The sequence below is a fragment of the Microbacterium sp. WCS2018Hpa-23 genome, from assembly GCF_031843845.1.
GTDB lineage: Bacteria > Actinomycetota > Actinomycetes > Actinomycetales > Microbacteriaceae > Microbacterium.
This window is the reverse complement of sequence record NZ_JAVTIZ010000004.1, coordinates 167,533-281,941: the sequence shown is the minus strand read 5'-3', so window position 1 is coordinate 281,941 and position 114,409 is coordinate 167,533. Positions and strand designations below refer to the sequence as shown.

Below are 114,409 nucleotides of genomic sequence, written 5' to 3'. Positions count from 1 at the left end.
AGGTGGTCATGGCCTCTCCCGGCTTCTCTCCCACGCACCCCGTGATCCGGTGGGCGCAGGAGTCCGGCATCGCAATCTGGGGCGACATCGAGCTCGCCTGGCGCGTCCGAGACAAGGTCACGCGCGCAGACGGCACCCCGGCCGACTGGGTGCTGATCACCGGCACCAACGGCAAGACGACCACGACGCAGCTCACAGCATCCCTCCTCGTCGAGGGCGGGCTGCGTGCGGCCCCGTGCGGCAACATCGGAGTGCCGGTGCTGGATGCCGTGCGCGACCCCGAGGGCTTCGATGCACTCGTCGTGGAGCTCTCCAGCCACCAGCTCTGGTACCTCGGGCAGTCCAGCGTCGAGGGGCAGCTCTTCCCGCACGCGTCGGTGTGCCTGAACCTCGCGGACGACCACCTCGTGTGGCACGGCAGCGCCCAGGCGTATCGCGACGCGAAGGCGATCGTCTACCGCAACACGCGCGTCGCCTGCGTCTACAACAAGGCCGACGAGGCCACCAGGGTCATGGTCGAGGAGGCCGAGGTCGTCGACGGCGCACGGGCGATCGGCTTCGACCTCGGCATCCCGGGGCCCAGCGACCTCGGCGTGGTCGAGGGGCTGCTCGTCGATCGGGCGTTCCTCGACGATCGGGCGACCAGTGCGCTGGAGCTGACGACGGTGGCCGACCTGCAGAGCGTCGGCCTCGCCGCGCCGCACATCGTGCAGAACATCCTGGCGGCCAGTGCCCTCGCGCGTTCGCTCGGGGTCGAGCCCGAAGCCATCCATGCAGCTCTCCAGTCCTTCCGACTCGACGAGCACCGCATCCAGGTCATCGCGCTTCACGCCGGCATCACCTGGGTCGACGATTCCAAGGCGACGAATCCGCACGCCGCGGCCTCTTCTCTGCGTGCCTACCCCGGAGCGGTCTGGGTCGTCGGCGGAGATCTGAAGGGCGTCGACATCGCCGATCTGGTCGCGTCCGTCGGCTCGACGGCCCGTGCGGCCGTCGTGATCGGCGTCGAGCGCACCTCCGTCGTCGCGGCATTCGAGCGACACGCGCCGGGGGTGCCGGTATTCGAGGTGGATGCTGGCGAGACTGGTCACGTCATGAATCGCGTCGTGGAGATCGCCGCGGGGATCGTCGATGGCGAGGGCACAGTTCTGCTGGCCCCCGCAGCGGCATCCTTCGATCAGTTCTCCAGCTACGCGGATCGCGGACACCGCTTCGCCGAGGCGGTGCGGGACTGGATAGACCGGGGGAGCGCCGATGACGCAGGTCGCACGCCCCCCACGGTCTGAGTCCGGCCGCACCTCGTCGGGCGGCTTGGCCGCCCGTGTCTCCCTCGGGAGACGATTCACCCCGGTCTCGACCGAGTTCCTGATGATCGCGTCGGCCGCCCTGATGCTGACGATCTTCGGACTCGTGATGGTGCTCTCGGCGACGAGTGCGACCGCGGTGGCCAAGGGCGAGAACCCGATGGACGGCGCGCTGCGCCAGGGGATCTTCGCGGTGCTCGGCATCCCGCTGATGTTCCTGATCTCGCGACTGCCGATCGCCTTCCTCAAGCGCATGGCGTGGCCTGCGCTGTTCGGCTCGATCGCCCTGCAGATGCTCGTCTTCACGCCTCTCGGCATCGAGGACGGCGGTAACCGCAACTGGATCATGATCGCCGGATTCACGCTGCAGCCGTCGGAGTTCCTGAAGCTCGCGCTCGCGCTCTGGGTCGGGTACGTCCTGCTGCGCAAGCAGACGATGCTCGGGACCTGGCACCAGGTGTTCATCCCGGTGGTTCCGGTCGGAGCCCTCGCGATCGGCACGGTCATCGCCGGAAAGGACCTCGGCACCGCGATGGTGCTGGTCATCGTCCTGCTCGGCTGCCTGTTCTTCTCCGGCGTGAAGCTGCGACTGTTCATCCTGCCCGTGCTGCTCGGCGTCGTGGCGGTCATCGCCCTCGCCGTGACGAGCCCGGACCGCATGCGACGCATCACGGCCACCTGCTCCGACATGTCTGCGTACACCGGTGACTGCTACCAGTCGATCCACGGGATCTGGGGCATGGCCTCCGGCGGGATCTTCGGCGTCGGTCTCGGAAACTCGCAGGAGAAGTACGGGTGGTTGCCCGCCGCCGGCAATGACTTCATCTTCGCGATCGTCGGCGAGGAGCTCGGACTGATCGGCTGCATCGTCGTCCTCGCGCTGTTCACGCTCTTCACGGTCGGCGCCTTCCACATCATCCGCAAGACGGACGACCCGTTCATCCGCGTCGCGGCCGGTGGCATCACCGTCTGGATCACGGGGCAGGCCGTGTTCAACGTCGGCGTCGTCATCGGACTGTTCCCGGTCATGGGCGTTCCGCTGCCTTTCATGTCGCAGGGCGGCACGGCGCTCCTCGCGGTGCTCATCGCCTGCGGCGTCCTGCTGTCCTTCGCGCGCACTCTCAAGGTCCCGGAAGCACGTGCGGCTGAGCGGACCCCTTCGGCAGGGCGGGGTAGGGTCACACGGTGACCACGTACCTTCTCGCCGGCGGTGGAACCGCCGGTCATGTCAATCCCCTGCTCGCCGTCGCGGACGGCCTGCGCGCGCGCGAAGCCGATGCGACCGTCCTGGTGCTGGGCACGGCGGAGGGCCTCGAGTCCCGACTCGTGCCCGCCCGAGGATACGAACTCCTCATCGTCGACAAGGTGCCGTTCCCGCGTCGTCCCAACAGGCAGGCGGCCGCATTCCCCGGACGCTTCCGTCGGGCGATCGCCCAGGTGCGTGCGCACATCCTCACGTACGCCGTCGACGTCGTGGTCGGTTTCGGCGGATACGCCTCCGCCCCCGCCTACGTGGCCGCCCGCCGAGAGGGTGTGCCGTTCGTCGTGCACGAAGCGAACGCCAAGCCCGGCCTCGCGAACGTGCTGGGTGCGCGTCGCGCCGCGGCGACCGGAGTCGCCTTCGGCGGCACGAAGCTGCGCGGCGCTGAGGTCGTGGGCATGCCGCTGCGCCGTGAGGTCATCGAGCTCGACCGTGCGGCCGCCCGCGACGAGGCCGCAGAGCACTTCGGACTCGATTCCTCTCGTCCGGTCCTGCTCGTGTTCGGCGGATCGCTCGGAGCGCAGCGCCTGAACGAGGCCCTCGCCGACTCGTGGGGCGACGTCCTCGCTGCAGGATGGCAGCTGCTGCACGTCACGGGCGAGCGCAGCGACCTCGCCGACCCCGAGGTGCCCGGCTATGCGCTGCGCCGATACGTCGACCGTATGGATCTCGCGTTCGCCCTCGCCGACCTCATCGTCTCGCGCTCCGGGGCGGCGACGGTCAGCGAGATCAGCGCGCTCGGCATCCCTGCGCTGTACGTGCCGTACTCGGTGGGCAACGGCGAGCAGCGGCTCAACGCGGCATCCGCGGTCGCCGCCGGCGCCGCCCGTCTGCTCGACGACGCCACCTTCGACGGAGACGCCGTGCGGCGCATCGTGATCCCCGTGCTGAAGGACCCGCAGCGGCTCGCGGCGATGGCGGACGCAGCCGGTCACGTGGGCACGCGCAGCGGCACCGAGAATGTCATCGCGCTCGTCGACCGAGCCCTCGGGCTCGACTGAGTCCGCCGCAGACACGACTCAGCGCCGCCGAAACGTCCTCACCGAAAAGTAGACTGAATCCGACATGATCAGACCTGACCTCACCCTCCCGATCCCCGAGTCGATCTCCTCCGCGCACTTCATCGGCATCGGCGGATCCGGCATGAGCGGCCTCGCCAAGATGTTCCTCGATGCGGGCATCCGCGTCTCCGGGAGCGACCGGGCCGACAGCGACAACCTTCGCGCTCTCGCAGCGGCCGGGGCCACCGTGCACGTCGGACACGACGCCGCCCACCTCGGCGACGCCGACACCGTGGTGCACACAGGAGCGATCTGGCCCGAGAATCCCGAATTCCTCCTGGCGAAGGAACGTGGATTGCATGTGATCCATCGTTCGCAGGCGTTGCACTGGCTGATCGGTGAGCGGCGACTCGTCTCGGTCGCCGGTGCGCACGGCAAGACGTCGTCGACGGGCATGATCGTGACGGCTCTCCAGGCGCTCGGTGCCGACCCGAACTTCGTGAACGGCGGCGTGATCGAGCAGCTCGGCGTCTCCAGCGCGACGGGCACGGGTGAGCTCTTCGTGATCGAGGCCGACGAATCCGACGGCACCTTCCTGCTCTATGACACTGCGGTCGCTCTCATCACGAACGTCGACCCCGACCACCTCGACCACTACGGATCCGACGAGGCCTTCCACGATGCATTCGTGCGCTTCGCCGACGCCGCCTCCGAGGCCGTCGTGATCTCGAGCGATGATCTGGGCGCGTTGCGTGTGGGCGCCGGACTGTCTCACCCGAACGTCATCACCTTCGGCCAGGCCGAGGACGCCGACGTCCGTGTCACCGACATCGTCACCGCGGGCCCGGTATCCGCCACGATCACCCGGGGCGACGAGAGCGTGCGACTGCAGCTCGCCGTGCCAGGTGCGCACAACGCCATCAACGCAGCCGGCGCGATCACGGTGCTCCTGTCCGTCGGCTTCGGACTGACCGAGTCCGCGCGCGCCGTCGAAGGCTTCGCCGGCACCGTGCGCCGGCTCGAGCAGCATGGAGTCGAGCGAGGTGTCACGGTCTACGACGACTACTCGCACCACCCGACCGAGGTGCGGGCCGCGCTCGAGGCGATGCGCTCGATCGCAGGCTCCGGCAGGATCATCGCGATCCAGCAGCCCCACACGTACTCGCGCACGCAGCACATGTTCCGCGAGTTCGCCGACGTGCTCGAGACCTACGCCGACCACACGGTCGTGCTCGACGTCTACGGCGCGCGCGAGGATCCGGTGCCCGGTGTCACAGGTGAGTTGGTCAGTGGCGCTTTCCAGAACCCCTCGCATGTGCACTTCGTCGCGGACTGGCAGCAGGCCGCCGACTACACGGCGTCGGTCGCGCGTGAGGGCGACTTCGTCGTGACTCTCGGCTGCGGCAACGTCTATCAGATCATCCCGCAGGTGCTCGAGTCGCTGCGGACCACAGAGGTCTAGGCGATGCGACGTCCGCCTCCGCTTCCCACGCCTCCCGCGGGTCTCGCGGAGGACGAGTCCGCAGCCGGGCGACGGGCGGGCTCTCGTGGTCGCACACGCCCCGCTGCGGGTGACGGCCGGCGCGACGATGCGGATGTCGTCGATCTCGGGGCCTACGCAGGAGACGCGGGCGCTGAGGATGCCGAGCGGCCGACGTCGACGCGCGACGTCTGGCGGGCGGCGCGCGCACGGCGCAAGGCGCTCCGTGCGGAGATCCGGCGTTTCACCCAACGCTCACGTCGTCGACGGATCATCTGGCTGAGCGCGATCGGCGCTGTCGTGCTGCTCGTCGGCGGAACGATCACTGCGGCCTACAGCCCCTTGTTCGCGGTCGAGAGGATCACCGTGGTGGGCGCGACGACCCTGGATCCTGCTGCGGTCGAGGCCGCTCTCGCCGCCCAGATCGGCACACCGCTCGCCTCGATCGACTCGAGCGAGGTCAAGGCGTCCCTGCTGGCCTTCCCGCTGATCGAGACCTATGCGCTGGAGGCGAAGCCCCCGCACGATCTCACCGTGCGGATCGTCGAGCGCACACCCGTCGGCGTCATCCGCTCGGACGCGGGCTACACGCTCGTCGACGCCGCGGGGGTCGCTCTCGCGACCACGTCGGATCAGCCCGCCGGGCAGCCTCTCCTCGACATCGAGGGCGGCACCGACTCCGCCGCCTTCGAGAGCGCGGGTCTCGTCGTGCGGTCGGTGCCGGCCGATCTGAGGGCGACGCTCACGGGCGTGCGCGCGACGTCGCCGGATGACGTGACCCTCACGTTGCGTTCGGGTCTCACCGTGGTGTGGGGGAGCTCCGAGGACTCGCCGATGAAGAGCGAGGCCCTCTCGAAGACCCTGATCGGACGCCCGGACGCCTCCACGATCGACGTCACTTCGCCCCACGCGGTCGTCGTCGGCTGAGGTTTCGACGGCAAACGGGCGACACGCCCGTGTCGTTGCGTGTGCGCGGGGGCGTGACGCTTACCTTCGAACAAGAGAAACCAATACCGGGAAATACTTTACACCTCTAGTTGAGGTTTAAGGTTCATCCTCTGGAATCTCACCCTTAGACAGGCTCGACTACTCGGAGGCCGGCCATGAGCCAGAACCAGAACTACCTCGCCGTGATCAAGGTCGTCGGCGTCGGCGGTGGCGGCGTCAACGCCGTCAACCGCATGATCGATCTCGGTCTCCGCGGAGTCGAGTTCATCGCAGTGAACACCGACGCGCAGGCGCTGCTGATGAGCGACGCCGACGTAAAGCTCGACGTGGGCCGCGAGCTCACTCGCGGACTCGGCGCAGGAGCCGACCCCGAGGTGGGTCGCCGCGCAGCCGAGGACCACGCAGAGGAGATCGAGCAGGCGCTCACCGGTGCCGACATGGTCTTCGTGACCGCGGGAGAGGGAGGCGGAACCGGAACCGGTGGAGCCCCCGTCGTCGCTCGCATCGCGAAGTCGATCGGCGCACTCACGATCGGTGTCGTCACGAAGCCGTTCTCGTTCGAGGGTCGCCGCCGTCAGAGCCAGGCAGAAGCCGGTGTGGTGAAGCTCAAGGAAGAGGTCGACACGCTCATCGTCGTGCCGAACGACCGCCTCCTCGAGATCAGCGACCGCGGCATCTCGATGATCGAGGCCTTCGCCACGGCAGACCAGGTGCTCCTCGCCGGTGTGCAGGGCATCACCGACCTCATCACGACCCCGGGTCTCATCAACCTCGACTTCGCGGACGTGAAGTCCGTCATGCAGGGCGCGGGTTCTGCGCTCATGGGAATCGGATCCGCCCGCGGCGCCGACCGCGCGATCAAGGCCGCCGAGCTGGCTGTCGAGTCGCCGCTCCTCGAGGCCAGCATCGAGGGAGCTCACGGCGTCCTGCTCTCCATCCAGGGCGGTTCGAACCTCGGGATCTTCGAGATCCACGACGCCGCAGACCTCGTCAAGGAGGCCGCGCACCCCGAGGCGAACATCATCTTCGGTACGGTCATCGACGACACGCTCGGCGATGAGGTGCGCGTCACCGTGATCGCCGCAGGCTTCGACAGCGGCGAGCCCTCGCTGCGCCTCGACCCGATGGTCGTCACGCGTCCCGCTGCAGCGACCACGCTCCCCGAGGTCCCTCTCTCGAACGACGAGGAGAGCAAGCCCGCCTCCGAAGCCGTCGAGGCGGAGAGGACCCCGCAGCGCGTCACCGCGACGAGCATCGAGCCCGCGTTCGCGGATGACGACATCGACATCCCTGAATTCCTGAAGTGACCCTCGCGCAGGGCCCCGAGGAATCGGGTCTGGCCGCGCGGCTCTCGGCGATCGATGAACGGATCGCCGAGGCCGCGCGCCTGGCGGATCGGCATCCGAGTGAGATCACCCGGATCGTCGTGACGAAGTTCCATCCCGCATCGCTCGTGCGCGACCTGCATGCACTGGGTGTGCGCGAGGTGGGGGAGAACCGCCAGCAGGAGCTCTCCTCGAAGGTCGGCGAGCTCGAGGATCTCGATGTCCGCTGGCACTTCATCGGACAGGCGCAGACCAACAAGGCCTCGGCGATACGGCGGAGCGCGGATGCCGTGCACTCGGTCGACCGCGACAGGCTCGCCGACGCCCTGCACAGGGCTGCAGAGGGCGACGACGTCCTGGACGTCCTCGTCCAGGTCAATCTGACGGCTGACGAGGGCAGAGGCGGTGTCGCGCCCGATCATGCCCGCTCGCTCGCCGAGCACATCATGACGCTGCCGACGCTCCGTCTGCGAGGCGTGATGGCCGTGGCTCCTCTCGATGAGGAACCCGCATCGGCGTTCGCCCGGCTGCGCACCGTCGCCGACGGCGTGCGAGAGATCGAGCCCGCGGCCGACTGGATCTCCGCAGGCATGACCGGCGACTTCGTCGAAGCCATCGATGCCGGCGCGACACACCTGCGGATCGGCTCCGCAATCACGGGACCCCGCCCCGACCGGGGTTAACCTGTGAACAGACCAGCCCGACACGTTCGAACCGGAGGACACGATGGGTAACCCGCTGAAGAAGACCATGGTGTATCTCGGCCTCGCCGACGAGGAAGAGGCTTATGAGGAGCAGGCTCCGGCCCGCGCGCACCGCGAACGTGATCGCGACCGCGACCGTGATCGGGAAGAGCCCGCTCCGGCGCCCGTCACCCCGCTGCGGCGCCCCGTCGCCGTGCGTCAGCCCGCAGGAGGGGCAGTGAACGAGATCCTCACCGTGCACCCGAAGCAGTACCGCGATGCTCAGCTCATCGCGGAGAGCTTCCGCGAAGGTGTCCCGGTCATCATCAACCTCTCGCAGATGAGCGACGCCGACGCGCGCCGTCTGATCGACTTCGCATCCGGTCTCTCGCTCGGCCTCTACGGCCGCATCGAGCGGGTCACCTCGAAGGTGTTCCTGCTCTCGCCGGAGAACATCGCGGTGTCGGGCCACGGGGGAATCGCGCACGCAGACGTTGAGTCCGCGGGCTTCGACCAGTCGTAAACCGTGGGGATCGTCGTCTCCATCGTCGCCAGCATCATCCATCTGATGCTTCTGCTGTATCTGCTGGTGCTCTTCGCTCGTCTGATCCTGGGCTACATCCCGATGTTCAATCGGGAGTGGCGGCCCAAGGGGGCTGGTCTCGTCGCAGCCGAGCTCGTCTACACGCTGACCGATCCGCCCGTCCGGTTCTTCCGGCGGATCATCCCACCCCTGAGGATCGGCTCGATATCGTTGGATTTCGGGTTCTCGATCACGATTCTGATCGTGTTGATCCTCATGAGCATCGTCCGCAACTTCATCTGAGGCTTGCCCGACTTCGACGCCGCGGAGTGTCGCGGCGTCGCGGCTGACAGGCTCGGGGACTATGCTTGGCTCCCAGGTGCGCGCCCCGGGTTCGCGCCACATCACGACCACGCCATTCTCGAAACTGGCAACCGAACTCATCGAAGGAGCCACCATGGCACTTACCCCGGATGACGTCGTCACCAAGCAGTTCCAGCACGTCCGCTTCAAGGACGGCTTCGACCCGGACGAGGTCGACGACTTCCTCGACGAGATCGTCATCGAGTGGCGCAAGGCCCTCGAGGAGAACGTCGAGCTCAAGGCCAAGCTGGCCGCGTTCGAGTCCGGCGATGCGCCGGTCGCTGTTGCGGCTCCCGCTGCCGAGGCGTCCGCGCCCGTCGTCGAAGAGAAGCCCGTCGCCGCACCGGCCGAGCCCGCTCCGTCGGGTTCCGCGACCGCCACCGCCGGCATCATCGAGCTCGCACAGCGCTTGCACGACGAGCACGTCGCGGAGGGTGAAGCCAAGCGCGCTCAGCTCATCGCCGACGCCGAGGGTGAGGTCAACCGCATCCGCACCGAGGCCGAGGCCAAGCAGCGCGAAGAGTCGGCACGTCTCGAGCGCGAGCGCAACACGCTCGAGGCCCGCATCACCGAGCTCCGCAACTTCGAGCGCGACTACCGCTCGCAGCTGCGCGGCTACATCGAGGGTCAGCTCCGCGACCTCGACGAGAAGTCGGCGTCGACGGACTCGACCCCGGTCTCCGCGATCGGACTGTAGGTCGTCCCTTTGCCAGGACGCCCTGCCCTTCGTCGGTCGGCGGCTGGCGCGATCGTTGCGGTTCTCGCAACGGTCGTGCTGGCCGCCGATCAGTTTGTGAAGTACCTCACCACCGAGAACCTGCCGCTGCAGGAGCCCGTCCCGGTGCTCGGTGAGTTCCTTCAGCTGTACTACGTGCGCAATCCCGGTGCGGCATTCTCGCTCGGGTCCGATGTCACGTGGATCTTCACGATCGCGCTGGCGGTCGTCTCAGGTGTGATCGTGTGGAAGGCCTTCGGTCTTCGCTCCCGGCTCTGGGCCGTCGTCCTCGGCTGCCTTCTCGGTGGAGTGCTCGGCAACCTCACGGATCGTCTCTTCCGCGATCCCGGGTTTCCCATGGGGCACGTCGTCGACATGATCTCGATGCCGTGGATGATGCCGGCGATCTTCAACGTCGCGGACATCTTCATCGTCACTGGCATGATCTGCGTGGCGCTGCTCGTCGTCTTCGGGCTGCGTTTCGACGGCACGCGCGAACGAGACCACGCCCCCGTGGAGACGGACGAAGAGGCTGAGGCCGTCGCGATCGCCGAAGAGGCTGATGCCGTCTCACCGACGGACGCCTCGCGCGCCGACAGCACGACTCCCGATGCGCCTGCCGCCGCGTCGGACGGACGCTGAGCGTGGAGTTCCGCTCCCTTCCCGTTCCTGACGGGCTGGAGGGAACGCGGGTCGACGCCGCCTTGGCCAAGATGCTCGGCTTCTCCCGGACCTTCGCGGCAGATGTCGCCGCCGCCGGAGGCGTGCGTCTCGACGGCGTCACACTCGACAAGTCCGACCGTCTTCGCGGCGGCGGATGGCTCGAAGTGGAGTGGCAGCCGAAGGAGGAGCCGCGGATCATCCCGATCGCGGTACCCGAACTCGGGATCGTCTACGACGATGACGACATCGTGGTGGTCGACAAGCCCACAGGCGTCGCCGCCCACCCGTCTGTCGGCTGGGAGGGCCCCACGGTGGTGGGTGCTCTCGCCGCCGCAGGGTTCCGCGTCGCCACGAGCGGTGCGCCCGAGCGTCAGGGCGTCGTCCATCGCCTCGACGTCGGCACCAGCGGACTGATGGTGGTCGCCAAGAGCGAGACTGCGTACACGGCGCTCAAGCACGCATTCAAGGAGCGCACGGTCGAGAAGATCTACCACGCGGTCGTTCAAGGCCATCCCGATCCGTTCACAGGGACGATCGACGCGCCGATCGGTCGGCATCCGAATCATTCGTGGAAGTTCGCGGTCGTCTCCGACGGCAAACCCTCAGTGACCCACTACGAGACGCTCGAGGCGTTCCCGGGCGCCTCACTCCTCGAGATCCATCTCGAGACCGGTCGCACGCACCAGATCCGCGTGCACATGGCCGCACTCCGTCATCCGTGCGTCGGTGACCCGCTCTATGGTGCAGACCCCACACTGTCGGCGAAGCTGGGTCTCAGTCGCCAGTGGCTGCATGCGCACAAGCTCGCGTTCTCGCACCCGGCGACGGGGGAGTGGGTGCAGTTCGAGTCGGCGTACCCTGCGGACTTCGAGCACGCTCTGGCGGTCCTGCGAGGCGAGTAGACGCTTCGGCCGGCCGGCGACGCGGACGGCACTCATGGCGTGCCCGAGGTCCACTGTGCACCTGGGCGATGTCCGTGGGGTGGGCCAGACTGGGCGCATGAGCATCGAGGTGCGACCGGCGACCGAGTTCGATGACGTGGCGGCTCTCGTCGGCCCGAAGAAGCCGACATCGAACGTGTGCTTCTGCCTGAGCTATCGGATCGGCAGCAAGGAGAACAACGAGCTGCGAGGCGCCCAGCGCGCTGATCGGGTGCGTGAGCTCTGCCATCAGGACCCGCCTCCCGGCGTGATCGCCTACCTCGACGACGAACCGGTCGGGTGGGCGGCGGTGCATCCGCGCAGCGACACGAGCTTTGCTCGGAACAGGCTGATCCCGAAGGTCGACGATCTCGACGTGTGGTCACTGTGGTGCATCCGGGTCCGGCCGGGACACCGCAAGCAGGGGATCTCGCATGCGCTGATCGACGGGGCCGTGGCCCATGCGAAGAGGTGTGGAGCGCCGGCCATCGAGGGGTACCCCGTCGACAACAGGGGAGAGAAGGTGAATCTGACCATGGCGTACGTCGGCACGCGAGGGCTGTTCGAGGCAGCGGGCTTCACCAAGGCCGCCGACACGGGCTCGATCCTCGATGGCTTCCCGCGGGTGCTGATGCGGCTCGATCTTCGAGGGCGGCCGAAGTCGTCGAAGAAATCGTGAACCGAACCGCGGCTCATCGCGGGATCAGCCGGCGACCTTCTCCGGTGACGGCGAGGGGTTCCCGTCGATCTGGGCGCCGAGACCCATACGCCGGCGCCCGATGTCGGACGCCGAAAGTAGACTCGAAACATGGCATCCGACTCCTTCGTCCACCTGCACGTGCACAGCGAGTACTCGATGCTCGACGGGGCGGCGAAGATCGCGGCGATGACCCAGGCGGCTGCGGATTACGACATGCCGGCCATCGCGGTGACCGATCACGGCAACACCTTCGCTGCCTTCGAGTTCTACAAGGCGGCAAACGCCGCAGGCGTCAAGCCGATCATCGGACTCGAGGCCTACGTCACCCCCGGCACGCACCGCAGCGACAAGACGCGAGTGCAGTGGGGGTCGCCCGATCAGAAGAGCGACGACGTCTCGGGTTCCGGCGCGTACACCCACATGACGATGTGGAGCGAGAGCACGCAGGGGATGCACAACCTCTTCCGGCTCAGTTCGCTGTCGAGCATGGAGGGCTACTACTTCAAGCCCCGAATGGATCGGGAGCTCCTGCAGACCTACGGCAAGGGCCTGATCGCCACGACCGGATGCCCGTCAGGCGAGATCCAGACGCGGCTGCGCCTCGGCCAGTACGACGCGGCTCGCGCGGCGGCGGCCGAGTTCCAGGATCTGTTCGGCAAGGAGAACTACTTCGCCGAGATCATGGATCACGGCCTCTCCATCGAGCGCAGGGTCATGACTGACCTGATCCGCCTCGCCAAAGACCTCAACATCCCGCTCGTCGGCACCAACGACTCGCACTACACGCACCAGCACGAGGCCGATGCGCACGCGGCGCTGCTGTGCGTGCAGTCCGGCTCGACGCTCGATGACCCGAACCGCTTCAAGTTCGACGGCGACGGGTACTACATCAAGACGGCCGCAGAGATGCGTCAGCTGTTCCGCGACCACCCCGAGGCATGCGACAACACGCTGCTCATCGCCGAGCGCTGCGAGGTCGAGTTCAACACCGCGGCGAACTACATGCCGCGCTTCCCCGTGCCGGACGGCGAGACCGAGGACAGCTGGCTCATCAAGGAGGTCGAAGCGGGCCTCCACTACCGGTACCCGAGCGGCATCCCCGACAAGGTGCGCAAGCAGGCAGAGTACGAGACCGGGATCATCCTGCAGATGGGTTTCCCGGGCTACTTCCTGGTCGTCGCCGACTTCATCAACTGGGCCAAGGACAACGGCATCCGCGTCGGTCCCGGTCGTGGTTCCGGTGCCGGATCGATGGTCGCCTACGCCATGAAGATCACCGACCTCGATCCCCTCGAGCACGGCCTCATCTTCGAGCGGTTCCTCAACCCCGACCGCGTCTCGATGCCCGACTTCGACGTCGACTTCGATGACCGTCGCCGTGGCGAGGTCATCGACTACGTGACCAAGAAGTACGGCTCAGAGCGCGTCGCGCAGATCGTCACCTACGGAACGATCAAGTCGAAGCAGGCGCTGAAGGATGCCGGGCGAGTGCTCGGCTTCCCCTTCAGCATGGGCGAGCGACTGACCAAGGCGATGCCGCCGCCCGTCATGGGCAAGGACATGCCCCTCGACGGCATGTTCGACTCCGCGCACCCCCGCTACAAGGAGGCGAGCGAGTTCCGCGCGCTGATCGAGACCGACCCCGAGGCGAAGACGGTGTTCGATCGCGCCCTCGGGCTCGAGGGGCTGAAGCGGCAGTGGGGCGTCCACGCCGCCGGAGTGATCATGTCGTCCGAGCCGCTGCTCGACATCATCCCGATCATGCGTCGCGAGCAGGACGGCCAGATCGTCACGCAGTTCGACTACCCGTCGTGCGAGTCGCTCGGCCTGATCAAGATGGACTTCCTGGGGTTGCGCAACCTCACGATCATCTCCGACGCGCTCGACAACATCCGCACCAACAGGGGAGAAGAGCTCGACCTCGAGCACCTCGAGCTCGACGACCGCGGGGCTTACGATCTGCTCGGTCGTGGTGAATCGCTCGGCGTCTTCCAGCTCGACGGCGGGCCCATGCGGGCGCTCATGCGTCTGATGCGCCCAGACAACTTCGGCGACATCTCGGCCCTCATCGCGCTGTACCGTCCAGGGCCCATGGGTGCGAACTCCCACACGAACTACGCGCTGCGAAAGAACGGCCAGCAGCCCATCACGCCGATCCATCCCGAGTTCACCGAATCGCTCGCCGACATCCTCGACGAGTCCTACGGCCTGATCATCTATCAGGAGCAGGTCATGGCCATCGCCCAGCGCGTGGCCGGATTCTCCCTCGGCCAAGCCGACATCCTCCGCCGAGCGATGGGCAAGAAGAAGAAGTCCGAGCTGGACAAGCAGTTCGAGGGCTTCCAGGCAGGTATGCACGCGAACGGCTACTCGGATGGCGCCGTCAACGCCATCTGGGAGATCCTGCTCCCGTTCTCCGACTACGCGTTCAACAAAGCCCACTCGGCCGCCTACGGCGTCGTGTCGTACTGGACCGCCTACCTCAAGGCGCACTATCCCGCCGAGTACATGGCCGCACTGCTCACCAGCGTCGGCGACTCGAAAGACAAGATGGCGCTGTATCTGAACGAGTGCCGCCGCATGGGCATCAAGGTGCTCCCGCCGGACGTCTCCGAATCCATCAACTACTTCGCCGCCGTCGGCGACGACATCCGATTCGGGCTCGGCGCCGTGCGAAACGTCGGCAGCAACGTCGTCGAGGGCATCGTGAAGTCGCGGAAGGACGAGCGCTTCACCTCGTTCCACCACTTCCTCGACAAGGTGCCGCTGCACGTCTCGAACAAGCGCACCGTCGAGTCGCTGATCAAGGCAGGCGCCTTCGACTCGATGGGCGACTCCCGCCGGGCGCTGCTGGAGGTCCACGAGGACGCCGTCGAGGCCGCCGTGGATCGCAAGCGGAACGAAGCGCAGGGCGCGATCGGGTTCGACTTCGACAGCCTGTACGAGGGCACCGACGAGGTGGCGCCCGCCAAGGTTCCCGCGCGACCCGAGTGGATCAAGAAGGACAAGCTCGCATTCGAACGCGAGATGCTCGGTCTGTACGTCTCCGACCATCCGCTCGCAGGGCTTGAAGTGCCTCTCGCGAAGCACGCGTCGATCTCGATCCACAACCTCATCAACTCCGAGGAGATGCAGGACGGCGAACAGGTCACGGTTGCCGGGCTCGTCACGAGCGTGCAGCATCGTGTCGCCAAAGCCAGCGGAAACCCGTACGGCATGATCACCGTCGAGGACTTCAACGGCGAGGTGACGGTCATGTTCATGGGCAAGACCTACACCGAGTTCCAACACATACTCCAGCAGGACTCGATCCTGGCCGTCCGCGGACGCGTCTCGAAGCGGGACGACGGGCTCAACCTCCACGCGCAATCGGCATTCGCACCCGACGTCGGCTCCTTCGATGCGGCAGGACCGCTCGCACTCGTGCTGGCTGAGCAGAGAGCGACCGAGAGGGTCATGAACGAGCTCGCCGAGGTCCTGCGCCGACACAACGGAGACACCGAGGTGATTCTGCGCGTGCACCGTGGTGGTACGGCGAAGGTGTTCGACGTGCCGATGCCCGTGAAGGTCTCCGCCGACCTGTTCGGCGATCTCAAATCCCTGCTCGGGCCGAGCTGTCTCGGCTGAACCGACTCCATACACGAGTCGCCCGATGACGCCCTCCCGGATGCACCGGGTAGTATCAGGACGCGTTCGGGTGCAGGGCGTCAGAGGCTCTGCACCGTGGCGAAAGGACCACCCCCATGAGCACGGAATCCCCCTTCCTGAACAGTGACGGCTCGGATGCAGACGGTGCAGCCGCGGCCTCCGAAGCCACGGTCGACGAGGTCTTCTCCGACGACGACGGTGTCCTCTACGACGACGAGGTGACGCCGGAGTTCGGCATCCTCGGGTTCACCCTGCGTGAGCTCCTGATCGTCGGCGTGTGGCTTGTCGCATTCATCTCCTCGTTCTTCCCGCACGCCGTCGACGCCTCGATCTGGAGCACCGGCATCCAGTGGATCCTTCCGATCGGGGTGCCCACGGTCGCGGTCTTCCTGTTGATCCTGCGCCGGTTCTCACCGGACGGCATCCGCCGGGTCGGATCCCTCGGGATCGATCAGTTCGCCTCCGTCGCCTTCTCCGTCGCAGCCGTCTTCTGGATCGGAGCCCTGTGGAACGCGGTCGCCTTCGCGATCGAGTTCGGGATCTTCGCACTCTCCTGGAGCGGCATCGTCCAGCTCATCGCGTCGCTCGCGCTCGTCACCCTCACCGTGTTCGCGCCGCTGGTCCCCGGGCTCAGGGAAGACTTCCACGGCCGGCTCGTCACGCTCGCACACCGCAACGCGAACCCGGTGCGCCCCGTCATCCCGCGTCCGCGGCCCGAGCCGACTTCCGCGGCGGAGGCGACTTCTGTGAGCGCCTCGCGAGACGCCGAAGAATCCTCGCCGGGTGCACCCTTCGCCGGGGCGGGCTATGCGACCGTGCCCGCGCCCGAAGCGACAGCCCAGGACACGACTGCCCAGGACACGACTGCCCAGGACGAGACTGCCCAGGACATGACAGCCCAGTACGTGCCCGACACGACCGAGCAGTACGTGCCCGACACGACTGCGCAGTATGCGCCGGACGAGCCCGTCCCTCACGAGGCGGTCCGTAGCGCCGAGCCGATGCCGCACACCACGCAGGCGTTCCCCGCGGGTGGGCTCGACGTCGAGCTGTCCGGGCAGCAGGCGACCGACGAGGTCGCCCGCCTCGACCTGGCCGAGCAGGTGCCGCTCGCCGCGCACGCCTCCGGCGGCGGGACGGGCACAGAGCAGGCGACGTCCGATGAGGACTACGCCCCGGCCTACTCTCGGAGTAGCCGTGGCCAGGAGCCCGAGATCGTCTCGGACACCGGAAGCATCGAATCGCTTCTGGGTGCGACGGCTCAGGACGTCTCGTCCGCCGAGACCACCGCGTTCCCCGCCGTGGAGGATCACACCGACGTCCAGGCGAACGACTCATACGCCGCTGCCCCCGCCGCGCAGCCGTTCTGGGTGCTCGCTCCGACCGAGCGCGACGTGCACGACGAGCGAGGCGAGGCGATCTTCCAGATCGGTCCGAACGCCTGGGCTCTCGTCATCGAAGACCGCGGCGGCGCCTACGTCGTGCGACACGACGACGGTCGCATCGGCTACCTGCACGACATCGCAGACATCACGAAGGGCTGATCTTGCGCACGATCGATCTGCGGGGGCGCGAGCTCTCGCCGGCTGACATGCTCGCTGCTGTTCCGCGAGCCACCCAGGCACGCGCCGAGGCGCTCGACACGGCGGCGCGGATCGTCGAGGACGTGCGTGCACGCGGCGAAGAGGCGCTCCGCGAGCAGGCCGACAGATTCGACCGCGTCTCCGGACACGAAGTCCGGGTGCCGGCCCGGCACATCGCCGATGCACTCGAGATCCTGGCACCGGAGGTCCGCGATGCGCTCGAGGAGGCGATCCGTCGGGTGCGCATCGCCTCGGCCGCCCAGGTCCCCGCGCCCCAGGTCACCGAGATCGGTGCCGGCGCCACGATCACCCAGCGCTGGCAGCCGGTGCACCGCGCGGGCGTCTACATCCCCGGAGGCAAGGCGGTGTATCCGTCGAGCGTCATCATGAACGTGGTCCCGGCGCAGGTGGCCGGTGTCGAGCAGATCGCGCTCGCATCCCCTCCGCAGGAGGACCAGGACGGACGCGTCCACCCGACGATCCTCGCAGCGGCCGGGCTCCTCGGCATCACGGAGGTCTATGCGATGGGCGGGGCGGGGGCCATCGGAGCGTTCGCGCACGGTGTCGCCGACATCGGCCTCGATCCAGTGGATGTGCTCTCCGGGCCGGGAAACAACTACGTCGCCTCGGCGAAGAGGGCCGTGGCCGGTGTCGTCGGCACGGATTCCGAGGCCGGGGCAACCGAGATCCTCGTCGTCGCGGATGCGGCCGCGGACCCGCGACTGATCGCCGCCGACCTGGTGAGCCAGGCCGAGCACGACGAGCAGGCCTCGGCGGTCCTCGTGACGGACTCGGAGGGTCTCGCAGACCGCGTGGCGTCCGAGGTCGCCCGGCAGGCCGCGTCGACCCGCCACGCCACCCGCGTCGCAGCCGCGCTCGACGGCCCGCAGTCCGCGATCGTCCTCGTCGACGACCGTGCGATGGCTACGGCGTTCAGCAACGCCTACGCGCCGGAGCACCTGGAGCTGCACCTCGCGGATGCCGAGGCCGCGGCCGACACGTTCACCAACGCTGGTGCCGTCTTCGTCGGCGACCACACGCCGGTGAGCCTCGGCGACTACATGGCAGGCAGCAACCATGTCCTCCCCACCGGGGGACAGGCGCGCTATGCACCGGGCCTCGGCGCCTACACGTTCCTCCGCCCGCAGCAGGTGATCTCGTACGATCGCGCAGCTCTCGCCGAAGTCCGTGCCGGAGTCGTCGCACTCGCCAACACCGAGGTGCTTCCCGCGCACGGTGAGGCGATCGAGGCTCGTTTCACGGCGTAGGATCGGTCAGATGCACTGCCCCTTCTGCCGTCACTCGGACTCCCGGGTCATCGACTCCCGCACCAGCGACGACGGTCTGTCGATCCGGAGACGACGGCAGTGCCCCGAGTGCGGCGGCCGGTTCACGACGACCGAGACGGCGAGCCTCAACGTCATCAAACGGTCAGGCGTCATGGAGCCGTTCAGTCGTGAGAAGGTCATATCCGGTGTGCGCAAGGCCTGCCAGGGGCGACCCGTCACCGAAGCCGACCTGGCGATCCTCGCCCAGCGAGTGGAGGAGGCCGTGCGGCAGACCGGTGTGTCGCAGCTCGACACCAACGAGATCGGGCTCGCGATCCTCGGTCCGCTCCGCGATCTCGACGAGGTCGCGTACCTGCGGTTCGCGAGTGTCTATCAGGCGTTTGATTCGCTCGAGGACTTCGAGAGCGCGATCACCGATCTCCGCTCCGACCACGTCAAGTCGGAGCCCGTCGACCGGTAATCTGGCAGGGATGTATCCGCTGCTCTTTCGCGCTGTCCTGTCGCGCTTCGACCCCGAGTTCGCCCACCACGCCGGGATGGCGGTGATCCGCGTACTCGGTGTGCCCCCGTTCTCCTGGGCGACCCGCGCGTTGACGAAGCCCGACCCGTCGCTGCGTGTGGAGGCGCTCGGGCTGACCTTCTCGTCGCCGTTCGGCATCGCCGCGGGCTTCGACAAGAACGCGATCGGTGTGCGCGGGCTCGCGGCGCTCGGATTCGGGCACGTCGAGGTCGGCACCGTGACGGCGATCCCGCAGGAGGGCAACCCCAAGCCTCGGCTCTTCCGGCTCGTCGCCGACCGGGCCGTCATCAACCGCATGGGCTTCAACAACGAGGGTGCGGATGCTGCCGCGCGGCGACTCGCGAAGTTGCGCAGAGGAGCCCCGGACACGGTGATCGGTGTCAACATCGGCAAGAGCAGGGTCGTCGACGTCGAAGATGCGACAGCCGATTACGTCGCTTCCGCGACCAGGCTCGCACCGCTCGCCGACTACCTCGCGGTCAACGTGTCGTCGCCCAACACGCCCGGACTTCGAGGTCTGCAAGCCGTCGAGACGCTGGCTCCATTGCTGAGGGCCGTGCGAGCGGCATCGGGATCCACGCCGCTGCTGGTCAAGATCGCCCCCGACCTCCCGGATGACGAGATCACGGCGATCGCGAAGCTCGCCGTCGACGAGGGGCTCGCAGGCATCATCGCGCACAACACGACGATCAGCCGGGAAGGTCTGACCACGGATGCGGCGACCGTCGAGGCGGCGGGAGCCGGCGGCCTCTCCGGTGCACCGCTGAAGGAGCGTTCGCTCCAGGTGCTCCGACTCGTCCGCACCGCGGTCCCCGAGGGCTTCTGCGTGATCGCCGTCGGGGGAGTGGAGACCGCCGCGGACGTGCAGGAGCGACTCGCCGCCGGGGCGACCCTCGTGCAGGGGTATACAGCCTTCCTCTACCGCGGCCCGTTCTGGGGACGCGAGCTCAACAGGGGCCTCGTGCGCCGCTGAGACCGCCGCACACGCAGAAGAGGCGTCTCGTGCTCGTGAGAGCAGGAGACGCCTCTTGCGTATGACGGGGTGTCAGGCGGGGTAGTCGCCGCGCTTGACCTGGGCCTTCGGCAGGCGCATGAAGCGCATCTGCAGCGACCGCATGGCGGCGTACCAGCCGAGGCCGCGCTCCATGCGCTCCTGGCCGAACTTCGCTGCGACCTTGCGCTTGACGCGGAAGCCGAGGAGCACCATGCCGCCGATCGCGAGGATCAGGTAGGCCATCATGACCAGGTACGCCCAGCCGGCGATGGCGAATCCGCCGATCGCGAGGTTGGCGGGGAGCAGCGAGATGAGGATCACGAGAACCATCACGCCCATCACGAACTCGGCGGGGTGCCATCCGGCATCCACGTAGTCGCGCACCCAGCGGCGCTGCGGACCCTTGTCGCGTGCGGGGAGGAACTTCTCCTCGCCGGCGGCGAGGCCTGCCTGCGCACGGTTGCGTCGCTCGTTGAGCTCGGCGCGGGCTGCGGCCTTGGCCTCCTTGGTGTTCGCGACGAGAGGGCGACGACGTGCGGCCTCCTGCTCGGCCCGGGTCGGCGTCGCGCGTCCCTTGCCCGAGCCTGGCGTCTCGGAGGCGTCGTCGTTCGTCGGAGGGGAGACAGGGGAAGTGGCCACGAGGTTCCTCGGTTCGGTGAAGGTGGATCACCTTAAGATTACTCGCATGACATCTCCTGCCCAGCCCGGTGACCAGAATCTGTCCAGTGAGCGCGAACCCGCCGTGCTCGAAGCGGCCTCGACGGGCTTCCCCGCGGCGCTGAGCGACCTCGGTCGGCTCGTGCGCATCCCCGGCATGGCCTGGCCCGCTTTCGACCAGACGCAGCTCGAGCGCAGCTCTGAGGCCGTCGCCGCTCTCGCGACCGACACCGGAGTCTTCGACGAGGTCCGCATCCTCCGCGCTGCGATCCCCGGAACCGATGAGCACGGGCAGCCGGCAGTGCTCGCCACACGTGCCGCGCGCAACGGCAAGCCCACCATCCTGCTCTACGCGCACCACGACGTACAGCCCCCCGGCGACGACGCGCTGTGGCAGACGCCGCCGTTCGAGCCGACCGTTCGCGACGGTCGCCTCTACGGGCGCGGAGCGGCAGACGACAAGGCCGGCATCATGGCGCACATCGCCTCGATCCGCGCCGTCGCCGAGGTGATCGGCGACGACCTCGAACTGGGGATCGCGATGTTCATCGAGGGTGAAGAGGAGTACGGATCGCGCTCGTTCGCGCAGTTCCTCGCGGACAACAAGGAGGCGCTGCGCGCTGACGCGATCGTGGTCGCCGACTCCGGAAACTGGGATTCGGTCACGCCGGGGCTGACGGTGTCTCTCCGTGGGAACGCGCGATTCACGGTGCGGGTGCGCACCCTCGACCACGCATCCCACTCGGGGATGTTCGGCGGTGCGGTGCCCGACGCCATGATGGCGACGGTCAAGATGCTCTCCACCCTGTGGAACGACGACGGCTCGGTCGCCGTCGAGGGGATGACGGAGCGGGATGCTCCCACGCCCGAGTACGGCGAGGACACCCTCCGCGACGAGGCAGGGCTCCTGCCCGGCACCTCGCCGATCGGAGACGGCACGATCCTCAGCCGGATCTGGAACAAGCCGGCGGTCACCGTCATCGGCATCGACGCGACGAGCGTCGAGGCGGCATCCAACACGCTCCTGCCCGAGGTCACGGTCGTCGTGAGCGCCCGCGTGGCCCCCGGCCAGTCCGGTGAGGAGGCGTACGCCGCCCTCGAAGCGCACCTCCGCGCGCACGCGCCGTTCGGTGCCGAGCTGACCTTCTCCGACGTCGACCTGGGCAACGGATTCCTGGTGGACACGAGCGGATGGGCCGTCGCGCTCACGCGCGACGCGATGCGCGACGGCTACGGCGTCGCGCCGATCGACCTCGGCGTCGGCGGATCGATCCCGTTCATCGCCGACCTCGTGCGGGAGTTCCCCGCCGCGCAGATCCTGGTCACCGGCGTGGAGGACCCGCACTCCAGGGCGCACAGCCCCAACGAATCCCTGCACCTCGACACCTTCCGCCACGCGGTCGCCACCGAGGCCCTTCTCCTCTCCCGCATGAACGACATCATCATCTGAGCCCGTTCTGCCCGCCGGAGGGTAAAATCGAGTCACCAGCCGTGCGAGCGCGGCCCGTCACAAGGAGCGACATGAGCGACACCACACTGACTGCAGCAGAGACCACCCAGGCGCACGGCGTGAAGCTGACCGACGCCGCGGCCACGAAGGTCAAGAACCTCCTCGAGCAGGAGGGCCGCGACGACCTCCGTCTGCGCGTCGCCGTCCAGCCCGGTGGATGCTCCGGCCTGATCTACCAGCTGTACTTCGACGAGCGTTACCTCGAGGGTGACGAGACGGTCGACTTCGACGGCGTCGAGGTCATCATCGACAACATGAGCGTCCCGTATCTCGACGGTGCATCGATCGACTTCAAGGACACGATCTCGGAGCAGGGCTTCACGATCGACAACCCCAACGCCGCGGGCAGTTGCGCCTGTGGAGACAGTTTCCACTGATCCGAACCCCTCCGCCAACCTGCGTGGTTGGCATGAATCAGGTGTGAGGTTGCCCTAGACTTGGGTGTGCCCTGTCCGCAATCTGAAAGGTGCATCGTGCCCTCGAAACGCCGCCTTCGTTGGGCCGCTATTCCCCTGGGAGTAGTGGCAGCCGTGGCCCTGGCGGGATGTACTGCCACTGAGCTGAACGGTTACCTCCCTGGCTTCGTGGAGGGTGAGCCTGCGGCCACCAACCAGACCGAGCGCGTGTCCTCGCTCTGGGTGAACTCCTGGATCGTCCTCCTCGCCGTCGGCGTGATCACCTGGGGCCTGATGGCCTGGGCTGCGATCGCCTACCGTCGCCGCAAGGGACAGACCGGCCTGCCGGTGCAGATGCGCTACAACATGCCGATCGAGATCTTCTACACGATCGTGCCGCTCATCCTGGTGCTGGGAATGTTCTTCTTCACCGCTCGCGACCAGAACGCGATCGAGGCGAAGTGGGACGACCCCGACGTCGAGATCACCGCGATCGCCAAGCAGTGGGCGTGGGACTTCCAGTACGACGGTGAAGAAGAGGACAACTCCGACGCCGTGTGGAGCATGGGCATCCAGGCTCAGCCCGACGCCGCCGGCAACATCGACCAGGATCAGCTTCCGACCCTGGTCCTGCCGGTCGACCAGAAGGTCACCATCGACCTGCAGTCGCGCGATGTCATCCACTCGTTCTGGATCATCGACTTCCTCTACAAGAAGGACATGTACATCGGGAAGGACAATTCCTGGTCCTTCATCCCGACGCGCGTCGGCGAGTACGCCGGCAAGTGCGCCGAGCTGTGCGGTGAATACCACTCGATGATGCTCTTCAACGTCAAGGTCGTCGAGCAGGACGAGTACGACGCCTACCTCCAGTCACTCGAGGAGGAAGGCAACACCGGCGACATCACGGATGCGTACGACCGTCTGTCGAACTTCCCGGGCACCACCGCAACGACCGACTCCGAGGAAGGAGAGGAGTAAGCCATGTCGACAACTGAAGCCCCCCGCACCGACGAGGCCCCCCGCTCCCGACCCACGACTCTGCCCGCACGCCAGGCCGCTCTCATGAGCTCCTCGCGCGTCGAGCAGAAGGGCAACATCGTCGTCAAGTGGATCACCTCCACCGACCACAAGACGATCGGGTACATGTACCTCATCGCCTCGGTGCTGTTCTTCCTCCTCGGCGGCGTGATGGCCCTCGTCATCCGTGCAGAGCTGTTCGCTCCCGGGATGCAGATCATCCCGACGAAGGAGCAGTACAACCAGCTCTTCACGATGCACGGCACGATCATGCTGCTGATGTTCGCGACGCCGCTCTTCGCCGGCTTCGCCAATGCGATCCTGCCGCTGCAGCTCGGAGCCCCTGACGTCGCGTTCCCGCGTCTGAACGCCTTCGCGTTCTGGCTCTTCCTGTTCGGCTCCACGATCGCCGTGGCCGGCTTCCTCACGCCCCAGGGGGCGGCATCGTTCGGATGGTTCGCCTATCAGCCCCTCGCGAGCGCGTCGTTCTCGCCGGGTGCAGGTGGAAACCTCTGGATGGTCGGTCTCGGAATCTCCGGGTTCGGCACGATCCTCGGTGCGGTGAACTTCATCACCACGGTCATCACGATGCGTGCACCCGGCATGACCATGTGGCGTATGCCGATCTTCTCGTGGAACACGCTCATCACGAGCCTCCTCATCCTGATGGCCTTCCCGGTGCTCGCAGCTGCGATCTTCGCCGCGGCGGCAGACCGAATCCTCGGGGCGCACATCTACGACCCGGCCAACGGCGGCGTTCTGCTCTGGCAGCACCTGTTCTGGTTCTTCGGTCACCCCGAGGTCTACATCATCGCCCTGCCGTTCTTCGGCATCGTGTCGGAGATCTTCCCGGTGTTCAGCCGCAAGCCGATCTTCGGGTACAAGACCCTGGTCTACGCGACGATCGCCATCGCGGCGCTCTCGGTCGCGGTGTGGGCTCACCACATGTACGTGACGGGATCCGTGCTGCTGCCGTTCTTCGCCCTGATGACCATGCTCATCGCGGTGCCGACCGGTGTGAAGATCTTCAACTGGATCGGAACGCTCTGGCGAGGATCCGTGACGTTCGAGACGCCGATGGTGTTCGCACTCGGCTTCCTCGTGTCGTTCGTCTTCGGCGGTCTGACCGGCGTCATCCTCGCGGCTCCGCCGCTGGACTTCGCTCTGTCCGACTCCTACTTCGTGGTCGCTCACTTCCACTACGTGGTCTTCGGCACCGTCGTGTTCGCGATGTTCGCCGGCTTCTACTTCTGGTGGCCGAAGTGGACTGGACGCATGCTCAACGAGCGTCTCGGCTACGTGCACTTCTGGATGCTGTTCATCGGCTTCCACATGACGTTCCTCATCCAGCACTGGCTGGGTGTCGACGGCATGGTTCGTCGCTACGCCGACTACTCGGCGGCAGACGGCTGGACCTGGCAGAACCAGGTGTCGACGATCGGCGCGATCATCCTCGGTGCATCGATGCTGCCGTTCTTCCTGAACGTCTGGATCACGGCACGCAAGGCGCCCAAGGTAACGGTCAACGACCCGTGGGGCTACGGTGCATCGCTCGAGTGGGCTACCTCATGCCCGCCGCCGCGTCACAACTTCACGTCGATCCCGCGCATTCGCAGCGAGCGTCCTGCATTCGACCTGAACCACCCCGAGGCAGCGGAGTTCACACCTGCCGCTCCCGGCGAGCGAGAGGGCCACTGAGCCATGCGCGACAACGTCATTCTCTGGTGGATCCTGACCGCGTTCTTCGCACTGGTCGGAGTCGTCTACACCGGCTGGCACATCCTGGCGACTCCATCGGAGAACTTCGCCGAGCGCATCGAATGGGTCGGTACCGTGGCGCTGTTCTTCGCAGCCTTCATGGGTGCGCTGATCGCGTTCTACCTCGATCGCACGCACAAGGCGCAGAACGGTGAGCTGCCGGAAGACATCCTGACGAGCGACATCGACGACGGTGACCCCGAGCTCGGCGAGTTCAGCCCCTGGTCCTGGTGGCCGATCGTGCTCGCTGGATCCGCCGGCATCTTCGTGGTGGGACTCGCAGTCGGACAGTTCCTGCTCCCGATCGGCCTGGCGATCTTCGTGGTCGCGATCGTCGGCTGGGTGTACGAGTACTACCGCGGCAACTTCGCCCGCTGAGATTCTCGAAGAAGGCCCCTGGGATCTGATCCCAGGGGCCTTTCGTGTATCCCGCAGCTCGGATGAACCGTGGGCGACGCTATGCCTTCGTGCGCACCCGAGCCACACCGGTGAGCGGATCGACAGGGCGGTGGTGCACGCCGTCCGCGTCCGCCACCGGATAGCCCTCGCGAACCCAGTACTCGAAGCCGCCGATCATCTCGCGCACCTCATACCCGAGTGCGGCGAACTCCCTGGCGCCCTTCGCTCCGGCGTTGCACCCGGGGCTCCAGCAGTAGACGACGACCGCGGCATCGGCGGGAACCTCGACCGGAGCGCGGGCCGCGATCTCGCTGTAATGCATATGGACGGCGCCTGAGACGCGCCCCTGGGCCCAGGCCTCGTCAGAGCGCACATCGATGACCACGATCTTCTCGCCGGCCTTCAGAGCGGCATGGACGTCGCTGGCGTCGGTCTCGTAGGCGAGTTTGGCGGCGAAGTAGTCTGCGCGATCGATCATGATCCCAGCGTAGGGACGCGTTCCCTTGTGCGCCCTCGTCTTCCGGACGTGGGCGCACGGGAATCCGCCAATCTCGAAGTGAGTGTTCAGAGCTCCACGGTCATCTGCACGCGCCGTCCGTAACGGTCGAGCGAGAGTGAGGCCTCGGTGTCCACGAGGCCACGCTGGAACGGTGTCTCCGGGATGCTCTCGAGGAATCCGCACGAAGCGTAGAACGGGGCGTTCCACGGGACCTCGGCATAGGTCCGCAGAGACATTCGCCTGTAGCCGCGTTCGCGGGCTTCGTCCAGAGCTGCGCCGACGAGGCGGCGCCCGTAGCCCTTCCGACCGGAGGAGGGGAGGACGGACAGCTGCTCGAGGTGGGCGTGGCCGTCGGCGTCGAGGACATGGACGAAGCCGACGGGGGAGGAGTCCTCGGGGTCCTCGATGACCAGGACGAAGCCGGGCGCTCCGAGTCGCTCAGCACCGTTGCCGGGCGGCGGCCATTCCGGTGCTCCCAGACTGTCGATCAGAAGCGCGTCTGCGTGCGCCTCGATGGCGTGCAGAACCTCCGCGTCCTCGGAGACGGCCGCACGGATGGTGCCGCCGTTCATCGTGTCTCCTCCGCGACGGCTGCGATCGCTTCTATCTCGACCAGCTGGTGATCGTAGCCGCGCACCGCGTAGGCGTAGGGCGCAGCGACGAGATCGGCGGAACGGATGAGTTGTACTGCTGAGCTCATGTCACGATCCTTCCACGCTCAGTTGGGAAGGTCCCGGACACGAAGAAGGCCCTGTCCGAATCGGACAGGGCCTTCTTCGTGGGGGAGCGGCGGTCTTATTCGCCGTCCTCCGATTTCTTCTTACGAGGCTTCTTCACCGGCTCGGTCGAGATGACCGTGCTGGGGGTGTTCGACGTCTCGTCGATGTGGGTCTCACTCACGGTCAGGGGCGCGTCAGGGAATCCTGCACGCTCGTGAGCGCCCTGGATCTCTGCGGCCTCGGTCTCGTCGTTGTGAGCCTCGACGTGGTGCTGGTGAGCATCCGCAGCCTCGACCTCAGCCTGCGTGAGCGGGGCCAGACGATCCTCGAAGAACCAGCGCGAGATGGAGGACCGCAGGTTCTCGGTCCACGAGATGCGTCCCTTCGCGTTCGGGCGGACGACTAGCGGCTCGTAGCCGTCGACATCGATGAGCTTCCAGCGGTCGTACTTGTCGACCGGCTGGTGCACCTCGATGAACTCGCCACCGGGAAGGCGGACGATGCGGCCCGACTCGAAGCCGTGGAGGACGATCTCGCGATCCTTCTTCTGCAGAGCGAGCGCGATGCGCTTCGCCACGAAGTACCCGAGTACAGGTCCGACGAACAGCAGCGCCTGGAGTGCGTGGATCACGCCCTCCATCGTCAGCATGAAGTGCGTCGCGATGAGGTCCGAGGATGCCGCAGCCCACAGCACCGCGTAGAAGACGACGCCGGCGACGCCGATGGCGGTGCGGGTCGCCGCGTTGCGCGGACGCTGAGCGATGTGGTGCTCGCGCTTGTCTCCGGTGACCCACGCCTCGATGAAGGGGTAGATCGCGACGAGGACGATGAACAGCCCGAGGACGACCAGCGGCAGCAGGATTCCGAAGGACCAGGTGTGGTCGAGGAACACGATGTCGAGGTTTGAGGGAGCCAGACGCAGAGCACCGTCAGCGAATCCGATGTACCAGTCAGGCTGAGTACCGGCGGAGACGGGGGACGGGTCGTAGGGACCGTAGTTCCAGATCGGGTTGATCTGGAAGAACGTCGCGATCAGCACGATGGTGCCGAAGACGATGAACAGGTAACCGCCCATCTTCGACATGTAGACCGGCATCATCGGGTAGCCCACGACGTTGTCGTTCGTGCGGCCGGGACCGGCGAACTGCGTGTGCTTGTTGACGATCATCAGCATCAGGTGCACGACGATCAGCGCGATGACCAGCATCGGCAGCAGCAGGATGTGCAGCGTGTAGAGGCGACCCACGATCGCCGTGCCGGGGAACTCCCCGCCGAAGAGCAGGAACGATGTCCACGTGCCGATGAGGGGGATGCCCTTCACCATTCCGTCGATGATGCGGAGGCCGTTGCCCGACAGCAGGTCGTCAGGCAGCGAGTATCCGGTGAAGCCCTCGGCCATCGCGAGGATGAACAGCACGAAGCCGATCACCCAGTTGAGCTCACGCGGCTTGCGGAACGCGCCGGTGAAGAAGACGCGCAGCATGTGCACGCCGATGCCGGCGACGAAGACCAGGGCGGCCCAGTGGTGGATCTGGCGGACCAGGAGACCACCGCGGAGGTCGAACGAGATGTTCAGCGACGACTCGAGCGCCGCCGACATCGCGATGCCGCGCATCGGGGCGTAGGCACCGGTGTAGTGGGTCTCGACCATCGACGCCTCGAAGAAGAACGTCAGGAAGGTTCCGGAGAGGAACACGACCACGAAGCTCCACAGCGCGATCTCGCCGAGCATGAACGACCAGTGGTCGGGGAAGATCTTGCGTCCGAGCTCCTTGACGAAGCCGGAGATGCTGGTGCGCTCATCGATGTAGTTCGACGCGGCGCCGACGAATCGGCCGCCGAGGGGCGCCTTGTTGTCCTTGTCCTCTTTGGACAGCGTTGCGGTGCTCAATGGCGCTCCCAGAAGCTCGGGCCGACGGGCTCGGTGAAGTCACTGCGTGCGACGAGGTAGCCCTCGTCGTCGACGGTGATGGGCAGCTGCGGCAGCGGGCGTGCGGCCGGGCCGAAGATGACCTTGGCGTGATCCGTGACGTCGAACTGCGACTGGTGGCAGGGGCACAGGAGGTGGTGCGTCTGCTGCTCGTAGAGAGCGACAGGGCAGCCGACGTGGGTGCAGACCTTGGAGTACGCGACGATGCCGTCGTACGACCAGTCCTTGCGGTCCTCGGCCTCGACGAGCTGCTCGGGGCGGAGGCGCATCATCAGCACGATGGCCTTGGCCTTCTCCTCGAGGTAGCCGTCGTGGTGGCTGAGGTCGGCGAGGTCCTCGGGGATCACGTGGAACGCGGATCCGAGGGTGACGTCGGCGGCGCGGATGGGGGTTCCGTCGGGGTCGCGAACGAGACGCTGACCCTTCTCCCACATCGTGTGCTTCAGCAGTGCGACAGGGTCGCCCGCCGTGGGGTCGTCAGGGGTGCTGTGCGGGGCGAGGCCACGGAACAGGGTCACGCCGGGGATGATCGACGCCACGATCGCTGCGAACAGCGAGTTGCGGATCATGGTGCGACGGCCGAAGCCGGACTCCTCGTTGGCGGTCTCGAAAGCCTCGATGACCGCTTCGCGCGTCGACTCCTTGCCACGGGTGGGGTGGCGGTACTCGATGTGCTCCTTGTCGCTCATGAGCGCCTTGGACCAGTGGATCGCCCCGATGCCGATCGAGAGCAGCGCGAGTGCGATGCCCAGACCGATGAAGAGGTTGTTCTGACGGATGTCGATGAGCGCGCCGCTCTCGATGGGGAAGAGCATGTAGGCGGCGACCGCCCAGATGCTTCCTGCCAGCGAGAGGTAGAACAGGGTGTAGACCGTGCGCTCCGCAGCCTTCTCAGCGCGCGGGTCCTTGTCGGTCATCCGCTCGCGGTGCGGCGGCAGCCCGGGGTTCTGCACGGGATCGCTGACTGCGACACCCAGCCCCGGAGAGGGCTGGTAGGCCCTGTCAAGAGCCTGCGAGTCGTCGTCGTGTGCCATGGTGCTCCTCGTACGTTCCTCTTCGATGAATAAGCGTCAGTTGGACTTCGCCGTGATCCACACGGTGATGGCGACGAGCGCGCCGATGCCGAAGATCCAGACGAACAGGCCCTCGGAGACGGGACCCAGCGAACCGAGCGAGAATCCGCCGATCTGCACGGACTGCTGCTGGTAGAGCAGAGCCGAGATGATGTCGCGCTTGTCTTCGTCCGACAGGTTCATGTCGCCGAAGACGGGCATGTTCTGGGGACCGGTGACCATGGCGGCGTACATGTGCAGCGCGCTGGTCTCGGTCAGGGCCGGGGCGTACTTGCCCTCGGTGAGTGCACCACCGGCTGCGGCCACGTTGTGGCACATGGCGCAGTTGACGCGGAACAGCTCGGCGCCGTTCGCGACGTCGCCGCCTCCGTCGAGGATGTGCTCCTCGGGGAAGGTCGGGCCGGGCGCGGACTCCTGGACGAACGACGAGATCGCCAGGATCTGGTCCTCCGTGAACTGCGGCGTCTTCTGCGGTGCCTGCGGTCCCTGCATCTGCAGCGGCATGCGTCCCGTGGACAGCTGGAACTCGGTCGCGAGCTCGCCCACACCGTAGAGGCTGGGGCCGTTCGGGGTGCCCTGCAGGTCGAGGCCGTGGCAGGTGGCGCAGTTCGCCGTGAACAGCTTCTCTCCGTCTTCGACGGTGAGGGTGCTCTCAGCGGTGGTCTGCGTGTCGGTCGCAGCGAAGGCTGCGGATGTTCCGGCGTACACGGCGCCGGTGATCATGAGGCCTGCTCCGATGAGTGCCACCGCAGCCAGGGGACTGCGACGGCCGTTCGAACGGCGCTTCTTCTCTCGTGCCATCTCGGGGATCAGCTCCGCTCTTATTTCAGGAAGTAGATAACGACGAACAGCACGATCCAGACGACGTCGACGAAGTGCCAGTAGTAGGACACCACGATCGAGGAGGTCGCCTCCTTGTGCCGGAAATTCTTGACGGCGTATGCGCGGCCGATGACGAGGAGGAACGCGATGAGGCCGCCGGTGACGTGGAGGGCGTGGAAGCCGGTCGTCAGGTAGAACGCGGATGCGTAGGAGTCGGCGTTGATCGGCATGCCCTCAGCGACGAGCTGCGCGTACTCCCACACCTGGCCGGACACGAAGATCGCGCCGAGAGCGAAGGTGAGGAAGAACCACTCGACCATGCCCCAGCCGAAGAGGCGACGGCGGCCGGCGCCGTTCTTCTGCCCCTTGGCGATGCGGTACGGCTGCAGGTCCTCTGCCGCGAACACGCCCATCTGGCACGTGAAGGAGGAGAACACCAGGATCGCCGTGTTGACGAACGCGAACGGGACGTTCAGCAGTTCGGTGCGGTCGGCCCAGAGCTCCGGTGAGGTGCTGCGCAGAGTGAAGTAGATCGCGAAGAGTCCCGCGAAGAACATCACCTCGCTGCCGAGCCACACAATGGTGCCGACAGCTACCGGGTTGGGGCGCTTGATCGTTCTTGCCGCCGGGGCATACGTCGCTGAGGTCGTCACCCTTCCATTATGGCCGATCCTCGGGCGTGATTCTCGCACCGGAGGCCCCCGATTCGCTGTCATGCGACTTAGGCAACCCTAAGAAAACACTGCGAATCCTCGGTGAATCCGCGGGAAACAGGGGGAGCTGCGGGTGGGAGTGCCCGTGCGGAAGAGTCTGCACGTTTTCCCGGCGCCGATAGGATCGCACACATGGCTGATTCCCTGACCTGGTCCGACGTGCTCACCACTCTCTTGGAGCGCCGCGACCTCAGCGTCTGGGAGTCCACCTGGGCCATGCGCCAGATCATGCGCGGCGACGTGACCGAGGCGCAGCTCGCGGGGTTCCTCGTGGCACTGCGAGCCAAGGGAGAGACGATCGATGAGATCGTCGGGTTCCGTGACGCAATCCTCGAGGCGGCTGTTCCGCTTCCCGTGTCCCCGAACGTGCTCGACATCGTCGGCACCGGCGGCGACCGGGTCGGCACGGTCAACGTGTCGACGACCGCAGCGGTCATCATCGGCGCCACCGGCGTTCCCGTCGTCAAGCACGGCAACCGGGCCGCGAGTTCCGCCTCCGGATCATCGGATGTGCTGAGCGCTCTCGGGCTCGAGCTCACCCTCGACCCTGCCGCGGTGTCGTCGATCCTCGATCGCACCGGCATCACCTTCGCCTGGGCCGGCGCCTTCCATCCCGGCTTCAAGCACGCGGGCGCCGTCCGCGCAGAGCTCGGGGTGCCGACGGTGTTCAACATGCTCGGCCCGCTGTGCAACCCCGCCCGAGCCGAGGCCAACGCCGTCGGCGTGGCGCAGCTCGAGCGCGTCCCGCTCATCACCGGGGTGTTCCGCACGCGCGGCGCGACAGCGCTGGTGTTCCGCGGAGACGACGGCCTGGACGAACTCACCACGACCGGTCACAGCCGCATCTGGGAGGTCACCCGGGGCGACATCCACGAGCACGATCTCGATCCGCGTGACCTCGGCATTCCGGTCGCCGACCTCGCCGACCTGATCGGCGGCACCCCCGACCACAATGCGGAGATCCTGCGCAGGACGCTCGACGGCGAGAAGGGCGCTGTGCGCGACATCGTGCTGCTGAACGCCGCTGCAGGGATCGTCGCGTTCGAGCTGTCGCAGGATGCCACGCAGGTCCAGCGTCCGATCCTGGAGCGCCTGCGCGAGGGATACGAGCGTGCGGCCGCCGCGGTGGACGACGGCCGCGCAATCGCGAAGCTGGACGAGTGGATCAGTGTGAGCCGAGAGCTCGCCTCCGCGTAGGGAAGACTTATGGACCCCGTCGCCGCACTGCTCGAGATCGCGTCTCTGCTGGAGCGCGAACGGGCTTCGCGCTACCGGGCGAAGGCGTTCCGCCAGGCGGCGGCGACTCTGCAGCAACTGCCCGAGGAGGTCCGTGAGGACCCCACCAGGCTGCGCGCCGCCAAGGGCATAGGGGAGTCGACCTTCGGCGTCATCCGGCAGGCGCAGGCCGGAGAGGTCCCGGAGTATCTCGTCGAGCTCCGCGGAGAGGTCGAGCCCGAGAAGATGTCGCAACTGCGCGCCAAGCTCCGCGGTGACCTGCACGCACACACCGATTGGTCCGACGGCACGACACCCATCGCCGTCATGGCGGAGGCGGCGCGAGCGCTCGGGCACGAGTATCAGGCGATCACTGATCACTCGCCGCGCCTCCGGGTGGCCCGCGGACTCTCTGCCGAGAGGCTCCGCGAGCAGATTCCCCTCGTACGGGCGGAGTCGGGAGACGGGTTCACCCTTCTTGCGGGTATCGAGGTCGACATCCTCGAGGACGGCGCCCTCGATCAGGAGGATTCGCTTCTCGGAGAGCTCGACATCGTCGTGGCATCCGTTCATTCGAAACTGCGCATGGAGGCGAGGCCTATGACGGCGCGGATGATAGCTGCCGTGTCGCACCCGCGAGTCAACGTGCTCGGTCATTGCACCGGCCGCCTCGTGCAGGGGGAGCGGGGCACTCGGCCGGAGTCGCAGTTCGACGCCCGCGCAGTCTTCTCGGCCTGCGCTGAGAACGGCGTCGCGGTCGAGATCAATTCCCGGCCGGAGCGTCAGGACCCGCCTGACGAGCTGATCGCGATCGCCCTCGACGCTGGGTGCCTCTTCTCGATCGACTCCGATGCGCACGCGCCGGGTCAGCTCTCGCTGCTCGACCACGGCGCAGCGCGCGCGGAGCGGGCCGGAGTACCCGCCTCCCGCATCATCACGACCTGGGGTCTCGATCGACTGCTCGCCTGGGCGAACTGAATCAGCCTTCGATAGTCGCGATCGCGGCGACGGCACGCGTCATCGAGCCTCCGAGATTCCACTTCTCCGCGAGCGCCGTCGCGGCGTCCGCCTCGGCCGGGTCGAGCGGTCGCAGCGCCTCGGTCGGCGCGACGATGTCGAGATCGGGGGCCACGGCGACGACCGTCGGGGCGACGTCGAGGTAACCGGTCGCGGCGAGGATCTTCGCTCGGACCCCGGCGCTCATACCCTCTCCGGCTTCTGCTGCCGCGCGGATCCCGATGAGATCCCCGTGCGACTGCAGCAGGGTCGCTGCGGTCTTCTCGCCGACCCCCGCTACGCCTGGCAGCCCGTCGGACGCGTCGCCGCGCATCGTGGCGAAGTCGGCATACTGACCGGGGAGGACACCGTACTTGGCCACCACGACCGCATCCGTCACGATCTCGAGGTTGCTCATGCCTCGTGCCGTATAGATGACACGGACGTCTCTCGCGTCGTCGACCAGCTGGAAGAGGTCGCGGTCACCCGTGACGATGTCGACGGGCATCGTCGCGTGCGTGGCGAGGGTGCCGATGACGTCGTCGGCCTCGTGTTCGGCGACACCGATGATCGGGATGCCGAGGAGGCCGAGCGTCTGACGGATCAGCGGGATCTGCGCCTCGAGGGGATCCGGGACCTCTTCGACGTCGGGGCCCGTCGCCACGACCTCGACGACTCGGTGCGACTTGTAGCTCGGGATCAGATCGACCCTCCACTGCGGCCGCCAGTCGTCATCCCAGCAGGCGACCACGTGCGTCGGCTCGTAGAGGGTGATGAGCTTCGCGATGATGTCGAGCAGGCCGCGAGCCGCGTTGATCGGGGAGCCGTCCGGCGCCGTCACCTTGTCGGGAACGCCGTAGAAGGCGCGGAAGTAGAGACTGGCGGTGTCGAGCAGGAGAAGCTTGTCGGCGCGGGGCATGCCGACAGTCTGTCAGCGCGCGGGCCGCGCGTGGTATTGCATCCTTCACGCAGCCCCGAGATCTGATAGCCTTGATTGTCACTCGTGGCGTGCACATGCATGCCCGGGTGGCAGAAATCACATCAATCGCTGCAGAGCTCGCGATCGGCCGTGCGCGGCCGGAGCCCTCAGCCCGAGTCTCCATTCACAAGGACAACCCACTACATGACTACCGCAACGACCGCCCCGGCCACCAAGCAGGTCGCCATCAACGACATCGGATCTGCTGAGGACTTCCTGGCCGCGGTCGAGAAGACCCTGAAGTTCTTCAACGACGGCGACATCATCGAAGGCACGATCGTCAAGATCGACCGCGATGAGGTCCTCCTCGATGTCGGATACAAGACCGAGGGTGTCATCCCCTCCCGCGAGCTCTCGATCAAGCACGACGTCGACCCCAACGAGGTCGTCAAGGTCGGCGACGAGGTCGAGGCCCTGGTTCTCCAGAAGGAGGACAAGGAAGGCCGTCTGATCCTCTCCAAGAAGCGTGCTCAGTACGAGCGTGCCTGGGGAGACGTCGAGAAGATCAAGGAGAACGACGGCGTCGTCACCGGTACGGTCATCGAGGTCGTCAAGGGTGGACTCATCGTCGACATCGGCCTCCGCGGCTTCCTCCCGGCTTCGCTCATCGAGCTGCGCCGCGTCCGCGACCTCACGCCGTACCTCGGCCAGGAGATCGAGGCCAAGATCCTCGAGCTCGACAAGAACCGCAACAACGTCGTGCTCAGCCGCCGTGCGCTGCTCGAGCAGACGCAGTCGGAGTCGCGCACCACGTTCCTGAACAACCTGCACAAGGGTCAGGTCCGCAAGGGTGTCGTCTCGTCGATCGTCAACTTCGGTGCGTTCGTCGACCTGGGCGGCGTGGACGGCCTCGTGCACGTCTCCGAGCTGTCCTGGAAGCACATCGAGCACGCCTCCGAGGTCGTCGAGGTGGGCCAGGAGGTCACCGTCGAGATCCTCGAGGTCGACCTCGACCGCGAGCGCGTCTCCTTGTCGCTCAAGGCGACGCAGGAGGACCCGTGGCAGGTCTTCGCCCGTACCCACGCGATCGGTCAGGTCACGCCGGGTAAGGTCACCAAGCTCGTTCCGTTCGGTGCGTTCGTGCGCGTCGCAGACGGCATCGAGGGCCTCGTCCACATCTCCGAGCTCTCCAGCAAGCACGTCGAGCTGGCCGAGCAGGTCGTGTCGGTCGGCGAAGAGGTCTTCGTCAAGGTCATCGACATCGACCTCGAGCGTCGCCGCATCTCGCTCTCGCTGAAGCAGGCGAACGAGGCAGTCGACGTCAACGGCACCGAGTTCGACCCGGCGCTCTACGGCATGCTCGCCGAGTACGACGAGGCCGGCGAGTACAAGTACCCGGAGGGCTTCGACCCCGAGACCGGTGCGTGGAAGGACGGCTTCGACACCCAGCGCGAGGCATGGGAGCAGGAGTACGCTGCAGCCCAGGCTCGCTGGGAGGCTCACAAGGCTCAGGTTGCCAAGGCAGCCGAGGCTGAGGCAGCCGCTGGCGACGACTTCGGTGGCCAGGTCTTCTCGAGCGAGGCCGCAGGCGCGGGCACGCTCGCTGACGACGAGGCTCTCGCGGCTCTCCGCGAGAAGCTGTCGGGCGGCAACGCTTAAGCATCACGCTCAGGAACGGGCCGTCATCCTTCGGGGTGGCGGCCCGTTCCGCGTATCCACCCGTATCCGTGCGGCGTGCAGGGCTACGTGACCGAACATTACGTCCGCATTCGTAACATTCCGGCGGGTTGGCCAGCATGGGGGTATGACCTCTCTGCTCTCGGCGCCGTCCACGGCACACGGCCCGGCGATCGCCGGTACCGCGCAGCCCGTGCGCCTGCATGGGGTGGAGCGGAGCTTCCCCGTCGCTCGCGGTCGGCGCGACGTCCTCCGAGGTGTCGATGTCGATGTCGCAGCCGGTGAGATCGTTGCGATCGTGGGACCTTCCGGATGCGGCAAGTCCACGCTCCTGCGTCTGGTCGGTGGGCTGGATGCGCCGACGGGCGGCCGCATCCTGCTCGATGACTCGGGCGTCGCGGACGTCGATGAGCGCACCGCGATCGCCTTCCAGGAGCCCCGGCTCCTGCCCTGGCGGACCATCGCGCAGAACGTCGAGCTCGGGCTGCCCCGCGGCACCGCGCGACGTGAAGGCCGCGAACGCGTGCGCGAGCTGCTCGAACTCGTCGGTCTCGAGCAGGCCGCAGACCAGCGTCCGCGAGAGGTGTCGGGTGGAATGGCGCAGCGCGCCTCGCTCGCCCGGGCGCTCGCTCGCAACCCCGGCGTCCTCCTCCTGGACGAGCCCTTCGGCGCGCTCGACGCCCTCACGCGACTGCGGATGCACGATCTCCTCCTGAAGATCCACGCCGCAGAGCCCACGACCGTCCTCCTCGTCACCCACGACGTCGAAGAGGCCCTCTACCTGGCCGATCGCGTGCTGCTGCTGCGCACGCTGGTCGGCGACGCCGAGACGGACGCGCCCTCGATCGCGCGCACGATCACGGTTCCCGGCATCCGCCCCCGCGACCGTGCCGATCGCGGCCTCGCGGACCTCCGCGCCGAGCTCCTCGAGGGACTCGGCGTCGACACCCACCACAGCACCGCCACCGAGGAGACCCGATGAGCACCATCACACGCCGAATCTTCCCCGCGATCGCCATCGCCGGGACGATGATGCTCGTCGCGTCCGGTTGCGTCGCCGGGGAGAACGCCACGGCTTCCGACACGTCGAAGGACGATGCCGCCGCCACCGGCGAGTGGTCGTCCGACACGCTGTCGATCGACTTCGCCACTTACAACCCGCTGAGCCTCGTCATCCGCGACCAGGGGATCCTCGAGGAGATCCTGGGCGACGACGTCGACGTCGAGTGGGTGCAGTCCGCCGGCTCCAACAAGGCGAACGAGCTGCTGCGCTCCGGATCGATCGACGTGGGCTCGACCGCCGGCTCCGCAGCGCTGCTCGCCCGCGCGAACGGCTCGCCCATTCAGGTCATCGACATCTTCTCGCAGCCCGAGTGGTCTGCCATCGTCGTCGGTCCCGACAGCGACATCACCTCGGTCGAGGATCTCGCGGGCAAGTCGGTCGCAGCGACCAAGGGCACCGACCCCTACTTCTTCCTGCTGCAGTCCCTCGAGGAAGCCGGCCTCTCGGTCGACGACGTCGAGGTGCAGAACCTCCAGCACGCTGACGGACGCGCAGCGCTCGACGGCGGCTCGGTCGACGCCTGGGCGGGCCTCGACCCGATCATGGCCGCGGCCGAGGTGGAGTCGGGCGACCGGCTCATCTACCGCAACGTCGACTTCAACACCTACGGATTCCTGAACGCCACCGAGGACTTCATCGAGAACCACGCCGATCTCGCGCAGGCCGTCGTCGACGCCTACGAGCAGGCGCGCGAGTGGGCCCTCGAAAACCCCGACGAAACGGCCGCGCTGCTGGCCGAGGTCGCGGGCATCGACATCGAGGTCGCGAAGACCGTCATCACCGAGCGCTCGAACCTCGATGTGAGCGGCATCCCGGGAGACGACCAGGTCGCGGTGCTCGAGAAGATCGCTCCCGTGCTCGTCGACTCCGGTGATGTCCAGGGCGGCAAGGACTCGGTCGACAAGGCGCTGGACTCGATCGTGAACGCCACCTTCGCAGAGAAGGCGGTCGGGGGCGAGTGAGTCTTCCCGACCAGCTCGTGGTGGTGCCGGCGGACGCGCGGGAGGCGCTCGACGCCGCTCGTGGCGTCCGTCGGCGCACCGAGGTGGGCGCGCGGCATGCGTGGGACCGTCCGGTGGTTCGCGTCATCGGCGGATTCCTGCTGCCCGCCCTCATCATCGTCGCCTGGCAGGTCGTCACGACCACCGGACTCGTCGCTCCCTACCTCCTCCCGTCCCCGGCGTCCGTCTTCGCCGCCGGCGTCGAACTGGCCGAGCGGGGTCTGCTCTGGACCCACATCGCGATCTCGGTGCAGCGTGTGCTGCTCGGCTTCGCGATCGGATCCGTGATCGGACTCGCGATCGCGGGGATCGTCGGGCTCTCGAAGATCGGCGACGTGCTGCTGAGTCCCACGCTCTCGGCCGTTCGTGCGGTCCCGTCTCTGGCCTGGGTGCCGCTCCTGATCCTCTGGATGCAGATCGGGGAGGAGTCCAAGGTGACCCTGATCGCCATCGGTGCGTTCTTCCCGGTCTACACCACCGTCGCATCGGCCCTCCGACACGTCGATCCCCAGCTCGTCGAGGCGGGACGCTCGTTCAGCCTCCGCGGCTGGTCGCTCTTCCGCACCGTGCAGCTGCCCGCGGTCGTGCCGTCTGTGGTCGCAGGCCTCCGGCTCGCACTCGCACAGGCCTGGCTCTTCCTCGTCGCCGCAGAGCTGATCGCCTCGTCGATGGGACTCGGGTTCCTGCTCACGGATTCGCAGAACAGCGGACGCGTCGACAGGATCATCCTGTCGATCGTCCTGCTCGCGCTTCTCGGCACGATCACCAACGCTCTTCTCGTGCTGGTCGAGAAGTATCTGCTCCGACGGTGGGTGTGACCGTGACGGAAGCACGTCTGCACGAGACACGCACGTATCCCGCGCCCGCCGGCTTCGCCGCGACGGCGAATGTGACCGTCGAGGCCTACGCACGGGCATCGTCGGATCCGACGCTCTTCTGGGAGCAGGCCGCCGAGCGGCTCGACTGGGCCGAGCCGTGGCACACGGCTCACGAATGGGATCCGCCTGTGGAGGATGCCATCCCCGCCGCGCGGTGGTTCGTCGGCGGACGGCTCAACGTCGCGTACAACTGCGTCGACCGCCATGTCGAGGCCGGCCGCGGCGACAAGGTCGCCCTGCACTTCGAGGGTGAGCCGGGCGACCGCATCGCCGTGACGTACTCGGACCTCCAGGACAGGGTGTCGCGCGCGGCCAACGCGCTCACCGCACTCGGCATCGGCCCGGGCGACCGCGTCGTCATCTACCTCCCGGTGCTGATCGAGACTGTCGTGATCACCCTCGCCTGCGCACGAATCGGAGCCGTGCACTCGCTCGTGTTCGGCGGGTTCTCCGCCGAGGCGGTGCGGTTCCGGCTCGCCGACACCGGAGCCAAGCTGCTCGTGACGAGCGACGGCCAGTTCCGCCGGGGCACCGCAACCGAGGTCAAATCGACGGCCGACATCGCTGCCGCGGATCTTCCCGACCTCGAACACGTCCTCGTGCTCCGGCGCACCGGGCAGGATGTTCCCTGGACCGAGGGACGCGACGTCTGGTGGCACGACGTCGTCGACACCGCCTCGTCCCGGCATGAGCCCCAGGCATTCGATGCCGAGCATCCGCTCTTCATCATCTACACGTCGGGAACCACCGGGAAGCCGAAGGGCCTCGTCCACACGTCCGGCGGGTATCTCACGCATGCGAGCTGGGCGCACTGGGCCCATTTCGACGCGAAGCCCGACGACGTGCACTGGTGCACCGCGGATCTCGCCTGGGTGACCGCCCACACGTACGAGATCTACGGTCCGCTCTCGAACGGCCTGACGCAGGTCATCTACGAGGGGACGCCGGACACGCCGAACCGCGAGCGGCACCTCGAGATCATCGAGCGCTATGGCGTGACCGTCTACTACACCGCGCCCACGCTCATCCGCACCTTCATGACCTGGTTCGGCGCAGAGCTGCCGCAGGGGCACGACCTCTCGACACTCCGTCTGCTCGGAACGGTCGGGGAGGCGATCAACCCCGAAGCGTGGATCTGGTTCCGCCGCAACTTCGGGCGCGACGAGCTCCCGGTGGTCGACACCTGGTGGCAGTCCGAGACCGGGGCGGCGATGATCGCGCCGCTTCCCGGAGTGACGACGCTCAAGCCCGGCTCCGCATCCGTGCCGCTGCCCGGCATCGACGCGACCGTGGTCGATGAGAACGGCGAAGAGGTCGCGCCCGGAAGATCAGGAACGCTCGTGGTGCGGCGTCCGTGGCCGGGGATGGCGCGGACCGTGTGGGGGAACCCGCAGCGATACCGCGATGCGTACTGGTCGGCCTACGCCGGACACGGCGAGCACGGCGGATACTACGTCGCCGGTGACGGGGCGACGCGCGATGCCGACGGCTACATCTGGATCCTCGGCCGCCTCGACGACGTCGTGAACGTGTCGGGCCACAGGCTGTCGACGATCGAGATCGAATCGGCGCTCGTGGCGCACGACACGGTGGGGGAGGCAGGCACCGCAGGCGTCGCCGACCCGGTCACCGGGCAGGCAGTCGTCGCATTCGTCACGGCGTCAGGACGCGCAGAGGTCTCGACCTCGCAGCTGCGAGGACAGGTCGCCACAGCGATCGGCCCCGTCGCCAAGCCGAAGCACATCGTCGTGGTCCCGGATCTGCCCAAGACCCGCTCCGGCAAGATCATGCGACGTCTGCTCGCGCAACTGTGGGAGGCCGAACAGGACCGGCGCGCGGGACGCGCGCCCGCACCGCTCGGGGACACGACATCTCTGCAGAACCCGTGGGCCGTCGACGACATCGCCGCCGTGCTCGAGACCGCTGAACTGAGGACACAATGACGGAAGAACACCGCTTCGGGTTTCGCACGAGGGCTCTCCACGCCGGGGGCACACCGGATGCCGCGACGGGTGCCCGCGCCGTGCCGATCTACCAGACGACATCGTTCGTGTTCGAGGATGCGACGGATGCCGGCAACCTCTTCGCGCTGCAGAAGTACGGCAACATCTACTCACGCATCGGCAACCCCACCGTCGCCGCGCTCGAGGAGCGGCTGGCATCGCTCGAGGGCGGGATCGGCGCCGTCGCGACAGCATCCGGCATGAGCGCCGAGTTCATCACGTTCGCCGCGCTCGTCGGAGCGGGTGACCACGTCGTCGCCTCGGCGCAGCTCTACGGCGGCACCGTGACCCAGCTGGACGTGACGCTGCGTCGATTCGGCGTCGAGACCACGTTCGTCGCCTCCACGGATCCGGCCGACTACGCGGCGGCGATCCGGCCCGAGACCAAGGTCGTCTATGTCGAGATGATCGGAAACCCGTCCGGTGAGATCGCCGACATCGAAGGCCTCGCGGAGGTCGCACATGCCGCCGGTGTGCCGCTCGTCGTCGACGCGACACTCGCCACTCCATACCTCGCACGTCCGCTCGAGCATGGCGCCGACATCGTCATCCATTCGGTCACGAAGTTCCTCGGCGGGCACGGCACGACGCTCGGAGGCGTCGTGATCGAGAAGGGCACGTTCGACTGGGGCAACGGGCGCTTCCCGCAGATGACGGAGCCCGTCGAGTCGTACGGCGGGATCAAGTGGTGGGACAACTTCGGCGAGTACGGGTTCCTCACCAAGCTCCGCACCGAGCAGCTGCGCGACATCGGGCCGGCGCTGAGCCCGCAGTCCGCCTTCAACCTCTTGCAGGGTGTCGAGACGCTTCCGCAGCGCATCGACGCACATCTCGCCAACGCGCGCATCGTCGCGGACTGGCTGGCGTCCGACCCCCGCGTGGAATACGTGACCTGGGCGGGGCTCGAGGGGCATCCGCATCATGAGCGCGCCGCGAAGTACCTGCCGCTCGGGCCGGGGTCGGTGTTCGCGTTCGGAGTGAAAGCCGAAGACGGTCGCGCGGCGGGGGAGACGTTGATCGAGAACCTCCAGCTCGCATCGCACCTCGCGAACATCGGCGACGCGCGTACGCTCGTCATCCACCCGGCATCCACCACCCATCGACAGCTCACGGAGTCGCAGCTCGTGGCGGCCGGAGTGCGCCCCGACCTCATCAGGATCTCGGTGGGCCTCGAGGACGCGGACGACATCATCTGGGACCTGGACCAGGCACTCAGCACGGCGACGGGAGCGAACCGATGAGCGACACGAACATCGCGGGGGCAGACGCCTGCGCTCTCCCCGCACCGCAGGATGCTGCAGCGTGCGCGTTGCCCGGAGCGGCCCCGCTGCACCCTGAGCGCACGTGGGAAGGGCCGAGCCAGCAGCAGCGCTTCGGCATCCTCCGACGAGCGAAGTCCGTCGCGATCGTCGGCGCATCGAACAATCCGGCCCGCGCGTCCTACTTCGTCGCGACCTATCTGCTCTCGAGCACCGCGTACGACGTCTACCTCGTGAATCCGCGTGAGTCGTCGATCCTCGGACAGCCCGTCTATGCGTCGCTCGCCGACCTCCCCGTCGTCCCCGACATCGTCGACGTGTTCCGTCGCCACGAGGATCTTCTCGGCGTCGCGCAGGAGGCGATCGATGCCGGTGCGCAGACGCTGTGGCTGCAGTTGGGGTCATGGAACGAGGAGGCGGCCACCCTCGCCGAGGACGCGGGGCTCGCCGTGGTGATGGATCGCTGCATCAAGATCGAGCACGCGCGTTTCCACGGCGGACTTCACCTCGCCGGGTTCGACACGGGCGTCATCAGCTCCCGGCGTCAGCTTCTCGGACGCTGAGCACGCCCGGGTCGAAGCCTAGACTGGCCGCATGGCTCTCATCGCGCTCACCGGCGGCATCGCCTCCGGGAAGTCGACCATCGCACGACGACTGGCGGAGAGGGGAGCAGTCGTCGTCGACGCCGATCAGATCGTCCGCGACGTGCAGGCACCAGGGACTCCGGTGCTCGCAGCCATCGCCGAGACGTTCGGGGCAGAGGTCATCGCCGCCGACGGCTCGCTCGATCGTGCCGCCCTCGGCGCGAAGGTCTTCGGGGATGCCGATCACCTGGCGCAGCTGAACGCGATCGTGCACCCTGCGGTCCGCGCCGAGTCCCAGCGCCGGTTCGACGAGGCGATGTCGGCCGATCCTGCGACGGTCGTCGTGTACGACGTGCCGCTTCTGGTCGAAGCGCGCGTCGACGATCCGTGGGACCTGATCGTCGTCGCGCACGCGCCCGTGGAGGAGCGCAGGCGTCGGCTCGTGGAGATCCGCGGGATGGCGGAGCAGGCCGCGCAGGAGCGGATCGACGCGCAGGTCTCCGATGAGCGCCGCCTGGCGATCGCCGACGTGGTCATCGACACGTCCGGATCTCTGGAGCAGACGCTCGCGCAGACGGAAGATCTCTGGGAGCGGATCAGCACGTCGTGACCTTCACCGGTCACGCCCCAGGATCGCCCGTATACCGACGCCTGATCGTCGGTCTGTTCTTCGCGGGCATCGCGACCTTCGCGCAGCTCTATTCACCCCAGGCCGTGCTGCCGCAGCTGTCGACCGCTCTCGGGATCTCGCCGGCGAGCGCCGCGCTCAGCGTGTCGGCGGCGACGCTCGGGCTGGCGGCCGCCGTCATCCCGTGGTCGATGGTGGCCGACCGCATCGGGCGGGTGCAGGCGATGGCGATCGGCGTGCTCACGGCGACGGTGCTGGGGCTCCTCGCCCCGCTCAGCGCGGGGATGGAGATGCTTCTGACGCTGCGCCTGCTCGAAGGAGTCGCTCTCGGGGCTGTCCCTGCGGTCGCGCTCGCGTACCTGAGTGAAGAGGTCAGCCCGCGAAACGCCGCCGCCGCAGCGGGCAGCTACATCGCGGGAACGACGGTGGGTGGGCTGCTCGGCCGGATCGTGTCCGGCATCGTCGGCGAGCAGGCGGGGTGGCGGGAGGGCATGTGGACGGTCGCGGGGCTGTGCGCGGTGGCGGCCGTGCTGTTCCTGTGGCTGACGCCGAAGGCGCAGGGTTTCGTTCCGGGACGATTCCGCGACGGCGCCGGGCCGGGGATGCTCACTCGCCTGCTGGCGCCGCTGCGCTCGGGTCGTCAGCTCGCACTGTACGCCCAGGGCTTCCTGCTCATGGGAGCATTCGTCGCCGTCTACAACTACCTCGGGTTCCACCTCGCCGAGCCGCCCTTCGCTCTGCCTGGCTGGGTGGTGACGCTGCTCTTCCTCGCCTACCTCGCCGGCACCGTCTCGTCGCCCTGGGCAGGCTCCCTGGCCTCTCGTTTCGGGCGATACCCGGTGCTGCTGGGCGCGATCGCCGTGATGGCCGCGGGTGCGGCCGCGATGCTGGCTCTCGCCACTCCGATCGTCCTCCTCGGGCTGCTTCTCTTCACCGGGGGATTCTTCGGTGCGCACGCGGTGGCATCGGGGTGGGCGCCGGTGGCGGCAGGACCCGACAGCCGAGCACAGGCATCATCGCTGTACTACTTCGGCTACTACGCGGGATCGAGCCTGTTCGGCTGGGCGCTCGGCATCGTGTTCGGCCAGCTGGACTGGGTGTGGTTCATGGTCACGGTCCTGACGATGTGCGCCCTCGCTGCAGGCTTGGCGGTCGTGAAGCTGCGCGCATCGCCGGACACCCGTTCCTCGTGAGCGTGGACCAGCCACCGGGGCGGACTGAGCAGCTCTCCGTTCGCTGCTGACGGACGCGCGACCCCGGTGTCGGTGGCCCGGCATACGCTGGAGGTATGCAACCCACGCGCAGTGTCCGTCCCTTCGAGGTCATCAGCGAGTACGAGCCTGCCGGCGACCAGCCGAAGGCCATCGCCGAACTCGCATCGCGCATCAATGCGGGCGAGACAGACATCGTGCTGCTCGGCGCGACGGGTACCGGCAAGTCGGCCACCACCGCGTGGCTTGTCGAGCAGGTGCAGCGCCCGACGCTCGTGCTCGCCCACAACAAGACGCTCGCCGCCCAGCTCGCCAACGAGTTCCGCGAGCTGATGCCGAACAACGCGGTCGAGTACTTCGTCTCCTATTACGACTACTACCAGCCCGAGGCGTATGTCCCGCAGACCGACACCTTCATCGAGAAGGACTCGTCGATCAACTCCGAGGTCGAGCGTCTCCGTCACTCGACCACGAACTCGCTGCTCAGCCGCCGCGACGTGATCGTCGTCTCCACCGTCTCCTGCATCTACGGCCTCGGTGCGCCTGAAGAGTACCTTCGCGCCATGGTCGCCCTCCAGGTGGGGGAGCGGTACGACAGGGATGCGCTCATCCGGCAGTTCATCGCGATGCAGTACAACCGCAATGACGTCGACTTCTCGCGGGGCAACTTCCGCGTGCGCGGCGACACGATCGAGATCATCCCGGTGTACGAGGAGCACGCGATCCGCATCGAGCTGTTCGGCGACGAGATCGAGGCGCTGTACTCCCTGCATCCGCTCACCGGCGAGGTCATCGAGAAGCTCGATGCGGTCCCGATCTTCCCCGCTTCGCACTATGTGGCGGGAACCGACGTGATCCAGCGCTCCATCGGCACCATCGAGCACGAGCTCGAAGAGCGCCTCAAGGAGTTCGAGCGTCAGGGCAAGCTGCTCGAGGCGCAGCGTCTGCGGATGCGCACCACGTTCGACCTCGAGATGCTGCAGCAGCTGGGCTTCTGCTCGGGGATCGAGAACTACTCCCGGCACATGGACGGACGTCAGCCCGGCGAGCCGCCGCATACGCTGCTCGACTTCTTCCCCGACGACTTCATGCTCGTGATCGACGAGTCGCACGTCACGGTGCCGCAGATCGGTGCGATGTACGAAGGGGATGCGTCGCGCAAGCGCACCCTCGTGGAACACGGATTCCGTCTGCCGAGCGCGATGGACAACCGACCGCTGCGCTGGGATGAGTTCAAGAACCGCATCGGTCAGACGGTGTACCTGTCGGCGACCCCCGGCAAATACGAGATGGGCATCGCCGACGGCGTGGTCGAGCAGATCATCCGTCCGACCGGCCTCGTCGATCCGCACATCATCGTGAAGCCGTCCAAGGGGCAGATCGATGATCTCCTCGAAGAGATCCGGGTTCGCGTGGGGCGTGACGAGCGCGTGCTCGTCACGACGCTCACCAAGAAGATGTCCGAAGAGCTCACCGACTTCCTCGGAGAGCACGGTGTGCGGGTGCGCTACCTCCACTCCGATGTCGACACGCTCCGTCGTGTCGAGCTGCTCAGCGAGCTGCGGGCCGGCGTCTACGACGTGCTCGTCGGCATCAACCTGCTCCGCGAAGGTCTCGACCTGCCCGAGGTGTCGCTGGTCGCGATCCTCGATGCCGACAAAGAGGGCTTCCTGCGCTCCGGCACGTCGCTGATCCAGACGATCGGCCGCGCGGCGCGAAACGTGTCGGGTGAAGTCCACATGTATGCCGACAAGATCACCGATTCGATGGCCAAGGCCATCGAGGAGACAGACCGTCGTCGCGAGAAGCAGGTGGCCTACAACCTCGAGCACGGCATCGACCCCCAGCCGCTGCGCAAGCGGATCGCCGACATCACCGAGGTGCTCGCTCGAGAGGGCGCGGACACCGCCGAGATGATGTCAGGGCGCGGGCGTGCGACCGGCAAGGGCAAGTCGCCGACACCGAATCTCCGTCGCACGGGAATTGCTGCCGAGGGCGCCCAGCAGCTCGAAGCCGTCATCCAGGACCTGTCCGACCAGATGCTCGCGGCCGCGGCCGAACTCAAGTTCGAGCTCGCCGGGAGACTGCGCGACGAGGTGCAGGACATGAAGAAGGAGCTACGTGCCATGGAGAGGGCCGGGCACGCCTGAGTCCCAGGTGGCGACGACGATGGATGCGTCAGGAGAAGAGCTCGCGGACCGCGTGCGCGCGCTGCTGACCCTCGACGGAGACGTCGAGGAGAAGCGGATGTTCGGCACCCGCGCCTTCCTCCTCGACGGGCACATCCTGGTCGGAGCCCGCAGCGGTGGTGTGCTCCTCGTTCGAGTGGATGAAGAGCACGGCGCAGCGCTGATCACCAGACCGGGCGTCGAGACGGCGGTCATGGGACCCCGGACGATGGGAACCGGATGGCTCGACGTGTCGCCAGGAGCGCTGGTCGGCGATGACGATCTTGCGTTCTGGCTCGACGTCGCGCGCGAAGACGCAGCCCGCGACGATTGACCGCTCGATTTTCAGGGGCAGTGGACGAGCGTCTTCGGGCCTGAGCGATCGATCTCGTGCTCACTCATCGGGGCCCCGCAGAGCGGGCAGGCCCGTTCTGCTCTCTCGGCAGCGCTCGGGGGAGGCGTCTTCTCGTAGGGGCCGACCGACGCGGGGCCGGCCAACCGGATCAGATTCGAGTTGATCCAGGAGTAGAGGCCACCTGCCTCGCGGATGCGCGAGCGAAGAGGAGGGCGATCACTGGAGCGTGCCATGTTGCTTAGTGTACTAACTATTAGTGCCGTTGTATAGTCGAGCCGTGACCGCTACGGATGATCTGCTCAAGCTGGACAACCAGCTCTGCTTCGCCCTGGTGACCGCCGCGCGCAACGTCGTCGCGATCTACCGACCGATCCTGGAACCGCTCGGGCTCACACATCCGCAGTACCTCGTGATGCTCGCGCTCTGGGAGCGTGCTCCGCGCCAGCTCAATGATCTCGCCGCAGATCTCGCGCTCGAGCCGGCCACCGCGTCGCCGCTGGTCAAGCGCCTCGAGGCCGACGGCCTGGTCGCCCGGCTGCGCAGCTCGGAAGACGAGCGCCGCCTCGACATCACCCTCACGGATGCCGGTCGGGCGCTCCGCGAGCGCGCGGTCGATGTTCCTCGTCAGGTCATGGCGGCGGTGGGCATGGATCTCGAGCAGATCGCGACCCTGCGCGACGGGTTGTCGGCTTTCGCGGGTCGCCGCCCGACCCCGGAGTGACCGCGTCATAGGGTGTGGGCATGCCGAGTGACCGCCCGACGACCGATGCGCGTCGGGGTGTTCGTCAGCTCGGACTCGTGAGCGCCGTCGCCGCACTCTTCCTCATCGTGATGATCGCCGCCGCGATCCAGGGGCCACCGACATTTCGTCCGTTGGAGCCGGTGCCGCCCGCGTCGGAGCCGCCGGTTCCCACGACTGCGCCCGGCGCGACGGGGCTTCCGGAAGATGTCGAGATCGACCCCACGAGTGCCGTGGTGGTGCAGGTGTTCGCAGTGATCCTGATGCTCCTCGTGGTCGCCGGAGTCATCGCGCTCCTCGTGATCATCGTTCGAGCGCTGCTGCGGGCTTGGCGCAACAGGCCCACGGAGCGGCGCGACGGGGCCGAGGTCGCTGCCGAGGTCGCCGAGGTGGCTGAGGTTCCCGAACCGGAGGTGGTGGTCGAAGCCATCCGTCGTGGCATCGCCGGGGCGCTGCAGGCCATCGACGACCGTGCGCTGCCCACAGACGCCGTCATCGCGGCGTGGATCGGTCTCGAGGAGAGCGCGGCGGATGCGGGGGTCGCACGCGCTCCGAGCGAGACGCCGGGGGAGTTCGCACTCAGAATCATCACGCGGCGCTCGGGCATCGAGCACGACGCCTCGGAGCTGCTGACCCTGTTCGAGCGGGTGCGCTTCGGCGCCCACCAGGCCACCGAATCCGAGAGGCACGCCGCACTCGCTGCGCTCCGCCGGATCGAAGAGGTGTGGCGATGAGGTGGGGGCGCACCGTCACCGCCGTGGTGGCTGCGGTGATCGCGGCACTGGTGCTCGCCGGTTTCGGTTTCAGGTGGCCCTTCGTGATCGGGTGGAGTCTTGTCGTGGTCGCGCTCGCGCTTCTCGCGCAGCTCGTGGTGCCACTCGAACCCGGCGTCGACGCCCCGCACATACCCGTGGAGCCCGATCGACGGCCGACGGAGATCTCCCGCATGGCCTGGGCGCTGAACACCCACACGGGGCTCGCCGGCACGCAGATCACGCGCCGCGTGCGGGAAGCCCTCCGGCAACGCCTCCAGCGACGCGGAGCAGACCCGTCAGACCCCGCGAAACGGTCGCTGGTCTCGGCGCTGATCGGCCCCGACCTCTGGGCTCGACTGGAAGGCCCCGGCACCACCATCGTCGACATCGAGCGAGCGCTCGACGCGATCGACGCTCTCAACCCGGAGCGCTCCGCAGAGACCACGACGGCACCGGACGCACCGCCCTCATCCACCGGCCGCGCGTCGCTGTTTTCGAGACACAGGAGATGACATGACAACATCCACCGAGATCGCCGAGGCCGGCGCTCGAATCCTCGCCGCCGTGCGCACCGTCGTCGTCGGGATGGACGACCCGCTCGAGATCGCGCTCGCCTCGATCCTGGCCGGTGGGCACGTGCTCTTCGAAGACGTTCCAGGGCTCGGCAAGACACTCGCAGCACGCAGCCTCGCCTCGGCGCTGGGGCTCTCGTTCCGCCGGCTCCAGTGCACCCCGGACATGCTCCCGGGCGATGTCACCGGGTCGTACGTGTACGCGCCCGACTCCGCTGACTTCGTCTTCCGACCGGGACCGATCTTCACCGGTCTCCTCCTGGCCGACGAGATCAACCGCACGACGCCGAAGACGCAGTCGGCGATGCTCGAGGCGATGGCCGAGCGGCAGGTCACGGTCGAGGGCAACAGCTTCCCCCTGCCCGCGCCCTTCCATGTGATCGCCACGTCGAACCCCATCGAGTACGAGGGCACCTACGCCCTCCCCGAGGCGCAGCTCGACAGGTTCATGGTCAGGCTCTCGGTGGGGTATCCGGATGTGTCCGGCGAGGCGCAGATCCTGCAGAACCGCGTCGGCCGGCGGCAGGAGGCCACGCACGTCCCCGCCGTGATCGATGCGGAACGTCTCGTCGAGCTCCAGGCCGTGGTCGAGGCCATCCATGTCGACGAGGACATCGCGCGCTACTGCGTCGAGATCGCACGCGCGACACGGACGGCGCCGAATGTCGAGGTCGGAGCCTCCCCGCGCGGCTCGCTCGGCCTGCTGCTGCTGGGTCGCGCCCTGGCCGCGCTGGACGGTCGTGATTTCGTGCGGCCGGACGACATCAAGCGGATCGCCGTGCCCGTGCTCGCCCACCGCCTGACGTTGACACCGCAGGCCTGGGCGCAGGGCGCATCGGCAGCCGACGTCGTGCGAGCGGTCGTGAGTCAGGTGCCCGTTCCTCCGACCGTGAAGGAGCGCATGTGACGAGACCATCGACGCGTGGTCGCTGGAGTCCGGCACTGGCCGTCGCGATCGCCGGCGCGATCGTCCTCGCCGTCATCGGACTGCTGTTCTCGCGTCCTGACGTCGTCGCCATGGGGCTTCCCGTGGCACTGTGGAGTGCTCTCGCCCTCGGGCGAGGAACTTCGGGTGTCGTGGCCGTGCCGAGCGTCGCTTCGCGCCCAGGCGCCGACGGCGAACTGCTCACCGAGATCTCGGTCGAGAGCGACGCCGAGATGGTCGAGCTGGTCGTGGTGCAGTCCGAGCGCAGGACCCGACGTGCGATCGTTCCCGGCGCCGGATCCGGAGCCAGCGTTCTCGCACGGAGCCGCGTCCTCCACTCGGGCCCTGCGCTCCCTGTGCAGGTCTCGACGCGCGGTCTCGCGCTCGACGGTGCCGTGCTCGCGGAGCCGTCCGAGATCGTCCGGAGCAGACGCCAGATCGCTCCGTCACCGCGAACGGTCGGGATGCTGCCGCTGCCGAGACGCCTGACCGGTCTGCACGGTTCGCATGAAGGACGACGCCCGGGGCAGGGCGGTGACTTCCGGGACATCCATGCGTTCGCGCCCGGAGATGAGCTGCGTCGCGTCGACTGGCGCGCGACAGCGCGGATGGCGCGGAGACCGGGCGATCTGCTGGTGCGACGCACCCACACGCTCAGCGACGCGTCCGTGGTGATCGCGATGGACACCTCGGAAGACCTCGGCGCGGTCGTGTCGTCGTGGGGGAGCGGGGACTTCGAGCGCAGCGGCGTGACGTCGCTCGACAACGCCCGCGAGGCCGCTCGGGGACTCGCCGGCGCCGCCATCGATGCCGGCGACCGCGTCGCCCTGCACGTCCTCGTGCATGGCGGGCGTTCGCTGCGCAGCGGTGGAGGCCCTCGTCATCTCGCACGTCTCGAGGCGGCGATCGCGGCGACGGGGCAGGCTCGCGACGATGCGGCCTTCCGCAGGACCCCTCATGTCCCGCACGGCTCGGTCGTCCTCGTGCTGTCCACGTTCTTCCAGGGGGCCGCCGCGCAGACCGCGCTGATGTGGCGGGCGAGCGGTCACCGCGTCGTCGCGATCGACGTGCTGCCGCTGCTCGATCACTCGCGCCTCACCCGCCCTCAGCTCATCGGCCTGCGGACGGTGCTGGCGGAGCGGGAGAACGTGTTCGCCGACCTGCACGGTGCGGGCGTCGACGTGGTGACATGGGCGGACGATCCGTCCTCCGCGCTGCGCGAGATCGCGAGGGCCAGGCGATGAGAGCGCCGAACGACACGTTGCAGACCGCGCCCGCCGTCTCCTGGATAGTGGTGCGGGTCGTGTTGATCGCCGTCGTCGCGGCCGGGGCGTTCGTGCTCAACCCCCTCGTCGGGTGGCAATGGGTGGCCGTGATCCTGGGGGTGACCGCCGCGGTGTTCCCGCAGACCTTCGCCGCGTGGGGCGGGGTCGCGTGCATCATGATCGGGATGCTGCTCTCGGAGCCCGACCTCGGTCGGGGGATGCTCGCAGTGCTCGTCGTGCACGTGATCCACGTCCTGACGTCGCTGACCCTCGTGATCCCTCGCGGCTCACGGGTCGTGCTCGCCGCGCTGCGCCCGACGGCCGTCCGCTTCGTCCTGGTGCAGGCGATCGCCCAGCCGCTGACGATCGCCGTCATGCTCGGCGTCGATGGAGCCGAGGGCACCGCGCCGTGGGCGGTCGTCGCCGGCGGCGGCGCGGTCGTCGCGCTCGCGGTGCTGCTGCTCGTGAAGGCGAATCGGCGCCAGGCAGATGGGCGGCGGCGAGTGTGAGGGCCTTCCTGTGAGCCCTCACGGAGCCAATGTCCGTGGCCCCTCGTAGACTTGATCAGTGCCTATCGTCCCGGTTGCAACCCCAGGAAAACTCAGTGTTCGCGGTGCCCGCGTCCACAATCTCAAGAACGTCGACATCGACATCCCACGCGACTCTCTCGTCGTGTTCACCGGCCTGTCCGGATCGGGAAAGTCCAGTCTCGCGTTCGACACGATCTTCGCCGAAGGGCAGCGTCGCTACGTCGAATCGCTGAGCGCCTACGCGCGGCAGTTCCTCGGCCAGGTCGATCGACCGGACGTCGACTTCATCGAGGGGCTGAGCCCTGCGGTGTCGATCGACCAGAAGTCGACCAACCGCAACCCGCGGTCGACGGTCGGCACGATCACCGAGATCTACGACTACATGCGCCTGCTCTGGGCCCGCATCGGCATCCCGCACTGCCCCGAGTGCGGAGAGCGCATCCAGCGCCAGACCGTTCAGCAGATCGCCGACCAGCTCATGGAGCTGCCTGAGCGCACCCGCTACCAGATCGTCGCGCCCATCGTCTCGCAGAAGAAGGGCGAGTTCGTCGACCTCTTCCGTGAGCTCGGGGCCAAGGGGTACTCGCGCGCGATCGTCGACGGCGACCTGATCCAGCTCGCCGAGCCGCCCACGCTCAAGAAGAGCTACAAGCATGACATCGCGGTCGTCGTCGACCGTCTCGTGGCGGCTGACGACATCCTCGGTCGAGTCACCGACTCGGTCGAGACCGCACTGGGACTGGCCGGTGGCGTGGTGCAGGTGAACTTCGTCGACGAAGAGGGCGACGACGCCTGGCAGTCGTTCTCCGAGAAGCTCGCATGCCCGAACGGGCACGCGCTCTCGCTGACCGAGATCGAGCCGCGCACCTTCTCGTTCAACGCGCCGTTCGGCGCCTGCCCGGCCTGCTCGGGACTCGGCACGCGCATGTCTGTCGACATCGACCTGATGCTCGGCGACGAAGAGCTCTCGATCCGCGAGGGTGCGATCGTCCCGTGGACCACGCAGGGCAAGGGTCTCTTCCAGTACTACGAACGACTGCTCGAGGGGCTGGCCGACGACCTCAAGTTCTCGCTCGACACTCCGTGGCAGGACCTCAGGGTCGACGTGCAGGACGCGATCCTCCGCGGCGACAACTACAAGGTCACCGTCAAGTTCAAGAACCGTTACGGGCGCGAGATGCGCTACGCCTCCGGCTTCGAGGGCGTCGTCCCCTACATCGAGCGGCAGTACGCGCAGGCCGAGTCCGACACGCAGCGTTCGCGCTGGGGCGAGTACCTCCGCGAGGTGCCGTGCCCGGTGTGCGACGGCAACAGGCTCAAGCCCGAGGTGCTCGCGGTGCAGGTGCACGGCCACTCGATCGCCGAGGTGTCGCACCTCAGCCTCGCCGATGCCCGTTCCTTCATGGAGACGCTGACGCTCACCGATCGTGAGGCCAAGATCGCGGCGCAGGTGCTGCGCGAGATCCGTCTGCGACTCGACTTCCTGTTGCAGGTCGGTCTGTCCTACCTCAACCTCAGCCGCTCGGCCGGTTCGCTCTCCGGCGGCGAGGCGCAGCGGATCCGACTGGCCACACAGATCGGATCCGGGCTCACCGGCGTGCTCTACGTGCTCGACGAGCCCTCGATCGGCCTCCACCAGCGCGACAACCGGCGCCTGATCGACACTCTGCTCAAGCTCCGCGATCTGGGCAACACGCTCATCGTCGTCGAGCACGACGAAGAGACCATCGAATCGGCTGACTGGGTCGTCGACATCGGGCCGGGCGCGGGGGTGAACGGTGGCGAGGTCGTGCATTCCGGCTCGTACTCGGCACTCCTGAACGAGCCGAATTCGATGACGGGACAGTACCTCTCCGGGCGTCGCGAGATCCCGACGCCCACGAAGCGTCGCAAGCTCGACAAGAAGCGCATGCTGAGCGTCGTCGGCGCCCGCGAGAACAACCTCAAGAACGTGAGCGTCAACTTCCCGCTCGGCGTCCTGACGGCCGTGACGGGAGTGTCCGGATCGGGGAAGTCCTCGCTGGTCAACGACATCCTCTACCAGGTGCTCGCGTCACGACTCAACGGTGCACGTACCGTTCCCGGAAAGCACACCAGGGTCTCGGGGCTCGACAACCTCGACAAGGTCGTTCACGTCGACCAGGCGCCCATCGGACGCACCCCGCGCTCCAACCCGGCGACCTACACCGGTGTGTTCGACCGCATCCGCTCGCTGTTCAGCGAGACGCCCGAGGCCAAGGTCCGCGGCTACCAGCCGGGGCGCTTCAGCTTCAACGTCAAGGGCGGACGCTGCGAGGCGTGCTCGGGCGACGGCACGATCAAGATCGAGATGAACTTCCTCCCCGACGTGTACGTCGACTGCGAGGTCTGCCATGGCAAGCGCTACAACCGCGACACGCTCTCGGTGCACTACAAGGGCAAGAACATCGCCGAGGTGCTCGAGATGCCGATCGCGGAGGCCGCGGAGTTCTTCGAGCCGATCCAGGCCATCCACCGGTACATGAAGACCCTCGTCGACGTGGGCCTGGGGTACGTGCGTCTCGGTCAGTCCGCGACGACTCTCTCCGGCGGTGAGGCGCAGCGCGTCAAACTCGCCACCGAGCTCCAGCGCCGCAGCAACGGCCGCAGCATCTACGTGCTCGACGAGCCGACGACCGGTCTGCACTTCGAAGATGTGCGCAAGCTCCTCGAGGTGCTCAACGGCCTCGTCGACAAGGGCAACACGGTGATCGTCATCGAGCACAACCTCGATGTGATCAAGTCCGCGGACTGGGTCATCGATCTCGGACCGGAGGGCGGTTCCGGTGGCGGTGAGATTCTGGCGACCGGCACTCCCGAGCAGATCGCCCGGGTCGAGGACAGCCACACAGGTCAGTTCCTCGCCGAGATCCTGGGTGAGGGGCGCGCCGCGAAGAAGGCCAGCTGATGGCCGACGTGCTGCCGTACAAGCCGAGGGCCGGTGAGATTCCGACCAACCCCGGCGTGTACCGGTTCCGCGACGCCGACGGTCGCGTGCTCTACGTCGGCAAGGCCAAGAACCTGCGTCAGCGCCTGTCGAACTACTTCGCGCCCCTGCGCACCCTGCACGAGCGCACCCGGCGGATGGTGACCACGGCGTCGTCCGTCGAGTGGACGGTCGTGTCGACCGACGTCGACTCGCTGCAGCTGGAGTACATGTGGATCAAGGAGTTCGATCCGCCCTTCAACGTGCGGTACAAGGACGACAAGTCGTACCCGTTCATGGCGGTCACTCTCGGAGATGAGGCCCCTCGGGTGATCGTCACCCGAAACCGCAAGATCCCCGGTGCGCGGTACTTCGGCCCCTATCCCAAGGTCTGGGCAGTGCACGAGACGATCGATCTGATGGTCAAGGCCTTCCCCATCCGCACCTGCAGCGACTCGAGCTACAAGCGGGCCATGCAGACGGGGCGGCCGTGCTTCCCCGGGCAGATCGGCAAGTGCGGTGGGCCGTGCTCGATGACCGTCACGATCGACGAGCACCGCGCGATGGTCGACGACTTCGTCGCGTTCATGGCCGGCGGTGACGAGCGGTTCACGCGCGAGCTGACCACCAGGATGCTCGCGGCGTCCGCGGCGATGGACTACGAAGCCGCGGCCAAGTACCGCGACAAGCTCTCGGCGATCGAGGCCGTGCTCGGCAAGAGCGCGCTGGTGCTGGCGACCGACGAGGACGCGGATCTGTTCGGCATCGCGGAAGACGAGCTCGCCGCCGCCGTGCAGCACTTCGTGATCCGCGGTGGACGCGTGCGCGGTGTCCGCGCGATGACGATCGAGAAGGAGATCGATATCTCCGGCGCCGAGCTCGTCGACCAGGTGCTGCAGCGCGCCTACGGAGATGCGCAGGACGTGCCTCGGCGAATCCTCGTGCCGTCGCTGCCCGACGACGCGGCCGAACTCGAGGTGTGGCTCCGCGAGCGACGGGGCAAGAAGGTCGAGATCGCGGTCGCCCAGCGCGGTCAGCGCGCCGACCTGATGCGCACGGCGACGCTCAACGCCCAGCAGGCGCTGATCCGCCACAAGACCCGACGCACGAGCGATTACGTGGCGCGCACCCAGGCTCTGACCGACCTGCAGGACGCGCTGGGCCTGACCGAAGCGCCCCTGCGCATCGAATGCTTCGACATCTCGCACCTCGGCGGCACCAACGTGGTCGCCTCGATGGTCGTCTTCGAAGACGGTCTTCCGCGCAAAGACCAGTACCGATCGTTCAACATCCCCGAGACGACCGACGACACCGACTCGATGTACCAGGTGCTCCGTCGGCGCCTGGCATACCTCGATCGCCCGGAGGAGGCCGACGAGCCCGCGGCGGTCGTGGCGGTCGCCGGTGAGACGCACGACGGCCTCGAGGAGGTCGTCGTCGAGGTCAAGCGCAAGCCGCGGTTCGCGTATCCGCCACAGCTGCTGCTCGTCGACGGCGGTCAGCCGCAGGTCGAGGCGGCAGCGCGGGCCCTCCGTGACGCCGGGCACACGGAGATCGCGGTGTGCGGCATCGCGAAGCGACTCGAGGAGATCTGGCTTCCGGGCGAGGACTTCCCGGTCATCCTGCCGCGCACCAGCGAGTCGCTCTACCTGCTCCAGCGGCTGCGCGATGAGGCCCACCGCTTCGCGATCACGCATCAGCGCAAACGTCGCAGGAACGACATCTCGTCGGTGCTCTCCGAGGTCCCAGGTCTCGGCGCATCCCGCATCAAGGTCCTCCTCAAGCACTTCGGATCCGTCACCGCACTCCGCGCGGCGGCACCGGGAGAGATCGAGGAAGTGCAGGGGATCGGCCCCGTGCTCGCTCAGAACATCCATACGCATCTCTCCACTCGCTAGGCTGGTGCGTGCGGGGGAGAAGGAGTAACCATGACTGACGGGGAAAAGGGCGAGTTCCTCATCGTCACGGGCATGTCGGGCGCTGGACGCACGACGGTAGCGAACGCGCTCGAGGATCTCGGCTGGTATGTCGTCGACAACCTGCCGCCGCAGATCCTCCGCCCGCTGCTCGACCTCACCGACATGGGTGGCAACGCGCTGCCGAAGGTCGCCGCAGTGGTCGATGTCCGAGGACGCAATCTCTTCGACGACTTCCCCGGAGTCGCTCGGGCCCTGCGATCACGTGGTTCCGTCCGGGTCCTTTTCCTCGATGCCTCCGACGACGTGCTCGTCCGACGGTTCGAGTCGGTGCGCAGGCCCCACCCCCTCCAAGGAGACGGCACCCTTCTCGACGGTATCCGCATCGAGCGGAACAAACTCGCTCCCATCAGGGAGTCCGCCGATCTGGTCATCGACACCTCGGCGCTCAACATCCATCAGCTCGCCACCCAGGTCTCCGATCTGTTCTCGGAAGAGGGAGCTGCTCGTCATCGCGTGACACTGATGAGTTTCGGCTTCAAGTACGGGCTGCCCACGGACGTCGATCTGGTCGCCGACATGCGCTTCCTCCCCAATCCGTTCTGGAACGAGGATTTGCGCGGACTCACAGGCAAAGACGAGCCCGTCAGGGACTATGTGCTGTCCCGCGAGGGCGCCTCCGAGTTCCTCGACGCCTACACGGCAGCTCTCACCCCGGTGCTCGAGGGATATCAGCGCGAGAACAAGAGCCACTCGACGATCGCGATCGGCTGCACCGGCGGCAAGCACCGCTCGGTCGCCATGGTGGAGGAGCTGGCTCGTCGGCTCGCCGCCGTCCCCGGCGTAGCCGTGAACGTGCGTCATCGGGACCTCGGCAGGGAATAGCAGGAGCCTCCGTCAGAGTAGGCTGGAGGTTTGCGTCGCGATCCGGCGCGTGAGCGTAGAGGAGTGTCGTGGCACTAACCACCGACGTCAAGGCTGAGCTGGTCAGCATCCGTAATGCACCCCCGACGGTGCGTGTCGCGGAGGTCACCTCGATCCTCCGGTTCGCCGGCGGATTGCACTCCATCGCCGGGCGGGTCGCCGTCGAGGCGGAGGTGGATGCCGAGATCCTCGCGCAGCGCGTCGCCCGCGACCTCGCCGAGATCTACGGTGTTCGGCCCGAGATCGCCCAGGTGCAGTCCAGCACGGCCAACGATGGCGCCCGCTGGGCGGTCAGGGTCATCGCGTCGGGCGAGACGCTCGCCCGCCAGACCGGGCTGCTCGACCAGCGTCGTCGCCCCGTCCGCGGCCTGCCCAACCGACTGACCACCGGGTCTCGCGCCGAGATCGCCGGCCTCTGGCGTGGTGCGTTCCTCGCGGCAGGAACGCTCAGCGAACCGGGCCGGTCGGCCATGCTCGAGGTCGCGTGCCCGTCGTCAGAAGCGGCCATGGCGCTCGTGGGTGCCGCGCACCGTCTCGGTGTGGCTGCCAAGGCCCGTGAGGTGCGCGGCATGCCGCGCGTCGTGGTCCGCGAGGGGGAGGCGATCCGCACGATCCTCAGCGAGATGGGCGCGCAGAAGACCGCCGTCACGTGGGAGGAGATGCGCCAGCGCCGCGAGGTGCGCGCTGGTGTCAACCGTCTCGTGAACTTCGACGACGCGAACCTGCGTCGCTCCGCGCAGGCTGCCGTCGCCGCCTGCGCCCGGGTCGAGCGAGCGCTCGAGATCCTCGCCGACGAGGTGCCCGACCATCTCAAGGTCGCCGGGGAGCTCCGTCTCGCGCACCGCGACGCGAGCCTCGACGAACTGGGTCACCACGCCGACCCGCCCATGACCAAGGATGCCGTCGCGGGACGCATCCGTCGTCTTCTGGCCATGGCCGACAAGCGTGCGCAGCAGGAGGGCATCCCGGGCACCGAGGCCGCGGTGCCCGCCGGACTCGACGTCTGAGCCCGTCCATCGACATCAGCGAGGCGATCCCTGTCAAGGGGTCGCCTCGCTTCGTCATATGAGGGAAGGATCAGGGTCGTCGACACGTTGTCGTCACTAGGATGAGTTAAGTCCGCTCTACGCCGCACCTCGGCGGCGCAGAGGATCGGCAAGCGCCGCGGCGCGGCGCGGATTGGATGAAAGCGACATGGCGATTTACACGCTCCCCGACCTTCCCTACGACTTCGCAGCCCTCGAGCCGCACATCAGCGGCAAGATCATGGAGCTGCACCATGACAAGCACCACGCGACCTACGTCGCCGGCGCGAACACCGCCCTCGAGCAGCTCGCCGAGGCCCGTGACAGCGGCAACCTCGCCAACGTGAACAAGCTCGAGAAGGACCTCGCGTTCAACCTCGGCGGTCACGTCAACCACTCGATCTTCTGGACGAACCTGTCGCCGACCGGCGGCGGACAGCCCGAGGGCGAGCTCAAGGCCGCCATCGACGAGTTCTTCGGCTCGTTCGAGAAGTTCCAGGCGCACTTCACCGCCAACGCCCTCGGCATCCAGGGCTCCGGCTGGTCGGTGCTCAGCTGGGACTCGATCGGCCAGCGCCTGATCATCCAGCAGCTGTTCGACCAGCAGTCGAACACGGCAGCGGGCACCGTGCCGCTGTTCCAGCTCGACATGTGGGAGCACGCCTTCTACCTCGACTACCTCAACGTGAAGGCCGACTACGTCAAGGCCGCGTGGAACATCGCCAACTGGGAGAACGTCGCCCAGCGCTTCGAGGCAGCCCGCGAGAAGACGAACGGCCTGCTGGTACTGTCGTAATCGGGTCGCGTCCCGACGGGCCAAGTCTCGTCGGGACGCCATCTCAGCCAAAAACCCCCGCGCACCGCGCACGCACGATTGCTGCGCACAGCGCATGAGAAACAGGGAGACCTGAGTGTCTGTCAAGATCGGTATCAACGGCTTCGGCCGTATCGGACGCAACTACTTCCGCGCGGCTCTCGCGCAGGGAGCGGACATCGAGATCGTCGCTGTCAACGACCTCACCGACAACAAGACCCTTGCCCACCTTCTGAAGTACGACTCGGTGGGCGGCGTCCTCGATGCCGACATCAGCTACGACGACGAGAGCATCACGGTCAACGGCAAGGCCATCAAGGCGTTCGCAGAGCGCGACCCCGCCGGTCTCCCGTGGGGCGAGCTGGGCGTCGACATCGTCATCGAGTCGACCGGCTTCTTCACCAAGGCCGAGCTCGCCAAGAAGCACATCGAGGCAGGCGCCAAGAAGGTCCTCATCTCGGCACCGGGCACCGGCGTCGACGGCACGTTCGTCATGGGCGTGAACGAGGACACGTACAACCCGGAGACCGATCACATCATCTCCAACGCCTCGTGCACGACCAACTGCCTCGCACCGCTGGCACAGGTCTTCAACGACGCGTTCGGCATCGACCGCGGCTTCATGATGACGGCTCACGCCTACACCGCAGACCAGAACCTGCAGGACGGCCCGCACAGCGACCTGCGTCGTGCCCGCGCCGCCGCCATCAACATCACCCCGGCATCGACCGGTGCTGCCAAGGCGATCGGCGAGGTCCTCCCCGAGCTCCAGGGCAAGCTGAGCGGCTCGTCGTACCGCGTGCCGGTTCCCACCGGCTCGATCGTCGACCTCACGCTGATCACCGACCGTGAGAACCTCACGGTCGAAGAGGTCAACGAGGCGTACAAGAAGGCTGCGGCCGACGGTCGCCTCGCCGGCTTCCTGCAGTACAACGAAGACCAGATCGTCTCGAGCGACATCGTGCACAACCCGCACTCGTCGATCTTCGACGCCACACTGACCAACGTCAGCGGCAACCTGGTCAAGGTCTCCAGCTGGTACGACAACGAGTGGGGCTACTCCAACCGCCTCGTCGACCTGACCGAGTACGTGGCAGAGCGTCTCTGAGACATCTCCCATGACTCTGCGCACCCTGGATTCACTGGGTTCGCTCGAGGGCAAGCGCGTCATCGTCCGTTGTGATCTCAACGTCCCCCTGCGGGATGGCATCATCACGGACGATGGCCGTGTCCGCGCCTCGTTGCCGACCCTCAACGCACTGATCAACGCGGGCGCCCGCGTCGTCGTGTGCTCGCACCTCGGACGACCCGACGGTGCGCCCGACCCGCAGTACAGCCTCGCGCCGGTCGCCCAGCGACTTTCCGAGCTGCTCGGCAAGCCGGTGGCGTTCGCTCGCGACACCGTCGGCGAGTCGGCGCAGGAGGCAGTCGCCTCGCTCGAGGACGGCGGCATCGTCGTCATCGAGAACCTGCGGTTCAACCCGGGGGAGACCTCGAAGGACGACGCCGAGCGCGGCGCCTTCGCGGCTCAGCTCGCAGAGCTCGGCGACGTCCTCGTCTCCGACGGCTTCGGTGTCGTGCATCGCAAGCAGGCGAGCGTCTACGACCTCGCCGAGCTGCTGCCGTCCGCGGCCGGTCTGCTCATCGCAGCGGAGCTCGACGTGCTCGACCGCCTCACCGAGAACCCCGAGCGCCCGTACGCGGTCGTCCTCGGCGGGTCGAAGGTGAGCGACAAGCTCGGCGTCATCTCGCACCTGCTGCCGCGCGTGGATCGCATCCTCGTCGGCGGTGGGATGCTGTTCACCTTCCTGAAGGCACAGGGCCACGCCGTGGCTTCCAGCCTCCTCGAAGAGGACCAGCTCGAGACTGTCCGCGGCTACATCGCCGAGGCCGAGAAGCGCGGCGTGGAGCTGGTGCTCCCGACCGACGTGGTGGTCGCATCCTCGTTCTCGGCCGACGCCGACCACGAGGTCACGGCGGCGGACGCCATCGAGAGCACCGCTTTCGGTGCGTCGGGCATCGGCCTGGACATCGGTCCGGACACGGCCGCTCGGTTCGCCGAGGTCATCCGCGGATCCAAGACCGTGTTCTGGAACGGCCCGATGGGCGTGTTCGAGTTCCCGGCCTTCGCGGGCGGCACCAAGGCGGTCGCGCAGGCGCTCACCGAGGTCGACGGTCTCAGTGTCGTCGGCGGTGGCGACTCGGCTGCGGCCGTGCGTCAGCTCGGCTTCACCGACGACCAGTTCGGTCACATCTCGACCGGCGGCGGCGCCAGCCTCGAGTTCCTCGAGGGAAAGAAACTACCCGGCCTGGAGGTGCTCGGATGGGTGTGAACACCCGTACCCCGCTGATCGCGGGAAACTGGAAGATGAATCTCGACCACCTGCAGGCGGTCGCGTTCGTGCAGAAGCTGCACTGGACGCTCAAGGACGCCAAGCACGAGGACGGCTCGGTCGAGGTCGCGGTGTTCCCGCCCTTCACCGACATCCGTAGCGTGCAGACGCTGATCGACGCGGACAAGATCCCGTTCGCGCTCGGCGCGCAGGACATCTCGGCACACGATTCCGGTGCATACACCGGTGAGGTGTCGGGAGCGTTCCTCGCGAAGCTCGACGCGAAGTACGTCATCATCGGCCACTCGGAGCGCCGCGAGTACCACGCGGAATCCGACGAGGTCGTCGCGGCGAAGACGAAGGCCGCGCTCAAGCACGGCCTCTCGCCGGTGATCTGCGTGGGCGAGACCGCGGAGGACCTCGAGAAGTTCGGTGCGAGCGCGGTTCCTGCAGGACAGCTCGAGGCTGCTCTGCAGGGGCTCTCCAAGGATGCCGACATCGTCGTGGCGTACGAGCCGGTCTGGGCCATCGGCTCCGGCCAGGCAGCGACGCCGCAGCAGGCGCAGGATGTCTGTGCTGCGCTGCGCACGGTGATCGCCAAGGTCCTCGGTGACGACGCTGCGGCGCGCACTCGGATCCTGTACGGCGGATCGGTCAAGTCGGCGAACATCGCGAGCTACATGCGTGAGCCCGATGTCGACGGCGCACTCGTCGGAGGCGCGAGCCTCGTGGTCGACGAATTCGCCGCGATCATCCGGTTCGAGAAGCACGTCGGCGTGTGAGTGTGGCGGGGCTCCGGCCCCGCCGCACCGTATACTTGACCGTTACCGGGGCAATCCTGCCCCAGCGAAAGGCTCTTCCTCGTGGAAATTCTCGAGTTCGTCCTGCAGGTGGTGCTGGGCATAACCAGCGTCCTGCTGACTCTCCTCATCCTCCTCCACAAGGGTCGCGGTGGCGGCCTGTCCGACATGTTCGGTGGCGGAATGACGTCGGCTGTGGGCTCGTCGGGTCTCGCTGAGCGCAATCTCAATCGCTTCACCGTGATCCTCGCTCTGGCGTGGTTCGTGTCGATCGTCGCGCTCGGTCTCATCACGAAGTTCGAGGTGATCTGATGGCTACCGGCGGCAATGCGATCCGAGGGACCCGTGTCGGTTCCGGCCCCATGGGCGAGCAGGACCACGGCTACCACGCCGACCGCATCGCGGTGTCCTACTGGGACGGTCTCGGCAACGAGACGGTCCGCTACTTCGCGGCGGGTCTTCCTGAAGAGGAGATCCCCGAGACCATCGACCACCCGCAGTCGGGGCTGCCTGCCGGGCGTGACAAGGCCAACCCGCCTGCGCTCGCGAAGGCGGAGCCCTACAAGACTCACCTCGCGTACGTGAAGGAGCGTCGTACCGACGAAGAAGCCGTCCAGCTTCTCGAAGACGCGCTCACCCAGCTGCGTGAGCGTCGGGGCCAGTGACCTCGATCTGATCTCAGAGAAGAAGCCGTCGCGATCTGATCGCGACGGCTTCTTCCGTGTCCGGCGTCCGTCTCAGCGGCATCCGGCTGCGGCGTCGATATAGGACTGCGGCGGGTAGCCGTACGCCCAGACGCCGTTCGCGTCGTCCGTGAACCCCATGCTGATGGCCCACGCGGTGGCCCACTTCTCGATGCTGTCCTGCGTCGACGAGTCGTACATGTCCTCGCACTTGACGCTGATGGCGTGACCGACCTCGTGCGCGACGAGTGCCTTGCTGCGATCGGCCGGCCACTGCTCGGCCACCGAGTTCGAGAGCTCGATCACCGCGCGATCGGGTTCATCCCACCACCAGGTCGTCCGGCCGCCCATGCTCCCGTTCTCACCGGCGCTGTTGACGATCGGGTTCCAGTCGAACTCGAGCAGCACACCTGGTGCGAGTGAACGCGCATACGCCTCGATCTCGAGCCGCACGCCCTGCAGGGGACCGGCCTTCTCGCTCAGCTCCGCGTTCTCGGAGGCGACGACCTGTGCCGCGGCATCCTGGAGAGCCACGAACGTGGTGACGGCGGAGTCGTCGAGAGCGGAGGCTCCGGCGGCAGTGGAGGCGGCATCACGCAGCGCGATGACGTCGTCGTTCTTGGCGGAGACGTGCGCGGCCTCGAACGAAGCGGCGGCGGTCGCAGCGGAGCCGAGGAACGCGAGACCGGCATCCGTCACCAGCGTCTCGGCCTCAGCGAGCGCGGGGGACTCCTCGGAGAGCTCGGTGTCGAGATCCTCAAGATCCTGGATGTCGAGTCGGAGCCCCTCGGATGCGCCGAACAGCTCCCAGAAGATGGTGGGCTTCGCTCCTGCATCCGGCAGCGCGGTGTCGAGGACCTGATCGGCCGACGCCGAGGTGTCTGCGGCCTCGGTGATCGACGCCGCCAGCGCCTCCTTCGCGGTCGGATCTGCGAGCACGCCAGAATCGCTGTCGAGCAGGAGGGTCGCGGTGTCGGAGGTCGAGACGAGCTGGTCGGAGGCGAGCGTGACCTCTTCGATCGTGTCCTGAGCGGTGTCCCTGGCGCCGTCGAACTCCGTGCGCGTGTCGTCGTACCCGAGGTTCGCGCTGATCTGCAGTGCTCCCATCACCGCGACGGCGACGAGTGTCCCGACGACGCCGACGAGGAGTCCCGTCCTCCTCTTGCGCGGCTGCCGAGCCTGCGGGGACCCGCTCACGATGTGTGCGGGCAGGGCATGGCCTCCGGGGGAGTGCTCGGCGAAGCCGGTGGGAGCAGACATTCGGTGGGGACCTCCGGTCGGGACCTGCGTCTCTCGACTCTGCCAGAAGAACGCCCGCTGAACGGGAAAACGTCGAAGGCCCCCCCGTCTGCGGGGGCCTTCGGAGTGAGGGGCTGACGAGAATCGAACTCGCATCATCTGTTTGGAAGACAGAGGCTTTACCACTAAGCTACAGCCCCGTTGTCGGCCTGATCCGGGAGGACTGTGCCGACTCATCGATCATAGCGGACTGACGGAGGTGCTCGTGTCCGTTAGACTCGGTGGGGCTGAATCTGCATGCGGATTCCCCGGGGCGTAGCTCAGTTTGGTAGAGCGCCCGCTTTGGGAGCGGGAGGTCGCAGGTTCAACTCCTGTCGCCCCGACATGGCTTCAACGGCCTGACAGCCGCGATTCAGCGCGGAAATCACAAGGAGAGCACACCAGAATGGCGAACAGCACCGTCGAGAAGCTGACCCCGACCCGGGTCAAGCTCAGCATCACGGTCACCCCCGACGACCTCAAGCCCAGCATCGCGCACGCCTACGAGCACATCGCTCAGGACGTTCAGATCCCCGGCTTCCGCAAGGGCAAGGTCCCCGCTCCGATCATCGACCAGCGCATCGGTCGCGGAGCGGTCATCGAGCACGCGGTCAACGAGGGCCTCGACAAGTTCTTCCGCGACGCGACCGTCGAGCACAAGCTCCGTGTCGTCGGCCGCCCCGCAGCCGACATCACGCAGTGGCCGAACGAGAAGGACTTCTCGGGCGACCTGCTCGTCGACATCGAGGTGGACGTCCGCCCCGAGATCGAGATCCCCGCGTATGACGGCATCACCCTGACGGTCGACGCCGTCGAGGCCGACGAGGCTGCGCTCGACGCAGAGCTCGAGAACCTGCGCGCCCGCTTCGGCACGCTCGTTCCCGTCGACCGCCCCGCAGCGAAGGGCGACTTCGTCGAGCTCGACCTCGTCGCCACCATCGACGGCGCCGAGATCGACCGCGCCGAGGGCGTCTCCTACGAGGTCGGCTCCGGCGAGCTGCTCGAGGGCATCGACGACGCGATCGAGTCGCTCACCGCCGGCGAGGACACCACGTTCCGCTCCGCACTCGTGGGCGGCGACCACGCCGGCTCCGAGGCTGAGGTCTCCGTCACCGTCAAGGCCGTCAAGGAGCGCGAGCTCCCCGAGGCCGACGATGACTTCGCGCAGATCGCCAGCGAGTTCGACACGATCGCCGAGCTCCGCGCGAGCCTCGCCGAGCGCGTCTCGCAGCAGGGCGTCTTCACGCAGGGTTCTGCCGCACGCGACAAGCTCGTCGAGACGCTGCTCGAGCAGATCGACATCCCCGTTCCGCCGAAGCTCATCGAGGACGAGGTGCACAACCACCTCGAGGGCGAGAACCGCCTCGAGGACGACGTGCACCGCGCCGAGGTGACCGAGGCCAGCGAGAAGCAGTTCCGCACGCAGGTGCTGCTCGACACGATCGCCGAGCAGGCCGACGTGCAGGTCTCGCAGGAGGAGCTCTCGCAGTACCTCATCCAGTCCGCATCGCAGTACGGCATGGCTCCCCAGGAGTTCGTCGAGGCGCTGCAGTCGTCGAACCAGCTCCCCGCGCTCGTCGGCGAGGTCGCCCGCAACAAGGCCCTCGCGATCGCGCTCGGCAAGGTCAAGGTCGTCGACACGAACGGCAAGGCTGTTGATCTGTCGGACTTCGTCGTGACCGACGACGACGCCGAGGCTGAGACCGAGGGTGCGGCTGACGAGAAGCCTGCCAAGAAGGCCCCGGCCAAGAAGGCTCCCGCGAAGAAGGCCGACGACGCCGAGGCCGCTGAGAAGCCGGCCGCGAAGAAGCCTGCTGCGAAGAAGGCCCCTGCGAAGAAGGCCGACGACGCCGAGGCCGCTGAGAAGCCGGCCGCGAAGAAGCCCGCTGCCAAGAAGGCTCCGGCCAAGAAGGCAGCCGACAAGGCTGAGTGATCGAACACGATCTCTGGGGAAGGGGCGGATGCTGCGGCATCCGCCCCTTTCTCGTGAACGGACGAGATGAGGAGCGAGGACATGACGAAGACCTGGGATGAGCGCATCGACGAGGTGTGGGCTGATGCGGCGGGTGAAGAGGTCGGCGACGACACCATCGCCCGTATCGACGCACTGGCCGCTGAGCGCGGTATCGACGATGCACGTGCGGAGTTCGAGCGAGCCGGTGCCAGGGACTCCGCCGGCCGCCCGGCGGAAGCGGTCCAGCTGTACCGCCGCGCACTCGCTCTGGGCCTCGACGACGAGCACCGCCCGCAGTGCGTGATCCAGATGGCCAGTTCGCTGCGCAACCTCGGCGAATACGACGAGGCGCTCTCGGTGATCCGCGCGGAGGAGGCGCTGTCGTTGGACGGTCCCTATCGCGATGCCGTGGCCACCGTGCACGCGCTGATCCTGGCGAGCTCGGGACGACCGGCGCACGGTCTCTCGGTCGCGCTGCTGGCTCTCGTCCCTCACCTGCCTCGGTATCACCGCTCGATGACCGCGTACGCGCATGAGATCGCGGAACTCGACGCCTGATATGCCGACGGCGAACACGGCCTGAGCGCTGCGTTGTCGCCGGTAGATTCGAATCACTGAAACACGGAATCAGGAGCTGACATGGCTGCAGAACCCCTCCTCGCTACGAGCGTCTTCGACCGACTGTTGAAAGACCGCATCATCTGGCTGGGATCGGAGGTGCGCGACGACAATGCGAACGAGATCTGCGCGAAGATCCTCCTTCTCGCCGCAGAGGACTCCGAGAAGGACATCTACCTCTACATCAACTCGCCCGGCGGATCGATCACCGCGGGCATGGCGATCTACGACACGATGCAGTTCGTCCCGAACGACATCGTCACCGTCGGAATCGGCATGGCTGCTTCGATGGGTCAGCTGCTGCTGACCGCCGGCACCAAGGGCAAGCGTTACATCACGCCCAACGCCCGCGTGCTGCTTCACCAGCCGCACGGCGGCTTCGGTGGCACGTCGAGCGACATCCAGACGCAGGCGCAGCTCATCACCTCGATGAAGAACCGCCTCGCCGAGATCACCGCGGCACAGACCGGCAAGTCCGTCGAGCAGATCAATGCCGACGGCGACCGTGACCGCTGGTTCACCGCCGACGAGGCGCTCGAGTACGGCTTCGTCGACCACATCCGCGACTCGGCCACCGACGTCGTCGGTGGCGGCGGAACCGACCAGGACATCAAGTAACGGAAAGCGAAAGGACTCTCATGTACTCACCCACCTTCCGCTCTGCCGGCGACCTGCCCTCCAGCCGCTACGTGCTTCCTCAGTTCGAGGAGCGCACGGCTTACGGCTTCAAGCGCCAGGACCCCTACAACAAGCTGTTCGAAGATCGTGTGATCTTCCTCGGCGTCCAGGTCGACGACGCGTCGGCAGACGACGTCATGGCCCAGCTCCTCGTTCTCGAGAGCCAGGACTCCGAGCGCGACATCACGATGTACATCAACTCGCCCGGTGGTTCGTTCACCGCGATGACGGCGATCTACGACACGATGCAGTACGTCGCGCCGCAGATCCAGACCGTGGTGCTCGGTCAGGCGGCATCCGCCGCCTCCGTCCTGCTCGCAGGCGGACACCCCGGCAAGCGTCTCGCTCTGCCCAACGCCCGAGTGCTCATGCACCAGCCGGCGATGGGTGAGGCCGGACACGGGCAGGCGTCCGACATCGAGATCCAGGCGGCGGAGATCCTCCGCATGCGCACCTGGCTCGAGGAGACCATGGCCCGCCACACCGGCAAGCCGGTCGAGCAGGTCAACCGCGACATCGACCGCGACAAGATCCTGTCCGCCGCCGAGGCGCTGGACTACGGCATCGTCGATCAGGTGCTCACCTCGCGCAAGCGCGCGTAGTCATCGCTGGTCTGAAAGGACGTCGGCCTCCGGGTCGGCGTCCTTTCGTCGTATCCGGCGGATGCGCGGGTGGTCTCAGTCGCCCTGCTCATATGAGCATCCGGATGCGCGAACGGTGATCCGCGCGTAGACTGAACTGCGAAGGAGGATGCCATGGAAGACGAACTCACGATGGTCCGCGTCGCCGAGCTCTACTACGACGAAGACAAGACGCAGGACGAGATCGGCGCCCTCCTCAAGCTCTCCCGCTGGAAGGTGGGCCGTCTGCTCACGCAGGCGCGCGAGCGCGGCATCGTCCGAATCGAGATCGTGCATCCGCGCGCTCGGCGCCTCGGGCTCGAGCGCCAGCTCGTCGAGCGCCACGGATTGCGGGCGGCAGTCGTCGTCCCCTCTCCCGACGGCGACGACGGAACGCTCGAGCGCGTCGCGCAGGCCGCCGCCGACTTCCTCACCGCCATGCGTCCGGTTCCGCGCACCCTCGGCGTCAGCTGGGGGCGCACGCTCCGAGCGGTCGCCGAAGCGCTGCCCGACGGGTGGGCCACCGGCGTCACAGTCGTGCAGCTCAACGGGGGAGTGAGTCTCAACCGTCGCTCGGGCGGAGCCGCAGGCCTCGCCGTCACGATCGCCCAGCGCGCTTCGGGTCAGGTGTCCCTGCTGCCGAGTCCGGCGATCCTCGAACGCGTCGAGACCAAGCAGGCGATCGAGGCCGACCGCACGGTCGCTGCAGTCCTCGAAGAGGCCGCCGAGGCGCAGGCGTTCCTGTTCACGGCCGGCCCCTGCGACGCCACCTCGGCCCACGTCGAGAACGGCTACCTCTCGGCGTCCGACGTCGAGGAGCTCGCCCGTCGCGGCGCTGTCGGCGACGTGCTCGGCCGTTACATCGACGCCGACGGCAACATCGTCGACCCGCAGCTCGACGCCCGGACGGTCGGAGTCGACCTCGGTCGGCTGCGCGCCGCGAAGCGCTCGATCTTCGTCACCGCGGGTGACGCCAAGCATGACATCGCGCGTACAGTCGTGACCAGCGGCCTGTGCAGCGTCCTGGTGACAGATGAGACCACAGCACGAGCATTGTTGGAGGAACAATGACGACCCAAGAACTCAGCCGCAGAGCGGCGGTGGACGTTCTCGGCGGTGAGCCGGATGACGCCACGCTCCGCCGCTTCCTGCATGGACTTCCCGGCGTCGACGCCGTCGGCCTCGAGCAGCGCGCTGCCGGTCTCGGCACGCGATCGATCAAGACCACGTCGAAGGCCTGGGCGCTCGACACCATCATCAAGCTGATCGACCTCACGACCCTCGAAGGCTCGGACACGCCGGGCAAGGTGCGGTCGCTGGTCGCGAAGGCCAAGAACCCGGATGCCGCAGATCCGTCGACCCCGAAGGTCGCCGCCGTGTGCGTGTACGGCGACATGGTGGGCGATGCCGTCGAGGCACTCGGCGCTCTGCACGGAGACCCGGATGACGGTCTGATCTCGGTCGCCGCGGTTGCCACTGCCTTCCCGAGCGGGCGCTCATCGTTGGCGATCAAGCTGGCTGATACGGCCGAGGCCGTCGCGGCCGGTGCCGACGAGATCGACATGGTCATCGACCGTGGGGCGTTCCTCTCCGGTCGCTACGGACTCGTGTACGACCAGATCGCCCAGGTGAAGGAGGCGTGCCGTCGTGCGGACGGCTCGTACGCCTCGCTCAAGGTCATCCTCGAGACCGGTGAGCTGAACACCTACGACAACATCAAGCGCGCGTCGTGGCTCGGCATCCTCGCCGGCGGCGACTTCATCAAGACGTCCACCGGCAAGGTGCAGCCCGCGGCCACCCTGCCGACGACGCTGCTGATGCTCGAGACGGTGCGCGACTGGCACAGCGGCACGGGGGAGCGCATCGGCGTGAAGCCCGCCGGCGGCATCCGCGCCTCCAAGGACGCGGTCAAGTACCTCGTCACCGTGGCCGAGACCGTGGGTGAGGAGTGGCTCCAGCCGCACCTGTTCCGCTTCGGCGCCTCGAGCCTGCTGAATGACGTGCTGCTGCAGCGTCAGAAGCTCACCACCGGCCACTACTCCGGCCCCGACTACGTCACGATCGACTAGGAGCCCCGAATATGTCATTCCTGGAATACGCTCCGGCACCGGAGTCGAAGGCGGTCCTCAACCTCAAGGACAGCTATGGGCTGTTCATCGACGGCGAGTTCGTCGACGGCTCGGGTCAGAGCTTCACCACCATCTCACCCGCCGACGAGACCCGCATCGCCGAGATCGCGTCCGCGAGCGATGAGGACATCGATCGCGCAGTCGCCGCCGCCCGTCGCGCATACGACAGGACCTGGTCGAAGATGAGCGGTCGTGATCGGGGCAAGTACCTGTTCCGAATCGCCCGCCTCGTGCAGGAGCGGGCTCGTGAGCTCGCGGTCGCCGAGAGCCTCGACAACGGCAAGCCGATCAAGGAGAGCCGCGACGTCGACGTGCCCCTCGTCGCATCCTGGTTCTTCTACTACGCGGGCTGGGCCGACAAGCTCGACCACGCCGGGCTCGGAGCGAACCCGCGCGCGCTCGGCGTCGCCGGGCAGATCATCCCCTGGAACTTCCCGCTGTTGATGCTCGCATGGAAGCTCGCGCCCGCCCTCGCCGCGGGGAACACCGTCGTGCTCAAGCCCGCGGAGACCACGCCGCTCACGGCGCTGATCTTCGCTGAGATCCTGCAGCAGGCCGATCTTCCGGCGGGTGTGGTCAACATCGTCACGGGTGCAGGTGCCTCCGGCGCCGCTCTCGTGCGTCACCCCGATGTCGACAAGGTGGCCTTCACCGGCTCGACCGGGGTCGGCCGTGACATTGCCCGCGCTGTCGCCGGAACGAACAAGAAGCTCACGCTCGAGCTCGGAGGCAAGGCCGCGAACATCGTGTTCGACGACGCGCCCATCGACCAGGCCGTCGAAGGAATCGTCAACGGCATCTTCTTCAACCAGGGGCACGTGTGCTGCGCCGGAAGCCGACTGCTCGTGCAGGAGTCGATCCATGACGAGGTCATCGACCGTCTGAAGAACCGCCTCTCGACCCTGCGTCTCGGCGACCCGCTCGACAAGAACACCGACATCGGTGCGATCAACTCGGCCGCCCAGCTCGCCCGCATCCGGGAGCTCAGCGACATCGGAGAGGCCGAGGGCGCGGAGCGCTGGACGGCGGACTGCGCGATCCCCGACAAGGGATTCTGGTTCGCTCCGACGATCTTCACCGGAGTCGAGGCATCGCATCGCATCGCCCGTGACGAGGTCTTCGGGCCCGTCCTGTCGGTGCTCACGTTCCGCACGCCTGCCGAGGCGATCGCCAAGGCGAACAACACCCCGTACGGTCTCTCCGCGGGCATCTGGTCGGACAAGGGCTCCCGGATCCTGGCGGTCGCCGACCGGCTCCGCGCCGGCGTGATCTGGGCCAACACGTTCAACCGTTTCGACCCGTCGAGCCCGTTCGGCGGTTACAAGGAGTCCGGATACGGCCGTGAGGGCGGACGTCAGGGCCTCACCGCGTACCTGAAGGGGGCTTCGGCATGAGCAAGCGAATGACCGTTCCGAAGACGTACAAGCTGGCCATCGGCGGCGCGTTCCCCCGCAGCGAGTCGGGTCGCACCTACGAGGTGCTCTCGGCGAAGGGGGTGTTCCTGGCGAACGCCGCTCAGGGCTCCCGCAAGGATGCCCGCGATGCCGTCGTCGCCGCCCGCGCAGCCGTCAAGGGCTGGTCGGGGGCGACCGCCTACAACCGCGGACAGGTGCTCTACCGTGTCGCCGAGGTGCTCGAGGGCCGCCGCGCGCAGTTCATCGATGAGATCACCGCACAGGAGGGGGCTTCGGCCTCCGCCGCAGCAGCGCAGGTGGACGAAGCGATCGACCTCTGGGTCTGGTATGCGGGATGGTGCGACAAGTACGCACAGGTCGCCGGCAACGCGAATCCCGTGTCAGGGCCGTACTTCAACATCTCCATCCCCGAGCCGACCGGCGTCGTCGCGATCGTGGCACCCCAGGATTCCGCTCTCCTCGGGCTGGTCTCGGTGGTCGCCCCCGCTCTCGTGGCGGGCAACACGGTCGTCGTGATCGCGAGCGAGCGGCATCCGCTCTCCGCCATCAGCCTCGCCGAGGTGCTCGCGACCAGCGACGTACCGGGGGGAGTGGTGAACGTCCTCACCGGGTCACCGGCCGAGATGGCACCGTGGCTCGCCTCGCACCAGGACGTCAACGCGCTCGACCTCGCCGGCGCCGGCGATCTCGAGTGGATCGACATGCAGATCGCCGCGGCCGACACGCTGAAGCGCGTCCTCGCTCCGGGTGAGGTGGTGGCTTCGCCCGAGCGCATCGGCGCCTTCACCGAGGTCAAGACGGTCTGGCACACCAAGAGCATGGTCTGAGCTGACCTGGAAGGCCCGTCCCGCGCGTCGCTCGGGGCGGGCCTTTCGCGTGCGAGTCGATACGGACTCGAGATGTCCTCCGCCGCGCCAATGCGTCCCGGTGTCGGATGCAGCGGTTAGGCTCAGTAGACGATCTCTGGATCCCCCCTAGGAGGACGCGCATGGCCCGTATCGGTGAAAGCGCTGACCTGTTCAAGTGCTCGTTCTGCGGAAAGAGTCAGAAGCAGGTGCAGCAGCTCATCGCTGGCCCCGGTGTGTACATCTGCGACGAGTGCGTCGAGCTGTGCAACGAGATCATCGAGGAGCGGATGGCGGAGTCCTCCGCCGAGGGCGGTGCAGACTTCGAGCTGCCGAAGCCCCGCGAGATCTTCTCCTTCCTCGAGGAGTACGTGGTGGGTCAGGAGCCCGCGAAGAAGGCTCTCGCCGTCGCGGTCTACAACCACTACAAGCGCATCCGCGCACACGGCACGCTCCAGACGGCCGAGCAGAAGGCCGAGAGCATCGAGATCGCCAAGAGCAACATCCTGCTCATCGGTCCGACCGGCTGCGGCAAGACCTATCTGGCGCAGACGCTCGCAAAGCGCCTCAACGTGCCGTTCGCGGTCGCGGACGCCACCGCGCTGACTGAGGCCGGCTATGTCGGCGAGGACGTCGAGAACATCCTCCTGAAGCTGATCCAGGCGGCGGACTATGACGTCAAGCGCGCCGAGCAGGGCATCATCTACATCGACGAGGTCGACAAGATCGCCCGCAAGGCCGAGAACCCGTCGATCACCCGCGACGTGTCGGGCGAGGGCGTGCAGCAGGCGCTGCTCAAGATCATCGAGGGCACCGTCGCATCCGTGCCGCCTCAGGGCGGGCGCAAGCATCCCCACCAGGAGTTCCTGCAGATCGACACCTCGAACGTGCTGTTCATCGTCGCCGGCGCGTTCGCCGGGCTCGAGGACATCGTCTCGGCGCGCGTCGGCAAGCACGGCATCGGCTTCGGCGCCCCGCTGCACGACAAGGGCAAGGACCTCGATCTGTTCAGTGAGGTGCTCCCCGAGGACCTGCACAAGTTCGGTCTGATCCCCGAGTTCATCGGCCGACTGCCTGTCGTCACCTCGGTGTCGCCTCTCGACCAGGATGCTCTCATCGACATCCTCACCGGTCCTCGCAACGCGCTCGTCAAGCAGTACCAGCGCATGTTCGAGCTCGACGGCGTGCAGCTCGAGTTCGAGGAAGACGCGCTGCGGTCCATCGCCGACCTCGCGGTCGAGCGTAAGACCGGTGCACGCGGACTCCGCGCGATCCTCGAAGACGTGCTCGGTCCGATCATGTTCGAGATCCCCTCCGCCGAAGATGTCGCCAAGGTCATCGTGACGCGCGCGGCCGTCGATGAGGGCGCGCCTCCCACGATCGTGATGGAGCGCAAGCGCAAGAGCGCGTGAGCCCGGCACCCGCGCCCTGGCGGGTCGTCGACAGCGAGATCGTCGTCGCCGACCGCTGGATCCGTGTGCGCGCCGACGACTGCCGTGATGCGGACGATCGTCGGATCGCGCCCTATTACGTGCTCGAGTACGGGGACTGGATCTCACTGCTCGCGCTGGATGCCCACGGCGACGCGATCATCGTCGAGGAGTATCGCCACGGAGCGGGGATCATCGCGATGGGGACGATCGGAGGTGGCGTCGAACCCGGCGAAGCCCCGGTCGCGGCGGCAGCCCGGGAGCTCCGCGAGGAGACGGGCTACGAGCCGGGTGAGATCGTCGACCTCGGGTCGACCTGGGCGAACTTCGGCAACCACACCAACCGCGTGCATCACTTCCTCGCCCGCGACTGCGTCCGCGTCGCCGAACAGGCGCTCGACGACAGCGAGGCGATCGCCGTGCACGTGGTGTCTCTCGATGGTCTCGGCGACCACCTCGCTCAGAGCTATCACCAGCTCACCTGGTACAAGGCGATGGAACAGCTCGACCGCTGAGACGAGGTAAGTCGGGGTGACCCGGCTCAGGCGTCCAGCCCACGACGCTTCAGCAGAGGGGCGATATCCGCGTCGCGGCCGCGGAAGTCGCGGTACGCGTCGAGAGGGTCCTTCGACCCGCCGACCCCGAGAAGGCGCTGGCGGAACCTATCGCCGTTCTCGCGCGTGAGCCCGCCGTTCTCTCGGAACCAGTCGACGGTGTCGGCGTCGAGCACCTCGCTCCAGATGTACGAGTAGTACCCGGCGCTGTAACCGCCTGAGAACACGTGGGCGAAGTAGGTCGACGAATAGCGAGTCGGCACCACCGGGGCGTCGAGACCGATGTCGGCGAGCGCCGCAGCCTCGAAAGCGGCGACGTCGGCGACCTCGGCATCAGGACCCACCCGGTGCCATGCCTGATCGAGCCAGGCGGCCGCGAGGTACTCGCTGGTGTCGTGCCCCTGATTGAAGGTCTCTGTCGCGCGCAGGCGCTCGACGATCGCCGGGTCGAGTGCCTCACCGGTCTCATGGTGCCGGGCATAGTTGTCGAGCACTTCGGGCCAGAGGATCCACATCTCGTTCACCTGGCTGGGGAACTCGACGAAGTCCCGGAAGACATTGGTGCCGGCGAAGTGCGGATACGTCACCACGGCGAACAGTCCGTGCAGCGCGTGACCGAACTCATGGAAGAGCGTGGTGACCTCGTCGAGGGTCAGCAGGGTCGGCTCCCCGTCGCCGGGAAGCGGCACGTTGAGGTTGTTGACCACGACCGGCAGCGTGCCGCGAAGGTGCGACTGGCTCACGATGGGGTTCATCCATGCGCCACCGCGCTTCGAGTCGCGCGTGTAGAGATCGAGCACGTACAGTCCGAGGGCGGTGCCGTCGGCGTTGTGCACCTCGAACACGCGGGCCCCGGGGTGGTAGGCCACCAGGTCGTGCCTTTCGGTGAAGGTGACGCCGTAGAGTCGCGTGGCGGCGAAGAACACGCCGTCCTGCAGCACCCGCTCGGCCTCGAACCACGGGCGGAGGGCGCTCGTGTCGATGTCGTAGCGCGCGGTGCGCACCTTCTCGGTGTAGTACGCCCAATCGTGTGCCTCGACGGGGAAGGGGGCGCTCTCGGTCTCGTCGACGATCGTCTGCAGTTCTTCCCGCTCCGCACGGGCGTTGCGCGCGGCCGGGGTGGCGAGCTCACGCAGCATCCGCTCGACCGCCTCGGGAGTCCCTGCCGTCTCGTCGGCCGTGACGTATGCCGCGTGCGATGCGTAGCCGAGCAGTTCCGCACGCTCTGCGCGGAGCCGCACGATCTCTCGCAGCACCGGACGGTTGTCGTTTCCGTTGTCACGCGATGCGCGCATGCGGGACGCATCCATGATCCGTCGCCGCGCCTCGCGGTCACGCAGCTGCGCGAGATAGGGGTGACCCGTGAACAGGGGTAGCGAGATCAGGAACCTGCCGTCGAGACCGCGCTCCTGGGCCGAGCGAGAGGCGGCGGAGAGTTCACCGGCGCTGAGACCGGCGAGCTCCTCGGCGGAATCGAACACGACGGCCAGGTCGTTGGTGTCGTTCAGCAGGTTGCGTTCGAACGTGTTGTTGAGCGTGGAGAGCTGCTGATTGAGCAGGGTGAGCCGCTCCTTCGCAGCGTCATCGAGGGCGGCGCCCGCGTGCGTCATCTCGCGGTGGTGTCGTTCGACGAGGTAACGCTGCTCGTCGTCGAGGTCGAGATCAGCGAGATATGCGTGCACCTGCTGCACGCGCCAGTACAGGGCACCGTCGAGGGTGATCGCATCCTGATGCGCGGCCATCAGGGGAGCGAGGTGCTCGTCGATCTCCTGGATCTCGGGCGTCGCATCAGCCGAGGTCACCGTGTAGAACGCATGCGCGACTCGGTCGAGCAGGTCTCCGGAGCGCTCGAGCGCGTCGATCGTGTTCTCGAAGGTGGGCATCGAGCGCACCATTGTGATCCGCGAGATCTCGCGGAGGTGCTCATCGAATGCGGCCTCGAACGCGGGAAGGTAATGCTCGGGCCTGATCGCGGCGAAGTCGGGAAGACCGTAGGGGAGCGTGGACGGCTGGAGCAGCGGGTTCGAGGCGTCGGTCATCCTCTGAGCCTAGCCATCACCCGCTGGAGGGCCTCGACGACGAGGCGGACCGACTGCCGCCTCAGATTCTCGGGCCGGGCGAGCACGTCGATCATCCGATGGGTGCTGACTCCTCGCAGGGGGAGCCGGACGATGTCGCGATCGTCGACCGTGCGGGTCGTGTAGCGCGGCAGCATCCCCAGCACTCCGCCCGCGGCGACGACAGCGGCGATCGCCCCGTAGTCGTTGATCCGGTGGCGGATCTCGACCGGGCGGCCGGCTACGGCGGATACCGCGCGCAGCACGTCGTCGGGGGAGTATCCGACACGGCTCGTGACCCACGGGCTGTCGACCACGTCGAAGGATGTCACCTGGCCACGCGCGGCGAGGGGATGGGATGCCGAGACGGCGACGTCGAGCGGTTCCCGCACGAGCGCCAGGCTGCGCACCCCGTCGGTGGGCCAGGGAGGAGAGTGCTCCATGCGATGGGCGAGTACGAGGTCGTAGCGGGCGGTGAGAGCCGGAAAGTCGCTCTGCGCGACATCCTCGTCTGTGAGCTGCACGGTCGGCGGCGCATCCGCGGCGTCGAGTTCTCGGATCAGCGAGCCGAAGAGCGCCTGTCCCACGCTGTGGAATCCGCTGACCCTGACGACGCCGCTACTGCCGCCCTCGAAGTCGTCCAGCGCGCTGCGTGCTGCGGCCATCGCGTCGATCGCCTCGGCGCCGGCCGTGGCGAGCACCTCGCCTGCTGGGGTCAGCGTCAGGCGGCGCCCGTCCCTGCGCGTGAGCGGCGTGCGAAAGCTTCGCTGCAGCGCAGCGAGATGCTGCGATACGGCCGAGGGCGTGACGTGCAGATTCTCGGCGACGGCGGCGACGCTGCCCAGCGCGCCGAGCTCTCTGAGGATCTGCAGCTGATGGAGCTCCATGCTGACAGATTAGCGGTCGCTACATCATCGATGCAGAAGTTCGGGATTGCTCTACATCGTCGCTCGCGATGGGATCGACGTATGAAGGCACTGTTCAAAGCGGAACGCGCAGCCGGTCTCGAGCTCATCGATCGTCCTGAGCCCACAGCGGCGGCCGACGAGGTGGTGATCCGCGTTCTGCGCACGGGGATCTGCGGTACCGACCTCCACATCCGTCGATGGGATGACTGGGCCGCATCTGCGATCGAGGCTCCGCTCATCCCCGGCCACGAGTTCTACGGAGAGGTCGTCGAGGTCGGGCCGCTCGTGCATGACATCGCGGTGGGCGACCGCGTCTCCGGTGAGGGGCACATCGTCTGCGGCACGTGCCGCAACTGCCGGGCGGGGCGCCGGCAGATGTGCATCCGCACGATCGGCCTCGGGCTGCAGCGAGACGGCGCCTTCGCCGAGTTCCTCGCCCTGCCGGCGACCAATGTCTGGGTGCATCACGCCGATGTCACACCGGAGCTCGGCGCGATCTTCGACCCGCTCGGAAACGCCGTGCACACGGCCCTCACCTATCCGCTCGTCGGCGAGGACGTGCTCGTGACGGGATGCGGGCCGATCGGTCTGATGGCGATCGCCGTCGCCCGGCATGCCGGCGCCCGCTTCATCGCGGCGACGGACGTGAGTGCTCCCCGTCTCAAGATGGCGCGTCTGATGGGCGCCGACGAGGTCGTCGACGTGTCGGTGCGCGACATCCGCGATGCCCAGCACTGCCTCGGACTGCGCGAGGGGTTCGACATCGGGTTCGAGATGAGCGGTGCGGCGTCGGCGCTCCCCGCCATGATCGACAACATGAATCACGGCGGTCGGATCGCGATGCTCGGTCTTCCCAGCGCCGGGTTCGACATCGACTGGGGCAAGCTCGTCACCCACATGCTCACGATCAAGGGCATCTACGGACGCGAGATGTTCGAGACCTGGAACGCGATGGGGGCGATGCTGCAGACCAGCGCGACTCTGCGCGACTCGATCGGACGGGTGATCGCCGATGTGATCCCCGCCAGGGATTGGGAACAGGGTTTCGCCGCGGCAGAGTCCGCGGGAACGGGAAAGATCATCCTCGATTGGACGGAGCTGTGATGTACGGGACATTCCGGAAGCATGTGGTGAACGAGCTCGACGGGATCGAGGCTGCGGGCCTCACGAAGCACGAGCGCGGTATCCGTGGACCGCAGAGTGCTGAGATCACGGCGGACGGTGCGGAGGTGCTCAACTTCTGCGCCAACAACTATCTGGGGCTCGCGGACGATCCTCGAATCCTCGAATCGGCGACCACGGCGTTGCAGGAGTGGGGCTACGGGCTCGCCAGTGTCCGCTTCATCTGCGGCACCCAGGAGCAGCACCTGGAGCTGGAGCGGCGACTCGCGGGGTTCCTCGGAACGGATGACGCGATCCTGTACTCCTCGTGCTTCGACGCCAATGGGGGAGTCTTCGAGACGCTGTTCGGCGCCGAGGACGCGATCATCTCGGACGAGCTCAACCACGCGTCGATCATCGACGGGATCCGTCTCTCCAAGGCCCGTCGATTGCGGTATCGAAACCGCGACATGGCGGATCTCGAGGCGCAGCTGAAGGCGGCATCCGATGCCCGTTTCCGAGTGGTCGTCACGGACGGCGTCTTCTCGATGGACGGCTACATCGCACCCCTCGCCGAGATCTGCGACCTCGCGGAGCGCTACGACGCCCTCGTGTTCGTCGACGACTCGCACGCCGTCGGCTTCGTGGGAGAGAACGGGCGGGGCACGCCCGAGTTCTGCGGCGTCGCGGATCGGGTGGACATCTACACGGGCACGTTCGGCAAGGCGCTGGGTGGAGCATCCGGTGGCTACGTCGCCTCGCACGCCGACATCGTCGCTCTGCTGCGTCAGCGCTCCCGCCCGTATCTGTTCTCGAACACGCTCGCGCCCGCGATCGTGGCAGGCACGCTGACCGCTCTCGACCTGGTCGAGGGCTCGGCCGATCTCCGAGCGCGTCTGCGCGACAACGCCGCCCTGTTCCGCGAGCGGATGACGGCGGAGGGGTTCGACCTGCTGCCGGGGGAGCATCCGATCGTCCCGGTCATGTTCGGCGACGCGGCTCTCACGGCGCGAATCGCGACGGAGATGCAGGCGCAGGGCATCTACGTGACCGCGTTCAGCTTTCCCGTCGTTCCCCGCGGACTGGCGCGGATCCGCGTGCAGCTGTCGGCGGCGCACACCATCGAGCAGATCGAACGCTGCGTGGCCGCCTTCGTCACCGCGCGAGCCGCCGTGAGCTGACGAGAGTGCAGACAAAGACTTCTTTGCAAAAGAAAGCTTGCATAGAAGTCTTTGCAAGAGTATCTTTGCATGCATGGCAGACGAAGAGCAGTTGCGACGACTCGATTCCGGGGCGCTCAAGGCCCTGGCTCACCCGCTGCGTGTGCGGATCTTCGATCTGCTCAGCGCGCACGGGCCGCAGACGGCGAGCTCGCTCGCGTCGATGCTGGGGGAGACCTCCGGGTCCACCAGCTACCACCTGCGCACGCTCTCGGCGCATGACCTGATCCACGAGGTCGAGGGGCGAGGCACCGCACGCGAGCGCTGGTGGGAGCTGCCCGAGGGGCGCATCGACATTCCCGGTCCGAGCCAGAGCATGTCGCCCGCGAGCAGGGCAGCGGCGCAGATCGTGTCGTCGGAGTTCTTCCGCCTGCGGCACGAGACCCTGATGTCCTACGTCAACCGGCCGGACACCGAGGTGCCGGAGGGGTGGAAGGACGCGGGCCTGATCGCCACGACCCTCCTCGAGATGACCCCCTCGCAGATGGAGGATCTCAAGGAGGAGCTCATGAAAGTCATCGAGGGTGCCGTCGGGCGATATCGCGGCCAGACCGGGCCGGATGTGCGCCGGGTGTCGATGCGCACCGAGCTCTTCGACCTTCCGGCGACCGGGCCGGTGCTCTCCGACGCCGCCGACTCGAACGAGGAGGAATCATGACCGGCGCGACCATCCGCCTCGTGGCACCGACGCAGGCGGAGCGACAGCTCCTCGGCCTCGCCGATCTCCTCACGGGATTCGTCGAGCGACGCATCACTCGCCGTGCCCAGAAGCGAGCCCTCGCGCTCGACCTCCTGCGGGAGCAGCAGACCAGGCGACAGGATCCCCGCGCGGTCGAGCACATGCTCGCGCAGATCGGGCTCCCTCGGCGCTGAGCCGTTCCGATGACAGCGAAGCCCCCTGCCGCAGGCGCAAGCAGGGGGCTTCGTCTTCAGAGTCGGATCAGTCCTCGAACGGGCGGGCGATCACGTCACCGGAGCCGGTCTGCACGACCTCCCAGCCTGCATCGAGCTCGGCGATCGCGCGGCCCTCGAGCCAGGTGAGCGTCCAGTGCCCGGTGAGACCGCGCGATTCGACCTCGGAGATCGCCGGCCGGAGCGCGGCGGGAACGGACACCGGCGGCTCGGAGCCGGTCGCCCACCGCGTGCCCAGCTGCATCAGGCGCCCTCGACCGGGGCGAGCTCGATAGCGGTGACCGCGAACTCGTCGCCCACGGCGAGTCCCAGCTCTGCGATGCGGCCGACGGCCGACAGATCGGCGGCGGCGGCTCGCAGCGCCTCGTACTTCTCCGCAGGAGCTGTGATCATGGCGCTCGCGACCGGGGTCTTCTGCGATGCCTTCGCCTCGGTCTTCGCCCGACGGATGCTGATCAGAGCCTCGCTGGCCACGGAGAGCACTGCGGGATCGCCCTCGATGCGGAGCGGCTCCGGCCATGCCGCGGTGTGCACCGAGCCCTCCTCGAACCACGACCAGACCTCTTCGGTCGCGAACGAGAGAATCGGTGCGAGCAGACGCAGCAGGGCAGACAACGCCAGACGCAACGCGAGTGCGGCGGATGCCTGCCCCACGTCGTTCTGGTTGTACGCGCGCTCCTTGACGAGCTCGAGGTAGTCGTCGCAGAACGTCCAGAAGAACGCCTCGGTGACTTCGAGCGCCTTCGCCTGGTCGTAGTTCTCGAACGCCCTGGTGGCCTCCGCGATCACCGCGTCGAGGCCGGTGAGCATCGAGGCGTCGAGCGCATGCGTCACCTGCGCGCCCTCGGGCGCGGGGAACGACAGCACGAACTTCGCGGCGTTCAGCACCTTGATCGCCAGGCGGCGTCCGATCTTGACCTGAGTCGGGTTCTGCGGGTCGAATGCGGCGTCCATGCCGAGGCGGCTGGAGGCGGCCCAGTATCGCACCGCATCCGATCCGTGGGTCTCGAGGATGTCTGCCGGCGTTACGACGTTGCCCTTCGACTTCGACATCTTCTTGCGGTCGGGGTCGACGATGAAGCCCGAGATCGCGGCGTTGCGCCACGGCGAACGGCCGTCCTCGAGAGTCGATCGCAGCATGGTCGAGAAGAGCCAGGTGCGGATGATGTCCTGGCCCTGAGGGCGCAGGTCGAACGGGGCCGTGAGGTTCCACAGCTCCTCATCGCGCTGCCATCCACCGGCGAGCTGCGGGGTCAGGGACGACGTGGCCCAGGTGTCGAGGATGTCGGCCTCGGCCTCGAAGCCACCGGCCGCCCCGCGCTGATCCTCGGTGTATCCCGCAGGCACGTCGATCGTCGGGTCGATGGGCAGGGACGCGTGGTCCGGGGCGAGCACCCGGTCGTAATCGCGGTCGCCGTTCTCGTCGAGTCCGTACCAGAGCGGGATCGGCACGCCGAAGAAACGCTGACGGGACACGAGCCAGTCGCCGGTCAGGCCGCCGACCCAGTTCTCATAGCGCACCCGCATGAACTCCGGATGCCAGTCGAGCTCGGTTCCGTGCGCGAGAAGCTCGTCACGGAGTTTCGCGTCGCGGGCGCCGTTGCGGATGTACCACTGCCGCGTCGACACGATCTCGAGCGGACGGTCGCCCTTCTCGAAGAACTTCACCGCGTGGTTGAAGGGCTTGCCGACCGCAGTCATGTCGCCGGTCTCCTGCAGCTTCTCGACGATCGCCTTGCGCGCCGAGAACACGGTCTTGCCGGCGAGCTCGGCCGTGTACCAGTCGATGGCCTCGGGGCTCGCCACAATCGACGGGGCGGTGGGCAGGAAGCGCCCGTCCAGACCGATGGTCGTCATGTTCGGCAGGTCGCCGCCGGTGGTGGTGCGCAGCTCGCGCCACCAGATGATGTCGGTCACGTCGCCGAAGGTGCAGACCATGGCGGCACCCGTGCCCTTGTCGGGCTGTGCGAGGTGGTGTCCGTGGATCTCGATCTCGGCGCCGAAGAAGGGCGTCCGCACCTTCGTCCCGATCAGGTGCTTGTGCGGGCCCTCGGGGTGCGTCACGATCGCGACGCAGGCGGGGAGCAGCTCGGGGCGGGTGGTCTCGATCGTGATCGAGCCCGAACCGTCGGCGAAGGGGAAATCGATCGTGTGGTACGCGGCCTGCTGGTCGCGGTCCTCGAGCTCCGCCTGGGCGATGGCCGAGCGGAAGTCGATGTCCCACAGGGTCGGCGCAAGCGACTGATAGGCCTCGCCGCGCTCGAGGTTGCGCAGGAACGCGAGCTGGCTCTGACGGATCGTGTCGTCGGAGATCGTGCGGTACGTCTGGGTCCAGTCGACCGAGAGGCCGAGCTGGCGGAAGAGAGCCTCGAACTGCTTCTCATCCTCGATGGTCAGGCGCTCGCACAGCTCGATGAAGTTGCGGCGGCTGATCGGCACCTGGTCTGCGGCGCGGCTGGACTTGTTGTCGCCACCCTCGAACGGCGGGGTGAAGTCGGTCTGGTACGGGAGCGTCGGGTCGCAGCGCACGCCGTAGTAGTTCTGCACCCGGCGCTCGGTGGGAAGGCCGTTGTCGTCCCAGCCCATCGGGTAGAACACGTTCTTGCCGCGCATGCGCTCGAAGCGTGCCTTGACGTCGGTGTGCGTGTACGAGAACACGTGACCGATGTGCAGACTGCCGGATGCCGTGGGCGGGGGAGTGTCGATCGAGTACACACCCTCACGGCCGGACTGTGCGGCGCGGAGTCGGTCGAACAGGTAGGTGCCCTGCTCGGACCACGACTCACCCCACTTCGCTTCGAGGCCTTCGAGCACGGGCTTGTCGGGAATGACGGACATGGAGGTCTCCTCGAGCGATGTATGCGGCACTGTGTGAGCGTGCCTGAGTGTGGGTTGTGCCCCACAGTCTAATCGCCCCGAACGTGTGGGGAATCCCTCACTCGCCCCAGACGGCCTTCACGATCGCCGCGGCCTGCTCGTTGGTGACCGAGAGGTTTCCGTAGATCGAGGCCTTCGTCTTGAGGTCTGGACTGATCTCTTGCACGAGCTGGGGGACGTCGACCGACTCTCCGTCGTTTGCCGCGACCGAGAGTTGGATCTGGTCGCTCGGGATGTCGTTGTTCTCAAGGATGATTCGGAGTATCCCGGCGAGGTCATCCGGCGACAGCTCCTGGTCGTCGAGGTCGACACCGACGACCAGATTGAATGTGAAGCCGTCCAGGCCCTTCGACGCGAACGAGTCGGTGATGCCGATCTCCGACTCCACGAGCGCCGCGGGTATCGTCTCAGCGAAATCTCCGCTGGATAGCTCCTTCGTGATGACCCCGCACCCCGCGAGCGCCATTCCCACTGCGGCGATCACACCGATTTCGAGGACGCGCAGCCGGCGTGACGCAGAGCGATCACTCACCCCAGACCGCCTCGACGATCGCCGCGGCCTGGTCGTTCGTGACCTGGATGTCTCCATACGTGCTCGACGAGATCTTCAGGTCGGGCGAGATGCTCTGGACCAGCGCCTCGAGGTCGACGGATTCCTCGTCGCTTCCGTTGACGCCGAGGTCGATCTCGTCGCTGGGTACGTCGTTGTTCTCGAGGATGATCCGAAGGATTCCCGCGAGGTCGTCGGCCGAGGCATCGCCGTGGTCGAGATCGACTCCCACGCTCAGGTAGAAGGTGAAGCCGGAGATCGTCTTCTCGGCATAGGAGTCGGTGATGCCGATGTCGGATGCCTCCAGGGCAGCGGGGATCGTCTCTCCGAAGTCCCCTTCGGAGAGTTCCTTCGTGATGGCCCCGCACCCGCTCAGCGCGACCATCGCGGCGCCGAGGGCGATGACCGTGACTCCGCGGATGAGTCGGGTAAGCCCGGTGGTGCTCATGTCAGCGTTCCACTCCCTGATAGACCTGGTGATCGACGACGGTACCACCGAGACCCGCAAGATCCCACGGATCGGTGCCGTTGTTCGCGGCGTGGTAGCCGTCTTCCCACTCTCCTACAGAGGTGGCGTACAGCGGGTTGTTGTGCGCGCTGAATCCATGTGCTCCCGGAGGGTCCGGGAGCGTGATCTGGTGAATGTTCGGCGGGAGGACGGTCACCGGTGTGTTCGGGATGTCGAACGGGGACTGGCCCGGCAGCCCTGGCACGCCGACGAGGCTCCCGTCCAGCATCGGCACGACGTCTGTCGCGTGCTGGAACGCGTAGACCGGCACGTTCGGCGGCACGTGGAAGTTGTCGACGGGGGAGCCGTTGGTCACGACCCCGATCGGGTTGTAGGGGAAAGACGAGTCCGCGGCGAGATTCGCGGCCATGATGCCGCCTTGACTGAAGCCGGTCAGCACGACGTCGGATCCCGCGGGGATCCCCGCCTGCTGCATCGCGTCCAGCACCGCGCGCTCGTACTGCGTGCGGAAGAGCGGGTTGTCGAGCATCAGTGCGAGGTTGTTGTCCCGGTCGTTCATCGCGCCGCTCGAAGGACCGAACTCCCATGCCTGTGTCGACGGGAGCGATACGACCCAGTGCGTCGAGCCGTCGGGACCGACGACCTCTTTGATGTCGATCGCCGTGGAGCTCTCGCCGCCCATCGCGTCCGTCGTGCCGTTCACCGACACGAGATCCGACAGCGAGTCGAGCGAGGTGACCCCATGAGCCTCGTTCCATGCGGCCAGTTGGTCCTCGTTCAACGTCGACGGATCGATCTCGTTCACGCGCGCGTCATCCGTCAGGAAGTCGTGCAGGACGTTGCCGAACACCAACCCGAGCGGTCCGCCGGTGAGCGCTCCGACCAGAGGCAGCATGTCGACGAGCAGGTCGCGGAGCGTCGCCAGTGCGTCTCCGATGAGGGGGACCAGCTTGTACAGCAGCTGAGCGAGCGATACGACGGCGCCCGTGAGGCTCTTCACCAGAGCGCCCGCCGAGGTGATGAAGTCGGCGGCCGACGACGCGAAGCGCTTGATGTCGTCGATCTTCTTCAACGGGTTGAGGCTGAAGCTGAAGAGGTCGTCGGCGAACCTGCTGAGGCTCCCGAGGAAGTCGCAGATCAGGACCCTCGTCGACTCGATGATCTGGCTGACCAGCCGCACGGCGCTTGCGGTGGCCCCGGTCCACTGCGCGGCGTCCTCGGCGACGGACAGCAGGTCGCCGTAGCGGGCCCGGAGCGCGCGGACCGTCCGCCCATCCATGTCTGCGAGTTTCGGCTCTGCGTCCCGCAGGGTCTCGACGACCCGGCGGAGGGACTTCTCCGCGTCCTCCCATCGCGAAGCGAATCCGCCGACCGTCCCCGGGTCGCCGAGGAGGTCGTCGAACCACTCGCGCAGCGGGGCGATGTACTGGATCAGCATCCCTGCGAAACCCGGGATGCTCGCGCAGTCCGCCTGCGATGCACTGGGCCCGGGCGCCCCGGCGGCCCAGGACCCGGAGCGCACCTGGCTGCTGATGCCGGCGATCGCGCTCACAGCTCGCCCTCGATCGTGCCGAATGCCTTGACGGCGCCGTCCTCGATCTCGCCGAACGCATCGACGATGCCTTTGAGCCCTGTGCCGGTCGCGTCGGCGAGCTCGGTGGCCGCCGTGAGCGTGGACTCGGATGCATCGGCGAGCGCGTCGATGGCGGGGCCGAGCAGCGGCCCGCACATCGCTCCGAAGGCAGACTGCCCGACGCCTCCCGCCGCTGTCTTCGCTGCGGCGCCGAGGAGCTCGGCGGCGGTGGTGAGTGATTTCACGTGTGCGCGAAGCTCATCTTCGTCGATGATGATCTGCTGATTGGCTGCGGTCATCGTGATCGGTTCCCCCCGATTGTGTGTCTTGTGTGATCCGGCGTCAGCTGCCGCCGAGGACGCGCTGGCCGGCCAGATCCGCGTCCGAGTACTGGGTTGCGAGCTCTCCGAGCGCGTCGGAGATCGCGACGACGAGAGCGGTGCGTTCGCGCATGAGTCCGTCGAACCTGCCCTGCGCCGACTCGAACGCGAGCTGGGCCTCGCCCGACCACGATCGACGAAGGATCCCCGCGTGGGCGGTGAGCTCCTCGAGAGCGGCGTCGATGCTGCGCGAGGCGACGCTGATCGCCTTCGCCGCCTTCGCCACCTGCGCCGGATTGACCTCGATGACGCCCATCAGCGGTACTCGATCGTGCTGCCGCCTGCCCGCGGGAAGGCGGTGTCGATGTCATTGCGCACGGCCGCGACGAGCGGCGAACTCTCGCCGAGAGTCAGGCTCATCGATGCGAGCACCTGCTCTGCGGCCGCGCGCTGCGCCTTCGCGATCGTCGCGGTGATGAGTCCGCCGAGTGCCGCGGCGTCGGTCGCGGTGCTGATCGACGACAGCTGCACAGACTCGATCCCGCCTGTGGGTCGCGCCGTGACGGTGACGCGACCGTCCGCAGACGAGACCGTCGCCGTGGTCTCAGCCACTTCGTCCTCGAGCTTCGCCGACTCCGCGGCCAGGTCCTGCGCATGGGCGATCTGGGCATCGATCTTCGCGTTCAGCGCGGCGATCGTGTCCGAAAGTTCCTCGGTTGACACTGCTACCCCCTCCTCCGGTGTCCTCGCAGTATATGAGGAGCGAGTGAAGTGGTGAAGGCCGGGGAGCCCCCGTGTCGCCGAGGACGTCCTAGAATTGGATCGAGTCCAAGAACTGATGCATCCGCGTCGTCTCCCGCATTCCCTCCCGAGGAACAGCATGCCCATCTCCTTCCTGCGCCGCGCGATCCCGCTCGGTGCCACCGTCGCTGTGAGCGCACTCCTGCTCAGCTCCTGCGCCGCTCCCTCCTCCGAGTCCGACGGCGGAGAGCTCGTCTGGTCGATCGAGGGTGCGAACCTCTCGGCCGGTCACATGGACCCGCAGGTGAGCCAGCTCGACGTCTCGGGCATGGTGCAGCGCGCCGTGCTCGACTCTCTGGTGTTCCAGGAGGACGACGGCTCGTTCACCCCGTGGCTCGCGAAGGAGTGGACCGTCTCGGACGACAGCACCGAGTACACCTTCGTCCTCCGCGACGACGTGACCTTCTCCGACGGCGAGCCCTTCGACGCCGAGGCGGTCAAGGCGAACTTCGACCGCATCGTCGACCCGGAGACCGAGTCGGCCCAGGCGGCGTCGATGCTCGGCGCCGACTTCTACGCAGGCACGGAGGTCGTCGACGACCACACCGTGAAGGTGAGCTTCACCCAGCCGTACGCGCCGTTCCTGCAGGCCGCCAGCACCCCGCAGCTCGGGTTCTATTCGCCTGCCGTGCTCGAGGAGTCCGCTGATCAGCTGAAGGCCGGAGGGCCCGACGTCACGGTCGGCACCGGGCCGTTCGTGCTCACGGAGTACACGCCCGACCAGGAGCTCGTGTACACACGCAACGACGACTACGCCTGGGGCCCGCACGGCGAGGACGCACCGAAGGTCGAGACGCTGCGCGTCGAGATCCAGCCGGAGGCATCTGTCCGCACCGGCGTGGTGCAGAGCGGCGAGGCGGATCTCGCGAGCAACATCCCGCCGAACCTCGCGGGGGATCTCGGCGACGGCATCACCGTCGATTCGATCGAGTACCCCGGCCTGCCCTACTCGCTGTACCTCAACGAGAAGTACGGCGTCTTCGCCGACGAGAAGGTGCGCCAGGCATTCGCCCGGGGCATCGACGTCGACGCGGCGGTCGATGAGATCTTCTTCGGACAGTTCCCACGGGCGTGGAGTGTGCTCGGGTCGACGACTCCCGGCTACGACGCCTCACTCGAGGACAGCTGGCCGTTCGACGCCGACTCGGCGAGCGCACTGCTCGACGAGGCGGGCTGGACGGAGCGCGACAGCGACGGCATCCGCATGAAGGACGGACAGCGTCTGTCGGCGCGATGGATCGCCTGGACCCCGGTGCCGGACGACCGTGCGGCTCTGGCGAACGCCATCCAGTCGGACCTCAAGGGCATCGGCTTCGAGGTCGTTCGCGAGGTGCTGGAACCGGGTGCCTACAACGAGCAGTACGCTCCGAAGACGTTCGACCTGACCGACTGGGGATTCTCGGGCGTCGACCCGGACTTCCTGCGCGCGCATCTGCACACGGACGGATTCCAGAACGCCTCGCAGGTCACGGATCCCGAGATCGATGCCCTGCTCGACCAGGCCGTCGCGTCGAGCGACCAGGATCAGCGCGACAGCATCTATACGCAGCTGCAGGAGTGGAACGCGGAGTACACGGCGATCGTGCCGCTGTACAGCCCGTCTGCGATCACCGCAGTGGGCGAGCGCGTGAGCGGCCTCGACTACGACCTGTACGGACGCCCGCTGTTCTTCGACGTGAGCGTCGGCTGACGCCTGGGCCGTCGAGCGCCCTTCGGTATATCGCTGCGGTATCGTTCGTGAGCGAGCGCCGCGTACCGGAGGGCGCTCAGGAACTGTCGAGAGGGCGCGAACGGTGAAGGCAGCGCTCCTCCGCATCGCCGGTCTCGCGGCATCGGTCGTGATCGTGCTCTGGGGGGCGGCGACGCTGGTCTTCCTGGCTTTCCGCATCATTCCGGGCGATCCGGTGTCGGTGATGCTCGGGCCGCAGGCCCAGGTCAGCGAAGCGTTGAAAGACGGCATCCGCGCAGAGCTCGGGCTCGACCGCCCCCCGTTCGAGCAGTATCTGACGTTCATCGCGCAGCTCGCCCGGGGAGACCTGGGGGAGTCGTACCAGCTGCGGATGCCGGTGGCCGAGGTCATCGGTCGTCAGCTCGGGTCGACGCTGCAGCTCTCGGCTCTGGCTCTCGTGATCGCGGTGCTGCTCGCGCTGGCCGTCGCCCTGCTGGTGCGCGGTCAGGCAGGGCGAGCCGTCGCCGCGGGCATCGAGCTCGTCATCCTGTCGTCGCCGGTGTTCTGGATCGGCCTGATCCTGCTCAGCGTCTTCGCGTTCGGCCTCGGATGGTTCCCGGTCTCGGGCGCACGCAATCCGGCGACGATCGTGCTGCCGGCCATCACCCTCGCGCTGCCGGTCGCTGCACTTCTCAGCCAGGTCCTGCGGGACGGACTGGTGCAGGCCGAGCGGATGCCGTTCGCCGAGACCGTCCGGGCCCGAGGCGCGGGCCCGTCGTGGTTCACGCTGCGGCACGGGCTGAGGCACGGTGCCGCGAACGCGGTGACCCTGGCCGCGTATCTGACGGGATCGGTGCTCGGCGGAGCCGTGCTCGTCGAGACGGTCTTCGCCCGTGCAGGGCTCGGGCGGGTCACCCTCGCGGCGATCACCAATCGCGATCTGCCGGTCATCACGGGGATCATCCTGCTCAGCGCCATCGTGTTCGTGATCGTGAACCTCGTGATCGAGCTCCTGCATCCGCTCATCGATCCGCGTCTTCGCACGGATCGCGGGGGTGCACGATGAAGCGCGCGCAGGTCGTGCTGCTCTGGTGCGCGGTGGCCGTGCTGCTGGTGTTCGCTTTCGCCGCGGCCTTCCCCGGAGCGCTCGCCACGCACGACCCGCTCCAGACCGATGTGCGCGCGTCGCTGCTGCCGCCGAGTGCCGAGCACCTGTTCGGCACCGATCAGAGCGGCCGCGACGTGTACTCGCGGGTGGTCCACGGGGCCGGGCGCTCGATCGGCATCGGCCTGCTCGCGACCGGCATCGCGCTCGCTGTCGGATTGCTCATCGGTGCGCTCGCCGGCCTCGCTCCGCGGGGCGTCGACGCAGCGCTCATGCGCGTCAACGACGTGCTCATGGCCTTCCCCGAATTCCTGGTCGCACTCGTCGTCGTGGCGGTGCTCGGACCAGGGCCGGTCAACATCGCGATCGCGGTCACGCTCGCCGCCGTCCCCGTCTACATCCGTCTCGCCCGCGTGCAGACCCGCACGCTCCGCAGCGCCGAGCACGTCGAGGCCGCACGCATCCTCGGGGTGCCTCCCGTGCCCGCCTTCGTCCGGCACGTGGTGCCGGGGGTGCTCGGCTCGTTGAGCGTGCTCGCGACGATCGGCATCGGATCGAGCATCCTCGCCGCGGCCGGACTCAGTTTTCTCGGTCTCGGTCCCTCGGAGCCGACGCCCGAGTGGGGGCTCATGCTCGCGGGTGGGCGCAACGTGCTGGGGCAGGCCTGGTGGATCGCCGTGTTCCCCGGCATCGCGATCACCGTGACTGTGATCGCGGCGACGGTCGTCGGCCGGGTTCTGCGAGCCCGAGCAGAGGGACGGACATCGTGACAGCGGCGCTGGAGCTGACGTGCCTCCGCATCGACTTCGGTGGGGCGCCCGTGGTCGACGGGGTGTCGCTCACCGTGTCGCGTGGTGAGTGCGTCGCCATCGTGGGCGAGTCGGGGGCGGGCAAGTCGCTCACGGCTCGAGCGCTGCTCGGACTGACACCGGCAGACGCCCGCGTGAGCTTCGAGCGGCTCGTCGTCGACGGAACGGACGTCGCACGCTTCGGCGAGCGCCGCTGGCGGTCCTTGCGCGGCGCGGGCATCGCGCTCGTCTCGCAGGATGCTCTCGTCTCGCTCGATCCGCTGCAGCGAGTGGGATCGGAGATCGCCGAGCCTCTGCGTCTCCATCGTCTCGTCTCCGGGCGAGCGGCGCTGCGCGACAGGGTTCAGGAACTCCTGCACCGGGTGTGGATGCGGGATTCCGCCCGCCGTGCGCGGCAGTATCCGCACGAGCTCTCCGGGGGGCTCCGACAGCGAGCGCTGATCGCCTCGGCCATCGCCGCGGAACCAGCGATCCTCGTGGCCGACGAGCCGACCACGGCTCTCGATGCGACGGTGCAGGCGAGGATCCTCGGACTGCTCCGCGACATCGCTGATGCCGGCACCGCGATCGTGTTCATCAGCCACGACTTCGCAGCCGTCCGTCGGATCGCCGATCGCGTACTGGTCATGCGCGAGGGCGCGGTGGTCGAATCCGGGACGGTCGCGGAGGTGCTCGAGGCGCCCCGGCACGAGTACACCCGGCAGCTGATCGCCGCGACGATCCACGAGCCGAGAGCGACCTCCACCGGCGACCCCTCGCCCGTGCTCGTCGCGACAGGTGCGACCAGGACGTTCGGCGAGATCGCAGCGGTGAGGGATACGTCGTTCGCCGTGCACGAGGGACGCACTCTCGGGATCGTCGGGGAGTCCGGCTCGGGCAAGACGACGCTCGCTCGGATGATCGTCGGCGTCGAGCAGCCGGACGACGGAGGCCTGCGCTGGATCGGGGAGCACCGCGTGCAGCTCGTGCATCAGAATCCGCTCGGCGCATTCGACCCTCGATGGACGATCGGCCGATCGCTGAGGGAGGCGCTCGCCGCCGGCGGCGTACCCCGCACGCTGCGGGCCCAGCGAGTCGCCGAGCTTCTCGCGGAGGTCGACCTCGACCCCGTGCTGGCGAACCGCAGGCCCGCCGCGCTGTCGGGCGGGCAGCGTCAGCGCGCGGCCATCGCACGGGCGCTGGCGGCTGAGCCAGAGGTGCTGGTGCTGGATGAGCCGGTGTCGGCGCTGGATCCGTCCGTGCGTGAACGAGTGCTCCAGTTGCTGCTCCGACTGCAACGCGAGCGTCGGCTGACCATGATCTTCGTCTCCCACGATCTCGACGTCGTCGGAGCGGTCGCCGATGACGTGCTCGTGATGCAGGACGGCGCCATCGTCGAGCAGGGTGCGGTCGCCGACGTGTTCGCTTCGCCGCAGCACCCCTTCACGCGGGAGCTGCTCGAGGCGAACCGCCCCGTCAGTCGCTGATCGAACGGCCCGTCAGTCCCTGACCGAACGGACTGTCAGTCCCTGACCTGGATGCCGATCCCCGCCGCGAGCACCGGGGCGAGCTGCTGCACCTGGAAGCTGCTCAGGGTCGTCCCGCGGAGGCTGTTCGCATCGAGGAACGCCGAGGCGTCGAGCCCGCGCAGGTCGACGTGCGTGGCGCGCATGCCTCGCGAGTCCACCTCGTCCGAGCGCGTGTCGGTGAAGCGCACCCGGGTGAGCTCGGCCTGGGGCATGTCGATCGTCCGGATGCTGCACGCGGTGATCTCGATGTCGGCGGCCCGCACCCCACCGAGGTTGAGATAGTCGATCCGCACGTCGCGGAGCTCCAGCTCGTCGATGCGCGCGCTGCTCAGATCGAGTGTGCCGATGCGGCCTCCGCTGATGCGGACGCGGCGCACGCCGGCATCCCGCATCTTGAGCGAGGCGATGCGGACACCCGCCATGTCGACGTCGATGAGGGTGGCTCCGGTCAGGTCGACGCTGTCGGCATCGGCCGTGATCGTGCACTGCTCGAGTGAGGCGTGGGCGAGATCTGCCGTGACCTCGAGATCGAGCCGCACCGCGAGCAGATCCGCGCTGCGCCGAGCCGTCGCGGACTCGAACTCGAGCGGAAGGTCGGGAGGCGATACGCGGGGAGCCGCAGGGGATTCGGGGGAGCGGGCCATGGTCGGAGGCTACCGTTCGCGGCGGAGGAAACAGAATTCCGGAATGCACGTTTCGGATTCGGCGGTATCGCTGAATCGAGCCGCCACCGTGCCGGTAGTGTTTGTGACCAAACTGGGGATATGAGGGAGCGGCCGCTGGGGCGTGTCGCTTCACCGTCGTTCGCGTGCATCGTTTGCTGGCCGGAAAAGCGCGCGACGCGACAGCGTGACGGGTGCGACTATCGTGCCCGGCGATGAACGACTCATCTCCTCGAACATCTGAGGGGGACATGATGAGGCGCGAGACCTGGGTGCGGATACTCCCGCACGAGATGCGCATCGCCGCCAAGCAGTCGTTCTCGATTCGGCGGGTGCCGCTCGAATCGATGCGGACCCTGGTCGGCGGTGCGATCCGGCCTCGGTCCGGTGACGTGGTCCTCGCTCGGATCGAGAGACTCGGGCATCATCGCCACATCGAGCAACCGCATGGTCGGCGCAGCCTGCTGCACGTGGGCGATCTGATCATCGTCGCGTACGCCGACCGCTACGCGACCGACCAGTTCGAGTCCTATGTTCCAAGGCATCTCGGGCCCGTCAACCTCGTGGCGAGCGGCGGAATCGCGTCCGCCGCCATCTCACGCAGCAGAGCGGTGCGAGCGGCGACCGACATCGTGCCGATCGGGCTTGTCGGCGATGAGGCGGGGCGCCCGCTCAACGTGGCCGACTTCAGGCTTCCGACGCTGACGCCGCCCACCGAGCGTCCACGCACGATCGGGGTGCTGGGCACGTCGATGAACGCGGGAAAGACGACGACGATCCACTACATGGCCCACGGACTGTCGAAGGTCGGCATGCGGCCGGGCGTCACGAAGGTGACGGGCACAGGATCGGGCAACGACTACTGGGTCATGCTCGATGCGGGCGCGCACATGATGCTCGACTTCACGGACGCGGGCCTGGCCTCGTCGTTCCGTCAGCCGACCTCCGTGCTCGAGGAGGTGATGACGCAGTTGGTCGCGAATCTGTCGCTCGGCGGAAGTCGAGTCAACTTCGTGGAGATCGCCGATGGTGTCTTCCAACGCGACAACAGGAGCCTTCTGGAGTCGGCGGTCGTCCATGACCTCATCGACTGCGTCGTGCTGGCCGCATCCGATGCGATGGGCGCGGCGCAGGGGCTGCGGTCTCTGACCGATCACGGATTCGACGTGGTCGCACTGTCGGGGACCATGACCAAGTCCCCGCTCGCGATGCAGGAGGCCGAAGAGGAGCTGGGGTTGCCGATCTGGGGGCTTCCGGAGCTGGAGACCCCCGAACTCATCGCGCCGGTGCTGGGGATCGACTCGGCTCAGCTGGGCATCCCGCTCCCGCATCCTCAACCGGCGTGGCCGATCGAAGTGGAGGGTCTGGTGACACTACCGGATCCCGTGCGGGGCACGCAGGCCCCCGAGTTCGCCGGGCGTCGAGGCGGATTCGTCGACTCGCGGGAACTGATCGAGCATGCTCGCGCCTCGTCGGTCGTGCTGTCGTGACGACCACTGCGGACGGCCTCGAAGACTCTCGAATCGAGCCGAGCGCTCCCGACGTCGGACGACTCTTCCGTCTGCGGCGTAGGGACTTCCTCGTGATCGCTCTGTTCGGACTCCTGCAGGCGACGCTGCTCGTCGACTTCATGCTGCTGGCGCGCCTCGTGATCGACCAGCTGGTGCCAGCGGGCGTCGGCGACGCCGCAGTCGCGGCCTATCAGCAGGCGCTCTGGTTCTGCCTCGTGCTCGCGGTGTCGGCCGTGCTGATGGGCGCCGCACGCGCGTGGGAATTCACCTGGGCAGAGTGGGCCGGGTACGACGTCGTCCGAAGACTGCGGATGGAGATGTACGCGCATCTGCAGCGGATGCGCCCGGAGCATCTTCGGCATCGAGCCCGAGGGGGACTCCTGCTCCGCCTCACGGGAGACCTGTCGATGCTGCGCATGTGGTTGAGCCGCGGACTTCTCGAAGGGCTGTCCGCGACGATCGTCCTCGTCGTGGCGCTCGGGGTGCTCTTCACCCTCGATGTGTGGCTCGCGCTCGCGGTCGTCAGCGTGCTGGCATCGGGAGCGGCTCTGTCGCTGAGCCTCGGGCGATCGATGCGTGATGCCACGCGGTCGATGCGTCGACGAAGGTCGTCGCTGATGAGCAACGTCGACGAGCAGATCAATGCGATCAGGGTCAGCCAGGTGTCGGGGCGCGTCGCGGGGGAGTTCCGTCGGCTGTCACGCCAGAACGACGCACTCAACGTCTCGCTGCGCCGAGTCGCCGGCCTCAGGGGAGCGCTGCGCGGAATCTCCGCGGCGACGTCGCTGGTGAGCGTGGTCGCCGTACTCGCCATCGGCCTCGTCCAGGTGCACCGCGGAGCCACGAGTGTGGGGGTCGTCGTCGTCGCGGCGCTGTTGACCCGCTACCTCGCCCGCCCGGTGCGTACTCTCGGTCTCGCTCATGACTACTGGCATCGCGGACTGGTCTCGCGTCAGAAGGTCGTGGACTTCCTCGTGAGCTCCAGCCGCGGGATCGAGGACGAAGCGCTGGCTCCGCTGGTGGTCAAGGGCGGGCGCATCGAGTTCGACGACGTGACTGTTGCGGGGGCCCTGAACGGCTTCAGCGCTGTCGCCGATCGCGGCGAGCTCGTCGCGATCACCGGCCCATCCGGGAGCGGCAAGACGGCGCTGCTCGACGTGCTCACCAGGATGACCGAGCCCACCTCGGGCCGCGTCGTGATCGACGGTCAGGTGTTGTCGCAGACATCGCCGTCGTCGATCGGGGCGATGATGGGCGTCGCGGGTCCGGATCTGCCACTGCTGCGAGGGACCGTGCTGCGCAACCTCACGTACGCTGACCGCAAGGTCGGACCCGGCGAGGTGCAGCGGATCGTCAGAGCCCTGGGGGTGGACGACGCCCTGAGGCGTCACGATGATCGTGGGGTCATGGGCTGGGTCATGGAGGGCGGCGCGAATCTGACCGCCGGTGATCGTCAACTCGTCGCGCTCGCCAGGGCGATGGCGGGCACGCCCAGGATTCTGCTTCTGGATGAGCCGCTCGCCGGCATGCATGCCGATGCGCGGTCCCGCGCGAGAGAGGCGATCCTTCGTCACCGCGGGACCGTGCTGATGGTCACGCAGGATTCCGACGCGCTCTCGCTCGCCGACAGCGTCTGGGTGATGTCGGAAGACGGTGCGACGGAGACGCTCACCGGCGAGGAGTATCGCGACAGCCTGTGGCGGAACCGGAATGCGAGGGCGAGGCGATGGACGGGGGCCGGACGGTGACGCGTTCAGACACGATCCGCAGGCGGGGTGCGGGGCGCAACCTGAGACGAGACCGTCGACTGATCGCAGCGAGTCTCGTTCTCGCGCTCGGGTCTGCGGGGCTGCTCGGGGGTCAGCTGGCGTTCGCCAGGCCGACACCGGCACCTGTGGTCTCGGCCTCAGCGCCCGCGCTGGCGGACGGCGTACTCGATCTGGGTTTCGCGGGGGACACGATGTTCGGGGACGGCTCTGAGGAGAAGCTCGCGGTCGCAGGCCCACTGCCGCTTTTGGCGGGGGTGGCCCCACTGCTCGAGGACTTCGACTACACCATCGTCAACGCCGAGGTTCCTTTCACGACCGTCCTGACTCCGGCGAACCCAGGCGCGAAATACACGTATGCGAGTGATCCCGCTCATCTCTCGGCCCTTCGCGCGATCGGAGTGGACGCGCTGAACCTCGGGAACAACCACGCGATGGATCGAGGCGGCGAGGGACTCGACGACACGATCCGCCACGCCGAGAACGGCGGACTCGCTGCATTCGGTGCGGGTGCGACCCGCGCCGCGGCATCCATGCCGTTGATGGTGCGATCCGAGCAGCTGGACGTCGCAGTCGTCTCTTTCGGCGAGGACTTCGGAGCGCTCCATCGAAGCACAGAGACCTCGCCGGGAATGCTGCCGTTGCGCGTGGATCGCGTCGAGCAGGCGATGCGCACTGCGCTCGACAACGGAGCCGACAAGGTGGTCGCCTTCGTGCACTGGGGGAACAACTATGAAGATGTCAACGCGCAACAGCGCTACTGGGCCGGGGTGTTCGCCGACGCGGGATACGACGCCGTGATCGGCACCGGATCGCACACCTTGCAGAGCGTCGAGGTACTCGGCGACATGCCCGTCGTCTACGGGATCGGCAACTTCGTGTTCGGTGCCCCCGGCCGATTCGAGAACTACGGAAAGCCCGGACTCGGAGCCGTGGTCGGTCTGCGCTGGAATCAGAGCGGCGTGGGCACGGTCGCACTCCGCGTCATAGAGACCGACAACAAGATCGTCGACTACGTCGCGCGCCCTGTGCCCGAAGCCGAGCTCTCGACGGCGAAGAGCATCATCGGGAACGCCGTGACGTGGCAGGCCGATGTCGCGACGCTTCGCTTCTGATGCGCCGCAGATGGGGGATCCTGATCGTTATGGGACTCGTGCTCTCCGGCGCGCTCGCCGCATGCTCACCGACGCCGCAGGGCTCCGGATTGCTGGGCAGCGGCACGTACGAACTCCACATCGACGGGCGCGAATCGATTCCGATCTACTACGTCACGGGCGCTCGTGCCACCGAGCAGGCGACGATCATCGTCGTCATGCACGGGGTCGGACGCAACGCAGCCGAGTACAGGGACACCTGGACGGACCTCGTCCACGACCGCGACGCGGTGGTGGTGGCCCCGCAGTTCGGTGACGACGAGTTCCCAGATGCCGAGAATTACAACCTCGGCGGTCTGGCTGATCCCGACGGCGACAGCGACGGCGATGCGGATGTCCTCGACGGTGCGTACGGGTACATCGAGCCGCTGTTCGAGGATGTCCGCGCCCGGATCGGAGGCGCACAGAGCGGGTTCTCGATGTTCGGACACTCCGCCGGGGCGCAGTTCGTGCATCGCTACGTGGAGTTCGTCCCACACGCTCCCATAGATGCCGCGGTGGCGGCCAACGCCGGGTGGTACACGATGCCCGACGACTCGGCACGTTTCCCGTTCGGTCTCGACGGTGACGATGCCCCCGCTTTCGACGCGGAGGCAGCCTTCGGGCGCACATTGATCGTGCTCCTCGGCACCGACGATGTCGGGACCAAGAACCTGCGACGCGATGACGACGCCGAGGCGCAGGGGGACACAAGGCTCGAGCGCGGGCGGGAGTTCTTCGACCGTGCGCAGCGCGAGGCCGCTCGCGAGGCCGTGTCGTTGCGGTGGGAGCTGCACGAGGTGCAGGGCGTCGACCACGATCAGGCGGCGATGGCCGCCGCCGCGGTGCCGTACCTCCTGGGGGACACGGGGTCCGACTGAATCCGGTCTGACCGCGTCGCCCCGCACCGCGCGTACAATGGGAGCCAAGAGCTGTGATCCGGACATCACCGGGGAGCTCTCGGAAGAACGGTCGGCCTCGCAAGGGCCGGCTCAGTAGAACCGAGCGGGGCAGGCCCGTCACAGCCGCAGTGAGAGTGGCTCCGCCGAGAGGCGCGGCACGCGAGGTGGTACCGCGGTCCCCGGAACGACACGCCGGACGGATCGTCCTCGCAGCAGCATCCGCCACGACTCCTGCGAGACGACATGACCTACCCGCGTTCCTCCTTCGGCCCCGCCGCCGACCAGGCTGCCTCCGTCGCCCCGAGCCCTCGGTTCCCCCAGATCGAGCGCGATGTGCTCGACTTCTGGGAGACCGACCAGACCTTCCGTGCCTCCATCGAGCAGCGCGAGGGCGCTGATGAGTGGGTCTTCTACGACGGCCCGCCCTTCGCCAACGGTCTGCCGCACTACGGGCACCTGCTCACCGGCTATGCCAAGGACGTCTTCCCCCGCTTCCAGACGATGATCGGCAAGAAGGTCGATCGCGTCTTCGGCTGGGATACCCACGGTCTGCCGGCCGAGCTCGAGGCCATGAAGCAGCTCGGCATCACCGAGAAGAGCGAGATCGAGGCCATGGGCATCGACGTCTTCAACGCGAAGGCGAAGGACTCGGTGCTCAAGTACACGCATGAATGGCAGGACTACGTCACGCGTCAGGCTCGCTGGGTCGACTTCGAGCGCGGATACAAGACGCTCGATCTCGGGTACATGGAGAGCGTGCTCTGGGCGTTCAAGACCCTGTTCGACAAGGGGCTCGCATATGAGGGATACCGCGTGCTGCCGTACTGCTGGCGCGACGAGACCCCGCTCTCGGCGCACGAGCTGCGCATGGATGACGACGTGTACCAGAACCGTCAGGACCCGTCGGTCACCGTCACGTTCCCGCTGACGGGTGCCAAGGCCGAAGCCCTCGGCCTCACCGCCGTGCGGGCACTGGCCTGGACCACCACGCCCTGGACGCTTCCCACCAACCTCGCGCTCGCCGTCGGCCCCGACATCGAGTACGTCGTGCTCCCGGCCGGCCCCGGCGGAGCGGCCGACGTGCACCAGATCGCAGGAACGACGGATGCCGCCGTCGAGGCCGCAGCTCATCGCTATCTCCTCGCGCGCGAGCTGCTCGGCGGCTACGTCAAGGACCTCGGCTACGAGTCCCTGGACGACGCGCTCGCCGCGGTCGATGCGACCGTACGAGGCGCCGAGCTCGAAGACGTCACCTACGACCGCCTCTTCGACTACTACGCCGACACCGAGACCTACGGCACCGAGAACGCCTGGCGCATCCTCGTCGACGACTACGTCACGGTCAGTGACGGCACCGGCATCGTCCACCAGGCGCCGGCCTACGGTGAGGACGACCAGCGAGTCGCCGGTGCCGCCGGCATCCCGACGATCCTGTCGCTCGACGACGGCGGACGCTTCCTGCCGAACGTCACCGACGTCGCCGGCCAGCTCTGGATGGACGCGAACACGCCGCTCATCCGTCTGTTGCGCTCCGAGGGCCGCCTCCTGCGCGAGCAGAGCTACGTGCACTCCTACCCGCACTGCTGGCGCTGCCGGAACCCCCTGATCTACAAGGCCGTCTCGAGCTGGTTCATCCGCGTCACCGACATCAAGGACGACCTGCTCGCGAACAACGAGCAGATCACCTGGGTGCCCGAGAACGTCAAGCACGGCCAGTTCGGCAAGTGGCTCGAGGGCGCACGCGACTGGTCGATCAGCCGCAACCGGTACTGGGGCTCGCCGATCCCGATCTGGAAGAGCGACGACCCCGAGTACCCGCGCGTCGACGCCTACGGCTCGCTCGAGGAGATGGAGCGCGACTTCGGCACCCTCCCGCGCAACCCCGAGGGCGAGATCGACCTGCACCGTCCGTACATCGACGACCTCACGCGTCCGAACCCGGACGACCCCACCGGCAAGAGCACGATGCGCCGCATCGAGGACGTCTTCGACGTGTGGTTCGACTCGGGCTCGATGCCGTACGCGCAGGTGCACTACCCGTTCGAGAACCAGGAGTGGTTCGACACGCATGCACCCGCCGACTTCATCGTCGAGTACATCGGGCAGACGCGCGGATGGTTCTACGTCATGCACGTGCTGTCGACCGCGCTGTTCGACCGCCCGGCGTTCACCGGCGTCAGCTGCCACGGCATCGTCCTCGGCAACGATGGCTACAAGATGTCGAAGTCGCTGCGCAACTACCCTGACGTCTCAGAGGTGCTCGATCGCGACGGCTCCGACGCGATGCGCTGGTTCCTCATGTCGAGCTCGGTGCTTCGCGGAGGCAACCTCGCGGTGACCGAAGAGGGCATCCGCTCGGGCGTGCGCGAGTTCCTGCTTCCGCTGTGGAACTCGTGGTACTTCTTCGCGACCTATGCGAACGCGGCGAAGCCCGGCGGGTACGAGGCGACGTGGCGCACGGATTCCACCGACGTGCTCGATCGCTACATCCTGGCCCGCCTCGGCGACCTCGTGCGCGAGGTGCGCGCCGACCTCGAGGGCCTCGATTCCACCACGGCCTCCGCGCGTCTGCGCGACTTCGCCGAGGTGCTCACCAACTGGTACATCCGCCGCTCGCGCGACCGGTTCTGGGAGGGATCCAACACCGACGCCTTCGACACGCTCTACACCGTGCTCGAGACCCTGACCCGCGTCGCCGCGCCTCTCGTGCCGCTCATCAGCGAGCGCGTGTGGCAGGGGCTCACGGGCGGACGAAGCGTGCACCTGCAGGACTGGCCGGACGCCGGCGCGTTCCCGGCGGCCGACGAGATCCGCGACGCGATGGATGCCGTGCGCGAGCTGTCGAGCGTCGCCAACGCGCTGCGCAAGAAGGAGAAGCTGCGCGTGCGGCTGCCTCTCGCCCGACTCACCGTCGTGTCGCCGCTCGCGGCGACGCTCGGCCAGTTCGAGGACATCCTGCGCGAGGAACTCAACGTCAAGTCGGTCGAGCTCGTCGAGCAGTCCGACACGACAGCGGTGGACTACGGCATCAGCCACCGCCTCAGCGTCAACGCCCGTGCCGCGGGCCCGCGCCTCGGCAAGAACGTGCAGACCGTGATCAAAGCCGCGAAGGCGGGGGACTGGTCGGAGAGCGACGGGGTCGTCACCGCGGGCGGCATCGCGCTCGAGCCGTCGGAGTACGAGCTCGCGCTCGAGACCACCGGACGTCCGGAGGGCGAGGCGCTCGCACTCGTGCCGGCCGGCGGCTTCGTGCTGCTCGACACGCAGACCACACCGGAGCTCGAAGCCGAAGGCTTGGCGCGTGACGCGATCCGCGTCGTGCAGGAGGCGCGTAAGAACGCCGATCTCGACGTGAGTGACCGCATCGTGCTCGCGCTCAATGTGAGCGCCGCCGATGCCGAGGCTCTGCAGACGCACGCCGAGCTGATCGCGGGGGAGACCCTCGCTGTGGGCTTCGCGGTGCTCGCGACCGACGAGATCGCCACTCTGGTGCAGGAGGTGACGAGCCCGGGTGACGGCGTGTTCCGCAGCGGCGCCACGGCCCTCGGTGCCGACAAGCGCCCGATCATCGTCACGATCGACACGAACCTCGAGGAGCCGAGCGCATGAGCGCACGAGACAGGGCGGATGCCGTTTACGAGACGCTGCTGAGCCGCGCGGGCGAGCGCTGGGTGCAGCCGCGCAAGGAGCGGACCGCACGCATCCTCGCGTTCCTCGACGACCCGCAGCGCACGTACCGCGTCGTGCACATCACGGGCACGAACGGCAAGACGTCGACGGCCCGCATGATCGAGAGCCTGCTCAGGGCGCACGGTCTGCGCACCGGACTCTTCACGAGCCCGCACCTCGAGCGCTTCACAGAGCGCATCATGATCGACGGCGAGCCGATCGAGGATGCCGCGGTCGCCGACGCCTGGGACGAGATCGAGCCCTTCGTCGTGATCGTCGACGCCGAACTCGAAGCTGCGGGCGAGGAGCCGCTCACGTTCTTCGAGCTGCTCACGGTGCTGGCCTTCGTCGCGGTCGCAGATGCCCCGGTCGACGTCCTCGTGCTCGAGGTGGGCATGGGCGGCGAGTGGGACTCGACCAACACCGCCGACGGCGACGTGGCGGTATTCGCGCCGATCGACATCGACCACGCCGACCGCCTCGGTGGCACGATCGCCGAGATCGCCACGGTGAAGGCGGGGATCATCAAGGAGGGCGCAGCCGTCGTCTCGGCGCAGCAGCCGGACGAGGCCGCTGACGTGCTTCGGCGCGTTGCTGCGGAGAGGAACGCCACGATCGCCTTCGAGGGCGATGAGTTCGGTCTCACCGACCAGAAGCTCGCGGTCGGAGGGCAGCTCATCTCGATCCGCGGGCTCGCGGGGGAGTACCTCGAGGAGTACCTGCCGCAGTACGGCGCGCATCAGGGGCACAACGCCGCTCTCGCGGTCGCCGCAGTGGAGGCGCTCATCGGCGGTGGGCAGCAGCAGATCGCGGCCGACATCGTCTCGGAGGGGCTGCAGGGTGCGACGTCGCCCGGTCGCCTTCAGCTGCTCGGCATCTCGCCCACGGTGATCGTCGATGCGGCGCACAACCCGCACGGGGCCGCAGCCCTCGCCCAGGCGATGGACGACAGCTTCGACTTCGACGAATGGGGGGTCGTTCTCGGAGTCCTCGGTGACAAGGATGCGGCGGGCATCGTGGCGAAGCTCGCACCGGCGGCAGCCCACGTCTTCGCCACCGCCCCTGATTCCGACCGGGCGAGCGATGCGGATGCGATAGCCGATCTCGTCGAAGCCGCAGGGCAGCGAGCGACCGTGCATCCGACCCTCGCCGAGGCTGCGGACGCCGCCCGAGAGTGGGCGGCATCGTCCGACCGCCGTGCGGTGGTCATCGCAGGATCCGTCGTGCTGGCCGGCGAGGCCATCTCCCTCTCGGAAGAAGAGGATTGGAAGTCGGGGTGGCGGGCGTGAGCGCCGATTCGGCATCTCCTCGTCAGCCTCGCGCACCACGTCCGCCGCGCACTCTGGTGCAGAAGCTCGCCCCGATCGTGCTCGGATTCGAGTCGATCGTCGTGTTCCTCGCGGGGCTCACGGTCTTCGGCCTGAAGACGCTTCCGCCGGGCATCCCGCAGTGGTGGGGGATCGTGGGGGGAGCGATCGTCGGGCTCGCCTGCATCGCCGTCGCAGGGATGATCACGAAACCCTGGGCCATCACCGCGGGCTGGGTGATCCAGGTCATCATCGCGCTGGCAGCGATCCTCGTTCCCGCCATCCTGCTGGTCGTCGTGATTTTCGGCGGCATGTGGGGATATGCGACGATCATGGGGGCTCGATTGGACGCACGACGTCCAGACGGGCCCGCGACCGAGACTCAGACAGAGAGTGAATGACATGGCCACCGAAGAAACCCTCGTCCTCGTCAAGCCCGACGGTGTCGCGCGCGGCCTCACCGGAGCGATCCTGGCGCGCATCGAATCGAAGGGCTACGCGCTCGTCGACATCCGTCTGGTCGAACCCGACCGCGATCTCCTCGCCGAGCACTATGCGGAGCACGAGGGAAAGCCGTTCTACGAGCCGCTCCTCGAGTTCATGCTCTCGGGCCCGTCCGTGGCGATCCGCCTCGCGGGCAACCGTGTGATCGAGGGTTTCCGCTCGCTCGCGGGCACCACTGACCCGACGACCGCGGCACCCGGCACGATCCGTGGCGACTTCGGCCGCGACTGGGGCCTCAAGGTCCAGCAGAACCTCGTGCACGGCTCGGACAGCCCCGAGTCCGCCGCACGCGAGCTCGGCATCTGGTTCGACTGAGCTTCCGCGCAACGATGAAGCCCGCCGCACGATCTCGTGCGGCGGGCTTCGTCGTTGCGGCAGCGGCGGATCAGAAGATGATGCGCGCCATCTCGCCGAGGAAGTCGAGCCCCTGCAGCTGAGCCATCATGATGATGACGGCGTACGCGAGGATCGTGGCGAGGGGGACCCAGACCATGAGCTTGTCGGCGCGTTCCTGGGTCTTCTCGTTCTTGGTGAACGTGCCGTTGCGGGTCAGATGCAACATTGTCGCGAAGAACGTCGGGATCGTGACGGCCCAGGTGACCATGCACCAGGGGCACAGCACACCGAGGTTCTGCGCGTAGAGGCTCTGGCCGATCAGCCAGCACACCAGGCCGAATGCGAACGTGATGCCGGCGCCGAAGGCGGCCCAGAACCAGCGGGGGAAGCGCGCACCCGCCAGGATGGCCACGCCGACGACGAGCGGTGCGATCCATCCGGAGAGCCCCATGAGCGGGTTCGGGAATCCGAAGACCTCGCCCTGCCATGAGCCGAGGTTCTTGCTGCACTGGATGAACGGACTGACATCGCAGGCGAGTGCGTCGGTCGGGTTCTCGAGCAGCACGAACTTCTCGACCGTGAGCTGGAAGGCGGCGAACCAGCCGACGACGCTCGCGATGATCAGCCAGACGGCATAGATGACGGGGCGGGTGCGCTGCTCGCTCATATGTGGATTATCCCAGTGATCACTATGGATCGGGCGTGAGGCGGGCCGGAGAAAACGACGCGAGCACGCGACGATGCCGCGAACCGGCCCACTTGGTGCGATAATGGCCTGTGATGCATCGCTCGACGTTGTCGTTGTGGGCATCGACGCAGACTTCGGGGCCGTATGCCCCTCGCGATCAGAGCCATGAGCCGGTCGCACACCGAATGAGTTCGCGGCACCTGTAGGCGCCGCATGAGATTTAGCGGAACACGAAGTGTCCGCCACGAGGAGCACGCCAGAGATGGCCGATGAGAACAATGACTACGACGCCCCTACCCTCGACTTCTCTTCGGATGCTCACGCACCCGACGAGGTAGTCGCCGACGCTCCGGAGGCTGACGGCACGCCCGATGCTCCGGAGAGTGGCGAGGTCGAGGCCCCCGTCGCCGAGGACGCCCCTGCGACGCAGGACGAGCCCGACGAGGCTCCTGCTGCCGATAACGCGTCTGCTGCGGAGGACGCGTCTGCTGCAGAGGATGCTCCTGCTGCGGAGGATGCTCCCGCTCCCGAGGAAGCCCCCGTCGCTGACGAGAAGCCCGTCGCTGACGAGAAGCCCGTCGCTGACGAGAAGCCCGTCGCAGACGAGAAGCCCTCTGATGACAAGGCTCCCGAGCCCGAGGCCCCGCAGGCGATCACCGCGGTGTCGCTGGGGCTCCTCCCCGAGGTCTTCGTCTCGCAGGTCTCGACCCAGCTCCACTTCTACGCGCCCGAGGTCGTGCCGCTGCCGGCTCTCCCCGGTCGCGAGCGCGTGTTCGACCGCATCGCCGAGCGCGAGAGCGATGACTCCGCATCCGGCCGTCGTGGTCGTCGCCGTCGCGGAGGCTCCGACGACGCAGACCAGCGCGAGCCGCGCGAACAGCGTGACGAGCCGCGTCAGCCGCGCCAGCGTGTCGTCGAGTACATCACCGAACCGAAGGCGATCAAGGGTTCGACCCGTCTCGAAGCCAAGAAGCAGCGCCGTCGTGACGGTCGTGACGCCGGTCGTCGTCGTCCGGTCGTGACCGAGGCCGAGTTCCTGGCTCGCCGTGAGTCGGTCGACCGCAAGATGGTCGTCCGGTCGAAGAACGGTCGCACGCAGATCGGCGTGCTCGAAGACGGCGTGCTCGTCGAGCACTACGTCGCCCGCAACCAGGACGCGTCTCTGATCGGCAACGTCTACCTCGGCCGTGTGCAGAACGTCCTCCCGAGCATGGAGGCCGCGTTCGTCGACATCGGTCGTGGCCGCAACGCCGTGCTGTACTCGGGCGAGGTCGACTGGGACGGCGTCGAGACCGGCAACCAGCCCCGCCGCATCGAGCTGGCCCTCAAGGCCGGCGACCGCGTCCTCGTGCAGGTCACCAAGGACCCGGTGGGTCACAAGGGCGCACGTCTGACCAGCCAGATCTCGCTCCCCGGCCGCTACCTCGTGTACGTGCCCGGCGGTTCGATGAACGGCATCAGCCGCAAGCTGCCCGACAACGAGCGCACGCGTCTGAAGCGCATCCTCAAGGAGGTCCTGCCCGAGTCCTCGGGCGTGATCGTCCGCACGGCGGCCGAGGGTGCCACCGAAGACCAGCTGACGCGCGACGTGCAGCGACTGACCTCCCAGTGGGAGCACATCCGCAAGCAGGTCGAGAACCAGCAGGCGCCTGCACTGCTGCACGCCGAGCCCGATCTCCTGGTCAAGATCGTGCGTGACGTCTTCAACGAGGACTTCACGAAGATGCTGATCCAGGGCGAGGAATCGCAGCGCACGATCCGCGCGTACCTCGAGAGCGTCGCCCCCGACCTGCTCGAACGAGTGGAGTCGTACGAGGAGGAGACCGACCCGTTCGACGCGTTCCGCATCACGGAGCAGATCGAGAAGGCCCTCGACCGCAAGGTCTGGCTGCCCTCGGGCGGCTCGCTCGTCATCGACCGCACCGAGGCCATGACGGTCGTCGACGTCAACACGGGCAAGTTCGTCGGTTCCGGGGGAAACCTCGAGGAGACCGTCACCAAGAACAACCTCGAAGCCGCGGAGGAGATCGTCCGCCAGCTGCGGCTGCGTGACATCGGCGGCATCATCGTCGTCGACTTCATCGACATGGTGCTCGAGTCGAATCGCGACCTCGTGCTGCGTCGCCTGATCGAGTGCCTGAGCCGCGACCGGACCAAGCACCAGGTGGCCGAGGTCACCTCGCTCGGTCTCGTGCAGATGACCCGAAAGAAGCTCGGCCTCGGCCTGCTCGAGACCTTCAGCGAGGCATGCGACGTGTGCGCCGGTCGCGGTGTCATCGTGCACCACGACCCCGTCGTGAAGCACCGTGCCAGCAGCAACTCCAACGGCAATGGCAGCAACGGTTCCTCGTCGAACCGTCGCCAGCGCGGCGGCAACGGGCAGAGCCAGAATCAGAATCAGAACCAGGCCACGGCCTCGGTGACGACCCACAGCATCCCCGAGGGTGCGAAGTCAGCGCTCGCGCAGATCGCAGCGTCGACTCGTGCTCCGAGCGCCGAGGAGGCTGCGACCGACGTCATCGCCGCAGCTCCGGTCGAGGCGCCCGTCGCTCAGGAGCGCACGAAGAAGCCCCGCAAGAAGCGAGGCGCCGATCGCAACGCTCCGAAGTCCCCGGCCGAGGCGCTGCTCGACTCCGTGCTGGACGCACTTCCGGAGCCGAAGGCTCCTGGTCACGGACGCGGTCGCCGCCGCGTCTCGACGGCGGCTCTCACGGGCACTCCGGTGTCCGTGAACTCCGAGCCGTCAGCGCCGGTCGCGGGCGGGGATACGCAGTCCTGACGCGATGAGCCTCCGAACCAGCTCCTTGCCGTCGACGTGCTGCGCGCCGGCGGCGATGAGCCGGGGGACGAGCTCTTCCGGCACGTCGTAGTGGTCGAGGTCGAAGGCGCGCGCAGGCACGTCGTGCGACCTCGCGAAGGCGTGGAGCTCGTCGAGGTTGTCGTCGCTGACGAGGTGGGCCCACAGCCGCCCGTGCGCGGGCCAACGGGGTTCATCGACGAGAACGGTCATCTCGTCAGCCTATGGCCGGACACACCGGACGGCGCGTTTTGCCTCAGTGTCCCGCATCCGGTAAAGTAGTCCCTTGGTGCGTATGCCGCGTCGTCCTGGACGGTCGAAGCGGAGAGTCTTGCGTTCGTGCCCATCGCCCCCCGCGATGCATGCAAGCAACAGTCTTCCCGTGAGATCTCGGAGCCGCGAGCTCCCCAACGAAACAGGTATGAAGTGGTTTACGCAGTAGTGCGCGCCGGTGGGCGGCAGGAGAAGGTCGAGGTCGGCACGATCGTTCAGCTCGACCGTGTCAAGGCTGCCCAGGGCGAGAAGATCGAGCTGGCCGCAGTGCTGCTCGTCGACGGCGCCACGGTGACCACCGACGCTGACTCGCTGGCGAAGGTCAAGGTCACGGCTGAGGTCATCGGCAACCTCCGCGGCCCGAAGATCATCATCCAGAAGTACAAGAACAAGACCGGCTACAAGAAGCGCCAGGGCCACCGTCAGGAGCTCACGCGCGTCAAGATCACCGGCATCAAGTAAAGACCGAGGAGACCAGGACATGGCACATAAAAAGGGCGCAAGCTCCACCCGTAACGGTCGTGACTCCAACGCTCAGCGACTTGGCGTCAAGCGTTTCGGTGGTCAGCAGGTTCTCGCCGGCGAGATCATCGTCCGCCAGCGCGGCACGCACTTCCACCCCGGCGTGAACGTCGGCCGTGGAGGCGACGACACGCTGTTCGCTCTGGCCGCCGGTGCGGTCCAGTTCGGCGCGAAGGGCGGCCGCAAGGTCGTCAACATCGTCGCCGCTGCTGAGTGATCACAGCACGACAGTAGACATCCGATTCGGGGCGGGCTTCGGCCCGTCCCGAATCTATGTTTTAGGCCGAATCTCTGTTTTAGGCCGAGACTCCGTCTCGGGCCGAGATCATCATTGAGGAGTGGGACATGGTCAGTTTCGTCGACACCGTGACGCTGCATCTGCGCGCGGGCAAGGGCGGCAACGGCTGTGTCTCGGTGCACCGCGAGAAGTTCAAGCCGCTCGGCGGCCCCGACGGCGGTAACGGCGGCGACGGCGGCGACGTCGTCCTCGTCGCTGACACCCAGACGGGCACGCTTCTCTCGTACCACCACTCGCCGCACCGCAGCTCCGGCAACGGCGGGCCCGGCATGGGCGACCACCGCGCGGGATTCATGGGCGAGGACCTGGAGCTTCCCGTTCCCGTCGGCACCGTGGTCAAGAACCCGGCCGGCGAGGTGCTGATCGACATGATCGAGCCCGGTGAGCGATTCGTCGTGGCGAAGGGCGGATACGGCGGCCTCGGAAACGCGGCTCTCGCGACTCCGAAGCGCAAGGCGCCCGGGTTCGCACTGCTCGGCACACCCGGCACCGAGGGTGACGTCATCCTCGAGCTCAAGACGGTCGCCGACGTGGCCCTCGTGGGCTATCCGTCCGCCGGCAAGTCGAGTCTGATCGGCGCGATCTCGGCCGCTCGTCCGAAGATCGCCGATTACCCGTTCACCACGCTTCACCCGAACCTCGGAGTCGTTCAGGCGGGAGACTCGCGGTACACCGTCGCTGACGTCCCCGGTCTGATCGAAGGCGCCAGCGAGGGGCGGGGCCTCGGTCTCGAGTTCCTGCGCCATGTCGAGCGCTGCACGGCTCTTCTGCATGTGCTCGACTGCGCGACGCTCGAGCCTGGGCGCGACCCGATCTCCGACCTCGACGTGATCCTCGGCGAGCTCGCGGCATACGAGGTCCCCGAGGGCCAGACCCCCCTGCTCGAGCGCCCTCAGCTCATTGCGCTGAACAAGATCGATGTGCCTGAGGCCCGCGATCTCGCTGACCTCGTGCGCCCCGACCTCGAGGCTCGAGGCTTCCGGGTCTTCGAGATCTCCACCGTCTCGCATGAGGGACTGCGTCCTCTGACCTTCGCGCTCGGCGAGATCGTCGACGCGCACCGTGCCGAGCTCGCGGCCAACGAGACGCCGCGCGAGCGTGTCGTCCTCCGCCCGAGGGGCCCCAAGAAGGGCTTCGAGATCCGTGTCGAGGGTGGCACCTACGGAAACCTCTATCGCATCCTCGGCGAGAAGCCGGTGCGCTGGGTCCAGCAGACGGACTTCCAGAACGAGGAAGCCGTCGGATTCCTCGCCGACCGTCTCGAGAAGCTCGGCGTCGAGGACGAGCTGTTCCGACTCGGTGCGGTGCAGGGGTCGACCGTCGTCATCGGCGAGGGCGACAGCATCGTCTTCGACTGGGAGCCGACCATGACCTCTGCTGCAGAGCTCATGACAGCTCCGCGAGGCACCGACCCTCGTCTGGCGCCCAACAGCCGTCGCACCACTTCCGAGCGTCGCGAGACCTACTACGAGCGGATGGACGCCAAGGCCGAGGCCCGCGCCGAAGTCGAGGCTCAACGACTCGCGGCGTACCGCGAGGACGGGGAGTGACCGCTCGCACCAGGGCGGACCTCGCTACCGCCTCGCGCATCGTCGTGAAGGTGGGGTCGTCCTCGATCAGCGGAGAGTCGTCCTGGCGCATACCCGTCCTGGTTGAGGCGCTGGCCGCAGCTCATGCGCGCGGCGCCGAGGTCATCCTGGTGTCGTCCGGAGCGATCGCCACCGGCATCCCGTTCCTGCGCCTCGACGCGAGACCCACCGATCTCGCGACGCAGCAGGCCGCTGCAGCCGTAGGCCAGAACATCCTGGTCTACCGGTATCAGGAGTCGCTTCGCCCCTTCGACATCGTCGCGGGGCAGGTGCTGCTCACCACCGGCGACCTCGAGAATCCGACCTCGCGTTCGAATGCGCGTCGGGCCATGGAGCGGCTACTCGGTCTGCGCATCCTCCCGATCGTGAACGAGAACGACACGGTCGCGACGCAGGAGATCCGCTTCGGCGACAACGACCGTCTCGGCGCGCTCGTCGCGCAGCTCATCGAGGCTGACGCGCTCGTGCTGCTCAGCGACATCGAGTCGCTCTACACGAAGCCGCCGTCGGATCCCACGGCCGAGCCGATCGATGTCGTCGCGCCGGATGCCGACCTCTCGGGTCTCGAGTTCGGCTCGACGGTCGTCAACAGCGTCGGCACCGGGGGAGCGGCCACCAAGGTCTCGGCTGCGCGGCTCGCCGCGGCCTCCGGGATCGGCGTGCTCGTGACGAGCGCCGACCTGGTCGATCAGGCGCTCTCGGGTGCTGACATAGGGACCTGGTTCGAGCCGGCGCTCTCCTAGACTGGGCGGATGACCGACCAGACTCCGCAGGTGCGCCTGGAGCGCGCCAAAGAGGCGTCCCGCGCCACGGCCGCGCTGACCAGCGACGACAAGGCGCGCGCCCTCGAGGCGATCGCCGTCGCCCTCGAACAGAGCGTGCGAAGGATCATCGAGGCCAACGCACTCGATGTCTCGCGAGGTCAGGCCGACGGCATCGGTGATTCGCTGATCGATCGCCTGCGCCTTGACGAGAAGCGCGTCACAGCCCTCGCCTCGGCGGTCCGTGACATCGCTGCGCTGCCCGACCCCGTCGGACGGGTGATCGGCGGGCACCGGATGCCGAACGGTGTCGCGCTCGAGCAGGTCAGGGTGCCGTTCGGGGTCGTCGGAGCGATCTACGAGGCGCGCCCCAACGTCACCGTCGACATCGCCGCGCTTGCGTTGCGGTCGGGCAACGCAGTCGTCCTGCGCGGCGGCAGCGCCGCGCGCGACTCGAACACCGTGCTCGTGCAGATCATGCGTGATGCGCTGGACGGTGCGGGTGTCACGCCCGAGGCGGTGCAGACGGTCGACGACTTCGGGCGCGACGGCGCGAGGGCGCTCATGCACGGTCGTGGCCTCATCGACGTGCTCATCCCTCGTGGCAGCGCCGGACTCATCGAGACGGTCGTCACGGAGTCGACGGTTCCCGTGATCGAGACCGGTGCAGGCAACGTGCACATCGTGCTCGACGAGAGTGCTCCGGAAGACTGGGCCTGCGACATCGTCGTGAACGCCAAGGTGCAGCGGCCCAGTGTCTGCAATGCGGTCGAGACGGTCCTGGTGCTGCGTCAGGCTGCTCCGCGGCTGGTGCCGCTGGTCGCGAGCGCTCTGCAGAGCGAAGGTGTCGCGATCCACGGTGACGACATGGTCGCCGGGCTCGTCTCGAACGTGATCCCGGCGACCGAGGAGGACTGGGAGACGGAGTATCTCAGCCTCGAGATCGCGATCAGGGTCGTCGACACGCTCGACGACGCGATCGCGCACATCCGTCGCTACAGCACCGGGCATACCGAGTCGATCGTGACGACGGACACGCGCAATGCGGAGCGCTTCCTCGCCGAGGTGGACTCGGCCGTCGTGATGGTCAACACCTCGACCCGCTTCACCGATGGAGGCGAGTTCGGGTTCGGCGCGGAGGTGGGCATCTCGACCCAGAAGCTGCACGCGAGAGGGCCGATGGGGCTTTCCGAGCTGACCAGCACGAAATGGCTGGCGCGTGGGTCGGGGCAGACCCGCGGCTGAGGGCTAGACTAGGGGGCGCTGTGGCTCCTCGTGAGTCATGCCCGCCAGCCACGAAACGGAGTCAGGATGAACCTCGTCGCACAGATCGCGATGGCCGCTGCCGAAACCGAGCATCACGGCAATGTCCAGCTCGATACGCTGATCTTCGGCGTGATCGCGATCATCGCGTTCGCTTTCCTCGGCCTCGTCACGCTGTCGTACAAGAACGTCGCCAACCGTCACTCCGCCAAAGCCGACGCCTGGGCGGCGAAGCACGGCAAGGACGGCCACGAGGCAGGGCACGGCCACTAGGCCCCTATGGACGACACGACCTCGCGTCCGGCGCGCATCGGTGTGATGGGCGGCACCTTCGACCCCATCCACCACGGGCACCTGGTCGCCGCCAGCGAGGTCGCGCACTCCTTCGATCTCGACGAGGTCGTCTTCGTCCCGACGGGACGACCCTGGCAGAAGCCAGAGGTCACCCCGAGCGAACACCGCTATCTCATGACGGTCATCGCCACGGCATCCAACCCGCAGTTCACGGTCAGTCGGGTCGACGTCGACCGCGAGGGCCCCACCTACACGATCGACACCCTGCGTGATCTGAAGAAGAGCCGGCCCGATGCGGAGCTGTTCTTCATCACCGGAGCCGACGCCGTAGCGCAAATTCTCAGTTGGAGGGACCATGATGAACTGTGGGAGTTGGCCCACTTCGTCGCGGTCTCACGTCCAGGACACGTTCTGAGCACTGACGGCCTCCCGAGCGACAACGTCAGCCAGCTGGAGGTGCCGGCGCTGTCGATCTCGTCGACGGCCTGCCGCGCGCGGGTTCGTGAGGACGAGCCGGTCTGGTATCTCGTCCCCGACGGAGTCGTTCAATACATCGCGAAGCATCATCTGTATCGGAGCAAGGCATGAGTACATCGGATCGGCAGGATCAGGGTCCGCTGACGCGTAAGCAGCTGCGTGAGATCCGGTTGACTGGTTCCACGCCTGTCATCACCCCGGAGGAGGCCGCGGCGGCCGCCGTCGCGGCGCCGCCCGTTCCGCCGCTGCCCCGCGCAGAGGAGCCGGTCGAGCAGGTCGAAGCGGCACCCGCACCGGCAGTGGAGCCTGCATCGCACGACGAAGCCGTTGCGTCCTCCGGCGAAGCCGTTGCGTCCTCCGGCATAGCCGGTGCTTCTTCCGGTGCAGCGCGGCTGACACGGCGTCAGGTTCGCGAGCGCGAGCTCGCCAAGACCGGTTCCGTTCCGGTCGACGGCGAAGCTGAGGTCGACAACTCCGCCGCAGACGAGGCACCTGTCGAGACGGCCGCTGCGGCAGAACCTCTGCTCGACAACCCTGCTCTCGCCACCGCGGTTCCCGCCTACACCCCGCCCGTGCCTGCAGATGACATCGATGATGCTGATGACGAGGTCGACGACGAGATCGCACACACCCCGGTCAGCGCCTCGACGAGTGTCGACA

The 114,409-nt window shown here is 67.4% G+C and carries 111 protein-coding genes and 2 tRNA genes (2 of these 113 running past the window's edge); 88 read left to right on the top strand and 25 right to left on the bottom strand.

The window, feature by feature from the left end; translation table 11 throughout:
* The 18 genes from murD to RQG77_RS08785 all read left to right on the top strand — a co-directional run.
* Positions 1-1,286, top strand: the 3' portion of a protein-coding gene (gene murD, locus RQG77_RS08870; RefSeq protein WP_311244392.1) for a UDP-N-acetylmuramoyl-L-alanine--D-glutamate ligase. The gene continues 253 nt to the left of window position 1, outside the view; 1,286 of the gene's 1,539 nt are visible here — the last part of the coding sequence; its start codon lies beyond the left edge, outside the window; it ends in the stop codon at positions 1,284-1,286.
* On the top strand, positions 1,255-2,493 hold the full coding sequence (gene ftsW / locus RQG77_RS08865) for a putative lipid II flippase FtsW (protein WP_056516480.1): 1,239 nt from the start codon (positions 1,255-1,257) through the stop codon (positions 2,491-2,493). Before murD ends, ftsW begins: the two co-directional genes overlap by 32 nt.
* Positions 2,490-3,566, top strand: a complete 1,077-nt coding sequence (locus RQG77_RS08860) for a UDP-N-acetylglucosamine--N-acetylmuramyl-(pentapeptide) pyrophosphoryl-undecaprenol N-acetylglucosamine transferase (RefSeq protein WP_311244391.1) — start codon at positions 2,490-2,492, stop codon at positions 3,564-3,566. Before ftsW ends, RQG77_RS08860 begins: the two co-directional genes overlap by 4 nt.
* A 64-nt stretch (positions 3,567-3,630) precedes the next feature.
* Complete coding sequence (murC, locus tag RQG77_RS08855; RefSeq protein WP_311244390.1) at positions 3,631-5,028, top strand: UDP-N-acetylmuramate--L-alanine ligase; 1,398 nt, start codon at positions 3,631-3,633, stop codon at positions 5,026-5,028.
* 3 nt (positions 5,029-5,031) lie between these two features.
* Positions 5,032-5,973: an FtsQ-type POTRA domain-containing protein gene (locus RQG77_RS08850; RefSeq protein ID WP_311244389.1), complete on the top strand. Its 942-nt coding sequence runs from the start codon at positions 5,032-5,034 to the stop codon at positions 5,971-5,973.
* Between the two features lie 176 nt (positions 5,974-6,149).
* Positions 6,150-7,301, top strand: coding sequence for a cell division protein FtsZ (gene ftsZ / locus RQG77_RS08845; RefSeq protein ID WP_311244388.1), 1,152 nt, complete (start codon positions 6,150-6,152; stop codon positions 7,299-7,301).
* Positions 7,298-8,002 (top strand): YggS family pyridoxal phosphate-dependent enzyme, encoded by a 705-nt coding sequence (locus RQG77_RS08840; protein ID WP_311244387.1) that lies wholly within the window; start codon positions 7,298-7,300, stop codon positions 8,000-8,002. Before ftsZ ends, RQG77_RS08840 begins: the two co-directional genes overlap by 4 nt.
* 43 nt (positions 8,003-8,045) lie before the next feature.
* On the top strand, positions 8,046-8,525 hold the full coding sequence (locus RQG77_RS08835; protein ID WP_311244386.1) for a cell division protein SepF: 480 nt from the start codon (positions 8,046-8,048) through the stop codon (positions 8,523-8,525).
* 45 nt (positions 8,526-8,570) lie between these two features.
* Positions 8,571-8,828, top strand: a complete 258-nt coding sequence (locus RQG77_RS08830) for a YggT family protein (protein WP_056517310.1) — start codon at positions 8,571-8,573, stop codon at positions 8,826-8,828.
* A gap of 154 nt (positions 8,829-8,982) precedes the next feature.
* Positions 8,983-9,585 (top strand): DivIVA domain-containing protein, encoded by a 603-nt coding sequence (locus RQG77_RS08825; protein WP_311244385.1) that lies wholly within the window; start codon positions 8,983-8,985, stop codon positions 9,583-9,585.
* A gap of 96 nt (positions 9,586-9,681) precedes the next feature.
* Entirely contained in the window at positions 9,682-10,245 is a 564-nt protein-coding gene (gene lspA / locus RQG77_RS08820; protein ID WP_396653400.1) for a signal peptidase II, read from the top strand.
* A gap of 2 nt (positions 10,246-10,247) precedes the next feature.
* Entirely contained in the window at positions 10,248-11,168 is a 921-nt protein-coding gene (locus tag RQG77_RS08815; RefSeq protein ID WP_311244383.1) for an RluA family pseudouridine synthase, read from the top strand.
* A gap of 97 nt (positions 11,169-11,265) precedes the next feature.
* Complete coding sequence (locus tag RQG77_RS08810; protein WP_311244382.1) at positions 11,266-11,865, top strand: GNAT family N-acetyltransferase; 600 nt, start codon at positions 11,266-11,268, stop codon at positions 11,863-11,865.
* A gap of 129 nt (positions 11,866-11,994) precedes the next feature.
* A complete protein-coding gene (gene dnaE / locus RQG77_RS08805) occupies positions 11,995-15,513 on the top strand; it encodes a DNA polymerase III subunit alpha (RefSeq protein ID WP_311244381.1) in 3,519 nt (1,172 codons plus the stop codon).
* Between the two features lie 116 nt (positions 15,514-15,629).
* On the top strand, positions 15,630-17,078 hold the full coding sequence (locus RQG77_RS08800; RefSeq protein ID WP_311244380.1) for a hypothetical protein: 1,449 nt from the start codon (positions 15,630-15,632) through the stop codon (positions 17,076-17,078).
* Entirely contained in the window at positions 17,078-18,385 is a 1,308-nt protein-coding gene (hisD, locus tag RQG77_RS08795; protein WP_311244455.1) for a histidinol dehydrogenase, read from the top strand. The genes RQG77_RS08800 and hisD overlap by 1 nt, the downstream gene beginning before the upstream one ends.
* Before the next feature lie 10 nt (positions 18,386-18,395).
* Positions 18,396-18,866, top strand: a complete 471-nt coding sequence (gene nrdR / locus RQG77_RS08790; RefSeq protein ID WP_311244379.1) for a transcriptional regulator NrdR — start codon at positions 18,396-18,398, stop codon at positions 18,864-18,866.
* A gap of 10 nt (positions 18,867-18,876) precedes the next feature.
* Positions 18,877-19,899 (top strand): quinone-dependent dihydroorotate dehydrogenase, encoded by a 1,023-nt coding sequence (locus tag RQG77_RS08785; protein ID WP_311244378.1) that lies wholly within the window; start codon positions 18,877-18,879, stop codon positions 19,897-19,899.
* A 72-nt stretch (positions 19,900-19,971) separates the two neighbouring features.
* Here the strand turns inward: RQG77_RS08785 and RQG77_RS08780 are convergent, their stop codons facing one another.
* Positions 19,972-20,559, bottom strand: a complete 588-nt coding sequence (locus RQG77_RS08780) for a DUF3043 domain-containing protein (protein WP_311244377.1) — start codon at positions 20,557-20,559, stop codon at positions 19,972-19,974.
* Positions 20,560-20,605: 46 nt separating this feature from the next.
* On the opposite strand from RQG77_RS08780, the gene RQG77_RS08775 reads away from it, so the two are divergent.
* From RQG77_RS08775 to RQG77_RS08755, 5 genes are all read left to right on the top strand, one after another.
* A complete protein-coding gene (locus RQG77_RS08775; RefSeq protein ID WP_311244376.1) occupies positions 20,606-22,027 on the top strand; it encodes a dipeptidase in 1,422 nt (473 codons plus the stop codon).
* A 71-nt stretch (positions 22,028-22,098) separates the two neighbouring features.
* Complete coding sequence (gene erpA, locus RQG77_RS08770) at positions 22,099-22,464, top strand: iron-sulfur cluster insertion protein ErpA (RefSeq protein ID WP_056307018.1); 366 nt, start codon at positions 22,099-22,101, stop codon at positions 22,462-22,464.
* Positions 22,465-22,560: 96 nt separating this feature from the next.
* Positions 22,561-23,463, top strand: coding sequence for a cytochrome c oxidase subunit II (coxB, locus tag RQG77_RS08765; RefSeq protein WP_311244375.1), 903 nt, complete (start codon positions 22,561-22,563; stop codon positions 23,461-23,463).
* 3 nt (positions 23,464-23,466) lie between these two features.
* Positions 23,467-25,200: a cytochrome c oxidase subunit I gene (gene ctaD / locus RQG77_RS08760; RefSeq protein ID WP_056516527.1), complete on the top strand. Its 1,734-nt coding sequence runs from the start codon at positions 23,467-23,469 to the stop codon at positions 25,198-25,200.
* Positions 25,201-25,203: 3 nt separating this feature from the next.
* Positions 25,204-25,638 (top strand): cytochrome c oxidase subunit 4, encoded by a 435-nt coding sequence (locus RQG77_RS08755; protein WP_311244374.1) that lies wholly within the window; start codon positions 25,204-25,206, stop codon positions 25,636-25,638.
* A 79-nt stretch (positions 25,639-25,717) separates the two neighbouring features.
* Here RQG77_RS08755 and RQG77_RS08750 read toward each other — a convergent pair whose 3' ends face one another.
* From RQG77_RS08750 to RQG77_RS08720, 7 genes are all read right to left on the bottom strand, one after another.
* Complete coding sequence (locus RQG77_RS08750; protein WP_311244373.1) at positions 25,718-26,137, bottom strand: rhodanese-like domain-containing protein; 420 nt, start codon at positions 26,135-26,137, stop codon at positions 25,718-25,720.
* 86 nt (positions 26,138-26,223) lie between these two features.
* Complete coding sequence (locus tag RQG77_RS08745; protein WP_311244372.1) at positions 26,224-26,730, bottom strand: GNAT family N-acetyltransferase; 507 nt, start codon at positions 26,728-26,730, stop codon at positions 26,224-26,226.
* Positions 26,727-26,858, bottom strand: a complete 132-nt coding sequence (locus tag RQG77_RS08740) for a hypothetical protein (RefSeq protein WP_311244371.1) — start codon at positions 26,856-26,858, stop codon at positions 26,727-26,729. The genes RQG77_RS08745 and RQG77_RS08740 overlap by 4 nt, the downstream gene beginning before the upstream one ends.
* 95 nt (positions 26,859-26,953) lie before the next feature.
* The gene (locus RQG77_RS08735) at positions 26,954-28,768 is read right to left on the bottom strand and encodes a ubiquinol-cytochrome c reductase cytochrome b subunit (protein WP_311244370.1); all 1,815 of its coding nucleotides are present in this window, start codon (positions 28,766-28,768) and stop codon (positions 26,954-26,956) included.
* Positions 28,765-29,841: a ubiquinol-cytochrome c reductase iron-sulfur subunit gene (locus RQG77_RS08730; RefSeq protein WP_056516544.1), complete on the bottom strand. Its 1,077-nt coding sequence runs from the start codon at positions 29,839-29,841 to the stop codon at positions 28,765-28,767. The genes RQG77_RS08735 and RQG77_RS08730 overlap by 4 nt, the downstream gene beginning before the upstream one ends.
* Positions 29,842-29,877: 36 nt before the next feature.
* The gene (locus RQG77_RS08725) at positions 29,878-30,681 is read right to left on the bottom strand and encodes a cytochrome c (RefSeq protein ID WP_056516548.1); all 804 of its coding nucleotides are present in this window, start codon (positions 30,679-30,681) and stop codon (positions 29,878-29,880) included.
* A 20-nt stretch (positions 30,682-30,701) separates the two neighbouring features.
* A complete protein-coding gene (locus RQG77_RS08720) occupies positions 30,702-31,355 on the bottom strand; it encodes a heme-copper oxidase subunit III (RefSeq protein ID WP_311244369.1) in 654 nt (217 codons plus the stop codon).
* A 192-nt stretch (positions 31,356-31,547) separates the two neighbouring features.
* Between RQG77_RS08720 and trpD the strand changes: the two genes are divergently transcribed.
* Complete coding sequence (gene trpD / locus RQG77_RS08715; protein WP_311244368.1) at positions 31,548-32,612, top strand: anthranilate phosphoribosyltransferase; 1,065 nt, start codon at positions 31,548-31,550, stop codon at positions 32,610-32,612.
* Positions 32,613-32,621: 9 nt separating this feature from the next.
* Positions 32,622-33,608, top strand: coding sequence for a PHP domain-containing protein (locus RQG77_RS08710; protein ID WP_311244367.1), 987 nt, complete (start codon positions 32,622-32,624; stop codon positions 33,606-33,608).
* A 1-nt stretch (position 33,609) separates the two neighbouring features.
* Here the strand turns inward: RQG77_RS08710 and RQG77_RS08705 are convergent, their stop codons facing one another.
* The gene (locus tag RQG77_RS08705) at positions 33,610-34,545 is read right to left on the bottom strand and encodes a 5'-3' exonuclease (protein WP_311244366.1); all 936 of its coding nucleotides are present in this window, start codon (positions 34,543-34,545) and stop codon (positions 33,610-33,612) included.
* 204 nt (positions 34,546-34,749) lie between these two features.
* Between RQG77_RS08705 and rpsA the strand changes: the two genes are divergently transcribed.
* From rpsA to RQG77_RS08650, 11 genes are all read left to right on the top strand, one after another.
* On the top strand, positions 34,750-36,204 hold the full coding sequence (gene rpsA / locus RQG77_RS08700; RefSeq protein ID WP_120493468.1) for a 30S ribosomal protein S1: 1,455 nt from the start codon (positions 34,750-34,752) through the stop codon (positions 36,202-36,204).
* Positions 36,205-36,349: 145 nt separating this feature from the next.
* Positions 36,350-37,204 (top strand): ABC transporter ATP-binding protein, encoded by an 855-nt coding sequence (locus RQG77_RS08695; RefSeq protein WP_311244365.1) that lies wholly within the window; start codon positions 36,350-36,352, stop codon positions 37,202-37,204.
* Entirely contained in the window at positions 37,201-38,247 is a 1,047-nt protein-coding gene (locus RQG77_RS08690) for an aliphatic sulfonate ABC transporter substrate-binding protein (RefSeq protein WP_311244364.1), read from the top strand. Before RQG77_RS08695 ends, RQG77_RS08690 begins: the two co-directional genes overlap by 4 nt.
* Positions 38,244-39,104, top strand: a complete 861-nt coding sequence (locus RQG77_RS08685; protein ID WP_396653399.1) for an ABC transporter permease — start codon at positions 38,244-38,246, stop codon at positions 39,102-39,104. Before RQG77_RS08690 ends, RQG77_RS08685 begins: the two co-directional genes overlap by 4 nt.
* A 2-nt stretch (positions 39,105-39,106) precedes the next feature.
* Positions 39,107-41,107: an acetate--CoA ligase gene (gene acs / locus RQG77_RS08680; protein ID WP_311244363.1), complete on the top strand. Its 2,001-nt coding sequence runs from the start codon at positions 39,107-39,109 to the stop codon at positions 41,105-41,107.
* Positions 41,104-42,408 (top strand): O-acetylhomoserine aminocarboxypropyltransferase/cysteine synthase family protein, encoded by a 1,305-nt coding sequence (locus tag RQG77_RS08675; RefSeq protein ID WP_311244362.1) that lies wholly within the window; start codon positions 41,104-41,106, stop codon positions 42,406-42,408. The genes acs and RQG77_RS08675 overlap by 4 nt, the downstream gene beginning before the upstream one ends.
* Positions 42,405-42,989, top strand: a complete 585-nt coding sequence (locus RQG77_RS08670; RefSeq protein ID WP_311244361.1) for a CoA-binding protein — start codon at positions 42,405-42,407, stop codon at positions 42,987-42,989. Before RQG77_RS08675 ends, RQG77_RS08670 begins: the two co-directional genes overlap by 4 nt.
* A 31-nt stretch (positions 42,990-43,020) precedes the next feature.
* Positions 43,021-43,620, top strand: a complete 600-nt coding sequence (gene coaE, locus RQG77_RS08665; protein WP_311244360.1) for a dephospho-CoA kinase — start codon at positions 43,021-43,023, stop codon at positions 43,618-43,620.
* Positions 43,617-44,831: an MFS transporter gene (locus tag RQG77_RS08660; protein ID WP_311244359.1), complete on the top strand. Its 1,215-nt coding sequence runs from the start codon at positions 43,617-43,619 to the stop codon at positions 44,829-44,831. Before coaE ends, RQG77_RS08660 begins: the two co-directional genes overlap by 4 nt.
* Before the next feature lie 95 nt (positions 44,832-44,926).
* Positions 44,927-46,999: an excinuclease ABC subunit UvrB gene (gene uvrB, locus RQG77_RS08655; protein ID WP_311244358.1), complete on the top strand. Its 2,073-nt coding sequence runs from the start codon at positions 44,927-44,929 to the stop codon at positions 46,997-46,999.
* Positions 47,000-47,018: 19 nt separating this feature from the next.
* Positions 47,019-47,351, top strand: coding sequence for a TfoX/Sxy family protein (locus RQG77_RS08650; protein ID WP_311244357.1), 333 nt, complete (start codon positions 47,019-47,021; stop codon positions 47,349-47,351).
* A gap of 11 nt (positions 47,352-47,362) precedes the next feature.
* Here the strand turns inward: RQG77_RS08650 and RQG77_RS08645 are convergent, their stop codons facing one another.
* Positions 47,363-47,605 carry a hypothetical protein gene (locus tag RQG77_RS08645; protein ID WP_311244356.1) on the bottom strand — a complete coding sequence of 81 codons (243 nt, stop codon included), beginning with the start codon at positions 47,603-47,605 and terminating at the stop codon, positions 47,363-47,365.
* A 44-nt stretch (positions 47,606-47,649) separates the two neighbouring features.
* On the opposite strand from RQG77_RS08645, the gene RQG77_RS08640 reads away from it, so the two are divergent.
* The 16 genes from RQG77_RS08640 to RQG77_RS08565 all read left to right on the top strand — a co-directional run bounded on the left by RQG77_RS08640 (position 47,650) and on the right by RQG77_RS08565 (position 63,579).
* Positions 47,650-48,093: a MarR family transcriptional regulator gene (locus tag RQG77_RS08640; RefSeq protein WP_311244355.1), complete on the top strand. Its 444-nt coding sequence runs from the start codon at positions 47,650-47,652 to the stop codon at positions 48,091-48,093.
* Positions 48,094-48,113: 20 nt separating this feature from the next.
* Entirely contained in the window at positions 48,114-48,845 is a 732-nt protein-coding gene (locus tag RQG77_RS08635) for a DUF4129 domain-containing protein (RefSeq protein WP_311244354.1), read from the top strand.
* Positions 48,842-49,378 carry a hypothetical protein gene (locus RQG77_RS08630; RefSeq protein WP_311244353.1) on the top strand — a complete coding sequence of 179 codons (537 nt, stop codon included), beginning with the start codon at positions 48,842-48,844 and terminating at the stop codon, positions 49,376-49,378. Before RQG77_RS08635 ends, RQG77_RS08630 begins: the two co-directional genes overlap by 4 nt.
* Position 49,379: 1 nt before the next feature.
* Positions 49,380-50,345, top strand: coding sequence for a MoxR family ATPase (locus RQG77_RS08625; RefSeq protein ID WP_311244352.1), 966 nt, complete (start codon positions 49,380-49,382; stop codon positions 50,343-50,345).
* Positions 50,342-51,607: a DUF58 domain-containing protein gene (locus RQG77_RS08620; protein ID WP_311244351.1), complete on the top strand. Its 1,266-nt coding sequence runs from the start codon at positions 50,342-50,344 to the stop codon at positions 51,605-51,607. Before RQG77_RS08625 ends, RQG77_RS08620 begins: the two co-directional genes overlap by 4 nt.
* The gene (locus RQG77_RS08615) at positions 51,604-52,137 is read left to right on the top strand and encodes a hypothetical protein (protein WP_311244350.1); all 534 of its coding nucleotides are present in this window, start codon (positions 51,604-51,606) and stop codon (positions 52,135-52,137) included. The genes RQG77_RS08620 and RQG77_RS08615 overlap by 4 nt, the downstream gene beginning before the upstream one ends.
* A 58-nt stretch (positions 52,138-52,195) precedes the next feature.
* Positions 52,196-55,084: an excinuclease ABC subunit UvrA gene (gene uvrA, locus RQG77_RS08610; protein ID WP_311244349.1), complete on the top strand. Its 2,889-nt coding sequence runs from the start codon at positions 52,196-52,198 to the stop codon at positions 55,082-55,084.
* Positions 55,084-57,000: an excinuclease ABC subunit UvrC gene (uvrC, locus tag RQG77_RS08605; protein WP_311244348.1), complete on the top strand. Its 1,917-nt coding sequence runs from the start codon at positions 55,084-55,086 to the stop codon at positions 56,998-57,000. The genes uvrA and uvrC overlap by 1 nt, the downstream gene beginning before the upstream one ends.
* 30 nt (positions 57,001-57,030) lie before the next feature.
* Positions 57,031-57,903, top strand: a complete 873-nt coding sequence (gene rapZ / locus RQG77_RS08600; protein ID WP_311244347.1) for an RNase adapter RapZ — start codon at positions 57,031-57,033, stop codon at positions 57,901-57,903.
* 68 nt (positions 57,904-57,971) lie between these two features.
* Positions 57,972-58,949 (top strand): DNA-binding protein WhiA, encoded by a 978-nt coding sequence (whiA, locus tag RQG77_RS08595; protein ID WP_311244346.1) that lies wholly within the window; start codon positions 57,972-57,974, stop codon positions 58,947-58,949.
* 187 nt (positions 58,950-59,136) lie between these two features.
* The gene (locus tag RQG77_RS08590) at positions 59,137-59,763 is read left to right on the top strand and encodes a superoxide dismutase (RefSeq protein WP_056307086.1); all 627 of its coding nucleotides are present in this window, start codon (positions 59,137-59,139) and stop codon (positions 59,761-59,763) included.
* Between the two features lie 115 nt (positions 59,764-59,878).
* Positions 59,879-60,889, top strand: a complete 1,011-nt coding sequence (gene gap, locus RQG77_RS08585; protein WP_053096657.1) for a type I glyceraldehyde-3-phosphate dehydrogenase — start codon at positions 59,879-59,881, stop codon at positions 60,887-60,889.
* 10 nt (positions 60,890-60,899) lie between these two features.
* A complete protein-coding gene (locus RQG77_RS08580; RefSeq protein WP_311244345.1) occupies positions 60,900-62,114 on the top strand; it encodes a phosphoglycerate kinase in 1,215 nt (404 codons plus the stop codon).
* Positions 62,105-62,896 carry a triose-phosphate isomerase gene (gene tpiA, locus RQG77_RS08575; RefSeq protein ID WP_311244344.1) on the top strand — a complete coding sequence of 264 codons (792 nt, stop codon included), beginning with the start codon at positions 62,105-62,107 and terminating at the stop codon, positions 62,894-62,896. The genes RQG77_RS08580 and tpiA overlap by 10 nt, the downstream gene beginning before the upstream one ends.
* A gap of 81 nt (positions 62,897-62,977) precedes the next feature.
* Positions 62,978-63,226: a preprotein translocase subunit SecG gene (secG, locus tag RQG77_RS08570; RefSeq protein ID WP_053096652.1), complete on the top strand. Its 249-nt coding sequence runs from the start codon at positions 62,978-62,980 to the stop codon at positions 63,224-63,226.
* On the top strand, positions 63,226-63,579 hold the full coding sequence (locus RQG77_RS08565) for an RNA polymerase-binding protein RbpA (protein WP_056307093.1): 354 nt from the start codon (positions 63,226-63,228) through the stop codon (positions 63,577-63,579). Before secG ends, RQG77_RS08565 begins: the two co-directional genes overlap by 1 nt.
* A gap of 72 nt (positions 63,580-63,651) precedes the next feature.
* Here RQG77_RS08565 and RQG77_RS08560 read toward each other — a convergent pair whose 3' ends face one another.
* Positions 63,652-64,857 (bottom strand): hypothetical protein, encoded by a 1,206-nt coding sequence (locus tag RQG77_RS08560; protein ID WP_311244343.1) that lies wholly within the window; start codon positions 64,855-64,857, stop codon positions 63,652-63,654.
* A 108-nt stretch (positions 64,858-64,965) separates the two neighbouring features.
* Positions 64,966-65,036: transfer RNA gene (locus RQG77_RS08555), tRNA-Gly, on the bottom strand.
* 109 nt (positions 65,037-65,145) lie between these two features.
* On the opposite strand from RQG77_RS08555, the gene RQG77_RS08550 reads away from it, so the two are divergent.
* The 11 genes from RQG77_RS08550 (at position 65,146) to RQG77_RS08500 (ending at position 75,079) form a co-directional block, all read left to right on the top strand.
* A tRNA-Pro gene (locus tag RQG77_RS08550) sits at positions 65,146-65,219 on the top strand.
* A gap of 62 nt (positions 65,220-65,281) precedes the next feature.
* Positions 65,282-66,808 carry a trigger factor gene (gene tig / locus RQG77_RS08545; RefSeq protein WP_311244342.1) on the top strand — a complete coding sequence of 509 codons (1,527 nt, stop codon included), beginning with the start codon at positions 65,282-65,284 and terminating at the stop codon, positions 66,806-66,808.
* A gap of 81 nt (positions 66,809-66,889) precedes the next feature.
* The gene (locus RQG77_RS08540) at positions 66,890-67,387 is read left to right on the top strand and encodes a tetratricopeptide repeat protein (protein ID WP_311244341.1); all 498 of its coding nucleotides are present in this window, start codon (positions 66,890-66,892) and stop codon (positions 67,385-67,387) included.
* An 81-nt stretch (positions 67,388-67,468) separates the two neighbouring features.
* Complete coding sequence (locus tag RQG77_RS08535; protein ID WP_056516636.1) at positions 67,469-68,065, top strand: ATP-dependent Clp protease proteolytic subunit; 597 nt, start codon at positions 67,469-67,471, stop codon at positions 68,063-68,065.
* Positions 68,066-68,085: 20 nt separating this feature from the next.
* Positions 68,086-68,727: an ATP-dependent Clp protease proteolytic subunit gene (locus tag RQG77_RS08530; RefSeq protein WP_045253790.1), complete on the top strand. Its 642-nt coding sequence runs from the start codon at positions 68,086-68,088 to the stop codon at positions 68,725-68,727.
* 153 nt (positions 68,728-68,880) lie between these two features.
* Positions 68,881-69,816, top strand: a complete 936-nt coding sequence (locus RQG77_RS08525) for a sugar-binding domain-containing protein (protein WP_311244340.1) — start codon at positions 68,881-68,883, stop codon at positions 69,814-69,816.
* Positions 69,813-70,814, top strand: coding sequence for a deoxyribose-phosphate aldolase (gene deoC / locus RQG77_RS08520; RefSeq protein WP_311244339.1), 1,002 nt, complete (start codon positions 69,813-69,815; stop codon positions 70,812-70,814). Before RQG77_RS08525 ends, deoC begins: the two co-directional genes overlap by 4 nt.
* A gap of 11 nt (positions 70,815-70,825) precedes the next feature.
* Positions 70,826-72,268: an aldehyde dehydrogenase family protein gene (locus RQG77_RS08515; protein ID WP_311244338.1), complete on the top strand. Its 1,443-nt coding sequence runs from the start codon at positions 70,826-70,828 to the stop codon at positions 72,266-72,268.
* Positions 72,265-73,116 (top strand): aldehyde dehydrogenase family protein, encoded by an 852-nt coding sequence (locus RQG77_RS08510; RefSeq protein ID WP_311244337.1) that lies wholly within the window; start codon positions 72,265-72,267, stop codon positions 73,114-73,116. The genes RQG77_RS08515 and RQG77_RS08510 overlap by 4 nt, the downstream gene beginning before the upstream one ends.
* 161 nt (positions 73,117-73,277) lie before the next feature.
* The gene (clpX, locus tag RQG77_RS08505) at positions 73,278-74,546 is read left to right on the top strand and encodes an ATP-dependent Clp protease ATP-binding subunit ClpX (RefSeq protein WP_210098263.1); all 1,269 of its coding nucleotides are present in this window, start codon (positions 73,278-73,280) and stop codon (positions 74,544-74,546) included.
* Positions 74,543-75,079, top strand: a complete 537-nt coding sequence (locus tag RQG77_RS08500; protein WP_311244336.1) for an NUDIX hydrolase — start codon at positions 74,543-74,545, stop codon at positions 75,077-75,079. Before clpX ends, RQG77_RS08500 begins: the two co-directional genes overlap by 4 nt.
* Positions 75,080-75,105: 26 nt before the next feature.
* On the opposite strand, the gene RQG77_RS08495 is transcribed toward RQG77_RS08500, so the two are convergent.
* The gene (locus tag RQG77_RS08495) at positions 75,106-77,157 is read right to left on the bottom strand and encodes a M3 family metallopeptidase (protein WP_311244335.1); all 2,052 of its coding nucleotides are present in this window, start codon (positions 77,155-77,157) and stop codon (positions 75,106-75,108) included.
* Positions 77,154-78,062 (bottom strand): LysR family transcriptional regulator, encoded by a 909-nt coding sequence (locus tag RQG77_RS08490; RefSeq protein WP_311244334.1) that lies wholly within the window; start codon positions 78,060-78,062, stop codon positions 77,154-77,156. Before RQG77_RS08490 ends, RQG77_RS08495 begins: the two co-directional genes overlap by 4 nt.
* Positions 78,063-78,143: 81 nt before the next feature.
* Here RQG77_RS08490 and tdh point away from each other — a divergent pair, with 81 nt between their 5' ends.
* From tdh to RQG77_RS08470, 4 genes are all read left to right on the top strand, one after another.
* A complete protein-coding gene (tdh, locus tag RQG77_RS08485) occupies positions 78,144-79,187 on the top strand; it encodes an L-threonine 3-dehydrogenase (RefSeq protein ID WP_311244333.1) in 1,044 nt (347 codons plus the stop codon).
* Positions 79,187-80,365, top strand: coding sequence for a glycine C-acetyltransferase (locus tag RQG77_RS08480; RefSeq protein WP_311244332.1), 1,179 nt, complete (start codon positions 79,187-79,189; stop codon positions 80,363-80,365). Before tdh ends, RQG77_RS08480 begins: the two co-directional genes overlap by 1 nt.
* Before the next feature lie 73 nt (positions 80,366-80,438).
* Positions 80,439-81,062, top strand: a complete 624-nt coding sequence (locus RQG77_RS08475; RefSeq protein WP_311244331.1) for a helix-turn-helix domain-containing protein — start codon at positions 80,439-80,441, stop codon at positions 81,060-81,062.
* Entirely contained in the window at positions 81,059-81,277 is a 219-nt protein-coding gene (locus RQG77_RS08470; RefSeq protein WP_311244330.1) for a hypothetical protein, read from the top strand. The genes RQG77_RS08475 and RQG77_RS08470 overlap by 4 nt, the downstream gene beginning before the upstream one ends.
* A gap of 67 nt (positions 81,278-81,344) precedes the next feature.
* Here RQG77_RS08470 and RQG77_RS08465 read toward each other — a convergent pair whose 3' ends face one another.
* The 8 genes from RQG77_RS08465 to RQG77_RS08430 all read right to left on the bottom strand — a co-directional run bounded on the left by RQG77_RS08465 (position 81,345) and on the right by RQG77_RS08430 (position 87,828).
* The gene (locus tag RQG77_RS08465) at positions 81,345-81,560 is read right to left on the bottom strand and encodes a hypothetical protein (protein ID WP_311244329.1); all 216 of its coding nucleotides are present in this window, start codon (positions 81,558-81,560) and stop codon (positions 81,345-81,347) included.
* Positions 81,560-84,154, bottom strand: a complete 2,595-nt coding sequence (gene valS / locus RQG77_RS08460; RefSeq protein ID WP_311244328.1) for a valine--tRNA ligase — start codon at positions 84,152-84,154, stop codon at positions 81,560-81,562. Before valS ends, RQG77_RS08465 begins: the two co-directional genes overlap by 1 nt.
* Positions 84,155-84,251: 97 nt before the next feature.
* Entirely contained in the window at positions 84,252-84,725 is a 474-nt protein-coding gene (locus tag RQG77_RS08455) for a hypothetical protein (RefSeq protein WP_311244327.1), read from the bottom strand.
* The gene (locus RQG77_RS08450) at positions 84,718-85,191 is read right to left on the bottom strand and encodes a hypothetical protein (RefSeq protein WP_311244326.1); all 474 of its coding nucleotides are present in this window, start codon (positions 85,189-85,191) and stop codon (positions 84,718-84,720) included. The genes RQG77_RS08455 and RQG77_RS08450 overlap by 8 nt, the downstream gene beginning before the upstream one ends.
* Position 85,192: 1 nt before the next feature.
* Positions 85,193-86,764, bottom strand: a complete 1,572-nt coding sequence (locus RQG77_RS08445) for a hypothetical protein (RefSeq protein ID WP_311244325.1) — start codon at positions 86,762-86,764, stop codon at positions 85,193-85,195.
* Positions 86,761-87,084: a hypothetical protein gene (locus RQG77_RS08440; RefSeq protein ID WP_311244324.1), complete on the bottom strand. Its 324-nt coding sequence runs from the start codon at positions 87,082-87,084 to the stop codon at positions 86,761-86,763. Before RQG77_RS08440 ends, RQG77_RS08445 begins: the two co-directional genes overlap by 4 nt.
* A 43-nt stretch (positions 87,085-87,127) precedes the next feature.
* Positions 87,128-87,421: a WXG100 family type VII secretion target gene (locus tag RQG77_RS08435; protein WP_311244323.1), complete on the bottom strand. Its 294-nt coding sequence runs from the start codon at positions 87,419-87,421 to the stop codon at positions 87,128-87,130.
* Positions 87,421-87,828 carry a YbaB/EbfC family nucleoid-associated protein gene (locus RQG77_RS08430; RefSeq protein ID WP_311244322.1) on the bottom strand — a complete coding sequence of 136 codons (408 nt, stop codon included), beginning with the start codon at positions 87,826-87,828 and terminating at the stop codon, positions 87,421-87,423. The genes RQG77_RS08435 and RQG77_RS08430 overlap by 1 nt, the downstream gene beginning before the upstream one ends.
* A gap of 157 nt (positions 87,829-87,985) precedes the next feature.
* Between RQG77_RS08430 and RQG77_RS08425 the strand changes: the two genes are divergently transcribed.
* The 4 genes from RQG77_RS08425 (at position 87,986) to RQG77_RS08410 (ending at position 92,955) form a co-directional block, all read left to right on the top strand.
* On the top strand, positions 87,986-89,596 hold the full coding sequence (locus RQG77_RS08425) for an ABC transporter substrate-binding protein (RefSeq protein WP_311244321.1): 1,611 nt from the start codon (positions 87,986-87,988) through the stop codon (positions 89,594-89,596).
* Positions 89,597-89,699: 103 nt separating this feature from the next.
* On the top strand, positions 89,700-90,641 hold the full coding sequence (locus tag RQG77_RS08420; RefSeq protein ID WP_311244320.1) for an ABC transporter permease: 942 nt from the start codon (positions 89,700-89,702) through the stop codon (positions 90,639-90,641).
* Positions 90,638-91,450, top strand: coding sequence for an ABC transporter permease (locus tag RQG77_RS08415; RefSeq protein ID WP_311244319.1), 813 nt, complete (start codon positions 90,638-90,640; stop codon positions 91,448-91,450). Before RQG77_RS08420 ends, RQG77_RS08415 begins: the two co-directional genes overlap by 4 nt.
* On the top strand, positions 91,447-92,955 hold the full coding sequence (locus tag RQG77_RS08410) for an ABC transporter ATP-binding protein (protein ID WP_311244318.1): 1,509 nt from the start codon (positions 91,447-91,449) through the stop codon (positions 92,953-92,955). The genes RQG77_RS08415 and RQG77_RS08410 overlap by 4 nt, the downstream gene beginning before the upstream one ends.
* A gap of 35 nt (positions 92,956-92,990) precedes the next feature.
* Here the strand turns inward: RQG77_RS08410 and RQG77_RS08405 are convergent, their stop codons facing one another.
* Positions 92,991-93,641: a pentapeptide repeat-containing protein gene (locus RQG77_RS08405; RefSeq protein ID WP_311244317.1), complete on the bottom strand. Its 651-nt coding sequence runs from the start codon at positions 93,639-93,641 to the stop codon at positions 92,991-92,993.
* Positions 93,642-93,913: 272 nt separating this feature from the next.
* Here RQG77_RS08405 and RQG77_RS08400 point away from each other — a divergent pair, with 272 nt between their 5' ends.
* The 8 genes from RQG77_RS08400 (at position 93,914) to ndk (ending at position 104,766) form a co-directional block, all read left to right on the top strand.
* Entirely contained in the window at positions 93,914-95,149 is a 1,236-nt protein-coding gene (locus tag RQG77_RS08400) for a DUF1611 domain-containing protein (protein ID WP_311244316.1), read from the top strand.
* On the top strand, positions 95,146-96,918 hold the full coding sequence (locus tag RQG77_RS08395; RefSeq protein ID WP_311244315.1) for an ABC transporter ATP-binding protein: 1,773 nt from the start codon (positions 95,146-95,148) through the stop codon (positions 96,916-96,918). Before RQG77_RS08400 ends, RQG77_RS08395 begins: the two co-directional genes overlap by 4 nt.
* Positions 96,915-98,051, top strand: coding sequence for a CapA family protein (locus RQG77_RS08390; protein WP_311244314.1), 1,137 nt, complete (start codon positions 96,915-96,917; stop codon positions 98,049-98,051). The genes RQG77_RS08395 and RQG77_RS08390 overlap by 4 nt, the downstream gene beginning before the upstream one ends.
* A gap of 29 nt (positions 98,052-98,080) precedes the next feature.
* Positions 98,081-98,950, top strand: coding sequence for a hypothetical protein (locus tag RQG77_RS08385; RefSeq protein ID WP_311244313.1), 870 nt, complete (start codon positions 98,081-98,083; stop codon positions 98,948-98,950).
* A 264-nt stretch (positions 98,951-99,214) separates the two neighbouring features.
* On the top strand, positions 99,215-102,580 hold the full coding sequence (gene ileS / locus RQG77_RS08380; protein WP_311244312.1) for an isoleucine--tRNA ligase: 3,366 nt from the start codon (positions 99,215-99,217) through the stop codon (positions 102,578-102,580).
* The gene (locus RQG77_RS08375; protein ID WP_311244311.1) at positions 102,577-103,929 is read left to right on the top strand and encodes a folylpolyglutamate synthase/dihydrofolate synthase family protein; all 1,353 of its coding nucleotides are present in this window, start codon (positions 102,577-102,579) and stop codon (positions 103,927-103,929) included. The genes ileS and RQG77_RS08375 overlap by 4 nt, the downstream gene beginning before the upstream one ends.
* Complete coding sequence (locus RQG77_RS08370) at positions 103,926-104,348, top strand: DUF4233 domain-containing protein (protein ID WP_311244310.1); 423 nt, start codon at positions 103,926-103,928, stop codon at positions 104,346-104,348. The genes RQG77_RS08375 and RQG77_RS08370 overlap by 4 nt, the downstream gene beginning before the upstream one ends.
* 1 nt (position 104,349) lies before the next feature.
* Entirely contained in the window at positions 104,350-104,766 is a 417-nt protein-coding gene (ndk, locus tag RQG77_RS08365) for a nucleoside-diphosphate kinase (protein ID WP_045254652.1), read from the top strand.
* 70 nt (positions 104,767-104,836) lie between these two features.
* On the opposite strand, the gene RQG77_RS08360 is transcribed toward ndk, so the two are convergent.
* A complete protein-coding gene (locus tag RQG77_RS08360) occupies positions 104,837-105,454 on the bottom strand; it encodes a vitamin K epoxide reductase family protein (RefSeq protein WP_311244309.1) in 618 nt (205 codons plus the stop codon).
* A gap of 283 nt (positions 105,455-105,737) precedes the next feature.
* Between RQG77_RS08360 and RQG77_RS08355 the strand changes: the two genes are divergently transcribed.
* Positions 105,738-108,254 (top strand): Rne/Rng family ribonuclease, encoded by a 2,517-nt coding sequence (locus tag RQG77_RS08355; RefSeq protein ID WP_311244308.1) that lies wholly within the window; start codon positions 105,738-105,740, stop codon positions 108,252-108,254.
* On the opposite strand, the gene RQG77_RS08350 is transcribed toward RQG77_RS08355, so the two are convergent.
* Complete coding sequence (locus RQG77_RS08350) at positions 108,219-108,485, bottom strand: DUF4031 domain-containing protein (RefSeq protein WP_056307168.1); 267 nt, start codon at positions 108,483-108,485, stop codon at positions 108,219-108,221. The two genes, RQG77_RS08355 and RQG77_RS08350, sit on opposite strands and share 36 nt — an antisense overlap.
* A 213-nt stretch (positions 108,486-108,698) precedes the next feature.
* On the opposite strand from RQG77_RS08350, the gene rplU reads away from it, so the two are divergent.
* From rplU to RQG77_RS08310, 8 genes are all read left to right on the top strand, one after another.
* Complete coding sequence (rplU, locus tag RQG77_RS08345) at positions 108,699-109,007, top strand: 50S ribosomal protein L21 (RefSeq protein WP_028501602.1); 309 nt, start codon at positions 108,699-108,701, stop codon at positions 109,005-109,007.
* 19 nt (positions 109,008-109,026) lie between these two features.
* A complete protein-coding gene (gene rpmA, locus RQG77_RS08340; protein WP_028501603.1) occupies positions 109,027-109,284 on the top strand; it encodes a 50S ribosomal protein L27 in 258 nt (85 codons plus the stop codon).
* Positions 109,285-109,412: 128 nt separating this feature from the next.
* Positions 109,413-110,915 (top strand): GTPase ObgE, encoded by a 1,503-nt coding sequence (obgE, locus tag RQG77_RS08335; RefSeq protein WP_311244307.1) that lies wholly within the window; start codon positions 109,413-109,415, stop codon positions 110,913-110,915.
* Positions 110,912-111,697, top strand: coding sequence for a glutamate 5-kinase (proB, locus tag RQG77_RS08330; RefSeq protein WP_056516726.1), 786 nt, complete (start codon positions 110,912-110,914; stop codon positions 111,695-111,697). The genes obgE and proB overlap by 4 nt, the downstream gene beginning before the upstream one ends.
* 9 nt (positions 111,698-111,706) lie before the next feature.
* Complete coding sequence (locus tag RQG77_RS08325; RefSeq protein WP_311244306.1) at positions 111,707-112,960, top strand: glutamate-5-semialdehyde dehydrogenase; 1,254 nt, start codon at positions 111,707-111,709, stop codon at positions 112,958-112,960.
* Positions 112,961-113,026: 66 nt separating this feature from the next.
* Positions 113,027-113,251 (top strand): hypothetical protein, encoded by a 225-nt coding sequence (locus tag RQG77_RS08320; RefSeq protein WP_056516731.1) that lies wholly within the window; start codon positions 113,027-113,029, stop codon positions 113,249-113,251.
* Positions 113,252-113,257: 6 nt separating this feature from the next.
* Positions 113,258-113,860, top strand: a complete 603-nt coding sequence (gene nadD / locus RQG77_RS08315; protein WP_056307178.1) for a nicotinate-nucleotide adenylyltransferase — start codon at positions 113,258-113,260, stop codon at positions 113,858-113,860.
* A protein-coding gene (locus RQG77_RS08310; RefSeq protein WP_311244305.1) for a hypothetical protein crosses the window boundary here: on the top strand, positions 113,857-114,409 show its 5' end (the start). It continues 695 nt past the right edge of the window; only the first 553 of its 1,248 coding nucleotides appear in the window; it begins with the start codon at positions 113,857-113,859; its stop codon lies off the right edge, out of view. The genes nadD and RQG77_RS08310 overlap by 4 nt, the downstream gene beginning before the upstream one ends.

Bases quoted from the DNA above. Each gene is read 5' to 3' on its own strand.
- ftsW (WP_056516480.1), top strand. From the start codon at position 1,255: ATGACGCAGGTCGCACGCCCCCCACGGTCTGAGTCCGGCCGCACCTCG.
- murC (WP_311244390.1), top strand. From the start codon at position 3,631: ATGATCAGACCTGACCTCACCCTCCCGATCCCCGAGTCGATCTCCTCC.
- RQG77_RS08850 (WP_311244389.1), top strand. From the start codon at position 5,032: ATGCGACGTCCGCCTCCGCTTCCCACGCCTCCCGCGGGTCTCGCGGAG.
- ftsZ (WP_311244388.1), top strand. From the start codon at position 6,150: ATGAGCCAGAACCAGAACTACCTCGCCGTGATCAAGGTCGTCGGCGTC.
- RQG77_RS08835 (WP_311244386.1), top strand. From the start codon at position 8,046: ATGGGTAACCCGCTGAAGAAGACCATGGTGTATCTCGGCCTCGCCGAC.
- RQG77_RS08830 (WP_056517310.1), top strand. From the start codon at position 8,571: ATGCTTCTGCTGTATCTGCTGGTGCTCTTCGCTCGTCTGATCCTGGGC.
- RQG77_RS08825 (WP_311244385.1), top strand. From the start codon at position 8,983: ATGGCACTTACCCCGGATGACGTCGTCACCAAGCAGTTCCAGCACGTC.
- RQG77_RS08810 (WP_311244382.1), top strand. From the start codon at position 11,266: ATGAGCATCGAGGTGCGACCGGCGACCGAGTTCGATGACGTGGCGGCT.
- dnaE (WP_311244381.1), top strand. From the start codon at position 11,995: ATGGCATCCGACTCCTTCGTCCACCTGCACGTGCACAGCGAGTACTCG.
- RQG77_RS08800 (WP_311244380.1), top strand. From the start codon at position 15,630: ATGAGCACGGAATCCCCCTTCCTGAACAGTGACGGCTCGGATGCAGAC.
- nrdR (WP_311244379.1), top strand. From the start codon at position 18,396: ATGCACTGCCCCTTCTGCCGTCACTCGGACTCCCGGGTCATCGACTCC.
- RQG77_RS08785 (WP_311244378.1), top strand. From the start codon at position 18,877: ATGTATCCGCTGCTCTTTCGCGCTGTCCTGTCGCGCTTCGACCCCGAG.
- RQG77_RS08775 (WP_311244376.1), top strand. From the start codon at position 20,606: ATGACATCTCCTGCCCAGCCCGGTGACCAGAATCTGTCCAGTGAGCGC.
- erpA (WP_056307018.1), top strand. From the start codon at position 22,099: ATGAGCGACACCACACTGACTGCAGCAGAGACCACCCAGGCGCACGGC.
- ctaD (WP_056516527.1), top strand. From the start codon at position 23,467: ATGTCGACAACTGAAGCCCCCCGCACCGACGAGGCCCCCCGCTCCCGA.
- RQG77_RS08755 (WP_311244374.1), top strand. From the start codon at position 25,204: ATGCGCGACAACGTCATTCTCTGGTGGATCCTGACCGCGTTCTTCGCA.
- RQG77_RS08750 (WP_311244373.1), bottom strand. From the start codon at position 26,137: ATGATCGATCGCGCAGACTACTTCGCCGCCAAACTCGCCTACGAGACC.
- RQG77_RS08745 (WP_311244372.1), bottom strand. From the start codon at position 26,730: ATGAACGGCGGCACCATCCGTGCGGCCGTCTCCGAGGACGCGGAGGTT.
- RQG77_RS08740 (WP_311244371.1), bottom strand. From the start codon at position 26,858: ATGAGCTCAGCAGTACAACTCATCCGTTCCGCCGATCTCGTCGCTGCG.
- RQG77_RS08730 (WP_056516544.1), bottom strand. From the start codon at position 29,841: ATGGCACACGACGACGACTCGCAGGCTCTTGACAGGGCCTACCAGCCC.
- RQG77_RS08725 (WP_056516548.1), bottom strand. From the start codon at position 30,681: ATGGCACGAGAGAAGAAGCGCCGTTCGAACGGCCGTCGCAGTCCCCTG.
- trpD (WP_311244368.1), top strand. From the start codon at position 31,548: ATGGCTGATTCCCTGACCTGGTCCGACGTGCTCACCACTCTCTTGGAG.
- RQG77_RS08710 (WP_311244367.1), top strand. From the start codon at position 32,622: ATGGACCCCGTCGCCGCACTGCTCGAGATCGCGTCTCTGCTGGAGCGC.
- RQG77_RS08705 (WP_311244366.1), bottom strand. From the start codon at position 34,545: ATGCCCCGCGCCGACAAGCTTCTCCTGCTCGACACCGCCAGTCTCTAC.
- rpsA (WP_120493468.1), top strand. From the start codon at position 34,750: ATGACTACCGCAACGACCGCCCCGGCCACCAAGCAGGTCGCCATCAAC.
- RQG77_RS08695 (WP_311244365.1), top strand. From the start codon at position 36,350: ATGACCTCTCTGCTCTCGGCGCCGTCCACGGCACACGGCCCGGCGATC.
- RQG77_RS08690 (WP_311244364.1), top strand. From the start codon at position 37,201: ATGAGCACCATCACACGCCGAATCTTCCCCGCGATCGCCATCGCCGGG.
- RQG77_RS08675 (WP_311244362.1), top strand. From the start codon at position 41,104: ATGACGGAAGAACACCGCTTCGGGTTTCGCACGAGGGCTCTCCACGCC.
- RQG77_RS08670 (WP_311244361.1), top strand. From the start codon at position 42,405: ATGAGCGACACGAACATCGCGGGGGCAGACGCCTGCGCTCTCCCCGCA.
- coaE (WP_311244360.1), top strand. From the start codon at position 43,021: ATGGCTCTCATCGCGCTCACCGGCGGCATCGCCTCCGGGAAGTCGACC.
- uvrB (WP_311244358.1), top strand. From the start codon at position 44,927: ATGCAACCCACGCGCAGTGTCCGTCCCTTCGAGGTCATCAGCGAGTAC.
- RQG77_RS08650 (WP_311244357.1), top strand. From the start codon at position 47,019: ATGGATGCGTCAGGAGAAGAGCTCGCGGACCGCGTGCGCGCGCTGCTG.
- RQG77_RS08645 (WP_311244356.1), bottom strand. From the start codon at position 47,605: ATGGCACGCTCCAGTGATCGCCCTCCTCTTCGCTCGCGCATCCGCGAG.
- RQG77_RS08635 (WP_311244354.1), top strand. From the start codon at position 48,114: ATGCCGAGTGACCGCCCGACGACCGATGCGCGTCGGGGTGTTCGTCAG.
- RQG77_RS08630 (WP_311244353.1), top strand. From the start codon at position 48,842: ATGAGGTGGGGGCGCACCGTCACCGCCGTGGTGGCTGCGGTGATCGCG.
- RQG77_RS08625 (WP_311244352.1), top strand. From the start codon at position 49,380: ATGACAACATCCACCGAGATCGCCGAGGCCGGCGCTCGAATCCTCGCC.
- RQG77_RS08615 (WP_311244350.1), top strand. From the start codon at position 51,604: ATGAGAGCGCCGAACGACACGTTGCAGACCGCGCCCGCCGTCTCCTGG.
- uvrC (WP_311244348.1), top strand. From the start codon at position 55,084: ATGGCCGACGTGCTGCCGTACAAGCCGAGGGCCGGTGAGATTCCGACC.
- rapZ (WP_311244347.1), top strand. From the start codon at position 57,031: ATGACTGACGGGGAAAAGGGCGAGTTCCTCATCGTCACGGGCATGTCG.
- RQG77_RS08590 (WP_056307086.1), top strand. From the start codon at position 59,137: ATGGCGATTTACACGCTCCCCGACCTTCCCTACGACTTCGCAGCCCTC.
- RQG77_RS08580 (WP_311244345.1), top strand. From the start codon at position 60,900: ATGACTCTGCGCACCCTGGATTCACTGGGTTCGCTCGAGGGCAAGCGC.
- tpiA (WP_311244344.1), top strand. From the start codon at position 62,105: ATGGGTGTGAACACCCGTACCCCGCTGATCGCGGGAAACTGGAAGATG.
- RQG77_RS08565 (WP_056307093.1), top strand. From the start codon at position 63,226: ATGGCTACCGGCGGCAATGCGATCCGAGGGACCCGTGTCGGTTCCGGC.
- RQG77_RS08560 (WP_311244343.1), bottom strand. From the start codon at position 64,857: ATGTCTGCTCCCACCGGCTTCGCCGAGCACTCCCCCGGAGGCCATGCC.
- tig (WP_311244342.1), top strand. From the start codon at position 65,282: ATGGCGAACAGCACCGTCGAGAAGCTGACCCCGACCCGGGTCAAGCTC.
- RQG77_RS08540 (WP_311244341.1), top strand. From the start codon at position 66,890: ATGACGAAGACCTGGGATGAGCGCATCGACGAGGTGTGGGCTGATGCG.
- RQG77_RS08535 (WP_056516636.1), top strand. From the start codon at position 67,469: ATGGCTGCAGAACCCCTCCTCGCTACGAGCGTCTTCGACCGACTGTTG.
- RQG77_RS08530 (WP_045253790.1), top strand. From the start codon at position 68,086: ATGTACTCACCCACCTTCCGCTCTGCCGGCGACCTGCCCTCCAGCCGC.
- RQG77_RS08525 (WP_311244340.1), top strand. From the start codon at position 68,881: ATGGAAGACGAACTCACGATGGTCCGCGTCGCCGAGCTCTACTACGAC.
- deoC (WP_311244339.1), top strand. From the start codon at position 69,813: ATGACGACCCAAGAACTCAGCCGCAGAGCGGCGGTGGACGTTCTCGGC.
- RQG77_RS08515 (WP_311244338.1), top strand. From the start codon at position 70,826: ATGTCATTCCTGGAATACGCTCCGGCACCGGAGTCGAAGGCGGTCCTC.
- RQG77_RS08510 (WP_311244337.1), top strand. From the start codon at position 72,265: ATGAGCAAGCGAATGACCGTTCCGAAGACGTACAAGCTGGCCATCGGC.
- clpX (WP_210098263.1), top strand. From the start codon at position 73,278: ATGGCCCGTATCGGTGAAAGCGCTGACCTGTTCAAGTGCTCGTTCTGC.
- RQG77_RS08495 (WP_311244335.1), bottom strand. From the start codon at position 77,157: ATGACCGACGCCTCGAACCCGCTGCTCCAGCCGTCCACGCTCCCCTAC.
- RQG77_RS08490 (WP_311244334.1), bottom strand. From the start codon at position 78,062: ATGGAGCTCCATCAGCTGCAGATCCTCAGAGAGCTCGGCGCGCTGGGC.
- tdh (WP_311244333.1), top strand. From the start codon at position 78,144: ATGAAGGCACTGTTCAAAGCGGAACGCGCAGCCGGTCTCGAGCTCATC.
- RQG77_RS08480 (WP_311244332.1), top strand. From the start codon at position 79,187: ATGTACGGGACATTCCGGAAGCATGTGGTGAACGAGCTCGACGGGATC.
- RQG77_RS08475 (WP_311244331.1), top strand. From the start codon at position 80,439: ATGGCAGACGAAGAGCAGTTGCGACGACTCGATTCCGGGGCGCTCAAG.
- RQG77_RS08470 (WP_311244330.1), top strand. From the start codon at position 81,059: ATGACCGGCGCGACCATCCGCCTCGTGGCACCGACGCAGGCGGAGCGA.
- RQG77_RS08465 (WP_311244329.1), bottom strand. From the start codon at position 81,560: ATGCAGCTGGGCACGCGGTGGGCGACCGGCTCCGAGCCGCCGGTGTCC.
- valS (WP_311244328.1), bottom strand. From the start codon at position 84,154: ATGTCCGTCATTCCCGACAAGCCCGTGCTCGAAGGCCTCGAAGCGAAG.
- RQG77_RS08450 (WP_311244326.1), bottom strand. From the start codon at position 85,191: ATGAGCACCACCGGGCTTACCCGACTCATCCGCGGAGTCACGGTCATC.
- RQG77_RS08440 (WP_311244324.1), bottom strand. From the start codon at position 87,084: ATGACCGCAGCCAATCAGCAGATCATCATCGACGAAGATGAGCTTCGC.
- RQG77_RS08435 (WP_311244323.1), bottom strand. From the start codon at position 87,421: ATGGGCGTCATCGAGGTCAATCCGGCGCAGGTGGCGAAGGCGGCGAAG.
- RQG77_RS08425 (WP_311244321.1), top strand. From the start codon at position 87,986: ATGCCCATCTCCTTCCTGCGCCGCGCGATCCCGCTCGGTGCCACCGTC.
- RQG77_RS08415 (WP_311244319.1), top strand. From the start codon at position 90,638: ATGAAGCGCGCGCAGGTCGTGCTGCTCTGGTGCGCGGTGGCCGTGCTG.
- RQG77_RS08405 (WP_311244317.1), bottom strand. From the start codon at position 93,641: ATGGCCCGCTCCCCCGAATCCCCTGCGGCTCCCCGCGTATCGCCTCCC.
- RQG77_RS08400 (WP_311244316.1), top strand. From the start codon at position 93,914: ATGAGGCGCGAGACCTGGGTGCGGATACTCCCGCACGAGATGCGCATC.
- RQG77_RS08385 (WP_311244313.1), top strand. From the start codon at position 98,081: ATGGGACTCGTGCTCTCCGGCGCGCTCGCCGCATGCTCACCGACGCCG.
- ileS (WP_311244312.1), top strand. From the start codon at position 99,215: ATGACCTACCCGCGTTCCTCCTTCGGCCCCGCCGCCGACCAGGCTGCC.
- RQG77_RS08375 (WP_311244311.1), top strand. From the start codon at position 102,577: ATGAGCGCACGAGACAGGGCGGATGCCGTTTACGAGACGCTGCTGAGC.
- ndk (WP_045254652.1), top strand. From the start codon at position 104,350: ATGGCCACCGAAGAAACCCTCGTCCTCGTCAAGCCCGACGGTGTCGCG.
- RQG77_RS08360 (WP_311244309.1), bottom strand. From the start codon at position 105,454: ATGAGCGAGCAGCGCACCCGCCCCGTCATCTATGCCGTCTGGCTGATC.
- RQG77_RS08355 (WP_311244308.1), top strand. From the start codon at position 105,738: ATGGCCGATGAGAACAATGACTACGACGCCCCTACCCTCGACTTCTCT.
- RQG77_RS08350 (WP_056307168.1), bottom strand. From the start codon at position 108,485: ATGACCGTTCTCGTCGATGAACCCCGTTGGCCCGCGCACGGGCGGCTG.
- rpmA (WP_028501603.1), top strand. From the start codon at position 109,027: ATGGCACATAAAAAGGGCGCAAGCTCCACCCGTAACGGTCGTGACTCC.
- obgE (WP_311244307.1), top strand. From the start codon at position 109,413: ATGGTCAGTTTCGTCGACACCGTGACGCTGCATCTGCGCGCGGGCAAG.
- RQG77_RS08325 (WP_311244306.1), top strand. From the start codon at position 111,707: ATGACCGACCAGACTCCGCAGGTGCGCCTGGAGCGCGCCAAAGAGGCG.
- RQG77_RS08320 (WP_056516731.1), top strand. From the start codon at position 113,027: ATGAACCTCGTCGCACAGATCGCGATGGCCGCTGCCGAAACCGAGCAT.
- nadD (WP_056307178.1), top strand. From the start codon at position 113,258: ATGGACGACACGACCTCGCGTCCGGCGCGCATCGGTGTGATGGGCGGC.